This window comes from Streptomyces sp. NPDC001108, assembly GCF_053598535.1.
Genome location: NZ_JBSFKL010000005.1, coordinates 281,295 through 395,663, shown reverse-complemented (window position 1 = coordinate 395,663; position 114,369 = coordinate 281,295). Strand labels below are relative to the sequence as shown.

95 protein-coding genes, 1 tRNA gene and 1 pseudogene (2 of these 97 running past the window's edge) are annotated in these 114,369 nt (G+C 72.3%); 38 read left to right on the top strand and 59 right to left on the bottom strand.

Annotation, left to right across the window (positions count from 1 at the left end; all coding sequences use genetic code 11):
• A protein-coding gene (locus ACWC97_RS15235) for a sensor histidine kinase (protein WP_450649599.1) crosses the window boundary here: on the bottom strand, nt 1–1,053 show its 5' portion. 147 nt of this gene lie to the left of the window's left edge; only the first 1,053 of its 1,200 coding nucleotides appear in the window; it begins with the start codon at nt 1,051–1,053; its stop codon lies beyond the left edge, outside the window.
• A gap of 96 nt (nt 1,054–1,149) precedes the next feature.
• Here ACWC97_RS15235 and ACWC97_RS15230 point away from each other — a divergent pair, with 96 nt between their 5' ends.
• Nucleotides 1,150–2,160, top strand: a complete 1,011-nt coding sequence (locus ACWC97_RS15230) for an SAM-dependent methyltransferase (RefSeq protein WP_450649597.1) — start codon at nt 1,150–1,152, stop codon at nt 2,158–2,160.
• 10 nt (nt 2,161–2,170) lie between these two features.
• A complete protein-coding gene (locus ACWC97_RS15225; protein ID WP_352275526.1) occupies nt 2,171–3,313 on the top strand; it encodes an NADH-quinone oxidoreductase subunit D in 1,143 nt (380 codons plus the stop codon).
• Nucleotides 3,314–3,380: 67 nt separating this feature from the next.
• On the opposite strand, the gene ACWC97_RS15220 is transcribed toward ACWC97_RS15225, so the two are convergent.
• The 4 genes from ACWC97_RS15220 to ACWC97_RS15205 all read right to left on the bottom strand — a co-directional run bounded on the left by ACWC97_RS15220 (nt 3,381) and on the right by ACWC97_RS15205 (nt 6,975).
• Entirely contained in the window at nt 3,381–4,421 is a 1,041-nt protein-coding gene (locus ACWC97_RS15220; protein WP_352275528.1) for a hypothetical protein, read from the bottom strand.
• 95 nt (nt 4,422–4,516) lie between these two features.
• Nucleotides 4,517–5,497, bottom strand: a complete 981-nt coding sequence (locus ACWC97_RS15215) for an ABC transporter substrate-binding protein (protein WP_352275529.1) — start codon at nt 5,495–5,497, stop codon at nt 4,517–4,519.
• A gap of 91 nt (nt 5,498–5,588) precedes the next feature.
• A complete protein-coding gene (locus tag ACWC97_RS15210; protein WP_352275531.1) occupies nt 5,589–6,263 on the bottom strand; it encodes an ABC transporter permease in 675 nt (224 codons plus the stop codon).
• Between the two features lie 4 nt (nt 6,264–6,267).
• On the bottom strand, nt 6,268–6,975 hold the full coding sequence (locus tag ACWC97_RS15205) for an ABC transporter permease (RefSeq protein WP_352275533.1): 708 nt from the start codon (nt 6,973–6,975) through the stop codon (nt 6,268–6,270).
• 129 nt (nt 6,976–7,104) lie between these two features.
• Between ACWC97_RS15205 and ACWC97_RS15200 the strand changes: the two genes are divergently transcribed.
• Nucleotides 7,105–8,283, top strand: coding sequence for an ABC transporter ATP-binding protein (locus ACWC97_RS15200; protein WP_352275534.1), 1,179 nt, complete (start codon nt 7,105–7,107; stop codon nt 8,281–8,283).
• A gap of 27 nt (nt 8,284–8,310) precedes the next feature.
• On the opposite strand, the gene ACWC97_RS15195 is transcribed toward ACWC97_RS15200, so the two are convergent.
• Entirely contained in the window at nt 8,311–9,432 is a 1,122-nt protein-coding gene (locus ACWC97_RS15195) for an alpha/beta hydrolase (protein WP_352275535.1), read from the bottom strand.
• Between the two features lie 138 nt (nt 9,433–9,570).
• On the opposite strand from ACWC97_RS15195, the gene ACWC97_RS15190 reads away from it, so the two are divergent.
• From ACWC97_RS15190 to ACWC97_RS15165, 6 genes are all read left to right on the top strand, one after another.
• Complete coding sequence (locus tag ACWC97_RS15190; protein ID WP_450649593.1) at nt 9,571–11,412, top strand: phosphatidylglycerol lysyltransferase domain-containing protein; 1,842 nt, start codon at nt 9,571–9,573, stop codon at nt 11,410–11,412.
• A gap of 30 nt (nt 11,413–11,442) precedes the next feature.
• A complete protein-coding gene (gene folP, locus ACWC97_RS15185) occupies nt 11,443–12,303 on the top strand; it encodes a dihydropteroate synthase (RefSeq protein ID WP_450649591.1) in 861 nt (286 codons plus the stop codon).
• Nucleotides 12,300–12,782 carry a nuclear transport factor 2 family protein gene (locus ACWC97_RS15180; protein ID WP_385203781.1) on the top strand — a complete coding sequence of 161 codons (483 nt, stop codon included), beginning with the start codon at nt 12,300–12,302 and terminating at the stop codon, nt 12,780–12,782. The genes folP and ACWC97_RS15180 overlap by 4 nt, the downstream gene beginning before the upstream one ends.
• Nucleotides 12,783–13,052: 270 nt before the next feature.
• Entirely contained in the window at nt 13,053–13,412 is a 360-nt protein-coding gene (gene folB / locus ACWC97_RS15175) for a dihydroneopterin aldolase (protein WP_352275541.1), read from the top strand.
• A complete protein-coding gene (folK, locus tag ACWC97_RS15170; protein ID WP_352275542.1) occupies nt 13,409–14,020 on the top strand; it encodes a 2-amino-4-hydroxy-6-hydroxymethyldihydropteridine diphosphokinase in 612 nt (203 codons plus the stop codon). Before folB ends, folK begins: the two co-directional genes overlap by 4 nt.
• A 91-nt stretch (nt 14,021–14,111) precedes the next feature.
• On the top strand, nt 14,112–14,594 hold the full coding sequence (locus tag ACWC97_RS15165; protein ID WP_450649588.1) for a DUF3180 domain-containing protein: 483 nt from the start codon (nt 14,112–14,114) through the stop codon (nt 14,592–14,594).
• An 8-nt stretch (nt 14,595–14,602) separates the two neighbouring features.
• Here the strand turns inward: ACWC97_RS15165 and ACWC97_RS15160 are convergent, their stop codons facing one another.
• From ACWC97_RS15160 to dacB, 7 genes are all read right to left on the bottom strand, one after another.
• A complete protein-coding gene (locus ACWC97_RS15160) occupies nt 14,603–15,085 on the bottom strand; it encodes a hypothetical protein (protein WP_450649586.1) in 483 nt (160 codons plus the stop codon).
• Nucleotides 15,086–15,155: 70 nt separating this feature from the next.
• The gene (folE, locus tag ACWC97_RS15155; protein WP_352275545.1) at nt 15,156–15,761 is read right to left on the bottom strand and encodes a GTP cyclohydrolase I FolE; all 606 of its coding nucleotides are present in this window, start codon (nt 15,759–15,761) and stop codon (nt 15,156–15,158) included.
• Nucleotides 15,762–15,914: 153 nt separating this feature from the next.
• Nucleotides 15,915–17,945 (bottom strand): ATP-dependent zinc metalloprotease FtsH, encoded by a 2,031-nt coding sequence (gene ftsH / locus ACWC97_RS15150; protein ID WP_352275547.1) that lies wholly within the window; start codon nt 17,943–17,945, stop codon nt 15,915–15,917.
• A gap of 227 nt (nt 17,946–18,172) precedes the next feature.
• A complete protein-coding gene (gene hpt, locus ACWC97_RS15145; RefSeq protein ID WP_352275807.1) occupies nt 18,173–18,712 on the bottom strand; it encodes a hypoxanthine phosphoribosyltransferase in 540 nt (179 codons plus the stop codon).
• Between the two features lie 99 nt (nt 18,713–18,811).
• A complete protein-coding gene (gene tilS / locus ACWC97_RS15140) occupies nt 18,812–19,894 on the bottom strand; it encodes a tRNA lysidine(34) synthetase TilS (RefSeq protein ID WP_352275548.1) in 1,083 nt (360 codons plus the stop codon).
• Between the two features lie 197 nt (nt 19,895–20,091).
• Nucleotides 20,092–21,225: a zinc-dependent metalloprotease gene (locus tag ACWC97_RS15135; RefSeq protein WP_352275549.1), complete on the bottom strand. Its 1,134-nt coding sequence runs from the start codon at nt 21,223–21,225 to the stop codon at nt 20,092–20,094.
• Nucleotides 21,226–21,279: 54 nt separating this feature from the next.
• Complete coding sequence (gene dacB, locus ACWC97_RS15130; RefSeq protein WP_352275550.1) at nt 21,280–22,770, bottom strand: D-alanyl-D-alanine carboxypeptidase/D-alanyl-D-alanine endopeptidase; 1,491 nt, start codon at nt 22,768–22,770, stop codon at nt 21,280–21,282.
• Between the two features lie 86 nt (nt 22,771–22,856).
• On the opposite strand from dacB, the gene ACWC97_RS15125 reads away from it, so the two are divergent.
• Together ACWC97_RS15125 and ACWC97_RS15120 are read left to right on the top strand one after the other, a co-directional pair.
• On the top strand, nt 22,857–23,351 hold the full coding sequence (locus ACWC97_RS15125; protein WP_351518875.1) for an inorganic diphosphatase: 495 nt from the start codon (nt 22,857–22,859) through the stop codon (nt 23,349–23,351).
• A 181-nt stretch (nt 23,352–23,532) separates the two neighbouring features.
• Nucleotides 23,533–25,230 carry a threonine/serine exporter family protein gene (locus ACWC97_RS15120; RefSeq protein ID WP_352275551.1) on the top strand — a complete coding sequence of 566 codons (1,698 nt, stop codon included), beginning with the start codon at nt 23,533–23,535 and terminating at the stop codon, nt 25,228–25,230.
• Between the two features lie 57 nt (nt 25,231–25,287).
• On the opposite strand, the gene ACWC97_RS15115 is transcribed toward ACWC97_RS15120, so the two are convergent.
• Complete coding sequence (locus ACWC97_RS15115; RefSeq protein ID WP_352275552.1) at nt 25,288–25,986, bottom strand: DedA family protein; 699 nt, start codon at nt 25,984–25,986, stop codon at nt 25,288–25,290.
• Between the two features lie 191 nt (nt 25,987–26,177).
• On the opposite strand from ACWC97_RS15115, the gene ACWC97_RS15110 reads away from it, so the two are divergent.
• On the top strand, nt 26,178–26,543 hold the full coding sequence (locus ACWC97_RS15110; RefSeq protein WP_352275553.1) for a YbjQ family protein: 366 nt from the start codon (nt 26,178–26,180) through the stop codon (nt 26,541–26,543).
• 64 nt (nt 26,544–26,607) lie between these two features.
• On the opposite strand, the gene ACWC97_RS15105 is transcribed toward ACWC97_RS15110, so the two are convergent.
• Complete coding sequence (locus ACWC97_RS15105; protein ID WP_450649582.1) at nt 26,608–27,381, bottom strand: MerR family transcriptional regulator; 774 nt, start codon at nt 27,379–27,381, stop codon at nt 26,608–26,610.
• A gap of 133 nt (nt 27,382–27,514) precedes the next feature.
• Here ACWC97_RS15105 and ACWC97_RS15100 point away from each other — a divergent pair, with 133 nt between their 5' ends.
• From ACWC97_RS15100 to ACWC97_RS15090, 3 genes are all read left to right on the top strand, one after another.
• A complete protein-coding gene (locus tag ACWC97_RS15100) occupies nt 27,515–28,804 on the top strand; it encodes an ion channel protein (protein WP_352275556.1) in 1,290 nt (429 codons plus the stop codon).
• Nucleotides 28,805–28,900: 96 nt separating this feature from the next.
• Nucleotides 28,901–29,524, top strand: a complete 624-nt coding sequence (gene wrbA / locus ACWC97_RS15095) for an NAD(P)H:quinone oxidoreductase (protein WP_352275557.1) — start codon at nt 28,901–28,903, stop codon at nt 29,522–29,524.
• Between the two features lie 46 nt (nt 29,525–29,570).
• The gene (locus ACWC97_RS15090; RefSeq protein ID WP_450649579.1) at nt 29,571–30,995 is read left to right on the top strand and encodes a glutamate decarboxylase; all 1,425 of its coding nucleotides are present in this window, start codon (nt 29,571–29,573) and stop codon (nt 30,993–30,995) included.
• Nucleotides 30,996–31,212: 217 nt separating this feature from the next.
• Here the strand turns inward: ACWC97_RS15090 and ACWC97_RS15085 are convergent, their stop codons facing one another.
• From ACWC97_RS15085 to ACWC97_RS15070, 4 genes are all read right to left on the bottom strand, one after another.
• Nucleotides 31,213–31,854: a PadR family transcriptional regulator gene (locus ACWC97_RS15085; RefSeq protein ID WP_450649577.1), complete on the bottom strand. Its 642-nt coding sequence runs from the start codon at nt 31,852–31,854 to the stop codon at nt 31,213–31,215.
• An 18-nt stretch (nt 31,855–31,872) separates the two neighbouring features.
• Entirely contained in the window at nt 31,873–32,424 is a 552-nt protein-coding gene (locus tag ACWC97_RS15080; protein ID WP_450649575.1) for a DinB family protein, read from the bottom strand.
• A 118-nt stretch (nt 32,425–32,542) separates the two neighbouring features.
• Entirely contained in the window at nt 32,543–34,000 is a 1,458-nt protein-coding gene (locus ACWC97_RS15075; RefSeq protein ID WP_450649573.1) for an aldehyde dehydrogenase family protein, read from the bottom strand.
• A gap of 54 nt (nt 34,001–34,054) precedes the next feature.
• Complete coding sequence (locus ACWC97_RS15070; RefSeq protein WP_352275565.1) at nt 34,055–34,939, bottom strand: helix-turn-helix domain-containing protein; 885 nt, start codon at nt 34,937–34,939, stop codon at nt 34,055–34,057.
• 308 nt (nt 34,940–35,247) lie between these two features.
• Between ACWC97_RS15070 and ACWC97_RS15065 the strand changes: the two genes are divergently transcribed.
• The gene (locus ACWC97_RS15065; RefSeq protein ID WP_352275567.1) at nt 35,248–35,754 is read left to right on the top strand and encodes an ATP-binding protein; all 507 of its coding nucleotides are present in this window, start codon (nt 35,248–35,250) and stop codon (nt 35,752–35,754) included.
• Between the two features lie 144 nt (nt 35,755–35,898).
• Here ACWC97_RS15065 and ACWC97_RS15060 read toward each other — a convergent pair whose 3' ends face one another.
• The gene (locus ACWC97_RS15060; protein WP_352275568.1) at nt 35,899–36,141 is read right to left on the bottom strand and encodes a DUF397 domain-containing protein; all 243 of its coding nucleotides are present in this window, start codon (nt 36,139–36,141) and stop codon (nt 35,899–35,901) included.
• Nucleotides 36,142–36,394: 253 nt separating this feature from the next.
• Between ACWC97_RS15060 and ACWC97_RS15055 the strand changes: the two genes are divergently transcribed.
• Nucleotides 36,395–36,898, top strand: a complete 504-nt coding sequence (locus ACWC97_RS15055) for a hypothetical protein (protein WP_352275569.1) — start codon at nt 36,395–36,397, stop codon at nt 36,896–36,898.
• A gap of 7 nt (nt 36,899–36,905) precedes the next feature.
• On the opposite strand, the gene ACWC97_RS15050 is transcribed toward ACWC97_RS15055, so the two are convergent.
• Both ACWC97_RS15050 and ACWC97_RS15045 read right to left on the bottom strand, forming a co-directional pair.
• On the bottom strand, nt 36,906–39,098 hold the full coding sequence (locus ACWC97_RS15050; protein WP_352275571.1) for an FUSC family protein: 2,193 nt from the start codon (nt 39,096–39,098) through the stop codon (nt 36,906–36,908).
• A 156-nt stretch (nt 39,099–39,254) separates the two neighbouring features.
• Complete coding sequence (locus tag ACWC97_RS15045) at nt 39,255–40,451, bottom strand: DUF2786 domain-containing protein (RefSeq protein WP_450649570.1); 1,197 nt, start codon at nt 40,449–40,451, stop codon at nt 39,255–39,257.
• A gap of 206 nt (nt 40,452–40,657) precedes the next feature.
• Between ACWC97_RS15045 and ACWC97_RS15040 the strand changes: the two genes are divergently transcribed.
• The 4 genes from ACWC97_RS15040 (at nt 40,658) to ACWC97_RS15025 (ending at nt 46,433) form a co-directional block, all read left to right on the top strand.
• A complete protein-coding gene (locus ACWC97_RS15040) occupies nt 40,658–41,656 on the top strand; it encodes a DUF1259 domain-containing protein (protein ID WP_450649568.1) in 999 nt (332 codons plus the stop codon).
• A gap of 239 nt (nt 41,657–41,895) precedes the next feature.
• Nucleotides 41,896–43,101 carry a cytochrome P450 gene (locus ACWC97_RS15035; RefSeq protein ID WP_352275576.1) on the top strand — a complete coding sequence of 402 codons (1,206 nt, stop codon included), beginning with the start codon at nt 41,896–41,898 and terminating at the stop codon, nt 43,099–43,101.
• A 470-nt stretch (nt 43,102–43,571) separates the two neighbouring features.
• Entirely contained in the window at nt 43,572–44,636 is a 1,065-nt protein-coding gene (locus tag ACWC97_RS15030) for a type III polyketide synthase (protein WP_352275578.1), read from the top strand.
• 90 nt (nt 44,637–44,726) lie between these two features.
• Nucleotides 44,727–46,433, top strand: a complete 1,707-nt coding sequence (locus tag ACWC97_RS15025) for a bifunctional 3'-5' exonuclease/DNA polymerase (protein ID WP_450649565.1) — start codon at nt 44,727–44,729, stop codon at nt 46,431–46,433.
• On the opposite strand, the gene ACWC97_RS15020 is transcribed toward ACWC97_RS15025, so the two are convergent.
• The 3 genes from ACWC97_RS15020 to ACWC97_RS15010 all read right to left on the bottom strand — a co-directional run bounded on the left by ACWC97_RS15020 (nt 46,393) and on the right by ACWC97_RS15010 (nt 49,166).
• Nucleotides 46,393–46,608, bottom strand: a complete 216-nt coding sequence (locus tag ACWC97_RS15020) for a hypothetical protein (protein WP_352275581.1) — start codon at nt 46,606–46,608, stop codon at nt 46,393–46,395. The two genes, ACWC97_RS15025 and ACWC97_RS15020, sit on opposite strands and share 41 nt — an antisense overlap.
• Nucleotides 46,609–46,792: 184 nt before the next feature.
• Nucleotides 46,793–47,638 carry a dioxygenase family protein gene (locus ACWC97_RS15015; RefSeq protein WP_352275583.1) on the bottom strand — a complete coding sequence of 282 codons (846 nt, stop codon included), beginning with the start codon at nt 47,636–47,638 and terminating at the stop codon, nt 46,793–46,795.
• A gap of 160 nt (nt 47,639–47,798) precedes the next feature.
• A complete protein-coding gene (locus ACWC97_RS15010; RefSeq protein ID WP_352275585.1) occupies nt 47,799–49,166 on the bottom strand; it encodes an alpha-lytic protease prodomain-containing protein in 1,368 nt (455 codons plus the stop codon).
• A 166-nt stretch (nt 49,167–49,332) separates the two neighbouring features.
• On the opposite strand from ACWC97_RS15010, the gene ACWC97_RS15005 reads away from it, so the two are divergent.
• Nucleotides 49,333–50,013, top strand: a complete 681-nt coding sequence (locus ACWC97_RS15005) for a phosphotransferase (RefSeq protein ID WP_352275586.1) — start codon at nt 49,333–49,335, stop codon at nt 50,011–50,013.
• 33 nt (nt 50,014–50,046) lie between these two features.
• Here ACWC97_RS15005 and ACWC97_RS15000 read toward each other — a convergent pair whose 3' ends face one another.
• The 5 genes from ACWC97_RS15000 to ACWC97_RS14980 all read right to left on the bottom strand — a co-directional run bounded on the left by ACWC97_RS15000 (nt 50,047) and on the right by ACWC97_RS14980 (nt 59,357).
• Nucleotides 50,047–53,010 (bottom strand): tetratricopeptide repeat protein, encoded by a 2,964-nt coding sequence (locus tag ACWC97_RS15000; protein ID WP_450649562.1) that lies wholly within the window; start codon nt 53,008–53,010, stop codon nt 50,047–50,049.
• Nucleotides 53,007–54,857, bottom strand: a complete 1,851-nt coding sequence (locus tag ACWC97_RS14995; RefSeq protein WP_352275589.1) for an HSP90 family protein — start codon at nt 54,855–54,857, stop codon at nt 53,007–53,009. The genes ACWC97_RS15000 and ACWC97_RS14995 overlap by 4 nt, the downstream gene beginning before the upstream one ends.
• 59 nt (nt 54,858–54,916) lie before the next feature.
• Complete coding sequence (locus ACWC97_RS14990) at nt 54,917–55,903, bottom strand: hypothetical protein (RefSeq protein WP_352275590.1); 987 nt, start codon at nt 55,901–55,903, stop codon at nt 54,917–54,919.
• 263 nt (nt 55,904–56,166) lie between these two features.
• The gene (locus ACWC97_RS14985; RefSeq protein ID WP_450649559.1) at nt 56,167–58,629 is read right to left on the bottom strand and encodes an ABC transporter permease; all 2,463 of its coding nucleotides are present in this window, start codon (nt 58,627–58,629) and stop codon (nt 56,167–56,169) included.
• A complete protein-coding gene (locus tag ACWC97_RS14980) occupies nt 58,623–59,357 on the bottom strand; it encodes an ABC transporter ATP-binding protein (RefSeq protein WP_450649557.1) in 735 nt (244 codons plus the stop codon). The genes ACWC97_RS14985 and ACWC97_RS14980 overlap by 7 nt, the downstream gene beginning before the upstream one ends.
• 414 nt (nt 59,358–59,771) lie before the next feature.
• Between ACWC97_RS14980 and ACWC97_RS14975 the strand changes: the two genes are divergently transcribed.
• Nucleotides 59,772–61,085 carry a sensor domain-containing protein gene (locus tag ACWC97_RS14975; RefSeq protein ID WP_450649555.1) on the top strand — a complete coding sequence of 438 codons (1,314 nt, stop codon included), beginning with the start codon at nt 59,772–59,774 and terminating at the stop codon, nt 61,083–61,085.
• Nucleotides 61,086–61,107: 22 nt separating this feature from the next.
• Nucleotides 61,108–61,752, top strand: a complete 645-nt coding sequence (locus ACWC97_RS14970; protein WP_352275596.1) for a response regulator transcription factor — start codon at nt 61,108–61,110, stop codon at nt 61,750–61,752.
• Between the two features lie 90 nt (nt 61,753–61,842).
• On the opposite strand, the gene ACWC97_RS14965 is transcribed toward ACWC97_RS14970, so the two are convergent.
• From ACWC97_RS14965 to ACWC97_RS14915, 11 genes are all read right to left on the bottom strand, one after another.
• Nucleotides 61,843–61,916 (bottom strand) — tRNA-Thr (locus tag ACWC97_RS14965).
• Between the two features lie 98 nt (nt 61,917–62,014).
• Nucleotides 62,015–63,565 carry an alpha/beta hydrolase gene (locus tag ACWC97_RS14960; RefSeq protein WP_450649553.1) on the bottom strand — a complete coding sequence of 517 codons (1,551 nt, stop codon included), beginning with the start codon at nt 63,563–63,565 and terminating at the stop codon, nt 62,015–62,017.
• An 83-nt stretch (nt 63,566–63,648) separates the two neighbouring features.
• Nucleotides 63,649–64,854 carry a DNA polymerase III subunit delta' gene (locus ACWC97_RS14955; RefSeq protein ID WP_352275600.1) on the bottom strand — a complete coding sequence of 402 codons (1,206 nt, stop codon included), beginning with the start codon at nt 64,852–64,854 and terminating at the stop codon, nt 63,649–63,651.
• A 249-nt stretch (nt 64,855–65,103) separates the two neighbouring features.
• Nucleotides 65,104–68,232, bottom strand: coding sequence for a dTMP kinase (gene tmk / locus ACWC97_RS14950; protein WP_450649551.1), 3,129 nt, complete (start codon nt 68,230–68,232; stop codon nt 65,104–65,106).
• 169 nt (nt 68,233–68,401) lie between these two features.
• Nucleotides 68,402–71,287, bottom strand: a complete 2,886-nt coding sequence (gene topA, locus ACWC97_RS14945) for a type I DNA topoisomerase (RefSeq protein ID WP_450649549.1) — start codon at nt 71,285–71,287, stop codon at nt 68,402–68,404.
• 423 nt (nt 71,288–71,710) lie between these two features.
• Nucleotides 71,711–71,908, bottom strand: a complete 198-nt coding sequence (locus ACWC97_RS14940) for a hypothetical protein (RefSeq protein ID WP_352275605.1) — start codon at nt 71,906–71,908, stop codon at nt 71,711–71,713.
• Between the two features lie 407 nt (nt 71,909–72,315).
• Entirely contained in the window at nt 72,316–73,833 is a 1,518-nt protein-coding gene (locus tag ACWC97_RS14935; protein ID WP_450649547.1) for a DUF7059 domain-containing protein, read from the bottom strand.
• A 105-nt stretch (nt 73,834–73,938) separates the two neighbouring features.
• Nucleotides 73,939–74,547 carry a small secreted protein gene (locus ACWC97_RS14930; protein ID WP_385203553.1) on the bottom strand — a complete coding sequence of 203 codons (609 nt, stop codon included), beginning with the start codon at nt 74,545–74,547 and terminating at the stop codon, nt 73,939–73,941.
• 359 nt (nt 74,548–74,906) lie between these two features.
• A complete protein-coding gene (locus tag ACWC97_RS14925) occupies nt 74,907–77,294 on the bottom strand; it encodes a sodium-translocating pyrophosphatase (protein ID WP_450649545.1) in 2,388 nt (795 codons plus the stop codon).
• A gap of 310 nt (nt 77,295–77,604) precedes the next feature.
• The gene (locus ACWC97_RS14920) at nt 77,605–78,078 is read right to left on the bottom strand and encodes an ATP-binding protein (RefSeq protein WP_352275609.1); all 474 of its coding nucleotides are present in this window, start codon (nt 78,076–78,078) and stop codon (nt 77,605–77,607) included.
• 445 nt (nt 78,079–78,523) lie between these two features.
• Nucleotides 78,524–78,877, bottom strand: a complete 354-nt coding sequence (locus tag ACWC97_RS14915) for an STAS domain-containing protein (protein WP_003967428.1) — start codon at nt 78,875–78,877, stop codon at nt 78,524–78,526.
• 78 nt (nt 78,878–78,955) lie between these two features.
• Between ACWC97_RS14915 and ACWC97_RS14910 the strand changes: the two genes are divergently transcribed.
• Nucleotides 78,956–81,664 (top strand): DEAD/DEAH box helicase, encoded by a 2,709-nt coding sequence (locus tag ACWC97_RS14910; protein ID WP_450649542.1) that lies wholly within the window; start codon nt 78,956–78,958, stop codon nt 81,662–81,664.
• A gap of 43 nt (nt 81,665–81,707) precedes the next feature.
• On the opposite strand, the pseudogene ACWC97_RS14905 reads toward ACWC97_RS14910, so the two are convergent.
• From ACWC97_RS14905 to ssd, 7 genes and pseudogenes are all read right to left on the bottom strand, one after another.
• Nucleotides 81,708–82,076: pseudogene (locus tag ACWC97_RS14905) on the bottom strand (Rv3654c family TadE-like protein); the annotation flags it as partial.
• Nucleotides 82,073–82,432, bottom strand: coding sequence for a TadE family type IV pilus minor pilin (locus ACWC97_RS14900; protein WP_352275612.1), 360 nt, complete (start codon nt 82,430–82,432; stop codon nt 82,073–82,075). The pseudogene ACWC97_RS14905 and the gene ACWC97_RS14900, both read right to left, overlap by 4 nt.
• Nucleotides 82,419–82,619, bottom strand: a complete 201-nt coding sequence (locus ACWC97_RS14895; protein ID WP_385203541.1) for a DUF4244 domain-containing protein — start codon at nt 82,617–82,619, stop codon at nt 82,419–82,421. Before ACWC97_RS14895 ends, ACWC97_RS14900 begins: the two co-directional genes overlap by 14 nt.
• 84 nt (nt 82,620–82,703) lie before the next feature.
• The gene (locus ACWC97_RS14890; RefSeq protein ID WP_450649540.1) at nt 82,704–83,507 is read right to left on the bottom strand and encodes a type II secretion system F family protein; all 804 of its coding nucleotides are present in this window, start codon (nt 83,505–83,507) and stop codon (nt 82,704–82,706) included.
• Entirely contained in the window at nt 83,504–84,379 is an 876-nt protein-coding gene (locus tag ACWC97_RS14885) for a type II secretion system F family protein (protein ID WP_450649538.1), read from the bottom strand. Before ACWC97_RS14885 ends, ACWC97_RS14890 begins: the two co-directional genes overlap by 4 nt.
• Complete coding sequence (locus ACWC97_RS14880; RefSeq protein ID WP_450649537.1) at nt 84,376–85,524, bottom strand: TadA family conjugal transfer-associated ATPase; 1,149 nt, start codon at nt 85,522–85,524, stop codon at nt 84,376–84,378. The genes ACWC97_RS14885 and ACWC97_RS14880 overlap by 4 nt, the downstream gene beginning before the upstream one ends.
• Entirely contained in the window at nt 85,521–86,588 is a 1,068-nt protein-coding gene (gene ssd, locus ACWC97_RS14875) for a septum site-determining protein Ssd (protein WP_450649535.1), read from the bottom strand. Before ssd ends, ACWC97_RS14880 begins: the two co-directional genes overlap by 4 nt.
• A gap of 573 nt (nt 86,589–87,161) precedes the next feature.
• On the opposite strand from ssd, the gene ACWC97_RS14870 reads away from it, so the two are divergent.
• Complete coding sequence (locus tag ACWC97_RS14870) at nt 87,162–88,001, top strand: HAD family hydrolase (RefSeq protein ID WP_352275617.1); 840 nt, start codon at nt 87,162–87,164, stop codon at nt 87,999–88,001.
• A gap of 593 nt (nt 88,002–88,594) precedes the next feature.
• Here the strand turns inward: ACWC97_RS14870 and ACWC97_RS14865 are convergent.
• Nucleotides 88,595–89,419 carry a Fic family protein gene (locus ACWC97_RS14865; RefSeq protein ID WP_352275619.1) on the bottom strand — a complete coding sequence of 275 codons (825 nt, stop codon included), beginning with the start codon at nt 89,417–89,419 and terminating at the stop codon, nt 88,595–88,597.
• Between the two features lie 102 nt (nt 89,420–89,521).
• Here ACWC97_RS14865 and ACWC97_RS14860 point away from each other — a divergent pair, with 102 nt between their 5' ends.
• Nucleotides 89,522–90,517 (top strand): ATP-binding protein, encoded by a 996-nt coding sequence (locus ACWC97_RS14860; RefSeq protein WP_450649532.1) that lies wholly within the window; start codon nt 89,522–89,524, stop codon nt 90,515–90,517.
• 109 nt (nt 90,518–90,626) lie between these two features.
• On the opposite strand, the gene ACWC97_RS14855 is transcribed toward ACWC97_RS14860, so the two are convergent.
• Nucleotides 90,627–91,880 (bottom strand): hypothetical protein, encoded by a 1,254-nt coding sequence (locus ACWC97_RS14855; protein WP_450649649.1) that lies wholly within the window; start codon nt 91,878–91,880, stop codon nt 90,627–90,629.
• A 413-nt stretch (nt 91,881–92,293) separates the two neighbouring features.
• Here ACWC97_RS14855 and ACWC97_RS14850 point away from each other — a divergent pair, with 413 nt between their 5' ends.
• From ACWC97_RS14850 to ACWC97_RS14825, 6 genes are all read left to right on the top strand, one after another.
• Nucleotides 92,294–95,137, top strand: coding sequence for a SulP family inorganic anion transporter (locus ACWC97_RS14850; protein ID WP_450649530.1), 2,844 nt, complete (start codon nt 92,294–92,296; stop codon nt 95,135–95,137).
• 249 nt (nt 95,138–95,386) lie between these two features.
• Complete coding sequence (acs, locus tag ACWC97_RS14845) at nt 95,387–97,354, top strand: acetate--CoA ligase (RefSeq protein ID WP_352275623.1); 1,968 nt, start codon at nt 95,387–95,389, stop codon at nt 97,352–97,354.
• 344 nt (nt 97,355–97,698) lie between these two features.
• A complete protein-coding gene (gene nhaA, locus ACWC97_RS14840) occupies nt 97,699–99,093 on the top strand; it encodes a Na+/H+ antiporter NhaA (RefSeq protein WP_352275624.1) in 1,395 nt (464 codons plus the stop codon).
• Nucleotides 99,094–99,139: 46 nt separating this feature from the next.
• A complete protein-coding gene (locus ACWC97_RS14835) occupies nt 99,140–99,673 on the top strand; it encodes a phage holin family protein (RefSeq protein ID WP_352275625.1) in 534 nt (177 codons plus the stop codon).
• Nucleotides 99,670–100,716, top strand: a complete 1,047-nt coding sequence (locus ACWC97_RS14830) for an alpha/beta fold hydrolase (protein ID WP_450649527.1) — start codon at nt 99,670–99,672, stop codon at nt 100,714–100,716. The genes ACWC97_RS14835 and ACWC97_RS14830 overlap by 4 nt, the downstream gene beginning before the upstream one ends.
• 106 nt (nt 100,717–100,822) lie before the next feature.
• Nucleotides 100,823–101,026 carry a hypothetical protein gene (locus ACWC97_RS14825; protein ID WP_450649525.1) on the top strand — a complete coding sequence of 68 codons (204 nt, stop codon included), beginning with the start codon at nt 100,823–100,825 and terminating at the stop codon, nt 101,024–101,026.
• An 86-nt stretch (nt 101,027–101,112) separates the two neighbouring features.
• On the opposite strand, the gene ACWC97_RS14820 is transcribed toward ACWC97_RS14825, so the two are convergent.
• The 3 genes from ACWC97_RS14820 to nth all read right to left on the bottom strand — a co-directional run bounded on the left by ACWC97_RS14820 (nt 101,113) and on the right by nth (nt 104,252).
• Nucleotides 101,113–102,318 (bottom strand): MarP family serine protease, encoded by a 1,206-nt coding sequence (locus tag ACWC97_RS14820; RefSeq protein ID WP_352275631.1) that lies wholly within the window; start codon nt 102,316–102,318, stop codon nt 101,113–101,115.
• Between the two features lie 87 nt (nt 102,319–102,405).
• Nucleotides 102,406–103,239 carry an NUDIX hydrolase gene (locus ACWC97_RS14815; RefSeq protein WP_450649523.1) on the bottom strand — a complete coding sequence of 278 codons (834 nt, stop codon included), beginning with the start codon at nt 103,237–103,239 and terminating at the stop codon, nt 102,406–102,408.
• A 95-nt stretch (nt 103,240–103,334) separates the two neighbouring features.
• A complete protein-coding gene (nth, locus tag ACWC97_RS14810) occupies nt 103,335–104,252 on the bottom strand; it encodes an endonuclease III (protein ID WP_450649648.1) in 918 nt (305 codons plus the stop codon).
• A 304-nt stretch (nt 104,253–104,556) separates the two neighbouring features.
• On the opposite strand from nth, the gene ACWC97_RS14805 reads away from it, so the two are divergent.
• On the top strand, nt 104,557–105,231 hold the full coding sequence (locus ACWC97_RS14805; protein ID WP_014046869.1) for a Crp/Fnr family transcriptional regulator: 675 nt from the start codon (nt 104,557–104,559) through the stop codon (nt 105,229–105,231).
• 153 nt (nt 105,232–105,384) lie between these two features.
• Here the strand turns inward: ACWC97_RS14805 and ACWC97_RS14800 are convergent, their stop codons facing one another.
• From ACWC97_RS14800 to ACWC97_RS14785, 4 genes are all read right to left on the bottom strand, one after another.
• Nucleotides 105,385–106,215, bottom strand: a complete 831-nt coding sequence (locus ACWC97_RS14800; RefSeq protein WP_450649521.1) for an MBL fold metallo-hydrolase — start codon at nt 106,213–106,215, stop codon at nt 105,385–105,387.
• Nucleotides 106,212–107,141, bottom strand: coding sequence for an NUDIX hydrolase (locus ACWC97_RS14795; protein ID WP_450649519.1), 930 nt, complete (start codon nt 107,139–107,141; stop codon nt 106,212–106,214). Before ACWC97_RS14795 ends, ACWC97_RS14800 begins: the two co-directional genes overlap by 4 nt.
• 192 nt (nt 107,142–107,333) lie before the next feature.
• Nucleotides 107,334–107,804, bottom strand: coding sequence for a RidA family protein (locus ACWC97_RS14790; RefSeq protein WP_366299038.1), 471 nt, complete (start codon nt 107,802–107,804; stop codon nt 107,334–107,336).
• Nucleotides 107,804–107,962 carry a DUF4177 domain-containing protein gene (locus ACWC97_RS14785; protein WP_003967454.1) on the bottom strand — a complete coding sequence of 53 codons (159 nt, stop codon included), beginning with the start codon at nt 107,960–107,962 and terminating at the stop codon, nt 107,804–107,806. Before ACWC97_RS14785 ends, ACWC97_RS14790 begins: the two co-directional genes overlap by 1 nt.
• Before the next feature lie 72 nt (nt 107,963–108,034).
• Here ACWC97_RS14785 and ACWC97_RS14780 point away from each other — a divergent pair, with 72 nt between their 5' ends.
• Entirely contained in the window at nt 108,035–109,021 is a 987-nt protein-coding gene (locus ACWC97_RS14780; protein ID WP_450649516.1) for an ArsA family ATPase, read from the top strand.
• On the top strand, nt 109,018–110,601 hold the full coding sequence (locus ACWC97_RS14775; protein WP_450649514.1) for an ArsA family ATPase: 1,584 nt from the start codon (nt 109,018–109,020) through the stop codon (nt 110,599–110,601). Before ACWC97_RS14780 ends, ACWC97_RS14775 begins: the two co-directional genes overlap by 4 nt.
• 12 nt (nt 110,602–110,613) lie before the next feature.
• On the opposite strand, the gene ACWC97_RS14770 is transcribed toward ACWC97_RS14775, so the two are convergent.
• Complete coding sequence (locus ACWC97_RS14770) at nt 110,614–110,964, bottom strand: WhiB family transcriptional regulator (RefSeq protein WP_352275812.1); 351 nt, start codon at nt 110,962–110,964, stop codon at nt 110,614–110,616.
• 386 nt (nt 110,965–111,350) lie between these two features.
• Here ACWC97_RS14770 and ACWC97_RS14765 point away from each other — a divergent pair, with 386 nt between their 5' ends.
• Nucleotides 111,351–113,591, top strand: coding sequence for a transglycosylase domain-containing protein (locus ACWC97_RS14765; RefSeq protein ID WP_385203490.1), 2,241 nt, complete (start codon nt 111,351–111,353; stop codon nt 113,589–113,591).
• Nucleotides 113,592–113,752: 161 nt separating this feature from the next.
• On the opposite strand, the gene ACWC97_RS14760 is transcribed toward ACWC97_RS14765, so the two are convergent.
• Nucleotides 113,753–114,220, bottom strand: coding sequence for a GatB/YqeY domain-containing protein (locus ACWC97_RS14760; RefSeq protein ID WP_450649512.1), 468 nt, complete (start codon nt 114,218–114,220; stop codon nt 113,753–113,755).
• Between the two features lie 79 nt (nt 114,221–114,299).
• Between ACWC97_RS14760 and ACWC97_RS14755 the strand changes: the two genes are divergently transcribed.
• Nucleotides 114,300–114,369, top strand: the 5' end (the start) of a protein-coding gene (locus tag ACWC97_RS14755) for a metallophosphoesterase (protein WP_352275649.1). It continues 869 nt past the right edge of the window; 70 of the gene's 939 nt are visible here — the first part of the coding sequence; the start codon lies at nt 114,300–114,302; its stop codon lies off the right edge, out of view.

The window sequence follows — 114,369 nt, the reverse complement described above, 5'->3', positions numbered from 1 at the left end:
CAGCTCGTGCGCCGCGCCCCGCCCGTCGTCCTCGACCAGCAGACCGAGGCCGTCGTCGAAGTAGAGCAGCCGCACACTGGCCCCGGCGTCCGGGCCACCGTGCTTGCGGGTGTTGGTCAGGGCCTCCTGCACGATCCGGTACGCGGTCAGCTCGACCCCGCTGGGCAGCGGGCGCGGGGTGCCCTCGACCTTGAAGTCGACCGCCAGCCCGGTCCGCCGGACCTGCTCGATCAGCTCCTGGATCTGCTCCACGTCGGGCTGCGGGACGTACTCCCCGCTCTCCTGCGCGTCGCCGGTGCGCAGCACCCCGAGCAGCCGGCGCATCTCGGCGAGCGCCTGGCGGCCGGTGCTGGAGATGGTCTCCAGGGCCTGCTTGGCCTGGTCCGGCGCCGCGTCCATGACGTAGGCGGCACCGTCGGCCTGCACCACCATCACCGACACGTTGTGCGCGACCACGTCGTGCAGCTCCCGGGCGATCCGGGCCCGCTCCGCCGCCACCGCGACCTTCGACTGCGCCTCGCGCTCCCGCTCCAGCCGGGCCGCCCGCTCCTCCAGCTGACGGAAGTAGGCCCGCCGGGTCCGCATCGAGTCGCCGAGCACCCAGGCGAGCACGAACGGCACCGTCAGCACGACGACGATGAAGACCTCTTCGGCCCAGTTGACCGGCGGCACCTCCCCCGGCCAGCGCATCTTGGACAGGCTCGCCGCGGCCAGACTGCACGCCAGCGCCAGCCGGGACGCCCAGCGCTGCCCCACCGTGGCCACGGTGAAGACGATGACCAGCATCGCGAAGTTCATGACCCCGGGTTTCACCCCGGTGACCAGCTGCGCCACCCCCATCGCGATGGCGAGCAGCAGCATCTTCTCCGGCGCCCGCCTGCGCAGCGCCACGACCGTGCAGTACCCGACCGTGATCAGAACGGCGGCGACGCGCTGCCGCGCCGTCTCCCCGAGCCCCACCATGGACAGCCCCGAGAGCCCGAGGAGGGCGACGGCCCAGAAGACGTCGACGCCCGTCGGGTGTCTGCGAAGGAAGTCGTAGAGACGCTGCACGCGACCCAGCGTAGGGACAGGCACGGGGCGGGTGGGTCAGCCGAAGGGCCGATCCGGCTTCCGGGGCCGTACTCCCCAAGGTGGAGACTTGGCTCCGTGACGGACGAGTGGCGTGGGTGGCAGGAGGCGGCGGAGGCCGCGCTCTACGGGGACGAGGGCTTCTACCGGAGCCCCGAAGGGCCCGCCGGCCACTTCCGTACCTCGGTGCACGCATCCGCGCTCTTCGCCGCCGCCGTGGCCCGGCTGCTGGTCGCGACGGCCCGGGGACTGGGCACCGAGCGGGTCGATCTGGTGGACCTGGGGGCGGGCCGGGGCGAGCTGTTGACGGGGGTGCTGGCCGCGCTGCCCGCCGAGGGCGGCGAGGGGCTGACGGTACGGGCCCGGGGGGTGGAGCTGGCGGACCGGCCGCCCGGCCTCGATCCCCGGATCGGGTGGAGCTCCCGGCTGCCGTCCCGCACGTACGGGTTGCTGTTCGCCAACGAGTGGCTGGACAACGTCCCGGTCCCGGTCGCCGAGACCGGCGAGGACGGCGTCGACCGCTACGTCCTGGTCCGGCCGCGGGACGGGGCCCAGCGGCCGGGGGCGCCGGTGACCGGTGCGGACGCCGCGTGGCTGCGCCGCTGGTGGCCCTCGGCCGGGCCGGGGAGCCGGGCGGAGATCGGCCGCCCCCGGGACGCCGCCTGGGCGCGGGCGGTGGCCACGCTGACCGGGGGGCTCGCGGTGGCGGTGGACTACGCCCACGAACGGGCGGCGCGGCCCCCCTTCGGCACCCTGACCGGCTTCCGGGCGGGCCGGGAGGTGGCGCCGGTGCCGGACGGGAGCTGCGACCTCACCTCGCACGTGGCGCTGGACGCCTGCGCGGCGGCGGGTGCGGCGGTGGCCGGTACGGAGCCCGAGCTGCTGACCCAGCGCGAGGCGCTGCACCGCCTCGGGGTGCGCGGCGGGCGCCCGCCGCTGGCGCTGGCCTCGTCCGACCCGGCCGGTTACGTACGGGCGCTGGCCTCGGCGGGCGAGGCGGCGGAGCTGACGGCCCGGGGCGGCCTCGGCGACTTCGGCTGGCTGGTGCAGCGCGGGGGTCCGGGGCCCGGCCCCGTCGCGTTCACGTAATACTGACCGCATGACGGAGACGACGGTCGGCATCGGCGGCGCGGCGGAGAGCACGGACATGGTGCTCAACATCGGTCCCCAGCACCCCTCCACGCACGGTGTGCTCCGGCTGCGGATCGTGCTGGACGGCGAGCGGGTGCTGAGCGCGGAGCCGGTCGTCGGCTACATGCACCGCGGCGCGGAGAAGCTGTTCGAGGCGCGCGACTACCGGCAGATCGTGATGCTCGCCAACCGCCACGACTGGCTGTCGGCGTTCTCCAACGAGCTGGGCGTCGTGATGGCCGTGGAGCGGATGCTCGGCATGGAGGTCCCCGAGCGCGCGGTCTGGACCCGTACGCTCCTCGCCGAGCTGAACCGGGTGCTGAACCACCTGATGTTCCTCGGCTCCTACCCGCTCGAACTCGGCGGGATCACCCCGGTCTTCCACGCCTTCCGGGAGCGCGAGGAGCTCCAGGGCGTGATGGAGGAGATCTCCGGCGGCCGGATGCACTACATGTTCAACCGGGTCGGCGGCCTCAAGGAGGACCTCCCGGCGGGCTGGACCGGCCGGGTCCGGGACGCCGTCGCCGCCGTCCGCTCCCGGATGGGCGTCTACGACGACCTGGTGCTCGGCAACGAGATCTTCCGGGGCCGCACCCGCGGCGTGGGCGTGCTCGCGGCCGACGCGGTGCACGCGTACGGGGTGTCCGGGCCGATCGCCCGCGCCTCGGGCGTCGACTTCGACCTGCGGCGCGACGAGCCGTACCTGGCGTACGGGGAGCTGCGGGACACGTTGAAGGTGGTCACCCGGACCGAGGGCGACTGCCTGGCCCGCTTCGAGTGCCTGCTGGAGCAGACGCACAACGCGCTGGAGCTCGCGGACGCCTGCCTGGACCGGCTGACCGAACTGGCGCCCGGCCCGGTCAACCAGCGGCTGCCCAAGGTGCTGAAGGCCCCCGAGGGCCACACCTACGCCTGGACCGAGAACCCGCTCGGCATCAACGGCTACTACCTGGTCTCCAAGGGCGAGAAGACCCCGTACCGGCTGAAGCTCCGCTCCGCCTCGTACAACAACATCCAGGCGCTCACCGAGCTGCTGCCGGGCACGCTGGTCGCCGACATGGTGGCGATCCTGGGCTCGCTCTTCTTCGTCGTCGGCGACATCGACAAGTAGCGCCGGGCACGTCGGACGCGCGCACCCGGCGCGTACACCGGGGTGCGCGTCCGACGTTCGGGTCCGGCTACGAGATCGCGCTGCGGAGCTCCACCACGTCGAGCTGCTCGGTCTCGTCGTGCGCGGTCAGGTCGATGACCTTGCCGACGGCTCCTTTGGCGGCCCGGTCGGTGCGGTGCGCGGCCAGCGCCTCCTCGCCCACCACGTCGGCGAGGTCCTCGTCCTGCACGGACTCGATCGCGGCGCGGTTCTTCTGCGTCTGCGTGCCGAAGAAGTCGAAGCTGCCCTGCGGCACCGGCTGACGGCGCGCCGGCGCGTACGGGGCGACGGCCGAGGCGGGCGACGCGGGGCGGGCCGGGGGGAGCGCGACGGACTGCCGGGCCGGGGGCAGCGGGGCCGGGGGACGCAGATGGCGCGCGGCGGTCCGGTCCTCCTCGGCGGCGGGCGGCGCGGCCGGGGCGGGCGCGGCGGCCGGGCGCCGGGCGACCTCGGTCCGGCGGGCCTGCTCGGCGGCGCGGCGGGCCTCCTGGAGCGCGGCGTTGCGGGAGAGGTCCTGGAGCGCCTGGGCGGCCCGGAGATAGGCGCCCGGCGTCGGCGTGGAGGTCGCGGCGGCCAGCTCCCGGGGGGCCTTGGCAGCCGGCTCGCGGGGGGCGGCTGCCTCCAGCGCGAGCTGCCTGCGGCCCTCCAGGGCACTGGCCCGGCCGGTCTCGGCGTTGGCGTACCGGCGCAGCAGCGCGGCGTGCTCCCCGCGCAGGTTGGCCAGCTCCACGCGCTTGCGGCGCAGCTTCGTCTCCAGCCGGGCGCGCAGCTCCCGCGCCTCCTCCAGGTCGGATTCCAGCTCGGCCGCCCGCTCCTCGGCGCGCCACTCGTCGCCCGCCCGGGCCCGGGCCAGCTCGGCGACGCGGCGGCCGGCGTCCCGGTCCCAGCTGCGCATCAGGTACGCGCCGGTCACGGCGGCCACCGCCGTGACGGCCACCAGCCCGCGCAGGACCAGGGGCTCGGCCAGCAGCCAGGAGCCCGCGGCACAGACGACCGATACTCCGGCGACCGCCGACGGCGGAAGGATTCTGTGCAGAGGTGGCGAATGGCGATGACGTCCACGTGGCATGGCCTGAAATTTACCGTGTGTGCGAGGCACTTGGGGGGCCGCCCGTCAATCTGTTCCCTGCCGGTTACCTGACGGCCCCCTTTTCCCTCCGTTTCCTACTTCTCGACCAGTCCCTTCGTACGGAGATAGTCCCCGGCGACATCGGCCGGCTTTGCCCGCTCGGCGTCGACCTTGCGGTTCAGTTCCGCGAGATCCCCGGTGGTGAGGGTCTTGGTGAGCCGGCCGAGCGCTTCGGCGATCTCGGGGGAACCGGCGTCCTTCGCGTTGACGACCGGCAGGACGTTGTCGGCGTTCTGGAGCTTCTTGTCGTCCTCCAGGAACACCAGGTCGTAAGCGTCCAGCACGGCGTCCGTGGTGGTGGTGAGGACCAGTTGGTCCTTGCCGTCCTTGACCGCCTGCTTGGACTGCGGAGTACCGACTCCCTTGGGGTCGATTCCGGTGACGTCGATGCCGTACGTCTTCTTCAGACCCGGTGCGCAGAAGGGCCGCACCTCGCACTCGTCGCCCGCCGCGATCTTCACCGGGACCTTCGAGCGGCCGAGGTCGGAAAGGGATTTGATCTTGTTCTTCGCGGCGAATTCCTTGGTCACCGCGAAGGCGTTCTGGTCGACCGCCGCACCGGCCGGGAGGACCTTCAGCCCGCGCGGGGCGGCGAGCTTCTCCAGGGCGGCGACCGTGGCCGCCGTGTCGCCCGAGGCGACCGGTGCCTTCGCGGCCTTCTCCGCGCCGTTCGCCTTGGCGTTGAGGAATTCGGCGATCGTCGCCGCGTATTCGGGTACGACGTCGATCTCGCCCTTCTCCAGGGACGGCTCGTACAGCTCCCGGTTGGCCACGGTGGTGACGGAGGTGCGGTACCCGGCGTCGGCCAGGATCTGCGCGTACAGCTCCGCGAGGATCTTGGACTCGGTGAAGGAGGCGGCGCCGACGACCAGCGGGCCCTTCTTCCCGGAGCCGGACTCCGCGGCGGCACCGCCCCCCTTCTCCTTCTCCAGGCTGTCGCCGCCGCAGGCGGCGAGCGAACCGGCCAGCGCGGCCATGCCGATGACCGCGCCGGCTATGCGCGAGGACTTGCTCATGTGTTGTTCTCCGTCCACAGCAACAGGGTGATCAGGGATCCGCGGGGAAGGGGAGCGGTCGGCCGCCGGGCCCGCGCGCGTACGGACGGCGTCATGCCGCCCGGCGGCGGCCCAGCGGCGACAGCAGCCGGTCCAGGGCCACCAGCACGCCCTCCACCAGCAGCGCGAGCGCGGCGACCAGCACCGCCCCCGCGACCACCTGCGGGGTGTTGTAGGTGTTGAAGCCGGCGGTGATGATCCGGCCGAGGCCGCCCTGGCCGACCATCGCCGCGATCGTGGCCGTGGCGACCACCTGGACGGCGGCCGACCGCAGCCCGGTCATCACCATCGGGTGGGCCAGCGGCAGCTCGACCCGGAGGAAGAGCTGACGGCCGGTCATGCCCATGCCTCGCGCCGCCTCCGTCACCGACCGGTCGACCTCCGTCATCCCGACGTAGGCGTTGGTCAGCAGCGGCGGCACCGCGAACAGCACCAGCGCGACGACCGTCGGCACGTAGCCGGCGTTGCGCAGCGGCGAGACCATGAAGAGGGCCAGCACGGCGAAGACCGGTACCGCCCGCCCCACGTTGGAGATGTTGACCGCCAGCGCGCCGCCCTTCCCTAGATGCCCCAGATACAGGCCGACGGGCAGCGCGACCACGCACGCCAGGGCGAGCGCCACCCCGCTCACGTACAGGTGCTCGGCGAGCCGGTGGGCCGCACCGCTCTCCCCCGACCAGTTGGCCCCGGTGGTGAGCCACGCCCAGGCCCCGCTCATGACCCCCATGGATTCAGACCGCCTTCGCCGCCGGGTCCGCCACGGGGGCGGTACGTATGCGGGTCCAGGGCGTCAGCAGCCGCTGCACGCCGAGCAGCAACAGGTCCGCGACGACCGCCAGCAGCACGCACAGCACCGAGGCGGTGAGCACCTGGGCCTTGAAGAAGCTGGGCAGCGCGTCCCCGATGAGGTTGCCCAGCCCGCCCCTGCCGACGATCGAACCGACCGTCGTCAGCGCGATCGTGGAGACCGTGGCGATCCGCACCCCGGCCATCAACGCGGGCATCGCCAGGGGAAGTTCGACCTCCCACAGCAGCCGCACCGGCCCGTAGCCCATCCCTCTCGCCGCCTCCTTCGCCTCCGGCGGAACGGCTTCGAGGCCCGCCAGGATGTTCCGCACCAGGACGGTCAGCGAGTAGAGCACGAGGCCGGTGACCACCAGGGCGGCGGAGAGCCCGAAGAGGGGCAGCAGCAACGAGAAGAGGGCGAGCGAGGGGACCGTGTAGAGCACCGTAGTCAGCCCGAGCACCGGGGCGGCGAACCGCCGGCCGCGCCGCGCCAGCAGCGCCAGCGGAAAGGCCACCAGAAGCCCGATCGCCACCGAGACCCCGGTGATCCAGACGTGTTGGACCGTCGCGTCGGTCAACTCCTGGCCGCGGGAACGGAGATACTCCCCGCAGATCCAGTCGTTCGCCACCAGGCAGTTCTTCCCCGCGGCCATCCGCCCCCACCTCCCGTCGGCACTTCGTACGCCTGTCCGGTGACCCTATCCTCGGCCACTGACAATCGTGGGGACCGTTGTATTTCAGCAACACGCCCTTCACAGAACTCGCGCCACAATGGGGGAACCATGATCCGTTTCGAGCACGTCACCAAGCGGTACGCGGACGGCACCACCGCCGTCGACGACCTTTCCTTCGAGGTCGCCGAGGGTGAACTGGTCACGCTCGTCGGACCGTCCGGCTGCGGCAAGACGACGACCATGAAGATGGTGAACCGGCTGACCGAACCGACCGAGGGCCGGATATTCGTCGACGGGGACGACATATCCACCATCGACCCCGTCGCACTCCGCCGCCGTATCGGATATGTGATCCAGCAGGTGGGGCTCTTCCCGCACCGCACGGTCCTGGAGAACACCGCGACCGTCCCGCATCTCCTGGGCTGGAAAAAGGGAAAGGGACGGCAGCGCGCGGCCGAACTCCTCGACCTGGTCGGACTCGACCCTTCCGTTTATGGCGACCGCTATCCGGAACAACTTTCCGGAGGTCAGCGCCAACGCGTCGGCGTGGCAAGGGCGCTGGCCGCCGACCCGCCGGTCCTGCTGATGGACGAGCCTTTCGGCGCGGTCGACCCGGTCGTCCGGGAACGGCTCCAGAACGAATTCCTGAAACTCCAGGAACAGGTCCGCAAAACCGTCCTGTTCGTCACCCACGACATCGAGGAGGCCGTCCGGCTCGGCGACCGGATCGCCGTCTACGGACAGGGCTCCATCGAGCAGTTCGACACCCCCGCCACCGTGCTCGGCGCCCCCGCCACCCGGTACGTCGCGGACTTCGTCGGCGCCGACCGCGGCCTCAAGCGGCTCTCCGTCACCCCCGTCGAGGAGAGCGACCTCGACCAGCCCCCGGTCGTCCACCTCGACGACCCCCTGGCCCGGGCCACCGGACGGCTCCGCGCCGAGGGCGCGCGCTGGGCCGTCGTCCTGGACGGCGAGGACCAGCTGCACGGCTGGCTCCCGGCCGACGCCGCCGACGCGGCCGACGCAACCGGGACCGTACGCGCGCACGCCCGCCGGATGGAGGCGTGGCTCCCCCTCGGCGCCCCGCTCAAACAGGCGTTCTCCACCATGCTCCAGCACGACGCCGGCTGGATCGCCGTCCTCGACGCGCAGGGCACCGGCCGCTTCCTCGGCGTCCTCACCCCCGCCCGGCTGCACGAGGCGCTGCGCCGCTCGATCGACGCGGACGCCCAGGACCTCCCGCGGGCCGAGGTGACGGTCGAGACCGTGGAGCGCGCCACGCTCTGAGCCGGGGCCCCCGGGGACGGGCGACCGTCAGTTCTCGCTGAGCCGGCTGCTCAGCCAGTCCAGCGCCGAGGGGATCTCCCGCCGCCAGGTGTTGAAGTTGTGCCCGCCGCTGTCCAGCACGATCGAGGACACCTGGGCGGGCGCCTTCACCTTGGAGATGAACCGCCGCGTGGTGGTGTAGTTGCCCTCGCCGTGCCGGGAGGTGGTGACCAGGAAGGACGAGTCGGGCTGCGGCATGTTGTCCAGCGTCCACATCAGGTCCGCCCGGTTCCGCGCGTCCTGGTCGCCCTGGAAGAGGTCACCGGTCGTCGGGTCCTCGGCCGCCTTGTAGTAGGCGGAGAGCCCGGCGCTCGCGATGAACCGGTCCGGGTGGTGCAGCCCGATCTTCAGCGCGCAGTAGCCACCGGTCGAGTTGCCGATGATGCCCCAGTTCCGGGCGAGCCTCCCGACCCGGTACGACTCGGAGACCGCCTGCGGCACGTCCTCGGCCAGGAAGGTCTCGGTCTGCGGCCCGCCCTCGATGTCCACGCACTCGGTGTCCCGGGGCGGCGCGACCGTCGGCCGCAGCATCACCAGGATCATCGGCTGCGACCGTCCTGCTTTCACCCGTTCGTGTGCGGTCCGCGGATAGTCGAGCCCCTTGAGGAGGTTCTCCGCGACCCCCGGATAGCCGGTCAGCACCTCGACCGCGGGGAACTTCCGACGCGAGAAGGCCGGCTGGAAGTACTCCGGCGGCAGGTACACGTACGCCGAGCTCTCGATCCCCGACCGCTTGCCCGCGACCACGACCTTGTCGATCCGGCCGCTCACCTCGGGGCGCGGTCCGCCCGGCACCTGCGGCCGCTGCTCCCCGACCCGGACGATGTTCTTCGAGGCCAGGGTGGCCGCCGCGTGGTCGGTGACCACACCCAGGTCCTGCTTCCGGCCGAACAGATCGGCCCACGACCCGTAGAAGAGGAAGGAGTTGTTCGCCACCAGGGCCACCGTGACGAAGATGGTCACCTGGGTTGCCAGCATGAGGCCGATCCGGCCGGACACCGCGGGCACGCTGCGACGGGACAGCCGGGGCCAGAGCCAGATCGTGGCGGCGAAGAACACCACGGCCAGCACGATGGCCAGAACCAGAAGCGTCTTACTGGTAAGACCCATGGATGGTGAGCTTTCTTCTCTGGAATTTTCCGTGCGTGGGTGAACCCGCGGCGCGGAAGCCTCGTCCTACAGATCGCACATCGTCCTGAGGCATATGTCCGAAGGACTCAAGATTCTCTCGCGGAGCCACGGGAAGCGATGTCTGTCACGCTAGATGGGGATAAATCGGGATCGGTTCCGAGTCCCGTAAGCAAGTTCGTACGAGGCCCCCGCCCCGAAACGGTACCGGGCCTCGTGGGTACCGCCTGCACCGTCGTCGGCCTGATCGACGTCGCCGCGGGCGTCTTCCCCCGCTTCCGGCACAGCCGGATGCACACCCTCGCCGAGGTGCTGCCCGGCGCCCTCGGCCCGTTCGCCGCCGCGCTCTCGCTGAGCGCCGGCGTCCTCCTCCTGCTCCTCGCCCACGGCCTCAAGCGGCGCAAGCGGCGGGCCTGGCGGGCCGCCGTCCTGCTGCTCCCGGCCGGCGCCCTCGCGCAGTTCACGTACCGTCACTCGGTGGTCGGCGCCCTGGTCTCGCTGGCGCTCTGCATGCTGCTGGTCCGTCACCGGGGCGAGTTCTCCGCCCTCCCCGACCCCCGCAGCCGCTGGCGCGCGCTGGCCAACTTCGTCCTCCTCGGCGCGGGTTCGCTCGCCCTGGGCGTCGCCGTCGTCAGCGCGCACCCCGGCCGGGTGGTCGGCGACCCCAGCATCGCCGACCGGCTCCAGCACGCCCTGTACGGGATGCTCGGCGTCGAGGGCCCCGTCCGGTACACCGGCGACACCTCCTGGACCGTGGGCTACTCCCTCGGCGCCCTGGGCCTGCTGACCGCCGTCACCACCGTCTACTTCGCCTTCCGCCCCGAGCACCCGGCCGCCCGGCTCACCGAGGACGACGAGGTCCGGCTGCGCGCCCTCCTGGAGAAGCACGGCGGCCGCGACTCGCTCGGCCACTTCGCCCTCCGCCGCGACAAGGGCGTCGTCTTCTCCCCCAGCGGCAAGGCCGCCGTCTGCTACCGCGTGGTGTCCGGGGTGATGCTCGCCAGCGGCGACCCGATCGGCGACGTCGAGGCATGGCCCGGCGCCATCGAGCGCTTCATGGACGAGGCCCGGGCCCACTCCTGGACCCCCGCCGTGATGGGGTGCAGCGAGACCGGCGGCGAGGTCTGGACCCGCGAGACCGGACTCGACGCCCTGGAACTCGGCGACGAGGCGGTGGTGGACGTCGCGGATTTCTCCCTCGCCGGGCGCCCGATGCGCAACGTACGCCAGATGGTGAAGCGCATTGAACGCCTCGGCTACGAGACCCGCGTCCGCCGCGTCCGCGACATCGGCGAGGACGAGCTCGCCCGCATCCGCCGCGCCGCCGACGACTGGCGCGGCACCGACCACGAGCGCGGCTTCTCCATGGCGCTCGGCCGGCTCGGCGACGCGGCCGACGGCGACTGCGTCGTCGCCACCGCCCACAAGGCCGACGAGTCCGGCACGGACTCCCCGTACGGCGACCTGAAGGCCGTACTCCACTTCGTCCCCTGGGGCACCGACGGCATGTCCCTCGACCTGATGCGCCGTGACCGCTCCGCCGACCCCGGCATGAACGAGCTGCTGATCGTCGCCGCCCTCCAGGCCGCCCCCGGCCTCGACGTCGAGCGCGTCTCGCTGAACTTCGCGATGTTCCGCTCGGCCCTCGCCCGCGGCGAGAAGCTGGGCGCCGGGCCGGTGCTGCGGACCTGGCGCGGGCTGCTGATCTTCCTCTCCCGCTGGTTCCAGATCGAGTCGCTGTACAAGTTCAACGCCAAGTTCCGGCCCCGCTGGGAACCCCGCTTCGTCGTCTACCGCAACGCCGGGGACCTCCCCCGGATCTCCTTCGCCGCCATGCAGGCGGAGGGCTTCGTCAGCTTCTCCCTCCCCCGCCCCTTCGCCCGCCGCTTCCCGGCCCCCGGCCCCCGCCCCTGCGCCCACACCCCCGCTCCGGGCCCCGAGCGGCACGCGCACGCGGCATAGTCCCCCTCCGTACAGGCCTACGCTGGACACATGAGTACGTTGCGTGGACGAGGCACGGTCCAGGGCCTGCCGGAGTGGGACCGCTGCGCGGTCATGGGTGTCGTGAACGTGACCCCGGACTCCTTCTCCGACGGAGGCCGCTGGTTCGACACCACGGCCGCGGTCAAACACGGCCTCGACCTGGTCGCCCAGGGCGCCGACCTGATCGACGTCGGCGGCGAGTCGACCCGCCCCGGCGCCACCCGCGTGGACGCCGAGGAGGAGCTGCGGCGGGTGGTCCCGGTGGTCCGGGGACTGGCCGCCGAGGGGGTCACGGTCTCCGTCGACACCATGCGGGCCCGGGTCGCCGAGCAGGCCGTCGCGGCGGGCGCCGTCCTGGTCAACGACGTGAGCGGCGGCCTCGCCGACCCCGACATGATCCCGGTCGTCGCCGCGGCCGGCGCCCCGTTCGTCGTGATGCACTGGCGCGGCTTCAGCGAGTCCATGAACAGCCGCGCGGTCTACGGGGACGTCGTCGCCGAGGTCGTCGCGGAGCTGCGCGAACGGATGGACGCCGTGGTCGCGGGCGGTATCGCCCCGGAACGCGTCGTGATCGACCCCGGCCTCGGCTTCGCCAAGGAGGCCGCCCACGACCTCGCCCTGATCGCCCGCCTCGACGCGCTGCGCGCCCTGGGCCGCCCCCTGCTGGTCGCCGCCTCCCGCAAGCGCTTCCTCGGCCACGTCCTGGCGGGCGAGGGCGCCACACCACCGCCCGCCCGCGAACGCGACGCCGCCACCGCGGCCGTCTCCGCGCTCTCCGCGCACGCCGGCGCCTGGGCCGTCCGGGTCCACGAGGTGCGGGCCACCGCCGACGCGGTCCGGGTAGCCCGCGCCGTCGAGGGAGCCGCGTGAGCACCGGCCGCGACGAGCACGCGGAGGCCGCCGCCGACATCGCCGCCGTCGAACGGGCCAACACCGCCTTCTACGAGGCGATGGAGCACGGCGACTTCGAGGAGCTCTCCGGGCTCTGGCTGCCCGGCGAGGACCTCACCGTCTCCTGCGTCCACCCGGGCTGGCCGGTGCTGACCGGCCGCGGCGAGGTGCTGCGCAGCTATGCGCTGATCATGGCGAACACCGAGTACATCCAGTTCTTCCTGACCGACGTCGGGATCTCGATGACCGGCGACACCGCCCTGGTGACCTGCACGGAGAACATCCTCAGCGGCGGACCCGCCGAGGACGGCAACGCGCTCGGCCCGCTGGTCGGCCAGCTCGTCGTGGCCACCAATGTGTTCCGGCGCACACCGGACGGCTGGAAGCTCTGGTCCCACCACGGCTCCCCCGTACTCACCGAAACCGGTGAAGAAGGGGACGAAGAGTCCTCCTCCTGACCCGTCCGGCCCCTCCTCCCCGACCCGTCCGGTCCCGCCTCGTCGCCCGGTCCCGGCCCGCTTCCGCCCCGGATTCCGGCCGACCGTACGCCGGAAAGGGGTTGGAACCGGGAAGCGCGGGTATACGCGGCTTCCAGCCCCCGTGGAATCCGCTTGCCGGGTACCCACGGGAGAGTGCCGTCAGTGCTCGAAGGTAAATTCGAAAGTGGGCACCTCGCCGTCCGCACGCGGCCCCGTGTCTCAGGACCAACGAGAGCAGGAGTGATTCGCGTGGATCGTGTCGCGCTGCGCGGCCTCAAGGCCCGTGGACACCATGGCGTCTTCCCCAAGGAGCGGGAGGAGGGCCAGACGTTCATCGTCGACCTGGTGCTCGGCCTCGACACCCGTCCGGCGGCGGCCTCCGACGACCTGACGAAGACCGTGCACTACGGCGTCGTCGCGGAGGAGGTCGTCGAGGTCGTGCGGGGCGAGCCCGTCGACCTGATCGAGACACTCGCGGACCGTATCGCCCGCACGTGCCTCAAGCACGAAGGGGTCGAGGAGGTGGAGGTGGTGGTGCACAAGCCGGACGCGCCGATCACCGTCCCCTTCGACGACGTCACCATCACCATCACCCGGAGCCGAGCATGACCTCGTTTTCCACCGAAGGGCAGAGCGACCCGACCGTCCAGCCCGTGCCCGCCTCCGTGGTCGAGCAGGTGGACGCGGCGGACATCACCCTCTCCAACCCGAAGCGGGCCGTGATCTCCCTCGGCTCCAACCTCGGCAACCGCCTGGAGACCCTCCAGGGCGCCATAGACGCCCTGGAGGACACCCCCGGCCTCCGGGTCAAGGCGGTCTCCCCGGTGTACGAGACGGAGCCCTGGGGCGTCGAGCCCGGCTCCCAGTCCTCGTACTTCAACGCGGTGATCGTCGTGAAGACGACGCTCCCCCCGTCCTCCCTGCTGGAGCGCGGCCAGGCCGTCGAGGAGGCGTTCGAGCGGGTCCGCGAGGAGCGCTGGGGCCCGCGCACCCTCGACGTCGACATCGTCGCCTACGCGGACGTCGTCTCCGACGACCCGGTGCTCACCCTTCCGCACCCCAGGGCCGCCGAACGGGCCTTCGTCCTCGCCCCCTGGCTGGACGTCGACCCCGAGGCCCAGCTGCCCGGCTCCGGTCCGGTGACCCAACTGCTGGCCGCGGTCGGCCGGGACGGCGTACTGCCCCGGACCGACCTGGAACTCCGGCTGCCCGAGTAGTCGTTAGGCTCGACGGAAAAGGCCCGTCCGGTACGCCGGGACGGGCCACCGGCGACAGGGGCCGCGCGGGCGGCGAAGGGTGGATCACGCGGTGAAGCAACTCAGGCTCGGGGTACTGGCCGGCCTCTTCGCCGCGGCCGGGGTGCTCTCCTGGGGCGGCGCCCGCCTCTGGGACGCCCTGGGCAGCCTGCCGAGCGTGCCCCTCGCCGCCCCGATCGTCCTCGCGGTGATCGCCGTCGTCCTGCTGGCGACGGCGTTCACCCTCCGCTCCCGGCTGCGCGCCCAGCGCGAGCGCCGGCCGGGGGCCAAGGGCATCGAGCCGCTGATGGCGGCCCGCGCGCTGGTCTTCGCCCAGGCCAGCGCCCTGGTCGTCGCCCTGGTCTCCGGCATGTACGGCGGCACCGGCGTCTTCCTCCTCGGCCACCTCGACCAGCCCGCCCGCCGCGACCAGGCGATCTACGCCGGCTTCGCCGTCCTCGCCGGAATCGCCGTGATCGCCGCGGCCCTCTGGCTGGAGCGCATCTGCAAGCTCCCCGACGACGAGGACGGGAACAAGACCTCGGCGACCGCGTAGGTCCTGGATCACCACGCCTGACGAGCCAGGTGCCCGTTCACCAGGAAGGTCGGATACGGGTCCAGGCAGAAGCCGTAGAAGGTGAACGGCTTTCCATCGGCACGGCGGGGGCGTACGTCCACGACCTCGACCCGGCCCGACTCGACCGGGTGCAGGGGATGCTGTTCCGGCCGGAAGGTTCCGCGGGCCGCCCAGTTGTCGACGACGGTGAGATGGGATGCGAGCCCTCGCGGCCGGGGGGTGAACCGCGCACCGATGACCCCGGCGAGCTCGGCCAGGAAACCGACGTTCGCGCTCACGGTGAACGCCGTGTGGCTGGTCACCACGTCCACGGCATCCCGTGCCTTGGCGACCGTCACACCCGTGACGGTCGTCCGCACCGTGCGGGTCGCGTCCAGCGTCCAGAGCCGGGTCCCGGCCCGCACACTCCGGGCCTGTTCACGCCCGCCCACCGCGTTCACGGTCTGCTTGCTCGGAAGTCCCTGCCCCATGAACGCATCCTCCCGGACCCGGATGATCTACACCGGTCCAGGAGGATAGGCCCAGTTACGGACAATCCGGCTATCGCGCCAGTATCAGACTCATCGCCTCGGCCCTCGTCGAGGCGTCACGCAGCTGGCCCCGCACCGCCGAGGTCGTCGTCTTCGCCCCGGGCTTGCGGATACCGCGGACCGACATGCACATGTGCTCTGCCTCGATGACCACGATCGCGCCGCGCGCTTCCAGGATGCGCATCAGCGAGTCCGCGACCTGCGTGGTCAGCCGCTCCTGCACCTGCGGCCGCCGGGCGTAGACCTCGACCAGCCGGGCCAGCTTGGAGAGCCCGGTGATCTTGCCGCTCTCCGCCGGGATGTAGCCGATGTGCGCGACACCGTGGAACGGCAGCAGGTGGTGTTCGCAGAGGCTCACGATCTCGATGTCCTTCACCAGGACCATCTCGTCGTGGCCCAGGTCGAACGTGGTAGTCAGGACGTCCTCGGGCGCCTGCCACAGACCCGCCAGGATCTCCTTGTACGCCCTCGCCACCCGCGCCGGGGTCTCCCGGAGGCCCTCGCGGTCCGGGTCCTCGCCCACGGCGATGAGGAGCTCGCGGACTGCCGCCTCGGCCCTCTTCTCGTCGAACTCGCCGATCGAACCCTGGCCGTCCAGCGTCACCGGGTCGGTCATCTGTGCCTCGTTCCTCTGAACTGTCACCCGCGCATACCCCCGCACGGACGTACGAAATAGCCGCGCCCCCTCAGGCTAGAACCTGTGGGGGCGCGGCTTCCATTCCGGGCCCGGCGGGACCCCCGTGAAAGGGGCCACACCGGGGAACGGGGTTCAGCTCTCGGGCCGGTCCTCCGGGACCGCCTCGGTGGCCGGGGCGGTGTCCGTGGGGACGGCCGTTCCGTTCGCCGTGGTGGCGCCGTTGGTGAGCGCGAGCTCCTTGGGCGAGAGCACCGGCGGGCGGGTGGACGGCGTACGCCGGGCTGAACCGGTCCACGCCGGGCGGGCCGGGCGCTTCACGATCGGGGCGAAGATCTCGGCGATCTCCTCCTTGCCCAGCGTCTCCTTCTCCAGGAGCTGGAGAACGAGGTTGTCCAGCACGTCCCGGTTCTCGACCAGGATCTCCCACGCGTCGTTGTGGGCGGTCTCGATGAGCTTCTTGACCTCTTCGTCGACGAGCGCCGCGACCTCTTCCGAGTAGTCGCGCTGGTGGCCCATCTCCCGGCCCACGAACGGTTCGGTGTTGTCGCCGCCGAACTTGATCGCGCCGAGCCGCTCCGTCATGCCGTACTGCGTGACCATCGCGCGGGCCGTGGCGGTGGCCTTCTCGATGTCGTTGGCAGCGCCGGTGGTCGGGTCGTGGAAGACCAGCTCCTCGGCCGCGCGCCCGCCCAGCATGTACGCCAGCTGGTCGAGCATCTCGTTGCGCGTCGTGGAGTACTTGTCCTCCTCCGGGAGCACCATCGTGTAACCGAGGGCGCGGCCGCGGGAGAGGATCGTGATCTTGTGGACCGGGTCCGCCTGGGGAGAGGCCGCCGCGACCAGGGCGTGTCCGCCCTCGTGGTACGCGGTGATCTTCTTCTCCTTCTCGGACATGATCCGGGTCCGCTTCTGCGGGCCCGCCACGACGCGGTCGATGGCCTCGTCGAGCATCTTGTTGTCGATCAGCTTCTGGTTGCTGCGCGCCGTGAGGAGCGCCGCCTCGTTGAGCACGTTCGACAGGTCGGCACCGGTGAAGCCGGGGGTGCGGCGGGCGACGGCGCCGAGGTCGACGTCCTTCGCGACCGGCTTGCCCTTCTGGTGGACCTTGAGGATCTCCAGACGGCCCTGCATGTCCGGCCGGTCGACCGCGATCTGCCGGTCGAAACGGCCCGGGCGCAGCAGCGCCGGGTCGAGGATGTCCGGCCGGTTCGTGGCGGCGATCAGGATGACGCCGCCCTTCACGTCGAAGCCGTCCATCTCGACGAGCAGCTGGTTGAGCGTCTGCTCGCGCTCGTCGTGGCCGCCGCCCATGCCGGCGCCGCGGTGGCGGCCGACGGCGTCGATCTCGTCGACGAAGACGATCGCCGGGGCGTTCGCCTTGGCCTGCTCGAAGAGGTCGCGGACCCGGCTGGCGCCGACACCGACGAACATCTCGACGAAGTCGGAACCGGAGATCGAGTAGAACGGCACGCCCGCCTCGCCGGCCACGGCCCGCGCGAGCAGCGTCTTGCCCGTACCGGGAGGGCCGTAGAGCAGGACGCCCTTGGGGATCTTCGCGCCGACGGCCTGGAACTTCGCCGGCTCCTGGAGGAACTCCTTGATCTCCTGGAGCTCCTCGACCGCCTCGTCCGAGCCCGCGACGTCGGCGAACGTCGTCTTCGGCGTGTCCTTGGTGATCAGCTTGGCCTTGGACTTCCCGAACTGCATGACCCGGGAGCCGCCGCCCTGCATCTGGTTCATCAGGAACAGGAAGACGACCACGATGAGGACGAAGGGCAGCAGCGAGAGCAGGATCGAGATGAACGGCGACTGCTTCGACGGCGAGACCGTGTAGCCCTTGTCGATCGAGCCGCTCTCGAACTTCTTCTGCAGCGTGTCGGCGAGCTGGACGCCCTGGTCGCCGATGTAGCTCGCCTGGAACTTGGTGCCGGACTCGTCCGGGAGCTTGGCGCCCTTCTTCAGCTCGATCTTGATGGTCTGTTCGTCACCGGTGGTCAGTTTGGCCTGCGCCACCTGGTCCTTGCTGATCGCCTGGATCACCTGGCCGGTGTCCACCGATTTGTAGCCGCCCGACGAGCCGACGACTGTCATCAACACGACCACGGCGAGGACGGCCAGCACGATCCACATGACCGGCCCACGGAAGTATCGCTTCACGTCCATCCATACGGGGCGAATCCGCCCCGTCCCTCCTGCCCGTAGGTAAATGCTGCTGTGAGAAAAGACTGTTCTTCGGACGGTACCCCAGCATTGTCACCCGCGGCTGCCGGGGACGTCCGTCAAAACCCGCCTCCGAAGGCCCAACGGCGGGAATCCGGTGAAAGGTTCCCGGCCCGCCGGTTCCGGCGGTGCCGGAGGCCCGGGGGCCGGGCGGAGGGGTCCGGCGGAGGTCAGCCGCCGTAGACGTGCGGGGCGAGCGTGCCGACGAAGGGCAGGTTGCGGTACTTCTCGGCGTAGTCGAGCCCGTAGCCGACGACGAATTCGTTGGGGATGTCGAAACCGACCCATTTGCAGTCGAGCGCGACCTTGGCCGCGTCCGGCTTCCGCAGCAGGGTGCAGATCTCCAGGGAGGCGGGCTCGCGCGAGCCGAGGTTCGACATCAGCCACGACAGGGTCAGGCCGGAGTCGATGATGTCCTCGACGATCAGGACGTGCCTGCCCTTGATGTCGGTGTCCAGGTCCTTGAGGATCCGGACCACGCCGGAGGACTGGGTGCCCGCCCCGTACGACGAGACGGCCATCCAGTCCATGGTGACGGGGGTGGACAGCGCGCGCGCCAGGTCCGCCATCACCATCACCGCGCCCTTGAGGACGCCGACGATGAGCAGGTCCTTGCCCGCGTACTCCGCGTCGATCTTCGCGGCCAGCTCGACGAGCTTCGCGTCGATCTCTTCCTTGGTGAGGAGCACCGCCTGGAGGTCGGTGCCCATGTCCTTCTCGTTCACCCGGGTCTCTTTCTGTGCCTGCCGGTACGGGGGTGCCGCCCCGCTCCGGCGCGGCCGCTCTCCTGCGTGTCGGCCGCTGGTGATTCAGCTCTGCCGAATGACCAGTCTGCCACCCTGGCGCATGGCCTCGACGCGTCCGGGCAGGTTGATGGCCCGTTGGCCGCGCCAGCCGGTGATCAGACGGTCGACCTCCTCGATGTGCCGGGCGAAGAGCGAACCGGCCGGGGAGCCGGCCTCCATCACGGCCCGGCGCAGCACCCGGCGGCGTACCGCGGGCGGCAGTGCGTAGAGCTTGGCGCATTCCAGGCGGCCCGCCTCGTCGCGTACGGCGCGGTCGGCCTCGGCGGCCCAGGTGTCCAGCGCGTCGGCGTCGTCGCGGGAGAGCTGGGCGGTGCGGGCCAGGGCCTCGACGACGCCCTTGCCGAGCGCCTTCTCCAGGGCGGGCAGTCCCTCGTGGCGGAGCCGGGAGCGGGTGTAGGCGGGGTCGGTGTTGTGCGGGTCGTCCCAGACGGGCAGGGACTGGGCCAGGCAGGCCGTGCGGGCGGTCTGGCGGTCGAGCTGGAGGAAGGGGCGGCGGTAGCGGCCGGCCGGTCCGGAGGCGGCGGCCATGCCGGAGAGCGAGCGGATGCCGGAGCCGCGGGCGAGGCCGAGGAGGACGGTCTCCGCCTGGTCGTCGCGGGTGTGTCCGAGGAGGACGGCGGCGGCGCCGTGCCGCTCGGCGGCGGCGTCGAGGGCGGCGTAGCGGGCTTCGCGGGCGGCGGCCTCGGGTCCGCCGTCGTGGCCGACGCGCACGGCGACGGCCTCGACCGGGTCGAGGCGCAGGGCGGTGAGGCGTTCGGCGACCTCGGCGGCCCGGGTGTCGGAGCCGGCCTGGAGGCCGTGGTCGACGGTGATGCCGCCGGCGCGGACGGAGAGTTTGGGGGCCTCGAAGGCGAGGGCGGAGGCGAGCGCCATGGAGTCGGCGCCGCCGGAACAGGCCACCAGCACCAGCGGGGTGTCGGGGCGTTCGGGGAGGGTGGGGCGCTGTCTGCCCGCACCGGCTTCGGCGAGCTCGGGGTGCGGGGTGCGCCGGTCGGGGTCGGCGCTCCGGGTGTGTTCGGTGAGTACGTCGTGGAGTACGCGGCGGACCGCCAGGCGTATCGCCGCGACCGCGGGATGAGGACCCATGTCCGGTGCCCTTCGTGGAGTTCGGGGAGGCGCCTCGAAGTGGCGGACGGGATTGTGCCGTCACTCAGAGTGCGTCGATGGTGACAGAGGCAGGCCGTCCATCGAGCATTGCACGCCTTTCCCTGCGCCAACGGTCCCTCGGATGGGTGATTACCCGCGCGTTCGCTCGCTGTCGCCCGTCGTCGCGCCGGTGGCGGTCAGGATTCCGCCTTGCGGTGCACCCGTGCGATCCAGTCCGCCGGTTTCCCGATCTCCGCCTTGGTGGGCAGGGTGTTCGGCGAGGTCCAGACCCGGTTGAAGCCGTCCATGCCGACCTCGTCGACGACGGCGCGGACGAACCGTTCGCCGTCGCGGTACTGGCGGAGCTTGGCGTCGAGGCCGAGGAGTCGGCGCAGGGCCTGGTCGAGGCGGCCCGCGCCGCGCGCCCGGCGCTGCTGGAACTTCTCGCGGATCTCGGCGACGGAGGAGACGACCTCGGGGCCGACGCCGTCCATCACGTAGTCGGCGTGGCCCTCGAGCAGGGACATCACGGCGGTGAGGCGGCCGAGGATCTCGCGCTGGCCGGGGGTCTGGACGAGTTCGACGAGGCTGCGGCCGTCGTCCTCGCCGTCCTCGCCCTCGGGGCGGCCGCCGGCGAGGGTCTGGGCGGCCTCGCGGAGCCGTTCCAGCAGGGTCGCCGGGTCGACGTCGGTCTCGTCGAGGAATGACTGGATCTCGCCCTGGAGGTGGTCGCGGAGCCAGGGGACGCCGGTGAACTGGGTGCGGTGGGTCTCCTCGTGGAGGGCGACCCAGAGCCGGAAGTCGTGCGGGTCGACCTCCAGTTCGCGCTCGACGTGCACGATGTTGGGGGCGACGAGCAGCAGCCGGCCGCCGCCGTCGGTCCCGGCGGGGAGTTCGCGGGTGGCCGGGGCGAAGGTCTCGTACTGGCCGAGGACGCGGGAGGCCAGGAACGACAGCAGCATGCCGACCTCGACGCCGGTGACCTTGCCGCCGACGGCGCCGATGACCGCGCCGCCGGGGCCGGACGGGCGGCGTTCGCTCATCTTGCCCAGCAGCGGGCGGAGCAGCTCGCGGAAGCCCGCCACGTTGGCCCTGATCCAGCCCGCCCGGTCCACGACCAGGACCGGGGTGTCCTCCGGCTCGGCCCCCTCCGGGATCATCCGGGTGAAGGAACGGACGTGCTCCTCCGACGCCTTGGCGTGGCGGCGGAGCTCGGCGACGACCGCGCGGGCCTCCTCGCGGCTGATCTCCGGCCCCGGGCGCACCAGCCGGGTCGCGGTCGCGACCGCGAGGTTCCAGTCGACCATCTCGGCTCCACCGATGCTCGTCATGCGTCAACCGTACGTGCTCGGGTCCGTCCGCGGTGAGGTGTCGGACGGCTCGGATCAGGCGTCGCCCAGGGCGGAGGCGAGACGGTCGAGGGCGTTCTGGGCGTCGGTCGGGGAGGTGGTGCCGGAGGCCAGGAAGGCGAAGGCGAGCAGCCGTCCCCGGCGGTCGACGACCGTTCCGGCGAGGGTGTTCACGCCGGTGAGGGTGCCGGTCTTGGCGCGGATCAGGCCGGGGCCCCGGGTCTTGCCGGTGTAGCGGTCGCTGAGCGTGCCGGTGAATCCGGCGACGGGGAGGCCGGTGAGGACGGGGCGGAGTTCGGGGTGGTCCGGGTCGGCGGCGCGGGCGAGGAGGCCGGCCAGCAGTCCGGCGGTGACCCGGTCCTCGCGGTCGAGTCCGCTGCCGTCGGCGAGGACGGCGCCGGTCAGCGGCAGCCGGAGTTTCTGGAGGCGGGCGGTGACGGCGCGTCGGGAGCCGGCGAAGTCGGCGGGTTCGCCGGAGGCGAGGGCGGTCTGCCGGGCGAGGGCCTCGGCGATGTCGTTGTCGCTGTTGGTCAGGGCGCGTTCGACCAGGTCGGAGAGGGGGGCCGAGCGGTGCTCGGCGACCTCTCGGGACGCGGCGGGGGCGCGGCCGGGCTTGGGGGCGGCGGTGGTGACGCCCGCGTCGTGGAGGAGTTTCGCGAAGGTGCGGGCGGTGTCGCCGGCCGGGTCGTCGGTGCGCGGGGCGGGGCCGCTGTCGCTGTCGTCGAGGCGGCCCTCGTCGGTCATCAGGGCGCTGAGGGGGGCGAGGTTCTCGTTGGGGCCGATCGGGTGCCGGGCCGGGCCGGAGTAGCGGGAGGTGTCGTACGTCAGGCGGGCCCTGGTGACGCCGTTCTGCTTGAGGGTGCGGGCGGTGGTGGTGGCCAGGGAGCGCAGGGCGGCCCGGTCGAGGGTGGGGTCGCCGCCGCCGACCAGGGTGAGGGTGCGGTGGTCGGCGGTGGCCCGGACGGTGGTGGCGATGCGGTGCTCGGGGCCCAGGGCGCTCAGGGCGGCGACCGTGGTGGCGATCTTGACGGTGGACGCGGGGGTCATGGGCGTGCCGGCGCCCTTCCCGTACAGCCGCTCGCCGCTCGCCGTGTCGATGACGACGGCGGCGCGCCGGTCGCCCAGGGCGGGGTCCTTCAGCAGCGGTCCGAGCGCGGCGCGGAGCGCGGCGGCGTCGGGCGCGGTGCGGGAGCCGGGGGCGGAGTTGCCCGCGGTGGCGGTCAGTGCGGTGAGGACGGGCGGGGCGCTGGGAGCGGGTTTCGGGCCGGACGCCTCGGCGCTCCCGTGATCTGCGCCACCTGTACGGCTCCACGCGACCGCCCGGTCCGCCTCGGCCTTACGCTGACCCGAGTCCCACGGGCCGGCGGCAAGGACGACGCCGGCCGCGAGCACCAGACCGAGGCCGGCGGAGACGGCGGTGAACTGCCGGTCGTTCAGCCGCGTCAACCTGACCGCCCCGCCCCGTCGGGTGAGCCGGATCAGCTTGTCCAGCGGATCGACCGACGGTCTCTTCACCGGCTCGTCCACCGTTGACCAGCCCCTTTCGCGAGCACACATCTGCGTGGGGGACACTTAATCACCAGTCGTATGTGTTGATCATGGAGGAGCCACCCGTGGAGTTCGACGTCACCATCGAGATCCCGAAGGGTTCGCGGAACAAGTACGAGGTGGACCACGAGACCGGTCGGATCCGCCTGGACCGTCGACTCTTCACCTCGACCAGCTACCCGGCGGACTACGGCTTCGTCGAGAACACCCTCGGCGAGGACGGCGACCCGCTGGACGCGCTGGTCCTGCTGGACGAGCCGACCTTCCCCGGCTGCCTCATCAAGTGCCGCGCCATCGGCATGTTCCGGATGACGGACGAGGCCGGCGGCGACGACAAGCTGCTGTGCGTGCCGGCCTCCGACCCCCGGGTGGAGCACCTGCGCGACATCCACCACGTGTCGGAGTTCGACCGCCTGGAGATCCAGCACTTCTTCGAGGTCTACAAGGACCTGGAGCCGGGCAAGTCCGTCGAGGGTGCCGACTGGGTCGGCCGCGCCGAGGCCGAGGCCGAGATCGAGGCGTCCTACAAGCGTCTCGAGGCGCAGGGCGGCGCGCACTGACCCGAGGGTCGTGAGCGGTTCCGCTTCGGTGGTTCCGCAGGGGCGGGCGGTACTTCTTCCGGACATCTCCGGCGGGGTGCCGCCCGTTTCGCGTGTCCGCCCCGGCCCGCTTCCCGCCCCGGTGGGGGGCGGTGGCCATACTGGGCTCAGGCAGAGCCGGTACGGCGAGGAGCGAGGTCCAGTGGTGGCGGAGCAGGGCGGTCCTGAGGACCAGAAGCCCCAGTCCGACGAGGCGCGCAGCGCCTTCGCCCCGCCGGCCGGGGTGGAGCGGCGCCCGGCCCCGGCCGAGGACGACCACCCGACCTCGGAATTCGCCATTCCGGCAGGGTTCGTGAACGAGTCCACGGGCTCGGGTCCAGGTTCCGCTTCGGGGTCCGAGTCGGGCTCGGACACGATCGGTTCCGCCTTCGCCCCGCCGAGCACGTACCGGGCGCAGCACTCGCCGCCGGCGTTCACTCCGGCGCACGGCAGTCCGATGATCCGGCTGAGCCAGGAGGCGCCCTGGCAGGACCGGATGCGCACGATGCTGCGGATGCCGGTCGCCGAGCGCCCGGCGCCGGAGCAGGCGCCGAAGGACGACGAGACGGGTCCGGCGGTGCCCCGGGTGCTCGACCTGACGCTGCGCATCGGGGAGCTGCTGCTGGCGGGCGGCGAGGGTGCCGAGGACGTCGAGGCGGCCATGTTCGCGGTGACCCGCAGCTACGGCCTGGACCGCTCGGAGCCCACGGTCACCTTCACCCTGCTGTCGATCTCGTACCAGCCGTCGCTGGTCGACGATCCGGTGACGGCGAGCCGTACCGTGCGCCGCCGGGGTACCGACTACACCCGGTTGGCCGCCGTCTTCCGGCTGATAGACGACATCACCACGGAGGACGTCGACGTCTCGCTGGAGGACGCCTACCGGCGGCTGGCGGAGATCCGGCGCAATCGGCACCCGTACTCGGGCTGGGTGCTGACGCTGGCCGGGGGCGGGCTCGCCGGGGCGGCGTCGGTGCTGGTCGGCGGTGGTGTGGTGGTGTTCCTGGTGGCGGCGCTCGGCGCGATGCTCGGCGACCGGCTCGCCTGGCTGTGCGCCGGGCGGGGGCTGCCGGAGTTCTACCAGTTCGTGGTGGCGGCGATGCCGCCGGCCGCGCTGGGGGTGGCGCTGACGCTCACCCACTGGTCGGACGTGCGCCCGTCCGCGGTGATCACCGGTGGGCTGTTCGCGCTCCTGCCGGGGCGGGCGCTGGTGGCGGGGGTGCAGGACGGGCTGACCGGTTTCTACATCACCGCGGCGGCCCGGCTGCTGGAGGTGATGTACCTCTTCATCGGGATCGTCCTCGGGGTGCTGCTGGCGCTGTACCTGGGGCTCCAGCTGGGTGCCGAGCTGAATCCGGAGGCCCGGTTCGTGCCGCACGACCGGCCGGTGGTGCAGATCCTGGCGTCGATGGCGCTCTGCTTCGCCTTCGCGATCCTGCTGCAGCAGGACCGGTCCACGGTGCTGGCGGTGACGCTGAACGGCGCGGTGGCCTGGGTGGTCTACGGGGCGATGGCCCGGACCGGCGGCATCTCGCCGGTGGCGGCCACGGCGACGGCGGCCGGGCTGGTGGGACTGTTCGGGCAGATGTTCTCGCGCTACCGGTCGACGTCGTCGCTGCCGTTCATCACGGCGGCGATCGGGCCGCTGCTGCCCGGTTCGGCCACCTACTTCGGTCTGCTGGCCGTGGCCCAGGGGCGGGTGAACACGGGGCTGGCCTCGCTGTCGACGGCGGTGGCCACCGCGCTGGCCATCGCGATCGGGGTGAACCTGGGGGGCGAGATCTCCCGGCTGTTCATGCGGGTGCCGGGTGCGGTCGGCGGGGCGGGGCGCCGCGCGGCCAAGCGGACGCGCGGCTTCTGACCCCCGCCCCCGGAGGCCCCCCGTACCCCGGAGGACCCCGTTCCCCGAGGAGCGGTCTCAGCGCTTGGCGTGGCGGCCGCGCTGGGGCTGCGGCTGGGCCGGGGCGCCCTCGGCGTCGGCCGCGGCCGCTTCCTTCTTCGACTTGGAGCGGGCCCGCAGGAACTCGATCGCGATCGGCACCACCGAGATGAGCACGATCAGGATGAGCATCGCCTCGATGTTCTCGTGGACGAAGTCGATCTTGCCGAGGGCGGAGCCGAGCAGGGTGACGCCGACACCCCAGAGGATGCCGCCGATGATGTTGAAGATGATGAACGAGCGGTAGTTCATCCGGCTCACACCGGCGATGATCGGCGTGAACGTACGGACCACGGGCACGAAGCGGGCCAGGATCAGCGACTTGGGGCCGTACTTCTCGAAGAAGTCGTGGGCCTTCTCCACGTTCTCCTGCTTGAAGAGGCGGGAGTCGGGGCGCTTGAAGAGCGAGGGGCCGACCTTGCGGCCGAAGAGGTAGCCCACCTGGTCGCCGATGATCGCCGCCAGCGCCACCAGCAGGCAGACCAGCCAGAGCGGGGTCTTCAGCTGGCCCGTGGTCACCAGGAGGCCCGTGGTGAACAGGAGCGAGTCGCCGGGGAGGAAGAAACCGATCAGCAGTCCGGACTCGGCGAAGACGATGAGGAGGACGCCGGGAAGTCCGAAGGTGTTGATCAGATAGTCCGGGTCCAGCCAGCTCGGTCCGAGCGCAAGCGTGTTCAAGGGTCCGGGCTCCTGGAATAGGTCGTCGAGGTGCGGCTGCGCGGCCGCTGCGGCGGCGTGGCCGCCCAAAGCTATCAACGCACGATGACACCGCCGGGTTCCAGATGCCCCGCGGGGAGCGGCGCACCGCTCCACCCGGGGTGCGCATCACAACAAGCCGGGCAAAGCTGTCCTCCAGGAGGTGCCGGACGATGGGCATTGAGGAGTACGGCGGCGGACAGACGGGCCAGTCGGACGTCCTGGTCGTCACGACGAACGACGTACCCGGGTACCGGGTGACGCAGGTGATCGGCGAGGTGTTCGGCCTGACCGTGCGCTCCCGCCATCTGGGCAGCCAGATCGGCGCCGGGCTCAAGTCGATGATCGGCGGCGAGCTGAAGGGGCTGACCAAGACCCTGGTGGCGACCCGCAACCAGGCGATGGAACGACTCGTCGAGCAGGCGCGGGCCCGCGGCGCCAACGCGGTGCTGATGATGCGCTTCGACGTGACCGAGGCCGCCGACGTGGGCACGGAGGTGTGCGCCTACGGTACGGCGGCCGTGATCGGCAAGGAGTGAGCGGGGCGCCGCCGGGGCGGGCACGGACGGCGCCCGCCCCGCGACGCCTCATTCCCGGGACGCCTCACCCCTGGGCGCCGTCCTCGATACGCCGGGCGTTGGCCATGATCGCGTCCCGCAGGTGCTCGGCCAGGCCCGGCCGCATCCCGTCGTAGAACGCGCGGAACCTCGGGTCGGAGACGTACATCTCGGCGAGGCCGCGGTGCATCTCGACGCCGCACTCGTGGAACCAGCCGGTGACGTGGTGCCGGTGGGCCTCGGCCAGGTCCATGGCGCGCTCGCCCGTGGCCGGTTCACCGGCCTCCATCAGGGCCACGTAGGCAGCGGTCCACTCGTCGACCTCGGCCTTCATCCGCTTCCAGTCGTCCTTGGTGTACCGGGCGGCCCGGCGCTGCGACTCGGCGTACGCGGCGGTGCCGCCCCAGCGCCGCTCGGCCTCCTCCGCGTGCGCCTCGGGGTCCTTGTCCCCGAAGACCTCGAACTTCTCCTCGGGCGTGAGGTTGATGCCCATCTTCCGCGCCTCCATCGTTTTCTCGACGGCCTCGGCCATCTTCCGGAGCTCGGCGATCCGCTCGGTCAGCAGTCGGTGCTGGCGGCGCAGATGCTGCTGCGGGTCCGCACCCGGATCGTCGAGCAGTACCGCGATCTCGTCGAGCGGGAAGCCCAGCTCCCGGTAGAACAGGATCTGCTGGAGCCGGTCGAGGTCGCCGTCGCCGTAGCGGCGGTGCCCGGCCCGGCTGCGCCCGGTGGGCGAGAGCAGTCCGATGCCGTCGTAGTGGTGCAGCGTGCGCACTGTCACCCCGGCGAATCCGGCGACCTGTCCCACGGAGTACTCCATGGCTGCCCCGCTCCCTTCTGCGATCGGGTACGTCCCGAGCCTCGGTCCTGACGCGACGTGAGGTGCAAGCCCGTTCTCCTCGCCCGGCGCGGTTCATGGCGTTACGCGGCTTTTGCGCCTCTATCGTGGGCCGGTGGCCACCGAATCCCTCGCCCCCGCGGCCCCCTCCACCGCACGGCGCCTGCTCCCCGCCATCGTGCCCGCACTGGCCGTCGGGGTGCTGAGCGCGCTCGTCCTGCTGGGCGTCAGCCTGCTCGCCGAGCGGTTCCAGGACGTGCTCTGGGAGTCGCTGCCCGACGCGCTCTCCGTGGGCCGCCACTCCGTGCTCTGGACGGTCGCCGTGCTCACCGCGTGCGGACTGGTGACCGGGGTGCTGATCCGGGTGGTGCCCGGCCACGCGGGCCCCGATCCGGCGACCACCGGGCTGGTCGACCCGCCGCTGCCGCCCCTGGTGGTCCCGGGGCTGCTGGTCGTCACCGTGCTCACCCTGGCGGGCGGGGTCAGCCTGGGCCCGGAGAACCCGATCACCGCCGCCAACATCGCGCTGGCCTGCTGGCTCGGCGGCCGGCTCCTGCCCGGCACCCCGGCCGGGCAGTGGCTCGCCCTGGCCGCCGCCGGAACCATCGGGGCCCTCTTCGGCACCCCCGTCGCCGCCGCGCTGATCCTGACCGAGACCCTCACCTCCCGGCCCGGCCCCGGCGCGCTCTGGGACCGCCTCTTCGCCCCGCTCGCCGCGGGGACCGCCGGGGCGCTCACCATGACGCTGCTGGCCCACCCCAGCTTCGATCTGTCGCTGCCGCCCTACGACCGCCCGCACTGGGGCGACCTGATCTCCTCGGCGGTGATCGCGTCGGCGGGGGCGGTGCTCGGGATGCTGGCGGTGTACGCGTTCCCGTACGTCCACCGGTTCTTCCGGTTGCTCCGCTCGCTCCCCTCGTGGGGCACCGTTCTGGCGCTGACCGCGGGCGGGCTGCTGCTCGGGCTGCTGGGGGCGCTGGGAGGGCGGCTGACACTGTTCAAGGGGCTCGACGAGGTGCGGGAGCTGGCCGCCGACCCCAGCGGCTGGTCGGCCGGGCAGTTCGCCGTCATGGCCGTGGTGAAGGCGGCCGCCCTGCTGACGGCGGCGAGCTGCGGCTTCCGGGGCGGGCGGATCTTCCCGGCCGTCTTCGTGGGCGCCGCGCTGGGGCTGTGCGCCCACGCCCTGGTCGGGGCGGTGCCGGTGGCCCTGGCGGTGACCTGCGGGGTGCTGGGGGTGCTGCTGGCCGTCACCCGGCAGGGCTGGCTGAGCCTGTTCACCGCGGCGGTGCTGGCCGGGGACGCGGCGGTGCTGCCGATCCTCTGCGTGGCCTCGCTGCCCGCCTGGCTGCTGGTGACCGGGCGGCCGCAGATGCAGCTCACCGAGGACGGTACGCCGCTGAGGTGAGGCGCCGCGCCCGGCGCGACGGATCCCCGGACCTTCCGTATCGTCGCATCCGGATGGATTCGCCCCTCCTGTACCGATCCGTCGGAGGTCTTCGCCATGCCCACGCCCGTCAACGTCGCCGTCATCTACTACTCGTCGACCGGAACCGTCGCCACGATCGCCAAGGCCGTCGCGGAGTACGCGGAGAAGGCCGGGGCCGAGGTACGGCTGCGCAAGGCCGCCGAACTGGCCCCGCAGGCGGCGATCGACTCCAACCCGGCCTGGGCGGCCAACGCGAAGGCCACCGCCGACATCCCCGTGGCCACGCCCGACGACATGGTCTGGGCGGACGCGGTGATCTTCGGGTCGCCGACCCGCTTCGGCAACGTCACCTCGCAGCTGAAGCAGTTCATCGACACCCTCGGCAGGCTCTGGCAGGCCGGCCACCTCGCCGACAAGGTCTACAGCGGCTTCACCGCCACCAGCACCCCCCACGGCGGCCAGGAGTCGACCCTGCTCGCGCTCTACAACTCCATCCACCACTTCGGCGGCATCCTCGTCGCCCCCGGCTACACGGACCCGTCCAAGTTCGTCGACGGCAACCCGTACGGCACCTCGCACGTGGCCGGGCAGGGCGACATTCCGGTCGGCGACCAGACCCTGACCGCCGCCCGGGTCCAGGCCGAGCGGGTCGTGAAGTTCACCCGGGCCATCAAGGACGGCCTGGGCGACAGGGGCTGACCCGTCCGCAGGCCGACGCCGACGCCGACCAGAAGGGCTGCCCTCCATGCCGCTCCACAAAGGTTCGCCCCGGGACGCGGAACCGTCCCCGGCCCGCAGCAGACTCGCCCTCAACCCGTTCTACGGGGAGGCCGACCCCGCCGCCGGGATGGAGTCGGCGCCGCCCCGGCACCGGCTGCCCGACGGGCCGATGCCGCCGTCGACCGCGTACAAACTGGTCCACGACGAGCTGATGCTCGACGGCAACTCCCGGCTCAACCTCGCCACCTTCGTCACCACCTGGATGGAGCCGCAGGCCGGGGTGCTGATGGCCGAGTGCCGCGACAAGAACATGATCGACAAGGACGAGTACCCCCGCACCGCCGAGCTGGAACGGCGGTGCGTGGCGATGCTCGCCGACCTCTGGAACGCCCCCGACCCCGCGTCCGCCGTCGGCTGCTCGACCACCGGCTCCAGCGAGGCGTGCATGCTCGCCGGGCTGGCGCTCAAACGCCGCTGGGCGCGACGCAACGCCGACCGCTATCCGGCGACCGCCCGGCCCAACCTGGTCATGGGCGTCAACGTCCAGGTCTGCTGGGACAAGTTCTGCAACTTCTGGGAGATCGAGGCGCGCCAGGTCCCGATGGAGGGCGACCGCTTCCACCTCGACCCGCAGGCCGCGGCGGAGCTCTGCGACGAGAACACCATCGGCGTCGTCGGCATCCTCGGCTCCACCTTCGACGGCTCCTACGAGCCGATCGCCGAGCTGTGCGCCGCGCTGGACGCCCTCCAGGAACGCACCGGCCTCGACATCCCCGTCCATGTCGACGGGGCGTCCGGGGCGATGGTGGCGCCGTTCCTGGACGAGGAGCTGGAGTGGGACTTCCGGCTGGCCCGGGTCGCCTCCATCAACACCTCCGGCCACAAGTACGGCCTGGTCTACCCGGGCGTCGGCTGGGTGCTGTGGCGCTCGCCCGCCGAACTCCCCGAGGAGCTGGTGTTCCGGGTCAACTACCTGGGCGGCGACATGCCGACCTTCGCGCTGAACTTCTCCCGGCCGGGCGCCCAGGTGGTGGCGCAGTACTACTCCTTCCTGCGACTGGGCCGGGAGGGCTACCGGGCCGTCCAGCAGGCGTCCCGGGACGTGGCGTGCGGGCTCGCGAAACAGCTCGGGGAGATGGACGACTTCCGCCTCCTCACCCTCGGCGACCAACTGCCCGTCTTCGCGCTCACCACCGCGCCGGACGTGACGGCGTACGACGTCTTCGACCTGTCCCGGCGGCTGCGCGAGCAGGGCTGGCGGGTGCCCGCGTACACCTTCCCCGCCAACCGGGAGGACCTGTCGGTGCTGCGGGTGGTCTGCCGCAACGGCTTCTCCTCGGACCTCGCCGAACTGCTGATGGAGGACGTCCGGCTGCTCCTGCCCGAGCTGCGCCGCCAGCCGCACCCGCTGAGCGCCGACCGACCGGCGGCGACCTCCTTCCACCACTGAGGGCGGAGCAGGGCGTCCAGGGCCCTTCGTTTGGATCAGGCCGGATCAGTGAGCGTGGTCCGGTCCGTGCGATCGCGAGGCGGAGGAGGGAGTCGGATGGGGTCTCCCCTGCTCGAGCGAAGCCGAGAGCTCGGGGAAGGAGCGTCGGCGACCGACGACAACGCGGCGAGGGTGCGTGCCGGGGCACGCGAACCCGGCCTGATCCAAACGAAAGGCCCTAATCCTCGTCGCCGGGGTGCGGGACGCCGGTCGCGTACGGGTTCTCCTGGCCCTCGGCGAGGATGCCGGTGAAGATCTCGCCCTCGCCCGCGAAGGTGTACGCCCCGCCCTCGATGCGGGCGATCAGGCCGCGCGTCCACTCGGCCCCGGCGTCCGCGGAGTGGATCCAGAGGTTCATGATCTCGCCGATGTGGCCGACCGACCCGGGCCCGTCCTGCGGTACGTAGTGCTCGGTGACCGCGGCCCGCCAGGCCGCCAGCCCCGCGATCCGCTCCCTGAGCAGCGCGACCGCCTCGGACCGCCCGAGGTCCACGATCCCGCCCAGGGCCGCCGTCAGCACGTCCGGCTTCTGGTCGTACGAGGTCAGCGCGGAGCGCAGCAGGGCGAAGTACTCCGCGTCGCCGCGCTCGGTGATCCCGTACTCCGTGCGGGGCGGGCCGCCGACGGTGCTCGGCTCCGTCTCGTGGGCGACCAGCAGCCCCTGCCCGGCCATCTGCTTCAGTGCGTGGTAGATCGACCCGGGCTTGGCGTTGGACCACTCGTGGGCGCCCCAGAACTCCAGGTCGTTGCGGATCTGGTAGCCGTGCGCCCGGCCGTGCCGACGCACGGCGCAGAGGACCAGCAGCCGGATCGCGGACATCGCACGCACCCTCTCTGGTCAACTTTGACCAGAGTAACCCTTCTCCTGGGCGACCAGCTCGAATGCGGTCCGGCCGTCCAGCGACTCGCGGATGATGTCGGCGTGTCCGGCGTGCCGGGCGTGCTCCTCGACGAGGTGGGCCAGCAGCCAGCGCATCGAGACCCGCCCCTCCTTCGGGAACCACGGCGCCTCGGGCAGCGGGAAGGTGTCCCCCAGATCGGGCACCTCGCGGATGAACTCCTCCAGCTCGGCCACGACGCCGTCCCAGAACGTCAGGACGCCCTCGATGGTCTCGTCGCCGACGAGCCGGAAGGAGTCCGCCCAGGTGGCCTCGGTCCTGGCCTTCTCGTTGGGCCGCTGCTGGGCCATCCGCAGCCAGTTCAGCTCGGTCTCGGCGACGTGCTTGACGAGCCCGGAGAGCGAGAGCGCGCTGGCGCTGGGGCGGCTCGCGGCCTGCTCCGGGGTCAGCCCGAGCAGGGAGCGCCGCAGCGCGCCGCGCTGGGCCTCGGCGAAGGAGAGGAGCATGCCGCGCTCGTCGCCGGGCGCTTCGGAGGGAACGTGGGTCACCATGGGGTCCGCCTTGCTGGTCCGTGCCGGTTCTTCCTGACACCGATCACGTTACGAACCCTTGCGGTCAGCTTCTGTCCTCAACGCTCGGGGCCGGACGGGACGTCCCGCCGGCCCCGGGTCAGAAGGGGAACGCGCTGCGGCCGTGCTGGACGGAGACCCACCGGCGGGTGGTGAAGGCGCCCACCGCCGCCTCCCCGTTGAGCCGCCCCAGCCCGGACGCCTTCTCGCCGCCGAAGGCCACCAGCGGGTCGTCCTGCACGGTGGAGCCGTTGACGTGGAACATCCCGCTCCTGACCCGCCGCGCGAACCGCACCCCGCGCTCGACGTCCCGGGTGTGCACGGCGCCGCTCAGCCCGTACGGGGTGTCGTCGACGATCCGGACGGCCTCGTCCTCGCCGTCGAAGGGGACGAGCAGCGCCACCGGGCCGAAGATCTCCTGGGAGAGCAGCGGGGAGCCCGCGGGCAGGCCGGTGAGCACGGTGGGCTCCACGAGGTTGCCCCGGGTGCGGCCGCGGACGAGGGCGGTGGCGCCCTCGGCGACCGCCTGGTCGACCAGGGCGGCCAGGGCGTCGGCGTGGAAGGCGTTGATGACCGGGCCGATCCGGGTCTCCGGGTCGCGCGGGTCGCCCGTCCTGAGCGCGGCCACGGCGGCGGTGAACTTCGCGGTGAACTCCGGCTCGATCCGGCGGTCCACCAGGATCCGGTTGGCGGCCATGCAGACCTGCCCCTGGTAGAGGAAGCGGCTGAAGACGGCCGCCGCGACCGCGTGGTCGACGTCGGCGTCCTCCAGCACCACCAGGGCGCTGTTCCCGCTGAGTTCGAGGATCGTCCGCTTGAAGTGGCCCGCCGCGACCGCGCCGACCCGGCGGCCGACCCGGTCCGTGCCGGTGAACGAGACGACCCGGGGCACCGGGTGCTCGATGAAGGCGTCGCCTATCTCGGCGACGTCGGTGATCAGGACGTTGAGCAGCCCGGCGGGGAGCCCGGCGTCCTCGAAGACCTTCGCGAGGAGGGTGCCGCCGGTGACCGGGGCGTTCTGGTTGGGCTTGACGACGACGGCGTTGCCGAGCGCGAGGGCCGGGGCGACGGACTTCATCGCCACCAGGAAGGGGAAGTTGAAGGGGCCGATCACCGCGACGACGCCGACCGGCAGCCGGTACAGGCGGTTCTCCTTGCCGTCGACCGGCGAGGAGGGGAGGCTGCCCGGCGGGTGCAGGGCCCGGTGGATCGCGTCGCGCAGGAACTCCTCGGCGAGGCCGACCTCGTACTCCGCCTTGGCGCGCGTGCCGCCGACCTCGTCGATGATGGCCTCGGCGATCCGCTCGCGCAGTCCGCCGATGACGCCCAGCGCCCGCTCCAGCACCTCGCGGCGCCGGAACGCGCCGGCGGCGGCCCAGGGGCGCTGTGCGCGCTCGGCCGCGCGGTAGGCGTCGTCGACCTCACGCGCGGTCGAGATGGTGATCGCGGCGAGTTTCTCCCCGTTGTAGGGGTTGAAATCGATGATGTCCCACGATCCGGTACCGGTCCGCCACTCACCGTCGATGTATTGGTGGGCCAGCTCGTGGAAGAAGGACATGCGATCCCTTAACTCAGCTGCAGACTCCCGTCGAAACGCCATCGTACTGACAAGTCAGGTCAGTTGGAGCAGACCACGGAGCAGATCGCGGCTCTCCTCCTCGCCGGGACTGTCCTCATGGAGACGGGTGATGGCCTTTTCGTACTGCGCGACTTCTTCGGCCTTGTCCAGATAGAGCGCACTTGTCAGCTGCTCCAAATAGACAATGTCCGACAGATCGGATTCCGGGAATCGGAGCATCGTAAAGGAACCGCTCTCCCCGGCATGTCCACCAAAACTGAACGGCATCACCTGAAGCGTGACGTTGGGCCGTTCCGACATTTCGATCAGATGCCGCAACTGGCCGCGCATCACCTCCCGGCCCCCGTACGGCCGGCGCAGCGCCGCCTCGTCCAGCACGGCGTGGAAGTGCGGGGAGCGCTCGGAGACGAGCGCCTTCTGGCGTTCGAGGCGGAGCGCCACGCGCCGGTCGATCTCGGCGGTGGGCGCCGCGCCGCCCATGCCCCGGGTGACGACCGCGTGGGCGTACGCCTCGGTCTGCAACAGGCCGTGGACGAACTGGACTTCGTACACCCGAATGAGTGACGCCGCCCCCTCCAGGCCGATATATGTCTGAAACCAGCCGGGTAGAACGTCCCCGTAACTGTGCCACCAGCCCGCCACGTTGGCCTCCCGGGCCAGGCCGAGCAGGGCGTCGCGCTCCGTCTCGTCCGTGACTCCGTAGAGCGTGAGCAGGTCCTCGACGTCCCTCGCCTTGAAGCTCACCCGTCCCAACTCCATGCGGCTGATCTTCGATTCGGAGGCCCGGATCGAGTAGCCGGCCGCCTCACGGGTGATGCCGCGCGCATCGCGCAGCCTCCTGAGCTGCGAGCCCAGGAGGATGCGCCGCACCACCGATCCACTCGACTCGCCTGCCGCCACTGCCCCGGTCCTCCCCATCGCTTCCTGGCAACGGGGCTCCCCCCGTGAACCCCAAGTGCCGGATTCTGCCACCAAAACGCTTCAGCCCGTACTCATTCGATTACGGAAATAGCAAGCGTTCCAGAACCGATCGAAAATACCCACCGGAAGAAATGACCAAGAACCGGCACGGGTTCGGACAGGTCAGGCGCGTGCACGTGCATCTGCCCTTGCATCTGCCCAGCGCATTGGGAACCATGGGGCTCGCGCACCTGCGTGCTCGTTCGTGTTGTGCCGCTGTACCCCCCGCAGTACCGATACAGCCGCGAATCCCGGGAGTGCCTCGCATGGGGACGAATGGATCGACGATGCTCGCGCCGTTAAGGCGGAGCCTTCCCCCCATCGATCCCTCAGCCGTCTCCGGATCGGCCCTCTGCACACTGCCCGCCTGCTTCGAAGCCGTGGGCGGGGCGCGGCGGTTCACCCGGACGACGCTGAACGGATGGGGTCTCACCGACTGCTTTGACGATGTCGCACTGGTGGTCTCCGAACTCGTCACCAACGCACTGCGGCACGCCCTGCCCACGGACGACGCCCCGGACGGCCCTCAGGACCCGCCCGTGCGGCTGCATCTGATGCGCTGGAGCTCGCGCCTGGTGTGCGCCGTGCGCGACCACAGCCAGGAGAGCCCCGTCGCCTCCCAGGCGCCGGACAACGCGGAGTCGGGGCGCGGCCTCTTCCTCGTGGAGTCCTTCAGCGACTCCTGGGGCTGGCATCCGGTGCCGGACGTGGACGTCCCGGGAAACGTGACGACCTCGCACGGCAAGGTGGTCTGGGCACTGTTCCGGGTCTAGGGGGTGCGTTGAGAGAACCGGCCGGAGGGGCCGGGTGGGGTGTCGTGGCGACGCCCCGCCCGGCCCCTCCGCATTCCACCGTGTGATGTGTACGACAGCCGCGCGGAAGTCGCGGGAAACATCCCGCGCCGTTACGGAATGCGATCAGCCGCCGGCCACGAGGTGGTCGAACTCCCCGTCCTTCACCCCGAGGAGCAACGCCTCTATCTCGGCCGGCGTATAGACCAGGGCCGGTCCGTCGGGGTGGCGCGAATTCCGCATCGCCACATCTCCGTCGGGTAGTTTCGCGAACTCCACGCAGGACCCTTGGGAGTTGCTGTGTCGGCTCTTCTGCCAGACGACTCCGCGAAGCTCCGTGGCCGCCATGCCGTTGTGAACGTGGTGCACAGGACGCTCCCGAGTTGCAAGGTGCAAGTGTCAACTGTCCCGGATCATAGCTGTGTTCAATTACCGCTGCATGAGCAGATGCATGCGCGGATGCACGTGCACGGGGGGTGTTCCCGCGATTACAGCCTTTACTCCCCCATGACAGACGCACGGGAAGCCGCTCCGGCTCCGTCTACCCCCGATGAACCTCTCCACCCCCTTGTATCCCGCTGATAACTTGGCCCGGTCTTTTGTCGGCAAGGGGGAATTACAGATGCACAGAATCGTACGTACCGGCGCCGTGGTCGCCACCGGTCTTCTCGCCTCGCTGGTACTGAGCGGCTGCGGCAGCGGCGGCGACGGCGGGAAGAGCGACAGCGCGCCGAGCGGGGCGGCCACCGGGCAGGCCGACCCGACCTCCGGTACGGAGGGTGACGGCGGGACCGGGGACAGCGGGACCGACGCCGCGGCGCTGGAGGGCGGCTGGGCCGGGAGGACCGGCGGCAAGGCGGTCGTCCTGTCGGTCGCCTCGGGCAAGGTCGCGCTCGTCACCGAACAGCGGGCCTGCACGGGCACCGTGGCGGGCTCCGGCACGGTGACGTTCACGCTCAAGTGCGTCGACGGCGGCGACGACCGCACCTCGGGGACCGTCGAGTCCCTCGACGGGAAGACCCTCGTGGTGTCCTGGTCCAGCGGGGTCCGCGACACGCTGGCCAAGACCGCGGCCGGCGCGCTTCCGTCCGGGCTGCCCGACCTGTCGGACCTGCCGACGTCCTGACCGCACGTCACTTCGCGGCGTCGGAACGCCCGTCGCGCTGCCGCCCGGTGTCCGGGCGGCCGTCCAGGCCCCGGGAGAACTCCTCCAGGGAGTCGAGGAGGAGGTGGACCCCTTCCCGCACGAAGGGGTCCGCCTCCGCCCGGTCGGTGCCCTCGGCCGCCCGGACCCGGGCGTCCCACTCCGCCAGCGCCTCCCCCACCTCGGACCAGTCCGGCACCCGGCGCTCGCGTACCGCCTTCGCGCCCCGCTCGGTGGCCCGGCGCAGCGCGTCGGCCAGCCGCCCCGCGCCCGGTACGGGGGTGGCGCCGCCGCTCGGCAGATGGGCCTCCAGCAGCATCGCGGCCCGGCCGAACTGGGCGAGCGCGTGCTCGGTGTCGTCGGCGGCGGCCCGGGAGAGGCCGCGGTTGCGGACCGGTTCGTGCCGCGCGGCCTCCAGCGCCTCCTGCCAGGCGACCCGGGCCTCGCGGGTGTCGAGCAGCGCGGCGCGCACGTCGTCGTGGCCGCGTTCGGCCGGGTCGGCGTACTGCTCGACGACCGCGGCGACGTACCGACCGTCCGCCTTCAGCCAGTCGCCGAGCCGGCCGTGGAGCCGGGGCGTCTCCCAGGCCGGGTAGAGGGCGTACGAGACCATCGCCAGCAGGCCGCCCACCAGGGTGAGCACGACGCGTTCGGGGACGGTCTGGGACCAGTCGTCGCCCGCCATGCCGAGCAGGAAGACGACATAGGCCGAGACACAGGCCTGGCCGACCACGTATCCCGTGCGCATCAGCAGGTACATCAGCAGGGCGCAGACCACCGCGAGGACCGCGGCCGTGGTCACTCCGGGGTGGGCGGTCTGGACGATCGCGGTGGCCAGCGAGACCCCGACGATCGTGCCGCCGAAGCGGGCCATCGCCCGTCCGTACGTCTGGGTGAACTCCGGCCGCATCGCCATGACGGCGGCCATCGGTGCCCAGTAGCCGTGGCCGAAGGGCAGCGTGGTGCCGATGAGGTAGCCGACGGCGGCGACGACGGAGAGCCTGATCGCGTGCCGCAGGATCGGGGAACCGGGCCGCACCTCGGCGCGCATCGCCTTCGCCACGACCGGGATCAGCCGCAACAGGCCGGGGCGGTGGGGGCGGTTGCGGTGGCGGTGCGGGGCGGCGGGGCGGTGGTCGGCGCGGGCCTTCAGCTCCTCGGCGGCCTCCGCCGCCCGGCCGTCCTGCTCCTTGGTGCCCTCGCCCTCGGCGGTCTCGATGACGTCGGAGAGCAGCACGGCCAGGCGGTCGGCGGCGCGCAGCGGCGGGCCGGTGAGCAGGGTGCCGGTGTCGGGGGTGCGCAGGGCGGCCACGGCGGACGGGTCCAGCTCGACCGGGTCGCCGTGCCGGATCGCGCGGGCCGCCGAGTCCAGCAGCGATCCGGCGGCGGCCAGCAGCTCGCGGACCCGCTCCCGCTCCGGGCCCTCGGACGGTACGCCCAGGGACGGGTCGGCGAGCGAGGCGAGCACCGGCCGGATCCGTTCGGCGACCCCGCGCGGGCCGCGCAGTTCGGGCGGCCGGCGGCGGGCCTGGCGCGGGGTGACGGCGGCGGCGCTGCGGGCCGTCATCAGGGGGACGGGGTCGAAGGGGGCGAGCGGGTCGTGGCGCAGCCGACGGGCGTAGTCGGCCTCGGCGGCCAGCGCGTCGGCGAGCGCGTCGCGCTGGGGGCCCCATCTGCGGACCGGGAACAGGACGATGAGCACCGCCTGCACCACCCCGCCGAAGAGGATCATCCCGGCGTGCACGGCGGAGTTGGCGACGGAGGTGGGCAGGGTGACGGTGACCAGCATGATCGCGACGTTGGACGCGGCGATGATGCCCCCGGTCGGCCCGGCCGCCCAGGACAGGCCGGCGAGGAACGTCCAGAGCACCAGCAGGGCGAGGAAGAGCACCTCCCGCGAGCCGGTGAGATAGCCGAGGAAGGTCGACACGGCGAGGCTCGCCCCGGAGACCAGGGCGAGCACCGGGCGGGGGCGCCAACTGCGCTGGAAGGTCGCGATGGCCGCCTGGAACGCCCCGAAGGCGGAGCTCGCGGCGACCACCGGCCCGAAGAACGCCAGGGCGACCCCGATGACCAGGGCGAGCCCGGTCGCGCCGCGGATCGCGATGAGCGGTTCGAGCCGCCGTCGCTCGATCGAGAGCCCCGAGCGGGCGGTCTCCTTCAGCGCCCGGAGCCAGCTCATGCCTTGAGCCTAGCCGGATTGATGACTTATTGGCCCGAATTGCACGGTTTCGGAGCGCGGGAGGGGCGGGGTGCGAAGGGCGCGAGTCGCGGGCGCCCTTCGCCTACGGGGCGCGGGCGCCGTCGCGTACGGGCGCGGGCGCCCCTTCGCGCCCCCTCAGCGCTTTCCGCGCCCGCCGCGCAGTTGCGGGTCGCGGCCGGCCATCCGCGCCCGGTCCGCCGCCTCCGTGCCGTGGGTCCACCCGTCGAGGTCGGTGGCGCCCCGGACCCGGGTGGTGGTCGTCCTCGGGAACATCCGCTCGGCGGTGGCCGTGACCGCGACGTCGCGGGCGGCGAGGACCGGGAGCAGGGCGGGGGCGGCGCCCTGCTCCGTACCGCCGCCGGACCCGCCCTCGGCCTCGGCCTCGGCGGTGACCCGGGCGGTGTCGGCGGCGAGGCGGCTGCCCAGCCGCTGGGCGTACGCCATCAGGAACGACTGCCGGAACGTCTTGGTCCGCTTGCGTCCGCCGGCCCGCTGGCCCGCCTCCGCCCGCGTCATCGCGACGGTGCCCTGGACCAGCAGGGAGGTGTACAGCAGCTCCACCGCGTCCAGGTCGGGATCGAAGCCGACCAGCGTGGAGAAGCCGAGGTCGCTGTTCCACACCGAGCGGCAGCGGTTCGCGGTGGCGACCGCGTCGAGCAGGATCGCCTTCGCCGTCTCGTACGGCGCGTCCACCCCGATCCGGCAGGCGCCGGGCGCGTCCGTGCCATGGGTGCGGGCCGCGAGCAGCGCCTCGTCGATGGAGTGGCGGGCCATCAGCTCCTGCGCCTTGGTGGTGAGCGCCTCGGCCTCCTCCGGGAAACCGGTCGCCTCCGCCTTGGCGAGCAGGGCGCGGATACGGGTCAGCATCCGGGGTTCGTCGGGCGCGGGCGCACGCCGGAGCACGTCCCCGGCGGCGCCGGGCGGGGGGCCGACCGGCTCGATGGCGGGGAGCCCGAGCAGCAGCCGGTAGAGCCCGAGCACCGCGAAAGCGTAGGAGAACCGGTCCGGACGGTTGCGGGGCGGGGCCTCGGGCAGCGCGTCGAGCTGGGCCCGCCAGCGCGGCGGCAGGACCTCGTAGCGCGCGATCTCCGCGCCGATCAGCCCGGCGGCGATCCCGGCGGCGGTCTCGTCCAGCTCGCGGCGGACCGTGCGGACGACGTCGGCGGGCTGCCAGCCGCGCTCCCAGGCGCGGCGGACGAACTCCTCGCCGCGCCGGACCAGCTCCGCGTCGGACGCCGGGTCGGCGGCGAGGAGGGAGGCCCCGGCGTCGAGCCCGGCGTCGCCGTCCGCGTAGAGGGCCGCCGCGCACGCCTGGTCGGTCACCGATTGCATGGAGCCAGGGTAGGCAGGGCGGCACGGCGGGCCGGAGCCGGGCCCGACCGTCCACACCCTGTGGATATCGAACTTCCGTACGGTATTAGGCCTCACTCGTCCGGCCGCACCCGCTGACGGTGTATCCGCTTTCTATGTTTTCATCACGATTTCGCATGCTTTCATCGCGCCATGGATCCGATCGAACAGGCGGAGGCGATGGTGCGATGACCGGGAGACGACCCCAGGAACCTCGGGTACGGGCGGCCGCGGCGGCCCCGACGCGGCGGGGATTACTGACCGCCGCCGCCCTCACCCCGGTACTGGCCGCGGCGGGCACCACGGGGACGGCCCGCGCGGACGGGACGGCGCACGGACCGCTCGTCCGGCCGGTGCCCACCGAGCCCGCCGACTGGGCCGGGGTGGCGGAGGCGCTCGGCCGCCCCGGCAACATGCTGCGCGAGACGACGTACCACACGGGCTTTCCCCGGCGGGACCTCCTGGTGGTCTCCGACGGGGTCGTCGTCACCCCCGGCCTCGCCCTCGGCACCCATGTGGCCTTCATCCGCTACGCCGACGGCACCACGATGCTCATGGGCGACATGGTGGTCACCGAGCGCGAACTCCAGGGGGTGATCGACGCCTGGCAGGCGCACGGCATCGAGCAGACCGCCCTCCACAAGCACCTGCTCGCCCAGATCCCCGACCTCTGGTGGGTCCATGTGCACGGCCACGGCCACGATCCGGTGGCCCTGGCCCGCGGGCTGCGCGCCGGCCTCGACCGCACCGGCACCCCACCGCCCGAACCGCCCGACCGGCGCACCCCGGTCGACCTGGACATCGCCGGGATGGAGGCGGCGCTGGGCGCCCGGGGCAGCGTCGAGGACGGGCTCTTCAAGGTCCTCTTCTGGCGCCGCGAGACCATCGCCGACGGCCCGCTGGTCCTGCCGCCCGGACTGGGCTCGACCAGCGCGTTCAACTTCCAGCCGGTCGGCGGCGGCCGGGCCGCGCTCAGCGGCGACTGCGCGATGCTCGCCGAGGAGGTCCCGCAGGTGCTGAAGGCCCTGCGGCGCGGCGGGATCGAGCTTGTCGAGCTGCACAACCACCACCTCTCGGAGAGCCCCCGGCTGTTCTTCACCCACTTCTGGGCGGTGGACGACGGGGTACGGCTCGCCCGCACCCTGCGGGCCGCCGTGGACGCCACGAACGTCGTGCCGGGCGGCTGAGACCTGTCGGGCGGCCTCCGACCGGCCCGGCCGAAGGCCGCCCGACAGGCTCCGATCCGGCCCCGGGCCGGGCCGTGTTGCGCCGGTCCAGCGACCGGCGGCACCGATTCCGTTCTGCATATGGACCAATCGGACCGGCCCGGCGCGTGGCCCGGCCGAGGACCGGGCACCCATGTCCCCGTCCCCGGCCCTCCCACCCCACGCACCCGAACCACCCGCCAGACCCTCTGGAGCTCCGCATGGAACCAGCCACCGGCGCCCGGCTCTGCCCGTTCGACTACGCCGAGGCCCTCGAATTCGACCCGGTGCTCAGGCACCTGATGAACGAGGAACCCGTCTCCCGCATCCGCCTCCCGCACGGCGAGGGCGAGGCGTGGCTCGTCACCGGCTACGACGACGTACGCACGGTGACCACCGACCGGCGGTTCAGCCGCCACGCCATCATCGGCCGGGACTTCCCGCGCATGACCCCCGAGCCGATCGTCCAGGACGAGGCGATCAACGTCATGGACCCGCCGGCCAGCAGCCGGCTGCGCAGCCTGATCTCCAAGGGGTTCGCCCCCCGCCACATGGAGCGCATGCGGGTGCGCACCCAGCACGTGGTGGACGGACTGCTGGACCGCATGGAGGAGCAGGGCGCCCCCGCCGACCTGTTCGCGCACCTCGCCGCCCCGCTGCCGCTGACCACCATCTGCGAGGTCCTCGACATCCCGGAGGCCGAGCAGGCCCAGCTGCGCGCCTACGCGCGGACCATGATGGACACCACCGTCGAGAACAAGCCCCACGCCATTCAGGCCAAGGCCGATCTGCGCGCCTACTTCGCCGAGCTGACCGCCGAACGGCGCGCCAACCCGGGCGACGACCTGATCAGCGCCCTCGCCACCGCCCGTGACGGCGACGAGATCCTGGACGACCAGGAGCTGACGGTGATGGCCATGGTGCTGCTCATCACCGGCCAGGACACCACCACGTACGAGATCGGGAACATCGCCTACACGCTGCTGACCAGGCCCGACGAGCTGGCCATGCTGCGCGAGCGCCCCGACATGCTCCCGCAGGCCATGGACGAGCTGCTGCGCTTCATCCCGTTCCGCAAGGGCGTCGGCATCCCCCGGGTCGCCCTGGAGGACGTGGAGCTGAGCGGGGTGCGGATCAAGGAGGGGGACATCGTCCACGTCTCCTATCTGACCGCCAACCGCGACCCCCGGAAGTTCGACGACCCCGACGTGCTCGACCTGGAGCGGCAGGGGCCGTCGAACATGACATTCGGCTGGGGCGGGCACCACTGCCTCGGTGCCCCGCTCGCGGCCACCGAGCTCGAAGTCGCCATCGGGACGCTGCTGAAGCGCTTCCCCGCCCTGAAGCTGGCCGCCCCGGCCGAGGAGATCCGCTGGAACAAGACGTCGATCTGGCGCTACCCGCTCGAACTGCCCGTCACCTGGTGAGCGACGGGCCGCCGACCGGCCGCCCTCGATGATGCGCCCGCCCCGGGCCACCGGCAACCGGGGCGGGCGCAGCCGCGCCGTGGCCCCGCCCGCGCCGCACGGGCCCGCGCGAGCCGCGTTCCGACCTGGGTGAACGATCGTCGACGATCGCTCGACGTGCGGCGCCCACCCGGCTGCCGTAGCGTGATCCCGACGGCCACCCAAGCCGTGGCGGATCCGAATTCCGCCCACGAACGGCCGGGTCTCTTCCTCCGGACGGAGAGGCCCCCGGGACAAAGTCTTCAACGGTCGGCCCGTCCGCGCCCACGCTCAGGAGCACCTGCCCGGCGCCGGAATCCATCAGCCCGCCACCTCCACGCAGCACACCGTGGTGCCTGCGTGCGGCGGAGCTTCCCCGTCTCCGGCCCGCCGACGCCCCTGACACCCGTACGGGCCCGGCCGTGTGGACCACATCCGCTAGGAGGAGTTCCATGGCGGTTCTCTGCAAGCCGGCCATCGCGGTTCCCGAGCACGTCATCACCAACGAGGAAACCCTGGAGCTGGCCCGACGGCTGCACGGCGACCACCCGCAGCTCGAACTGGTCCTGCGCCTGATCGAGCACACCGGGGTACAGAAGCGGCACCTGATCCAGCCGATCGAGAAGGTGCTCCAGCACCCCGGCTTCGACGCCCGCAGCATCACGTACGAGGAACACACCAAGGCCCGGGTGCCCGCGGTCGTCCGCCAGGCGCTCGACCAGGCCGAACTGGAGCCGGACCAGATCGACTTGATCGTGTACGTCTCCTGCACCGGCTTCATGATGCCGCCGCCGACCGCCTGGCTCATCGGCGAGATGGGCTTCCGCCCGCAGACCCGCCAACTGCCCATCGCCCAGCTCGGCTGCGCCGCCGGCGGCGCCGCCGTCAACCGGGCCCACGACTACTGCACGGCGTACCCCGACGCCAACGTGCTCATCGTGGCCTGCGAGTTCTGCTCGCTCTGCTACCAGCCCACCGACCTCGGTGTCGGCTCCCTGCTCTCCAACGGGCTGTTCGGCGACGGCATAGCCGCCGTCGTGCTGCGCGGCAACGGCGGCACGGGCGTACGGCTGGAGCGGAACGGTTCGTTCATCATCCCGGACACCGAGGACTGGATCTCCTACGCGGTCCGGTCCACCGGCTTCCACTTCCAGCTCGACAAGCGGGTGCCCGGCACGATGGAACCGCTTGCTCCGGCCCTGGAGGCGGTCGCCGAGGAGCACCAGTGGAACGCCGGGAAGATGGACTTCTACATCATCCACGCGGGCGGCCCGCGCATCCTGGACGACCTGAGCCACTTCCTGGACGTGCCGCCCGAGGCGTTCCGCTTCAGCCGCGCCACGCTCACCGAGTACGGCAACATCGCCAGCGCCGTGGTGATCGACGCCCTCGGCCGGATGTTCGACGAGGCATCGGCGCTCGACGGCCATCGCGGGCTGATGGCCGGGTTCGGGCCGGGCATCACCGCCGAGATCTCCCTGGGCACCTGGACCTCCGCGTCCGAATCGGGGCTCTGAGGCCCCGAGGCCCTCGGACGGCCGCGTTCCGTACCGGGTACGGGGCGCGGCCACCGGGCGTTGTCAGTCCCGGCTGCCAGACTCGAAGGCATGACCGAACGGTGGGCCCTGGCCATGACGGAGACCGGCGGTGCGCTCCTCGCACCGCTGGCCCCGGACGGCCTGCCCGTGGGGCCGGTCGTCGCCGAGCCCGACGCGGTGGCGGCGGTCCGCGCCCGCCCCGAGGTCACCCGTTGGGTCTGGCGCTCCACCGCCGAGGTGTACCCCAGGCTGCTCGCCGCCGGTGTCCCGGTGGACCGCTGCTACGACATCGAGGTGGCCGAGTCCCTGCTCCTGGCCCATGAGGGCCGCCTCGGCGAGCCCCGTTCCGCCGCGGCCGCCCACGCCCGGCTGCACGGCGCCCCGGTGCCGGCCGACCCGCCGCCCCGCTCGGCGGAGCCCGGCGCACAGTCCTCGCTCTTCGAGCCCCGGCCCGCCGCCCCACTCCCCTTCGACGCCCTGCTGGAGGTCTACGCCGACCAGCTCCGCCGCCACGACGCCACCGAGCACCCCGGCAGGATGCGGCTGCTCACCGCCGCCGAGTCGGCCGCCATGCTGGTCGCCGCCGAGATGCACCGCTCCGGCCTCCCCTGGCGGGCCGACGTCCACCGCGAGGTCCTCCACGAGCTGCTCGGCGAGCGGTACGCGGGCGGCGGCGAGCCCCGCAGGCTGGCCGAGCTGGCCGACGAGGTGTCCGCCGCCTTCGGCAGACGGGTCCGCCCCGACCTCCCGGCAGACGTGGTGCGGGCCTTCGCGCAGGCCGGGATCACGGTCCGGTCCACCCGCCGCTGGGAGCTGGAGGGCCTGGACCACCCGGCGGTGGCCCCGCTCGTCGCGTACAAGAAGCTGTACCGGATCTGGACGGCGCACGGCTGGTCCTGGCTCCAGGACTGGGTGCGCGACGGCCGCTTCCGCCCCGAGTACCAGCCGGGCGGCTCGGTCAGCGGCCGGTGGACGACCAACGGCGGCGGTGCGCTCCAGATCCCCAAGGTGATCCGGCGCGCGGTCGTCGCCGACCCCGGCTGGCGCCTGGTCGTCGCGGACGCCGACCAGATGGAGCCCCGGGTCCTCGCCGCGATCTCCCGCGACCGCGGCCTGATGGAGGTGGCGGGCCACGAGGGCGACCTGTACACCGCCCTCTCCGACCGGGCGTTCCAGGGCGACCGGGACCACGCCAAGATCGCCCTGCTGGGCGCCGTCTACGGCCAGACCTCGGGCGACGGCCTGAAGAACCTGGCCGCCCTGCGCCGGAGGTTCCCGCAGGCCGTGGCCTATGTCGACGACGCCGCGAAGGCCGGGGAGGAGGGCCGCCTGGTGCGCACATGGCTGGGCCGGACGAGCCCCCCGGCCGCCGGGAGCGGGGAGTACGAGGAGGCCGGCATCCCGCAGGAAGGCGCCCGGCCGGACGGCTCCGACGACGGCTCCGGCCCGGGCCCCACCCCCGGCTACGCCTCGTCGAACGCCCGCGCGCGGGGCCGCTTCACCCGCAACTTCGTGGTCCAGGGCAGCGCGGCCGACTGGGCGCTGCTGCTCCTGGCAGCCCTGCGCCGCTCGGTCCGTACCGCCGGGCTCCGCGCCGAGCTGGTCTTCTTCCAGCACGACGAGGTGATCGTGCACTGTCCCGAGGAGGAGGCGGCGGCCGTGGTGGAGGCGATCCGGGCGGCCGGGGAACTGGCCGGGCGGACCGTCTTCGGCGAGACCCCCGTCCGCTTCCCGTTCACCACGGCGGTGGTGGAGCGCTACTCCGACGCGAAGTAGCCTCCGTCGAGGAACTGTCTCCCGGCCCCGGGGCGTCGCCGAACCCGGCCAGCCCGTGGTCGTAGTGCGCCGGGCGCAGATGGTGGTGGCGGTGGCGTGCGTTCAGCCGATGGATGACGTACGCCGCGACCGCGATCATCACGAGGACGACCGCGACGGTGACCAGGGTGTCCATACGATTCCGGCCCCCTTCGGACGCGCAGGCCGAGCGGTGCGGCCCACGGGGAGCCGTACGCGTCCAGGTTACTCCGCTGCCCGGCACCCACCCCCCCTCGGACGAGTACCGGACAGCGGAAGGTCCGGGCCGGCGGAACCCCGGCCCGGACCTGCGGGGCGGGGTCGCCCGCCGTGCCGCGTGTCTACCCGCGTTCCCACAACGCGGGGACGTTCGGCGGTTCCCACCCGGCCATGGACGTGTGGGCCTGGGTGCAGCGGTACGCGACCCCGTTGTACGTGACCCGGTCCCCCGCCTTGTAGGCCGTGCCGGACTTCCAGGTGGAGCCGGGCGGGTCGGTCGGCGGGTCGGTGGGGTCGGTCGGCGGATCGGTCGGGTTCTGGGCGATGTTCAGGACGAAGTCGAACGTCCCCTGCCGGCCCGAGCCCACGTCCCGGACGTTCATCAGCAGCGCCGGGTCGTAGAGCATGTCGGTGTTGTTGCGCGGCTCGCCGGGGAAGTAGAGCTGGGTCGTCAGGATCGACGAGCCGGGCGCCTGCACCTTCACATGGATGTGGCGGGTGCGCCCCGGGTAGAGCCCCGGCACGATCGTGGTCAGGCTGTACGCGCCCGACTGGTCGGTGAACTGGTGCCCGCGGAAGGCGAATCCGCTCATGTCGTAGGCGCCGTTGGTGTCGGCCTGCCAGAAGTCCAGGAGCACGCCGGAGATCGGCCGGCACGCCCGGCCGAAGACGTAGCCGCTCACGGTCAGCCGCACACCGGGCGTGCTGTCGGTGATCAGGCTGGTGCGGAGCGGGGAGTTGGGCTTGAAGTAGGGGCCCTCGATCTGGTCGTGGGTCGGTCCGTCGCCGTCGTCGCAGTTCGGCGTCGGGGCCAGCGGCTTGCCGCCGGAGCCCGCGTCCCGGGCCAGCGCGACGCCACCGCCCGCGAGCAGCGGGACGGTACCGGCGACGAGCGCGGCCTTGAGCAGGGTCTTGCGGCTGATCTTGCCGTCGCCGGGGTTCTGGCCCTCGGTCGGTTCTGGGGTCATGGCTGATTCCTCGGGGTGGGGGAAGGGCACGTTCATGACACGGAGCGGTGCGGGGTGCGCGCCGCCCGGCCGGGAGGCCGGAGCGGTAGCCGGGCGGGCGCGGTAACCGGGGCGGCCCCGGTGCGGACGGGGCCGCCGGTGCTCACTGCGGAGCGGTTCCTCAGACGCGGGCCCAGAGGGCCGGCACGTTCGGCGGCGTCCAGCCGGGCTGCGCCAGGTGCGCCTGGAGGCAGCGGTAGCTGTCGGAGCCGTACGTCACGACGTCGCCCGCCGCGTACGTCGTGCCTTCCTTCCAGGTGCCGCCCGGGTTGGTCGGCGGGTTGCTCGGGTCGGGCCCGGTGCCGTTGGTCACCAGGGTCAGCCCGTACGCCTGGAGCGCCGGGTTCACCGGCTGGAAGTACGTCGTACCGCCCTGGGAGCAGTTGCCGGAGCCGCCGGAGGTGACGCCCTGCGCCTGGCTGCCGGAGATGAACGAGCCGCCGGAGTCACCGGGTTCGGCGCACACATTGGTGCGGGTGACCCCGGAGACGGTGCCCTCCTGGTACGTGACGCTGGTGTTGCGCTGCTGCACGGTGCCGCAGTGCCAGCCGGTCGTCGAGCCGGAGCGGCAGACCGACGAGCCCTCCACGGCCTCGGTCGAACCGGTGACGGTGATGTCGCCGTTGCCGTAGCCGTTCACCAGGGGGCGCGGCGTCCAGTTGGTGTTGGTGGCGACCCAGGAGTAGTCGCGGCCCGGGAAAGTGGAGCCCTGGAAGGATCCCTGCGCCTGCTGGTTGGAGCCGTTGGTGGTGACGCCCGGCGTGCCGCAGTGGCCGGCGCTGACGAAACCGCCCTGGGTGCCGCGCTTCACGGGGAAGCCGATGGAGCACCGGCCCAGGCCGTTCATGTAGTACGCGTCGCCGCCCCGGAGATCGGCGAACGTGCGCGGCCGCTCCGTGGACCGGCGGACCGTCACCAGCTTCTCCGACACCCCGGCCTCGGCCAGGAACGCCTTGGCGGCCTTGGTGCCGGCGGCCTCGACGACGACCCGGTTGCTCGCCACGTCGACGTACCAGACCGGTACGCCGGAGGGGGCACCGCGCAGCGCTACCCGGTCCAACGCACCCTTCGCGGCGTCGAGTTCGGCCTGACTGTGCGCGACGACGACGGGCCGGGCCCCGGCGAGGCGGATCTCCTCGGCGTGGGCGGCGTCGGTGGTGGACACGGTCAGGGCCGCGTCGTCACCACTGACCCGGGCGCCGGCGAAGTCCGCGCCGAGCGTGTGCTTCAGCGCGGAGGCGATCGCCGCCGCCCGGGTCTCGTGACCGATCCGGCCGCGCGCCTGGGCCTCGTTCAGGCCGAGATCGCGCTGCATGGCCTCCAGCAGACCGGGCGAGAGCTGCCCGGTCCCCGCGGCGGTGGGGGTGCGGAGCTGGGGCGCCGGATCGGCGGACGCGCTGCCAGTCAGGCCGGCCAGCGCGAGCGCCCCGACGGCCACGGTGGCGGTACACGCGGCCAGGGCACGTCTGCGGAGTGTGGAGCTCTCCACGGGACTCTCCTTGACTTCGGGGGAATTGCCGACAACGTAGCCGCGTACACGTCATTGCCAGGAGATCCCGTTCTCCCCCTCACTTCACGTTATGGGGCCGCCGGGAAGACCCTTCCGGGCGGCCCCGGGCGTCCCAATCCGCCGCCGGTGCCCGTAGGTTCGCCTCATGCGAATAGGTGAGCTGCTCGGCGCCGGACGTTCGGCCGATGTGTACGCGCTCGACGAGGAGTGGGTCCTGCGCCGCTACCGGGACGGCATGGACGCCACACCCGAATGGATCGTCATGGCCTACCTCGCCGCGCACGGCTGCCCCGTCCCCCGGCTGGGCCCGCGCGACGCGAAGACGCCCCCGGGCGACCTGGTGCTGGAGCGGCTGACCGGCCCGACGATGCTGGACGCGCTGCTGGCCGGGGAGGTGTCGGCGGACGAGGCGGGCGCCCTGCTGGCCGGGCTCCTCGCCGAACTCCACACCGTCCCGGCCCGGCTCTCCCCGGACCCCGGGGATCGGATCCTCCACCTGGACCTGCACCCCGGCAATGTGATGCTGACGGACCGGGGACCGGTGGTGATCGACTGGAGCAACGCGGCGGAGGGCGCCCCGGCCCTGGACCGCGCGATGTCCGCGCTGATCCTGGCCCAGATCGCGGTGGACACCACGTCCCCCCTGGCCGACCCGGCGCACACCCTGCTGCGCGCCCTGGCCCCCCGCCTCGCCGCCGCCGGCCCCCTCCCCGACCCCGACCTGGCCGAGGCGGCCCGCCACCGCACCGCCAATCCGACGATGAGCCCGCACGAACGCGCCCTCGTCGGACCGGCGACGGCCCTGGTCCGGGACCTGACGGCCTGACGGGCCGACGGGGGCGGACCGTCGGCCCGCGGCCTACTCCTCGTCGCGCAGGCGGGCCGCCAGGGAGGTCAGCGGCTCGGCCTCCTCGGCCCGCCCCAGCGCGGTCAGCCGGGTCACGGCCGCGCCGAGGCGGGCGAGGGCCGCGTCCGTCCGCTCCAGGTAGATGCCCTCCACCGCGGCGGCGAGCCGGACGCACTCGGCCCACTCCTCCACCTCGTCCCCCTCCGCCGCCGGTTCGCCGGCCAGCGCGGCGGCCCGCTCCAGCGCGGCCAAGGACTCCTCGTACGCACCGGCGTGGGCGTGGACCCGGCCGTACTCGTAGGCCAGGGCGGTGTCGAGGGGACGGTCCTGGGCCTCGAACCCGGCGGCGCGGGCCTCGTCGGCGACCCGGCCCGCGTCGGCCAGGAGGTCGAGGGCGCCGGGCAGCCCGTCCTCGCCCTGCTGCTGGACCCGCAGCCGGGCGAGCTCGCGCAGACAGCCGCTGATCCGCTCGTAGCGCGGGGCCAGGGCATGGGCGGCGAGCGCCTGGTCGACGGCCTCGCGGGCCCGGTCGGCCTCCCCGGACTCGGCGAGGGCCACGGCCGTCTCCGCCGCGATCATCACATGGCTGCCCGGGTCGTCGTCCCAGCCGGCCGACTCGGCCGCGAGGGCGAGGAACTCCTCCGTGGCGGCCTTGAGGTCCTCCCCCGCGTACAGCGCGCGGGCCCGGGTCAGCCGGAGCTGGGCGACGAGCCGGTCGTCCACCTCCCCGGCCGCGATGTCCGGCTCGGCCAGCAGCGAGTCGAGCAGGGCGATGCAGTCCTCGAAGCGGCCCAGGTCGAGGCAGAGCCCGGCCGCACCGCTGTACGTGCAGTACGCGTCGAACCGGCGGCCCTCGCGCATCTCCAGCTCCGCCGAGCGGGTCAGATGGCGCAGCGCCTCGTCGGGGCGGCCCAGGCGGAGGACCACCTCGGCCAGATCCGCGTGGATGCGGGCGGTCGCGGACTGGTCGCCCGGCCAGTCGGCGGTCAGCCGCAGCGCCTCGGCCAGGCTCTCCCGCGCCTCCTCCACGTCCCCGAGGCCCAGCCGCATCCGGCCCCGCAGGGCGAGCGTGCGGGGCAGGTGCCAGGCGGGGCCGTGCTCCCGCAGCCGGCCGACGTGGCCGTCGAGCACCGCGACCGCGGCGGGCAGGTCACCGGCGAGGGCGTGGGTGGTGGCCCGCAGCATCAGGGCGCCGGATATCTGGGTGGGGAGGTCGTGCCGGGTGGCGAACGCGTGCAGCAGTTCGGTCTCGGCGAGGACCGGCTCCACGTGCTCCCCGCTCCCCGACGCCTGCAGCCGCATGCCGAGCGCGGTGGCCCGCAGCCGCAGCAGCCGCGCCTCCTGGTACGGGGCGAGCCCGGACGCCTCCTCGTGGAGCCGGACCATCGACGCGTGGGCGGCGGTCAGCGCGGCGGCCTTCGCCCCGGCCCCGCCGTCCTCGCCGTCTCCTTCGGCCCCTTCAGCCCCACCGGTCCCGCTCGCGGCGTTCTCCGCGGCGGTGAGCAGCGCACTGGCACGGGCCTCGGTGGCGGCGCCCGGCTCCCCGGCGTCCTCGTACAGCCCGGCCGCCTCCTCGTACAGGGCGGTGGCCTCGGCGAACGCGTCCCGCTCGTTCGCACGGTCCGCCTCGTCGCCCAGCAGGTCCGCGCGCAGCCGGGCGAGCGGGCCCACGGCCGGGTCGTCGGGGTGGGTGTAGTCACCGGCGGCGACGAGGGCCCGGAGCCGCGCCCAGTACTCCCGCGCCTCCGGATGCCCCTGCTGGTCCAACTCCCTCGCCCGCGCCATGAGTTCGGCCGGGGTGTCGGGGAGCGCGGCGGGGGCCGGGGCGGCCGGCGCGGCGGCCGGGGCCACCTCGTCGAGGCCGCGGGTGCGCAGGGTGAGCTCCAGCGCGTCGACGAGCGGGGCCCGGTCGAGGCGGGCCCGGCGCCGGTCGGTGTGGGCCGGGGTTCCGTTACGGGCGTCGAAGCGGGCGGCGAGCTCGTCGGCCCGCTCCCCCACCTCGGCGCGGAGTTCGGCCACCGTCCAGGACCGGCCCGCGTACCCGGCGGCGGGCAGACCGCCGTGGCCGAGCGCCTCGACGCGCCGGAGCAGCACCTCCACCCCGGTCAGGAACTGGAGCAGGTCCAGCGGCGAGTCGACCTCGGCGAACAGGTTCCGGTTCTCGGCGAGCAGCTCCAGGCCACGGCTCTCGTTGCCGGTCAGCGCGCAGAACTCCAGGTGCCGCCCGACCTCCCCGGCCATCGAGGGGTTGCGGCGGCAGATGCGGTAGCCGGAGAGGTGCAGCTCGCGGGCGCGGTCGGTGTGCCCGGAGCGCACCAGCGGCAGCAGCGCGTACGAGACGGAGCGGGCCGGCTCCTCCTGGCAGGACGCCTTCCCCTTCAGGACGGGCTCCCAGACCTCCAGGGCCCGCCCGTCGTCGCCCGCGGCGAGGTGGTACCGGGCCTGCTCGCAGATCTCGCACGCCTCGCAGTCGCTGAGGCGGCTGCGGGTGCGGCTCGCCCACAGCTCGTAGGCGAGGTCGGCGCCCTCACCGGTGTGCGCGGCCAGCTGGTACGCCTGGCCGTAGTAGGGCTGGAGGTCCAGCCCGGCCTTCTCGTACCGGTCGCGCATCTCCGTCAGCCACTGCCGCACACCGGTCAGCGGCACCTCGGGCAGCACCAGCAGCGCGTTGGCCACCCATTTGAACCGCCAGAACAGCGTGTGGCGGCGGCGCTCGTCGAAGACGTCGGGCTGCTCGTCGAACAGGTTGAGCAGCCGGGCGAAGACGACGGGCGACTTCCGGGGCTCGGAGCCGTAGGTGTACGCCTCCTGGAGCTCGAAGAGCGCGTCGACGAGCGGGGCAGGCTCCTCGAACCGCTCGGCCACGTCGACGAGTTCCTCGGCGGTGAGCGTACGGGTGCGGCCGTAGGGGCGCTCGTCGTTCGCGGCCAGCGCCCGGTAGAGCTCGTCGGTGTTCCGGGGGGTGTTCGGCGTCATCGGCTGTCCTTGCGGAGGGCGTGGGCGAGAAGGTCGAGGAAGGAGCGGTTGATAAGGCTGGACTCGGCGGGCCGGAGCGGGCGCCGGGACAGCATCGCGGCCTGCCCGTAGAGGGCTTCGGCGCTGGTGCGGGCCAGTTCGGGCTCCTCGATGGCGACGGCGGCGCGGACCAGCGGATTGAGCTGGTTGAGGATCAGCTGCGCCCGAGGGGCCTCCCGGCGCAGGGCACCGAGGATGTCGCCCCACACCCCGCCCTCCTGCTCCCGGGCGAGCCGGGAGCGGGTCCGCTCGTGCCGGGCCTCGCGGCTGTCGACGAGGAGGGCGGGGGCGGACGCCGGGTGGAAGGTGCGCAGGGCGACGTCGCAGTCGAAGACGGCGAGCGCGTCCCGGGCCAGGGCGAGGTAGGCCGTGGCGGCCAGCTCCGTCTCCCGGTCGACCGGGTCGAGATGGGCGGTGAGGGTCTCCGGGTCGAGGTCTGCGACCACCACCTCGGGCCTGATCTCGGGCAGCCGGTGGATCAGCTCGCGGTCGTACGTGTAGCCGCCGTTGACCACGCCGAGCCCGGCGGCCGAGGCGATCGCCGCGACCTGCCGGAACTCCTCCACGCTCGACGTCACCAGCACCGTGCGGTGGGTGCGCGCGAACTCGTCGAGCGTGGTGTGCCCGTCGGTGGTCTCGAACGGCAGCCAGGGCAGCAGCATCCGCAGGATCTCGTCGTCGTGCACGGCGAGCGACTTCACGGCCAGGTGGTGGGCGTGCAGAAACCGTTCGAGCAGCTCCGGCTCGCTGGCGGCGACCCGGGCGATCCACGCCCGCAGCCGCTCGGCGAGGGCGTCGCGGACGGCGGCGAGCGTGTCGTCCTCGTACAGGGACTCGCGGCTGGCCGTCGGGCGCAGACTCTCCGCGTCGACGACGCAGCGGACGAAGAACGCCCACTCGGGCAGGATCTCCTCGGCCTGCTCGGACAGCAGCATGCCCTTGACGTGCACCCGGTGGCCGTGTCGGCGCCCGGCCGGGACCGCCTCGGGCAGCACGCAGGCGATGCCCTTCAGCCCCACGGCCGGCAGGTCCAGCTCGATGGTGTCCAGCGGGGTGAACCCGAAGACCTCCTCCCCGTACCCGGCCAGCGCCCGGGACCGCGCCCCGGGCGTGGGATACGTGCGCTCCCAGGGCGCGGGCTCGGGGTTGACCGGTACGGCGGGGGTGCCGGAGCCGTCGTCGAAGGTCACCGGGTGGCGCAGCAGGGAGCCGAACTGCCGGGCCAGCGCGTGCACCCGCTCCGGGCCCGTCCACTCGCCGGTGTCGGCCCTCGGGGTCAGCGTCACGGTCGTGCCGGGCCGGGTCCGGGCGGAGGCGGGCAGCGTACGGACGGTGTAGCTGCCGTCACCGCGCCCCCGCCACTCCACGGCGGGCGCGTCCGGGGTGCGGGCGGAGCGGCTCAGGACGTGGATCTCGTCGGCGACGAGGAAGCAGGAGAGCAGCCCGATCCCGAACTGGCCGATGAAGTCGGCGCGTTGCTCGGCGATCCGGTCGGCGCGCTTGCTGCTGCGGCCGATCGTGGCGAGGAAGGTGTGCACATCGGCCTCGCTGAGGCCGACCCCGTCGTCCTCGACGCGCACCACCGAGCCGTCGGCGTACAGCCGGATCCCGAAGGCCCCGGCAGGCGCGTCCGGGGCGAGGCCCTGCCGGGCGGTCAGTGCGTCCACCGCGTTCTGCAGGAGTTCACGCAGGTAGACGCGGGGGCTGGAGTAGAGGTGGTGGGAGAGGAGGTCGACGAGGCCGCGCAGATCCACCTGGAAGGTGCGATCGGCGCCGGGCGGGGTCGCCGGGGTGTCGTGCAGAGTCATCGGCAGTCCGGGAGAGGAGAGAGAAGAGGAGAGGAGAGAAAGGAGAGGGGGAGAGGCGGTCAGGTCCGGCGCAGGCCGCGGGCGTACTGCCTCCGGGGACTCCCGAAGTACTCCCACGGCCAGGTGGTGCAGGCACCGCCGAGCACCTGGTAGACCCGCCGGGCCGTGCGCCACTCGCCCGCCATCGACAGGGCCATGGCGAACGTGTTGAAGTCGTACTGCCACCCGAGGATCCGTACATGGTCGGGGTGCAGGATGCTGCGTTCGGCCGCCATGCTCAACTCGGCGCGGATCTCGGGGGTTTCGATGCTGCTCGCATGCCCCGCCTCGACCGCCTCCTCGATGTGCGCCATGGCGATCGCACAACCGAGCCTGCTTCCGTGGGGAGCGCGGGCGAACGCCTCACGCGCGAACGCCAGGGCCTGACCGGGCTCACCGCCCCATCGGGGCTGGAGCTGCGAGATCCACGCGAGGTGGGCGTCCAGGTCGAGCGGGTCGCGGCGCAGGGCCGCGTCGAGCCGGGCCCGGTTCACGACGGGCCCCAGCGACATGCCGCGCCCCGAGATGAGCAGTTGGCTCCACGGCGTGATCCACTCCGGCCTCAGCTCGGCGGCCTCCAGCAACCGGGCCTCGCCGAGGTTCAGCCGCTCGTGGAAGACCCGCCACTGGTCCCGCGAGACGTCCGCCGCGCGGGCCGAGGTGCGGGCCTCCCAGCCCCACATGATCTGACGCGCCCCGGATATCAGCAGAGCCGTAGCCCGGTGCTCCCCGTCCTCCTCGACGGCGTGACCGATCCACTCCTCCACCCCGGCCACATCGGCCAACTCATTCAGCACCGCGTGGTCCCGGCCCAGGTCGAAGGGGGCCAGCGCCGCCCGCACCGCCGCCCAGTCCCCCGCCCCGGCCGCCTCCACCAGCGCGAGCACCCGCCGGTCCCCGAGCGCCCGCAGCTCGTACACCGACGCCCTCTTGTGGAACGGCACGGGCAACGCGTACGGATCGGCCTCGCCCCCCGCCCCGCCTCTGCCGAACAACCTGCCGAGCATGCCGAACCCTCCCCTGGAACCGCCGTCTTCGGGTGCAGCATAGGCCGCACCACCGACATCGCCTCCACAGAGTTTTCACCCGTGCTCCACAGCCCTCACCGGCGGCGCCCCGTGCGTCGGCGATTCCTCCCCTGTGGGCTCACCGGGAAGGGACGCGGCGTCGGGCGCCCCGGAACCGCGGGCTCGGGCGGGCCGCCCGTACCGGGTCGGATCCGGCGCCGAGGTTCCGCCCCCGGCCGCCCAGCAGTTCCCGGACCGAGCGGTCACTCGCGCATGCCCGCCAGTTCGACCGGCCGGACGCGCAGCGCGAACGACGCGGGCAGCACGGAGGCCACGGTGGCGAGCAGGGCGCTCGCGCCGACCACGGCGGCGACCGTGCCCCAGGGCACCACGACGTCGGACCACACGCCGAGCAGGCCGAGGGCGCCCCACACGCCCAGCAGGTTCACCCCGGCGATCACCACCCCGAGCACCGTGCCGACCGCGACCACCACCAGTGCCTCGGCCCCGACGAGCCGCAGCACCTGTCCCTTCGTGGCGCCGGTCAGACGCAGCGAGGCGAGGTCGCGGACCCGGTCCGAGGTCGCCATCATCAGGGTGTTGGCGAGCGCGATGCCCGTGTAGACCAGGGCGATCCCGAGGATCATCCACAGGCCGAGCCCGGTGTCCCTGCTGGAGCCCGGGTAGTGGGCCCCGACCCACTGGTCCCCCGTCAGGAGCCGCACGCCGGCCGCTTTCGCGGCGGCGCCGAGTGCGGCCGCCGCGCTGTGGGCGCCGTCCCGGGGCAGCGCGAGGTCGACGCGGTCCACCGGGGCGCCGGCGGCATTGTGCTCGGTGAGGTAGACGCCGTTGCCGCCGGTGCCGGTGGAGAGGACCGCCGCGATGCGCAGATCCGCCTTGCGACCGTCGCCCAGCCAGACGGAGACCCTGTCGCCCACCTTCGTGGTCAGCCACTCCTCGTTGACGACGATGCTGTCGTCGTCCAGGTCGGCGAGGCGGCCCGCGACGACGGGCAGCCGGGAGACGGCCGCATGCACCACCGGATCGACCGCCCTGGCCTCGGACTTGACGAGGGCGACCCTCTCCTCCAGGACGGTCACCCCGGTGGACCGGGACTCGCTGACGGTCACACCGGGGACGGACCGGGCGCGCCGGACGAACTCGTCGGGCAGCGCGCGGCCCTCCCCGCCCGCCGTGGCGACCAGTTCCGCGGTGATCTGCTGCCGCGCCTCGTCGGCCTTGGCCCCGCCGATCGTCGCGGTGGTGCCCATCAGGGAGGCGGCGAGGGCCACCGTGATGACGACCGGCGCCGCGACGGCGGCGGTTCTGCGGACCCCGGCGGACGCGTTCTCCCTGGCCAGCATGCCGGTCGCGCCGGGAAGGCGGGCCGGCAGCCAGGTCAGCAGCCGGGTCAGCGGCTTGACCAGGACCGGCGCGAACAGGGCGAAGCCGACGATCAGCAGCATCGGCTGGGTGACGTAGGTCTTGCGCTTCAGGACGTCGCCCGGGTTGTCCAGCAGGTCCAGCGAGAGCAGGCCGAGGCCGGCCGCGAGGACCACGATGCCGATCAGCCAGCGGCTCAATGGCATGGCGCGGGAGTCCACAGCGGACTCGCGCAGCGCCTCCGTCGGACCGACCCGGCCGGCCCGCCACGAGGAGACGGCCACCCCGCTCAGGGCGACGAACAGGCCCGTCCAGAAGGCGGTGCGCAGCGGCCACGCCTGCTCGCCGATCCGGAACCAGGAGGGGGCGATGCCGCTGTCGGCCATCCAGGAGGCGATCCGCGGCGCGCCCGCCGCGCCGAGCCCGCAGCCGGCCGCCGAGGCGAGCACACCGACGACGAGCGCCTCGATGAACACCATCCGCCGCACCTGGGAGGGGGTGGCGCCCGCGGTACGCAGCAGCCCGAACTCCCGGCGCCGCTGGGCGACCGCGAAGGAGAACGTCGAGGCGACGACGAACACCGACACGAAGCCGGTGACGCCCGCGGCCGTGCCGAGGAGCGCGTTCACCGAGACCAGTGCTTCCTCGTCCCGGTCGGGGTCCGGGTCGGCGCGTCGGCGTTCCCCGCCGGTCAGCACGTCGAATCCGGCGCCCACGGCCGCCTCGACCCGGTCGGCCGGGGCGTGCACGGCGACGGCGTCCACGGCGGGAGAGATCCGCGCGGCCTCGGCGTCGGTGAAGAACAGCGCGTTCTCGAAGCCGGCCGACGCGACCGTCCCGACGACGGTGACCTGCTCGGTCCCGCGGACGGTGGCGGCCCGCACCCGGGCGCCGGGCCGCAGCGCGTCCCCGGTGGCGACGGCTTCGCCGGGCGCCGAGGGTGCGCGTCCGGAGGTCAGTGTGTAGGGGGTGAGCGCGGCGACCGACCACGGGTGGCCGACCGTGTCCTCGGCGAGCCCGGGGCCCGACACGGGGAAGGTACGGTCCTCGACGGTCCTGCCGAGCGCCGCGAGCCTCGCGGTGACGGCGGCCGGGACCGGCGCGGGGTCGGTGATCGTCTGCGTACGTTCCCCGATGGGCGTGTCCGCCCGGACGAGGCCGGAGGTCTTCACGACGACCGGCGCCTTCACGAACCGCTCGGGCCCGCGGTCCGGTGCGCTGAAGGTCGCCGCGAGGGCGAGCCCCGTGGTGGCGATGAGGCCGACGCCGAGGGCGAGGGCGATGAACGAGCCGACGAACGTGACCCAGCGGGTCCGCATTCCCTGCAGCGCGAGTGTCAGCACGGGAGGGCCGCCAGTCGGGTCATGTGTGCGGCGACCCGCTCGGCCGTCGGGGAGACCAGCTCGTCGTGGATCCGTCCGTCGGTGAGGAACAGCACCCGGTCCGCGAAGGAGGCGGCCGCCGGGTCGTGCGTCACCATGATGACGGTCTGCCCCTGGTCGACCATATGCCGCAGCAGGGTGAGCACTTCACGGCTGGTGGTGGTGTCCAGGGCGCCGGTCGGCTCGTCGCCGAAGAGCACCTCCGGCCGGGTGACCAGGGCGCGGGCCAGCGCCACCCGCTGCTGCTGTCCACCGGACATCTCACTGGGCCGGTGCCCGGCCCGCTCGCGCAGTCCGACCTTCTGCAGCACGTCCAGGACATCGCTCCGCCGGGGGCGGCGTCCGGCCAGCCGCAGCGGCAGCGCCACGTTCTGCTCGGCGGTGAGCGAGGGCAGCAGGTTGAACGCCTGGAAGACGAAGCCGATGCGGTCCCGCCGCAGCAGCGTGAGCTTCTTCTCGCTCAGCCCGCTCAGGTCGGTCTCCCCGAGCAGCACCTGGCCGCTGGACGGCCGGTCCAGGCCCGCGGTGCACTGGAGGAAGGTCGACTTGCCGGAGCCCGAGGGCCCCATGACGGCGGTGAAGGTGCCCCGGGGAATGTCCAGGGAGACGTTCTCCAGGGCGGTCACGGCACCGGCGCCCCTGCCGTAGGAGCGAGTGACCGAACGGAGTCGGACGGCTGCTTGATTCATGGCGTCCACTCAACCGGGCCCGGAATCGGCGCACATCGCAGCCGGAGGGAGTCTTCGGGGTGGAGGTAACTCCACCCTTCCCCGCACGGCGGCGGCCCTGGGCGGGAAAGGCAGAGCCGGCGGCGACAGCAACGTGCGTGGGCAGCCCCTGCCGCCGAACAGGTCGGGCAACCGCGGCACCGGCCCGCACCGGGGAGGGACGGACCGGGCTCCCGCCGAGCAGCCCGAGCCCCGCGCAGCAGGGCGCCCACAACAGCGCGACCAGCCCCGACCACCCCGGGTACGGCTCCACCCGGGCACCCGCACGGAGCCGCCCCATACACCTGGTGGCCGCCCATACCGGGAGTTCGCTACCGGTCCGATGGTGGAGCCGGCTGGATGGTCCGCGCGACACGGGCCTCCTATCGTGCCCCCATGCACGCACCCAGCCTCTGGCAGGCCCTGCACCAGCGTCGGTACCTCCGGAGCGGCTGGCCGTGGCGCTGCGCCCTGTACTTCCTGACCAGCGTGCCGGTGGGCGCCGCCGTGCTGGTCTGTCTGCTCGTCCTCGCGCTGGCCGGCGGCCTGCTGACCGTGGTCCTCGTCGGGGTGCCGCTCCTGCTGACGCTGGTCCTCGCCGGCCTGCCGGTCGCGCAGGTGGAACGGCGCCGGCTGCGTCTGATAGATCCGGCCGTGCCACTGGCCGACGCCCACCAGGACCCGCCGCACACCGGGCCCGCCGCCTGGCTGCGCACCCGCCTCCAGGAGCGCTCCACCTGGCGGGAGTTGGGTTACGCCCTTCTCTTCGGCTTCCTCCTGTGGCCGCTGGAGGCAGTGGTCATCGGCACGGTCATCGGCGTGAGCGGAGGGCTGATCTCCACCCCCCTGGTCATGGCCACGGTCGGCGGCGGCGAGGAGGCGCGTGTCATCAAGCTGTGGCTGGTCCACTCCTATCCGGCGGCGTTCGCCGTCGCCCTGGCCGGGCTGCTCCTGCTCCCCCTGCTGGCCTATCCGCTGGGTCTGCTCGCCGCGGGACGCGCACAGCTCACCCGCCTCCTCCTCGATGCGCCGCCCTCCCACGACGACGTGCGGGTCAAGGAGTTGAGCCGGTCGCGGATGCGTCTGGTGAACGCCTTCGAGGCCGAGCGCCGCCGTATCGAACGCGACCTGCACGACGGCGCCCAGCAGCGGCTGGTCGCCCTGTCCATGCGGCTGGGCCTGGCACGCCTCGACGCCCACGAGGAGCCCCTCGCCGGGCTCCTGGCCGAGGCCCACGGCGAGGCCCAGGCCGCTCTGGTCGAGCTGCGGGAACTGATCCGGGGCATCCACCCCCGGATCCTCACCGACCGGGGTCTGGCCGCGGCCATCGAGGACGTCGCCGACCGCTCCCCGGTCCCCATCGACCTCGATCTCGACCTGACCCACCGGTTCCTCGAAGCGGTCGAGTCCGCCGTCTACTTCGCGGTGTGCGAGGCGCTGGCGAACGTCGCCAAGCACAGCCGGGCCACCCGGGCCACCGTCGAGGCCCGCGTCGACCAGGGCCAACTCGTCGTCCGCGTGCGGGACAACGGCGTGGGCGGCGCGAACGAGGCCGACGGCACCGGGCTGGAGGGGGTCGCTGATCGCATCTCCGTCCTCGGCGGGCATTTGCTAGTGTCCTCACCGTCCGGCGGGCCCACGCTCTTCCGCCTCCTCGTGCCCTGCACCCCGGCTCCGGACCGCCGACCCGACGCCCCGCCGGCTCGCTAGTGACCTGAGTCAGAGGAGCCAGATGTTGCGCATCGTGTTGGCCGAGGACAGCGTGCTGCTGCGGGAGGGCCTCGTCGGCCTCATGGAGCGCTTCGGCCACCAGGTCCTCGCCGGCGTCGGCACGGCCGACGAACTCACGGCAGCCGTCGCCGAGCACGACCCTGACATCGTCGTCACCGACGTACGGATGCCGCCCGGCTTCTCCGACGAAGGGCTGCGGGCCGCGCTGCGACTGCGCGAGAAGAACCCCCGGCTCCCCATCCTCGTCCTCAGCCAGTACGTCCAGCGCGCCTACGCCGAGGAGCTGCTCGACTCCTCCGACGGCACCCACGTCGGCTACCTCCTCAAGGAACGCGTCGGCAACGTCCAGGAGTTCATCGAGGCCCTCCAGCGGGTGGCCGCCGGCGCGACCGTCGTCGACCCCGAAGTGGTCCGCCAGCTCCTGCGCCACCGCCGCGACCCGCTGGCCAAACTGACCCCGCGCGAGCAGGAGGTCCTCGCGCTGATGGCCGAGGGCCGGTCCAACGCCTCCGTCGCCGCGGCCCTGCACGTCAGCGAGGGCACCGTCAGCAAGCACTTCGGCTCCATCCTCACCAAGCTGGACCTGAGCCTGTCGGACGCCACCAACCGCCGGGTACTGGCCGTCCTGGCCTACCTGCGCGGCTGACCTCCCGCAGATGTCGGATCCACCCGGAACTCCAAGGTCATTCGACAGAAAAATCCCCAGGTCAGAGGCCTGACCTGGGGATTTTCACGGAGCCGCCTTCGGGATTCGAACCCGAGACCTACGCATTACGAGTGCGTTGCTCTGGCCAACTGAGCTAAGGCGGCACACCCTGTCGCACTATGGTGCGATCAGCAGCGTCGCCAAGTCTACACAGTTTCCAGGGGTGCTTCGTACCAGCCCTGGTGCGGGCCGTTCGTGCAGGTCAGGAGCACTTCTTGGACCGGGCGGGCGGGGTGCCCTCCAGGAGGTAGGTGTTGATCGCGGTGTCGACGCAGTCGCTGCCGCGGCCGTACGCGGTGTGGCCGTCGCCCTCGTAGGTGAGGAGGGTGCCGGAGGAGAGCTGGCCGGCCAGGGAGCGGGCCCACTTGTACGGGGTGGCCGGGTCGCGGGTGGTGCCGACCACGACGATCGGGGCCGCGCCCTCGGCCGTCACGCGGTGCGGGGTGCCGGTGGGGCGGACGGGCCAGTCGGCGCAGTTCAGGGCGGCCCAGGCGAAGGACCTGCCGAAGACCGGGGAGGCCTTCTCGAAGTCCGGGACGGACCGGGTGGCGGCCCTGGCGTCGGTGAAGGCGGGCGGCTGGTCCAGGCAGTTCACGGCGGCGTTGGCGAACATGAGGTTGGCGTACGAGCCGCTCGGGCGGCGCTCGTAGTAGCTGTCCGAGAGGGCGAGCAGGCCGGAGCCGTCCCCGTCCTGGGCGGCGGCGACGGCCTCGCGCAGCTGCGGCCAGGCCGACTCGTCGTACATGGCGGCGATGACCCCGGTGGTGGCCAGGGACTCGGTGAGTTCGCGGGTGTCGCCGGTGCCGATCGGGTGGGCGTCCAGCTCGGCGAAGAGCCGCTTCAGCCGGGCGGCGGCGTCGGCGGCCGAGGCGGTGCCGAGCGGGCAGTCCGCGTTCTTCACGCAGTCGGCGGCGAAGGCCTGGAAGGCGGTCTCGAAGCCCGCGGTCTGGTCCCGGTTCAGCTCTGCGGCGTCCAGCGAGGGGTCCATCGCGCCGTCGAGGACCAGCCGGCCGACCCGGGCGGGGAAGAGGTCGGCGTACGTCGCGCCGAGGAAGGTGCCGTACGACGCCCCGACGTAGTTCAGCCTCTCGTCGCCGAGCAGGGCCCGCAGCATGTCCATGTCGCGGGCGGCCTCGACGGTGGAGACATGCGGCAGCACCTTGCCGGACCGCTTCGCGCAGCCCTGCGCGAACTGCCGGTACGCCTCGTTCAGCGCGGTGACCTCGGCGGCGTTGTCCGGGGTCTGGTCGACCTGGGTGAAGCGGTCCATCTGCGGGCCGGTGAGGCAGACGACGGGCGCGCTGCGGGCCACCCCGCGCGGATCGACGGCGACCATGTCGTAACGGGCCCGGACCTGCTCCGGGTAGCCGATGCCCGCGTAGTCCTGGAGGTATTCGACGGCCGAGCCGCCGGGGCCGCCCGGGTTCACCAGGAGGGAGCCGATCCGCTTGCCGGGACCGGTCGCCGCCTTGCGGGAGACGGCGAGGTCGATGGCGCCGCCGTCCGGCTCCGCGTAGTCCAGCGGCGCCTTCATCGTGGCGCACTGGAACCCCTCGACGCCGCAGTCCCGCCACTTCAGCCGCTGCGCGTAGTACGACGTGAGCCCGGCGGGAACGGCCGGGGCGGACACGGACGAGGCTCCCGAGGGCTGCGCGGAGCCCGTCGAACCGCCACCGGTGCAGCCCGCGACGAGCAGGCCGACCGTACCGAGCAGCGTGGTGACGAGGGTGCGGAGCGAACGCCTGGAGTCCATCCCCGGAGCGTAGTCGCCCCGTACCGGTTCGCCCGGGTCGCTCCCCGTACGGGTGAATCAACCTCCTGGGACCGGACGCCGCGTCAGCCCGCGCGCAGGGCCATCGTCATCGCCTCGACCGCGAGGAGCGGTGCCACATTGCGGTCCAGGGCCCGGCGGCAGGCGATCACCGCCTCTATCCGGCGCAGGGTGCGCTCGGGCGTGGAGGCGCGGGCGATCCGGTCGAGGGCGTCCTCGGCGTCGGCGTTGGCGATGGCGGTCCGGGAGCCGAGCTGGATGGCCAGCACGTCGCGGTAGAAGCCGGTCAGGTCGGTGAGCGCGAGATCGAGGCTGTCGCGCTGGGTACGCGTCTTGCGGCGCTTCTGCCGGTCCTCCAGCTCCTTCATGACCCCGGCGGTGCCGCGCGGCAGCCGTCCCCCGGCGACGGCGCCGAGCGCGGCCTTCATCTCCTCCGTCTCCTTGACGTCGACCTCCTCGGAGACCTGCTTGGCGTCCTCGGTGGCGGTGTCGATCAGCTCCTGAGCGGCCTTGAGGCAGCCCCCGATGTCCTCCACCCGCAGCGGGAGCTTGAGCACGGCGGCGCGGCGCGCGCGGGCCCGCTCGTCGGTCGCGAGGCGACGGGCCCGCTCGATGTGGCCCTGCGTGGCCCGGGCGGCGAACGCGGCCCGCTCCGGCTCGACGCCGTCCCGTCTGACCAGGACGTCGGCGACCGCGTCGACCGGGGGCGTGCGCAGCGTGAGGTGGCGGCAGCGGGAGCGGATGGTGGGCAGCACGTCCTCCAGGGAGGGGGCGCAGAGCAGCCACACCGTCCGCGGCGCGGGCTCCTCGACGGCCTTCAGCAGGACGTTCCCCGCGCCCTCGGTGAGGCGGTCGGCGTCCTCCAGGACGATGACCTGCCAGCGGCCCACGGCCGGCGAGAGCTGGGCGCGGCGGACCAGGTCGCGGGTCTCCTTCACGCCGATGGAGAGCAGGTCGGTACGGACCACCTCCACGTCGGCGTGCGTACCGATGAGGCTGGTGTGGCAGCCGTCGCAGAATCCGCAGCCGGGGGCGCCGCCCAGGGCGCGGTCGGGGCTGGTGCACTGGAGGGCGGCGGCGAAGGCCCGGGCCGCGGTGTCCCGGCCGGAACCGGGCGGTCCGGTGAACAGCCAGGCGTGGGTCATCTTCGACGTGGGCGGCACCGGCTCCCCCGCCGCACCGGCGGTGACCAGCGCGTCGGCGTCCCGGGCGGCGGCGCCGAGCTGTTCCTCCACCTGGTCCTGGCCGACCAGGTCGTCCCAGACGGACATGGGGTCACCGCCCTTCCGGCGCTGTCGCGCTGTCGCGCTGTGCGGACGCGCTCTGCTGTCGCTTGCGTGCCGATGTGCGAGCCGACTGCGGCCGGCGCTCACGTCGGCCGCGTGCCGGTGGGTCCATCGGCGCTCGCCGGGCCGGATCTTCCGGTCCGGCTCCCATTGTGGGGGACGGGTCCGACAATCCAGGCCGGGCGAAGGACGGCCGCCGGGCGGAAACCCCCGCCGGGCGGCCGTCAGCGGCCGTCAGCGGCGCGGTCGGCGGCCCCGGCGGCCCTGCCCCTCGTCGTCCCCCGGACCGTCGTGGTGATCGCCCAGCAGCTCGTCCGCCAGCGACGGCAGGTCGTCCAGCGGGGTCTCCTCGGCCCAGTCGGGGCGCGGTCGGCGGCCCCGGCCGCCCCGGTCCTGGACCGGCTGGGCGTCGCCGACCTGCGGCAGCTCCCGGGTCCGCTCGTTCTCGCTCTCCGCCGCGGAGGCCCCCGGGCGCTCGTCGCGGAAGATGCCGCGCGGCACCCGGTCCGCCGGGTCGGTGTCCCGGGTCTCCGGAGCGTCCCGTACCTGCGGGAGGACCGTCGTCTCGTCCGACGCACCGGACCACCCGGAGCGGTCGTTCCCGTCCTGGACCTTCGGGAGCATCGCCGTCTCGGCCTCGTCGGCGCGCGCGCCCGGGCCCTCCGGCGCGGGCACCTGCTGCGTCACGTCGTTCGGGTCGATGATCGGCGTCGGGACGGTGATCTCGTTCTCCGGGACGGACGCGGCCGCGGCGGCCTCCGCACGGGCCCGCTCCGCCGCCTCGGCGGCCTCGGCCGCCGCCCGCCTGCGCGCCTCCTCGGCACGCAGCAGCGCCTCCTCGGCCTTCCGCTGCTTCTCCAGCCGCTGCGCCTCGGCCTCCTTGCGCAGCCGGGCGTCCTCCTCGGCCTTCCGGCGCAGCCGGGCCTGCTCGGCCTCGCGGGCCGCCTCCTCGGCCTCCCGTCGGACCCGCTCCTCCTCGGCGACCCGGCGGGCCTCCTCGGCGCGCTGCCGGGCCTCCTCCGCCTCGCGTTCGGCCTCGCGGCGGCGGGCCTCCGCCAGCTCGCGGGCCTTGCGCTCCTCCTCCTCGGCTCGGAGCTTGGCGAGCTGCGCCTGGCGCTCGCGCTCCAGCCGCTCCTCCTCGGCCTTGCGCGCCGCCTCTTCCTCGGCCTTGCGCCGGGCCTCCTCCTCGGCCGCCCTGCGCGCCTCCTCCTGGGCCTTGATCTCGGCCTCGGAGAGCGGCAGCAGCTGGTCGAGCCGGTGGCGTACGACGGTGGTGATCGCCTCGGGCTCCTGGCCCGCGTCCACGACCAGGTAGCGGTTCGGGTCGGCGGCGGCCAGCGTCAGGAAGGCGGACCGGACCCGGGCGTGGAACTCGGGCGGCTCGGACTCCAGCCGGTCGGGGGCCTCGGTGAACCGTTCCCTCGCCGTCTCCGGGTCGACGTCCAGCAGCACCGTCAGATGCGGAACGAGCCCGTCCGTCGCCCAGCGCGAGATCCGGGCGATCTCGGTCGGCGAGAAGTCGCGGCCCGCGCCCTGGTAGGCGACGGACGAGTCGATGTAGCGGTCGGAGATGACGATCGCGCCGCGCTCCAGCGCCGGGCGGACCACCGAGTCGATGTGCTCGGCGCGGTCGGCGGCGTAGAGCAGGGCCTCGGCCCGGTGGGAGAGCCCGGCCGACGAGACGTCCAGCAGGATCGAGCGGAGCCGCTTGCCGACCGGGGTGGCGCCCGGCTCGCGGGTGACGACGACCTCGTGGCCCTTGGCCCGGATCCAGTCGCCGAGCGCCTCGGCCTGGGTGGACTTGCCCGCCCCGTCGCCGCCCTCCAGCGCGATGAAGAAGCCGGTCGCGGCGGGGGCCACGGCCGGGTCGCCGCCGCGCACCGCCTCGCGCAGGTCGCGGCGGAGCGGGACGCCGGAGCGGTCGTCGGTCTTCGCCAGGACGAGCGCGGCGACCGGCAGCAGGAGCGCGCCGATCAGCATCAGCGCGTAGGCCGCGCCGCCGTGCTCGAAGACGAAGTCGCCGGAGCCCAGCCGGTGGGCGCCGATCGCGGCGGCCAGCAGCGGACCGGCCAGCGCGCCCAGTGCGATCAGGACCCGTACGACGGCCTGGAGGTGCTCGGTGGTCCGGGCCCGGCGGGACTCGTCGGTCTCCTGGTCGGCCAGGGCGTGCCCGGTGTGGGCGGCGACGCCGGCGGCGTAACCGGCGAGCACCGCGAGCAGCAGCACGGTCGCGGTGTCGGGCACCAGGCCCATCGCGAGCAGCGCGATCCCGGTGACGGCGGTGGCCAGGGCGAACAGCCGGCGCCGCGACAGCGTGGGCAGCACCTTCTCCGCGGTCCGCACGCCGACGCCGGTGGCCCCGGTCAGGGCGAGGATCAGCAGCGCGAAGGTGGCGGGGCCGCCGCCCAGGTCGGCGGCGTGCAGCACGGAGACGGCGGAGGCGGCGGCGATCGCCCCGGCGACCGCGGCCGACGCGCCGACCAGCAGCGGAACGGCCCCGGTACGGCCCCGGTCGGGCCCGCCCCCGGCCGACGACGGACGGCGCAGACCCTCCAGCGGGGAGCGCGGCCGCGGGGTCTGCGTACCGGGCAGTTCCAGGAAGTACAGGGTGGAGACCGACGCCGAGAAGAGCCCGGCGGCGACGTACGAACCGAGCGCCGCCTGGTGGATCGAGAACCACTCCAGGCCGGTGCCCAGCAGCTCGCCGACGAGCGTGGCGACCAGCAGGACGGTGGCCGCCAGGGGGATCGCGGCGAAGTCGGTGCGCAGGGAGAGCCGGCGCAGCGCGCCCAGCCGGTCGGGCAGCGGGCGCACGGCGGCGCCCTCGATGGGCGGGGCGGGCAGCAGCGCGGGGGCGGCGCTGTCCTTGGCGATCGTCCAGAGCCGTTCGGCCGCGCCGGTGACGAAGACGGTGACGAGGATCATCGTCAGCGCCTTGTCGGGCATCCAGTCGATCCACAGTGGCGCGACGACCAGCAGCGCGAGCCGCAGCCCGTCCGTCCCGATCATCAGCCACCGCCGGTCGACCGGCCCGCCGGGCGCGGTGAGCGTCGTCAGCGGACCGAGGAGTACGGCCCCGAAGACCAGGGTGGCGAGGATCCGGGCGCCGAACACCGCGGCGACGGCGAACGCCGCGCCCCGGTAGCCGGTTCCGAAGCTGCCCTCCAGGACCGCCGCCTGGAGCGCCATCAGCACCAGGACGAGAAGGGCGAGGGCGTCGCCGGTACCGCCGATGAGCTGTGCGCTCCACAACCGCCTCAGCGGGGGGATGCGCAACAGCGCTCGTACGGCACGCTCCCGTGAGTCTGCGGCAAGTGTGTCGGAGGTGGGGCTCACGACCGTTGGCTGCTCGGCTCGCGTCATCCGCCCAGCCTATCCGGAGCGGTGAGGTCCCCGGAGGCCCCGCCCGAACATACGCCCGCCGGGTGTGTCCGTTCCGCGTGCCCGCCCAGCGCCCGCACGGCTCCCGCGCAGCTCCCGCACGACGGAGGGGGCCGGGAAACCCCGGCCCCCTCCTGCGTCCGATCGCCGGTCAGTCCTCCACGGACGCCGAGGCCGTCGTCTTCTTCGCGGCGGTCTTCTTGGCCGTCGTGGCCGTCTTCTTGGCGGCCGTGGTCTTCTTCGCGGCCGCCGCCGTCGTCGTCTTCTTCGCCGTCGTCTTCTTCGCGGCCGCCGTGGTCTTCTTGGCGGTCGTCTTCTTGGCGGCGGTCTTCTTGGCCGGGGCCTTCTTCGCCGTCTTCTTCTTGGCGGGTCCCTTGGCGCGCTTCTCGGCGAGCAGCTCGAAGCCTCGCTCCGGCGTGATCTCCTCGACGCTGTCGCCGGTGCGCAGCGTCGCGTTGGTCTCGCCGTCGGTGACGTACGCGCCGAAGCGGCCGTCCTTGACCACGACCGGGGCACCGCTGACCGGGTCCGTCCCCAGCTCCTTCAGCGGCGGCTTGGCGGCGGCCCGGCCGCGCTGCTTGGGCTGGGCGTAGATCGCCAGCGCCTCTTCGAGGGTGATGTCGAAGAGCTGCTCCTCGGAGGTGAGCGACCGCGAGTCCGTTCCCTTCTTCAGGTACGGGCCGTAGCGGCCGTTCTGCGCGGTGATCTCGACGCCCTCGGCGTCCTCGCCGACGACGCGCGGCAGCGACATCAGCTTGAGCGCGTCGGCCAGCGTCACCGTGTCCAGGGACATGGACTTGAAGAGCGAGGCGGTCCGCGGCTTCACCGCGTTCTTGCCGGTCTTCGGCGTGCCCTCGGGCAGCACCTCGGTGACGTACGGGCCGTAGCGGCCGTCCTTCGCGATGATCTGGTTGCCGGTGACCGGGTCCGCGCCGAGCTCGAAGTCGCCGCTCGGCTTGGCCAGCAGCTCCTCCGCGTACTCCACGGACAGCTCGTCGGGCGCCAGGTCCTCCGGCACGTCCGCGCGCTGGTGGCCCTCGGCGTCCTTCTCGCCGCGCTCGATGTAGGGCCCGTAGCGGCCGACGCGCAGCTTGATGTCGTTGCCGACGGGGAACGAGGAGATCTCCCGGGCGTCGATCGCGCCGAGGTCGGTGACCAGTTCCTTCAGCCCGCCGAGGTGGTCGCCGTCGCCGTTGCCCGCGTCGGAGGCCGCGCCCGCGCCCGCCTGGTCGTCGCCCGCGCCGAAGTAGAAGCGCTTGAGCCACGGCACGGACTGGGCCTCGCCGCGCGCGATCCGGTCGAGGTCGTCCTCCATCTTCGCGGTGAAGTCGTAGTCGACGAGCCGGCCGAAGTGCTTCTCCAGCAGGTTCACCACGGCGAACGACAGGAACGACGGGACGAGCGCGGTGCCCTTCTTGAAGACGTAGCCGCGGTCCAGGATCGTGCCGATGATCGACGCGTACGTCGACGGGCGGCCGATCTCGCGCTCCTCCAGCTCCTTGACCAGCGAGGCCTCGGTGTAGCGGGCGGGCGGCTTGGTGGCGTGGCCGTCGGCCGAGATCTCCTCGGCGGACAGCGCGTCGCCCTCGGCGACCTGCGGCAGCCGGCGCTCGCGGTCGTCCAGCTCGGCGTTCGGGTCGTCGGCGCCCTCGACGTACGCCTTCATGAAGCCGTGGAAGGTGATCGTCTTGCCGGACGCGGAGAACTCGGCGTCCCGGCCGTCGCTCGCCCGGCCGCCGATCCTGACGGTGACCGAGTTGCCGACCGCGTCCTTCATCTGGGAGGCGACGGTCCGCTTCCAGATCAGCTCGTACAGCCGGAACTGGTCGCCGGTCAGACCGGTCTCGGCGGGGGTGCGGAAGCGGTCGCCGGAGGGGCGGATCGCCTCGTGCGCCTCCTGTGCGTTCTTGACCTTCCCGGCGTACGTGCGCGGCTTCTCCGGCAGGTAGCCGGCGCCGTAGAGCTGGGTGACCTGGGCGCGGGCGGCGGCCACCGCGGTGTCCGAGAGGGTCGTGGAGTCGGTACGCATATAGGTGATGAAGCCGTTCTCGTACAGCTTCTGCGCGACCTGCATGGTGGCCTTGGCCCCGAAGCCCAGCTTCCGGCTCGCCTCCTGCTGGAGGGTCGTCGTCCGGAACGGCGCGTACGGGGACCGGCGGTACGGCTTCGACTCGACGGACCGTACGGCGAACGAGGAGTCGGCGAGCGCGGCGGCCAGGGCGCGGGCGTTCGCCTCGTCCAGGTGCAGCACCTGGGCGGAGCCCTGCTTCAGCCGCCCGTCCGGGCCGAAGTCGCGGCCCTGCGCGACGCGGCGGCCGTCGACCGTGCTCAGCCGGGCGGTCAGCGTCGACGGGTCGGAGGCGTCACCGGTGCGGCCGGTGGCGAAGGTGCCGGTGAGGTCCCAGTACTCGGCGGAGCGGAAGGCGATGCGCTCGCGCTCCCGCTCGACGACGAGCCGGGTCGCCACGGACTGGACGCGGCCGGCCGACAGGCGCGGCATGACCTTCTTCCACAGGACTGGCGAGACCTCGTAGCCGTACAGCCGGTCGAGGATGCGGCGGGTCTCCTGGGCGTCGACCATGCGCTGGTTGAGCTCGCGCGGGTTGGCGACGGCGGCCCGGATCGCGTCCTTGGTGATCTCGTGGAAGACCATCCGGTGGACCGGGACCTTGGGCTTCAGGACTTCCTGGAGGTGCCACGCGATGGCCTCGCCCTCGCGGTCCTCATCGGTGGCGAGGAAGAGTTCGTCGGACTCGGCCAGCAGCTGCTTGAGCTTCCTGACCTGCGCCTTCTTGTCCGCGTTGACGACATAGACGGGCTGGAAGTCGTGCTCGACGTCGACGCCGAGCCGACGGACCTCGCCGGTGTACTCGTCCGGGACCTCGGCGGCCCCGTTCGGCAGGTCGCGGATGTGCCCGACGCTCGCTTCGACGACGTATCCGGGGCCGAGGTAGCCCTTGATCGTCTTCGCCTTGGCGGGCGACTCGACGATGACGAGTCGGCGGCCGCCCTGTGCGGTCTCGCTGGTCGGGGACAACTTCGCTCTTCTCTCCGGTCGACGCTCGGTGGGCATCCGGGCAGTGCTGGGGCGCTGCCGATGGTGCTGTCGCTGCGGAGTGTGACGGTACAACCCGCCCCCGTGTCAAACGGCAAAAGCCCGCAACGGCCACTCGAACGGTAACCCGACTTCCGGCATTCCTGCCGCCCGGACCGCCCGATACGCCCGGTGCGCGGTCGCTGCCTGCGGGTTTCCGGGGGTGGTCGCGACGGTACGGGCACGGACGGCGGACCGGGTGCGGTCCGGGCGTGTTCCCCGCCCCGCCTCCGCGGAGCGCGGCCGCCCGGGGCCCTGCCGCGCATCGCCCCGTTCCAAGTCCCGGCCCGGCCCCGGGAACGGCTCGGATCACGGCTGCGGGACCTCACGGCTGCGGATCACGGTCCGGGGCCGCCGGCTCCGGGCTCAGACCCGGGTGAAGCACCACACGCCGAGAACGAGAAGGAAGACGCCGAACACGGTGGCGAGAGCCGCCGAGGCGAGGGGACTCACGCCGTGCGCCACCGGCGCGCGGTGCAGTACGCGCGTCCCCGTCCACAGCAGCAGCGCGGCGCCGAACAGCGCGAACGCCGCTCCGGCGAGGACCGCGGGTCCGCTCTCCATACCCGTACGCCTCCCGGTGCCGGTCCGGCCGGGGCGGGGGCCCGTCCCGGTCAGGAGGAGGCTGCCACCCCCGGGCGTCGTCGATGCGAACCCCGGGTGAATGGCCGGATCCGCCCGCCTCGCCCCGGCTTCTTCCCCGCCCCTTCTCCGTCCCGGTACCGGCTCTGTTCCAGCACCGGTGACAGCCCTCATCCGGAATCCGCGGGCGCCGGGACTCATCCGCGACGGCGCACCCGAAAGCCCTGGTGGCGACGGACCCTCCCGCGCACGACGGCGTACGCCCGGACGGGAACGGAGCGCTCCGGCCGTACGCACCGGCGCACACCCGGACGGAGCCCCGCGGTCCTCGGGACGCGGTGCACACCCGGGCCGGGCCCCGCGACTCCCCGGCGCTACCGGAGCGCGCGTCAGCCCTCCACTGCGGGAACCGGCTCCAGGAACCCCTCCTCGACCAGCAGCCGGATCGCCTGCGGCGTCCGGTCGCGCAGCAGCACCGGGTCCTCGTTCATCAGCTGGGCGATCGCGTCCAGGATGCGGCCCGCGGGCAGCGTCCCGTCACAGACCCCGGCGAACCCGGCACCGACCGCGTCGACCTTCGTCGCGCGTCGCATGCCGCGGTTCTGACGGAGCACCACATGCTCCGGGTCCTCCGCGCCGGGCAGCCCGACCTGCTCCTGCACCACCTCGGCGGCCAGGGTGAAATGCCCGGTCAGGAGCGCCGCGTCGTCCTGCTCGCGGAGGTAGTCCTGACGGGCGAAGTGCGCCTCGACGGCCGGCCCGAGCGGCTGCTCCACCGCGTGCGGCCACTCCTCGATCACGACGGACGGACGGCCGGCGGCGGCCGCGGCGGACTTGCGCAGCGTGATCCAGCCGAAGCCGACGCCCTTGGTCCTGCGGGCCTCGAACTCGTCCAGCCAGGCGTCGTACCGCGCGGCGTACTCCGCGGGGTCCGTGCGGTGGTCGCCGCTGTCGCGCAGCCACAGCTCCGCGTACTGGGTGATGTCCTGGACCTCGCGCTGCACGATCCAGGCATCGCAGCCGTGCGGCACCCAGGAGCCCAGCCGGTGCTGCCACTCCTCGCCCTCGACGTGCTGCCAGTTGGCGAGGAAGTGGGCGTACCCCCCTTCGTTCAGCCGCTCGCCCGTCTGCTGCACCAGCGTCCGGCACAGGTCGTCCCCGCCCATCCCGCCGTCGCGGTAGGTGAGGCGGGCACCGGGCGAGATGACGAACGGCGGGTTGGAGACGATCAGGTCGTACGTCGCGGAGCCGACCGGCTCGTACAGCGAGCCCTGGCGGAGCTCGGCCGGGGCGGCGCCGGACAGGGCGAGGGTCAGCCGGGTGAAGTCGAGCGCCCGCGGGTTGAGGTCGGTGGCCGTGACCCGGGTGGCGTGCTGCGCGGCGTGCAGCGCCTGGATGCCGGAGCCGGTACCGATGTCGAGCGCGGAGGCGACGGGCCTGCGGACGGTGATCCCGGCGAGCGTGGTGGACGCCCCGCCGACGCCCAGGACCACGCCCTCCTCGTGCGAACCGATGCCGCCCGCGCCACCGACCGCGCAGCCCAGGTCGGAGACGATGTACCAGTCCTGCCCCTCGGGGCCGCCGTACGGCCGCACGTCGACCGTGGCCCGCACCTCGTCGCCCTCGTGGACCACCCAGCCGTCCTCGGCGCACTCCGCCAGCGGGAGCGCGGCGCGGGCCCGCTCGAACGGCACGGACCGCTGGAGCAGGAAGAGCCGCACCAGCGTGTCGAGCGGGGAGCCGCCCCGGGTGGCCCGGAGCGCCGGGACCGTCTCGCTGCGGGCGAGCGCGGCGTAGGCGGGCGCGCCGAGCAGGTCGAGGAGCCCGTCGGCGGTGAAGGCGGCGGCGAGCAGTGCTTCGCGGAGCCGGGGCGAACGGTCGGGCACGGGGAGGCTGGTCGTACTCACCCACCCATTGTGTCCGCTCCCACCGACAACGGCAGCGGCCCCGTGCCCGGACCACTCGCGCGGCCCGCCCGGCCGTCCCTCACACAGGGCGTCGCCGGCGCCGCGTCACGCCTTCTTGCTGGGCGCGGCGGGCTCGGACGGCTTGGTGTTCTCCGCCGGAGCCGAGGGCTTCGGCTTCTGGCAGCCCTTCTGCTTGGCCATCGCGGCGCCGACGTCGCCGGACTGGAGCTTCTTCAACGACTCGTCACCACTGCTGCTGATCTTGGTCAGTTCCTCGGCGATGCCCTTGAGCCCGTCGGCGAACGCCGCCTGGTCCTTCGTGTCCAGCGCGTCGACCTTCTTCTGCAGGTTCGCGTACGCCACGGAGGAGGCGTCGAGTTCCTTGACGGCCTCCTTGTGCGTGGTCTCGCCGTCCTCGACCGGCGGCGGACCGGCGGCGTCGACCGCCGCGCCCAGCGCCTTGTACGCCTGCGAGATCTGCTGGAAGGCGGCCGAGTCCGTCTTCTGGACGTCGGCGGGCTTGCTGTTGTCCGCGGTCTGCTGCTGGATGGCGGCGTTGGCGTTCGCGATCTTCTGGAGCTGCGGCTGGACCTTGTCGCAGACCTTCTTGGACCAGTCGTTCACCTTGGCGCTGTTGTCGTCGCCGCCGCACCCCGACAGCGTCAGTACCAGTACCGCGCCGCAGGACAGCGCGGCCGCAAGCTTCTTGTTCACCGGATCGGTCCCTTCCAAGACTCTCGGCCCCGGAACTTACACGGCGAGCACCCGCTACCCGGATGCCAGCTGTCCGATGGGTGACCTTTTGCAGCCATTTGCACCAAGGAGATCGAAGGAGATACAACTCACCCGCCCAGCGCTCGGAGCCCAGGAACGCATGCGCGCATCACCACCCGAACGGTTGATACCGCATCGCCGCCTTCTTCAGCGGACGCCCCATCAGCACCGCAGCCCGACAGGCATGTTGGCCGGAGCCCGGAGCCCGAACACCGGGCGCCGGGCCCAGGCGCAGGACACCGGTCGCCCGACCTCGACGACCGGCGCCCGGCCACCCGTCCCGGGTCACACGTCCCGGGTCACACGTCCTCGGCGCCCACCGCGACCCCGCGCCGCTTGGACACGTACACCGCGCCGACGATGACCGCGACGGCGACCGCCGCCGCCACCGCGCGCACTCCGGCGCTCGCGTGCTGCCCGTAGCTGAACTGCACCACCGCCGGGGCGATGAGCAGGGCGACCAGGTTCATCACCTTGAGCAGCGGGTTGATCGCCGGGCCCGCCGTGTCCTTGAACGGGTCGCCCACCGTGTCGCCGATGACGGTCGCGGCATGGGCCTCGCTGCCCTTTCCGCCGTGATGGCCGTCCTCGACGAGCTTCTTCGCGTTGTCCCACGCGCCGCCGGAGTTGGCGAGGAAGACCGCCATCAGCGTGCCGGCCCCGATGGCACCCGCGAGGTAGGACCCCAGCGCCCCCACCCCGAGCGTGAAGCCGACGGCGATCGGCGCCATGACGGCCAGCAGCCCGGGGGTGGCGAGCTCGCGCAGGGCGTCCTTGGTGCAAATGTCGACCACGCGCCCGTACTCCGGCTTCTCCGAGTAGTCCATGATCCCGGGATGCTCGCGGAACTGCCGCCGCACCTCGTACACCACGGCCCCCGCCGACCGCGACACCGCGCTGATCGCGAGCCCGGAGAAGAGGAAGACGACCGCCGCCCCGAGGATCAGGCCCACCAGGTTGTTGGGCTGCGAGATGTCCAGGCTGAGCGTCAGCTCCCCGGCCCGTGCCCCGACGTCGTCGACCGCGGTGGCGATCGCGTCGCGGTACGAGCCGAAGAGCGCCGACGCCGCCAGCACGGCGGTGGCGATGGCGATGCCCTTGGTGATGGCCTTGGTGGTGTTGCCGACGGCGTCCAGATCGGTCAGGACCTGCGCACCGGCCCCCGTCACGTCGCCGGACATCTCGGCGATGCCCTGCGCGTTGTCCGAGACCGGGCCGAAGGTGTCCATGGCCACGATGACACCGACGGTGGTGAGCAGCCCGGTCCCCGCCAGGGCCACGGCGAAGAGCGCCAGCATGATCGACGTGCCGCCGAGCAGGAACGCCCCGTACACGCCCAGGCCGATCAGCAGCGCCGTGTAGACGGCGGACTCCAGCCCGATGGAGACACCGGCGAGGACGACGGTGGCCGGGCCGGTCAGTGAGGACTTCCCGATGTCCCGGACCGGGCGCCGGTCCGTCTCGGTGAAGTAGCCGGTCAGCTGCTGGATCAGGGCGGCCAGCACGATGCCGATGGCGACGGCGACCAGGGCGAAGATCCGCGGATCGCCGCCGTGCGACGTGATGGCACGGTCGGTGACACCGTCCAGCTCCGCGTACGAGGACGGCAGATAGGAGAACGCGGCCACGGCCACCAGCGCCAGCGAGACCACCGCGGAGACGAAGAAACCGCGGTTGATCGCGGTCATCCCGCTGCGGTCGGCACGCCGGGGGACGACCGCGAAGATCCCGATCATCGCCGTGATCACCCCGATCGCCGGAACGATCAGCGGGAAGGCCAGCCCGAAGTCCCCGAACGCGGCCTTGCCGAGGATGAGCGCGGCGACGAGCGTCACGGCGTACGACTCGAAGAGGTCGGCCGCCATCCCCGCGCAGTCGCCGACGTTGTCGCCCACGTTGTCCGCGATGGTGGCCGCGTTGCGCGGGTCGTCCTCCGGGATGCCCTGCTCGACCTTGCCGACGAGGTCGGCCCCGACGTCCGCCGCCTTGGTGAAGATGCCACCGCCGACCCTCATGAACATGGCGATCAGTGCGGCGCCGAGGCCGAAGCCCTCCAGCACCTTCGGGGCGTCGGCGGCGTAGACGAGCACGACGCAGGACGCACCGAGCAGACCGAGCCCGACAGTGATCATGCCGACCACACCACCGGTACGAAATGCGATCTTCATTGCCCGGTGCGCGACGGTGGTGAGGTCCTTTTCCGGCTCACCCTCCCCGGGAGTCGCCTCACGCGCAGCAGCCGCCACACGGACATTACTGCGTACGGCGAGCCTCATTCCGATGTATCCGGTGGCCGCCGAGAAAGCAGCACCCACCAGGAAGAACAACGAACGGCCCGCCCGCTGCGACCAGTTGTCGGCCGGAAGCAGCAGAAGCAGGAAGAAAACCACCACGGCAAAGAGACCGACCGTACGCAGTTGCCGGGCCAGATAGGCGTTCGCGCCCTCCTGGACGGCCGCGGCGATCGACTTCATGCGCTCGGTCCCCTCGCCGGCCGCCAGCACCTGCCGTACCAGCAGTCCGGCGACCACCAGGGCGACGAGGGCGACGACCGCGACACCGACCACGATGGCCCGGTTGCCGTCGGTGAGAACCACGGCCGCCGCGGAAGCGGACCGGCCGGGGGGTGCTGAGAATGCGGATTCTTGCGTCAGTACGGCCAGTGGGGTGTTGAAGAACTCCGCCATACGTCCTCCTTGAAGCTCAGCGCTCAAGACGTGGACGAATTGTAGGGAGCGGGAGCCGATCAAAACAGCGTGCGGGTAAATGTCATTACCCGCGGCCGACCGGCCGATAAATGATCGCCTCTCGGTATCGACCCGAATGCAGTAATGGGGCAGGCACGTTCTCCGCTGATCATTGGTCACGGAAAAAGGAAAGAGGCCCTGCTCAGCAGGGCCTCGAAAATCGAGCGGCGACACCGGGACCGTGCCGGACCGCGCGAAGTTACGGCGGCGGCCTGGGGTTATGCCGGCCCGGGGTTACGGCAGCAGACGGTTACGGCAACACCGGCGCGGGCGCCTTGGGCCAGCTCATACGGATCACTCCGCCGTTGGCCCCCGACAACACCTCCATGTCGTCGACGAGGCCGCTGATGACCGCGAGCCCCATCTCGTCCTCGCCGTCCGCCCCGCTCTCGCGATCCGGCTGGTCGAGCCCCGCCGGGCCTTCCGTGGCACCGCGCGCGCCGCCATCGGATTCGACGGAATCCGCCCCCGGCCCCGGCACCTCGTCGCCGACCTCGACGGAGAAGGACTTCTCCCCCTCGATCAGGGCGACGGAGACGGGTGTGGTGATGCCATGGGTGCGGTGCAGTCCGACCGCACGGCTGCATGCCTCGCCGACGGCGAGCCTGACCTCGTCGAGCACGGCCTCGTCGACCCCGGCCCGGCGCGCCATGGCGGCCGCCACGAGGCGGGCCGTCCTGACATGTTCGGGTTGGGCACTGAAGCGGAGTTCAACGGTGGCCATGCGATCCCCCTCAGACGTACGGGCGTGCATCCGGGCCCCGGGCGCACGGCCCGGCGTCCCTGTTCTTCTTCCGCGTTCCATCTTCCGGCACCGGCGGTGCCCCGGTCGCGTCGTCGCCCACCGGTCGGGGCGGGCCGTCGACCCACCGCCGGACCCGGCCGACGGCCGCCACGGCGGCGGGCGCCCCGGACAGCGGCCGAGAAGCGGTCTCACCGGACGACATCCGCCGAGCACCTGAACGGCGGACCGCTGAACGGCGGACGGCGGGCAGCGCACGGCAGCCGGTGGCCGACAGTCGGCGACCGACGGGTCGACAGCGGGCGGACCGGCGAGGGCCGCCCGGGCAGCATCTGCCCGGTCATCGGCGAACGCCTCACCGGCCGACTGGCCGACGTTCCTCCGAACGCCTCGCCCTCCGGCCGGTGGCCCGGCTACGGACCGACGATCAGTCGGTGGCCGCCACGGCCTCGTCGACCGTGGTGTGGATCGGGAACACCTTGGTCAGACCGGTGATCCGGAAGATCTTGAGAATGCGCTCCTGGTTGCAGACCAGACGCAGCGAGCCCTCATGGGCCCGGACACGCTTCAGGCCACCCACGAGCACGCCGAGGCCGGTGGAGTCGAGGAAGTCGACGCCTTCCATGTCGACAACCAGGTGGTAGCTGCCGTCATTCACCAACTCCACCAACTGCTCGCGCAGCTTGGGCGCGGTATACACATCAATCTCGCCACCGACCTCGACGACCGTACGGTCGCCACCAGGGCCGGACACATTGCGAGTCGACAAGGACAGGTCCACGGATCCTCCAGCACCTTGCTATCGAGCGGTCGCCCCTCGGTCTCCCCGGCGGAGCCGGGGGACGGATCGCCAGCCGCGATGGCATTCAATCACTTACCAGCAGCCATGCACGACGCCTTGGGACCATTGTCCGTCACGCCAGTGACACACTCGGTGCCGATGGCCAAGAATCACCGCCCCGGTCGACCACCCGGGAACAGCGACCCCAGCCCTTCTCCCGCCATGGTCCTCGACCGGCTCGCCGCCGTGGCGGGCCGATCCGCGCGCATCACTCATACGGAGCACTTGCCCCCGCGTACGGGAACCCATGCCATATGGCCCGATCGCATCCGGCCGGAAGTCGTCGCCGCGATCCAGCGGGCCGGAATCGAACACCCGTGGGTCCACCAGGCGGCCGCCGCCGAGCACGCGCTGGACGGCGAATCCGTCGTAATCGCCACCGGCACGGCCTCCGGCAAGTCACTCGCCTATCTCGCCCCGGTCCTCAGCACCCTGCTCGACGGCTCCGAGGCCCCGAACGGCCGCGGCACGACCGCCCTGTACCTGGCCCCCACCAAGGCCCTGGCCGCCGATCAGCGGCGGGGGGTGAAACAGCTCGCCGCCCCCCTCGGCAACGCCGTCCGGCCCGCGGTCTACGACGGCGACACCCCGGTGGAGGAACGCGAGTGGGTCCGGCAGTACGCCAACTACGTCCTGACCAATCCCGACATGCTGCACCGCGGGATACTCCCCGCCCATCCCCGCTGGTCCTCCTTCCTGCGCGCGCTGCGCTTCGTCGTGATCGACGAGTGCCACACCTACCGCGGCGTCTTCGGCTCCCACGTCGCCCAGGTGATACGCCGACTCCGCCGCCTGTGCGCCCGCTACGGCGCCGATCCCGTCTTCCTCCTCGCCTCCGCCACCGCGGCCGAGCCCTCCGTGGCGGCGGGCCGCCTCACCGGTCTGCCGGTCCAGGAGGTGGCCGACGACTCCTCGCCCCGCGGCGAGATGGTCTTCGCCCTGTGGGAGCCGCCCCTGACCGAACTGAACGGCGAGCAGGGCGCCCCCGTCCGGCGCACCGCCACCGCCGAGACCGCGGACCTCCTCACCGACCTCACCGTCCAGGGCGTCCGTTCGGTCGCCTTCGTACGCTCCCGGCGCGGCGCCGAGCTGATCTCCGTCATCGCGAAGGAACGTCTCGCCGAGGTGGACCGCTCCCTGCCGGACCGGGTCGCCGCCTACCGGGGCGGCTACCTCCCCGAGGAGCGCCGGGCCCTGGAGCGCGCCCTGCACTCCGGGCAGCTGCTCGGGCTGGCCGCCACCACCGCCCTCGAACTCGGCATCGACGTCTCCGGCCTGGACGCCGTCGTCATCGCGGGCTACCCCGGCACCAGGGCGTCGCTGTGGCAGCAGGCGGGACGCGCGGGGCGCTCCGGCAGGGGCGCGCTGGCCGTCCTGGTGGCCCGTGACGACCCGCTGGACACCTTCCTCGTCCACCACCCCGAGGCGCTGTTCCAGCAGCCCGTGGAGTCCACCGTCCTCGATCCCGACAATCCGTACGTCCTCGCCCCCCATCTGTGCGCCGCCGCGTCGGAGCTCCCGCTCACCGGGCCCGACCTGGAACTCTTCGGCCCGGCCGCCTCCGGGCTGCTGCCGCAGCTGGAGGCCGCGAAGCTACTGCGGAAACGGGCGTCGGGCTGGCACTGGACCCGCCGCGAGCGTGCCGCCGACCTCACCGACATCCGTGGCGGGGGCGGCCGCCCCGTCCAGATCGTCGAGGAGGGCACCGGCCGGCTGCTGGGCACCGTCGACGAATCGGACGCGCACGCCTCCGTCCACGAGGGCGCCGTCCACCTCCACCAGGGCCGCACCTACCTGGTCCGGAAGCTCGACCTGGAGGACGCGGTGGCCCTGGTGGAGGAGGCCGCCCCGCCGTACTCGACCACGGCGCGCGACACCACCTCCATCGCGGTCCTGGAGACCGACGCCGAGATCCCGTGGGGTGACGGGCGGCTCTGCTACGGCTCCGTGGAGGTCACCAGCCAGGTCGTCTCCTTCCTGCGGCGCAGACTGCTCACCGGAGAGGTCCTCGGCGAGACCAAGCTGGACCTGCCGCCCCGCACCCTGCGCACCCGGGCCGTCTGGTGGACGGTCACCGAGGACCAGCTCGACGCCGCCCGGATCAACCCGGAGATCCTCGGCGGCGCCCTGCACGCCGCCGAGCACGCCTCGATCGGCATGCTGCCGCTCTTCGCCACCTGCGACCGGTGGGACATCGGCGGCGTCTCCGTACCGCTGCACCCCGACACCCTGCTGCCCACGGTCTTCGTGTACGACGGCCACCCGGGCGGTGCCGGGTTCGCCGAGCGGGCCTTCCACACCGCCCGTGCCTGGCTGACCGCGACCCGTCAGGCGATCGCCTCCTGCGAGTGCGAGGCGGGCTGCCCGTCCTGCGTCCAGTCCCCCAAATGCGGCAACGGCAACGAACCGCTGCACAAACGCGGCGCCGTACGCCTGCTCACCGAGCTCCTGCGGTCCGCTCCCCCGGACCCCGCGAACCCGGAAGCGGTCCGGCCCGCGCCGGCGGCCCCGGAGCACCGGGACGAGCCGACGGAGGGCCGCCTGGGCCGTCAGGCCCATCTGGCCGAGGAACGCGAGGAACAGCCGACAGAGAGCCGTCGGGCCCCGGAACGCCAGGACCAGCCGACAGAGGACCGGCGGACCCAGGAACGCCAGGTCCAGCCGCCGGAGGGCCGACGGACCCAGGAACGCCAGGTCCAGCCGCCGGAGGGCCGGCCCGGGACCTGACCTCCGGCCCGTACCGGCCGAAGGCGACCCGGGCCGTCACATCGGCGATCTCCCCGCTCACCGAACACCGGACCACCGTCGCTCCCTGCGCCGCGGCCACCCGCCCGGCGGCCGCGCACGCCTCCTCGGGGCCGAGCAGCGCACGGTCGGCCGCGGCCAGGGCCGCCAGGTCCGCCGCACCGCCCGCCCGGTGCCGGACGACCACCACCTGCCCGAGGGCCAGCACCACCGCGAACACCGCGCACAGCGTGGCCGCCGTCATCGCCACCCACACCGTGGCCAGGCCCCGGTCCCCGCGCGACCGGGCCGAAACCGCCGTACGGAGCCGGGCCACGGCCGCGGTGGCCGCCCGTACGGAGACGGCCGCCCGCCCCCGTACGCTCTGTTCGCTCCGTCCACCCGTCGGAGTCATGGCGCCGCCCCCACCGTGTCCTCGGCCAGTGCGACCGCCTCCGCGTGCAGCGTCAGGGCCAGCGGGCCCGGACCGGGGGTGGACGCCGCCACGCGCACCCGCCACAGCTCCCCGGTCCGCTCCAGCGCGACGTCCGCCCCTCCGGGGGCCGCCGAGCGGGCCGCCTCCAGCACCTGCGGCTCCGGCTCGGACCGGGCCGCCGCCCTCGCCCCGGCCCGTGCCGCGTCCACGCACCGGATCTGGGCGGAGGCGGCCACCAGCGCCCAGACCAGCGTCATCGCGAACACCACCAGCACCGGAATCGCCATGGCCGCCTCCGCCGTCACCGCACCCCGGTCGTTCTCAGAACTTCGCATCGAGCGCTTCCTTCACCAGCGACTGCAACGCGGTCATGACCGGCTGGCTGGTGACCACCTTGTAGAGAACCGCCGCGAAGGCACAGGCCGCGATGGTTCCCACCGCGTATTCGGATGTCGTCATTCCGTCGTCCGACCGGCCCCGGCGCGCCATGCCCCGTACCCAGTTCCTGATTCGCCGCATCATTACAAACCCCCGTGAAATTCTTGATTCATCCAGAAATTGATTGCACACGCACTTTTCAGATGTTTTGTACGCGGCTGACTTGCGTCACCCCGTACGCAGCAGCCCGTTCGCCAGGCCGAACACCACCGGCGCCACACCGACCAGCAGGAACGCGGGGAGGAAGCAGAGCCCCACCGGGGCGGTGACCGCCACGGCCGCCCGCTGCGCCCGTGCCACGGCCGCGCTCGTCCGTTCCGCCCGCATCGCCTCGGCCAGCCGCGCCACCGGCTCCGCCGCCGGTGCCCCCGTCGACCCCGCACGGTCCAGACAGCGGGCCAGCGGGCCGGCCCCCGGTATCTCCCCGAACCTCCCCCAGGCCGCCGAAGGGTCACCGCCCAGACGGATCTCCGCAGCCACCCGCGCCAGCCGGTCCCCGACCGATCCGCCCAGTGACTCCCCCACCGCCTCCGCCGCCTCCCGGGGGCCGGCCCCGGCGGAGAGGCAGGCGGCCAGCAGATCGGCCGCCAGCGGGAGCTGACGCCTCACCTCCGCCGTATCCGCCGCCCGGGCCGCGTGCCCTTGCCGACCCCGTTGCCACCGGCGGGCCCCGTACGCCCCGGCCAGCCCCGCCAGGCACCCCAGCAGGCCGCCGACCAGGACCCAGCCCACCGCCACGACCCCCAGCGGCACGGCCCACTCCTTCACCCGGGCGCCGGGCACGGCGCACCACGGCGCCGGCCCGCCCCGGGGCCTCCCTCGCCCCTCGACCGCCATCAGCGCCGCGCCCCGACGACGTACCGCCCGCCGACGGGCCGTCCCGGCCAGGACGAGCCCCACCGCCACGAGCGCGCTCGACACCGCGCACACCGCCACCAGCTGCCGGACCACCTCGCCGGCCCCCGCGCTCATGCCGCCTCCCCCGCCCGTACGATCCCGGCGGCCCAACGGAGCCCGGCCGCCTCCAGCAGGCCGCCCGTCGCCAGGCAGGCCAGACCGGCCGGGGTGTGCAGCAGCACCCGCAACGGGTCGGCCCCGAGCGCCGCCCCGAGCCCGAGCCCCAGCACCGGGAGCAGTGCCAGTACGGCCACCGTCGACCAGGCCCCCGCCAGTTGGGCCCGCAACTCGGCCCGGCCACGCGCCTCCGCCCGCAACGCGCCTTCCAGGCGGTCCATCCCCGCCGCGAGCCCGGCCCCGCGGTCCGCCGCCACGCGCCAGCAGGCCGCCACCCCGGCGAGCCCCTCCAGCCCCGGCTCGCGCGCCGCCTGCCGGAGCGCCGCCGGAACATCGCCGCCGAACCGGGCCGCGGCGGACACAGCGGCCTCCTCCGCGCCCAGGGCTCCGGTGTCGCGGACGGCCACGAGCAACGCCCGCCCCGGTTCGTGCCCGGCCCGCAGCTCACCCACGACCGCACCGCACAGCGCCACCACCCCGGCGGCGCGGCGTTCCCTCTCCCGCCCCCGGGCCCGCCGTCGCAGCCACCTCCGTACCACCGGCACCGCCACCACACCGGCCGGCAACGGCAGCACCGACCGCCCCAGCACCGCGACGACCGCCGCCGCCACGAGGCAGAGCAGCTCCCACCGCCCCGACAACCGCTGCCGTACCCGCGCCCCGGCCCTTTTCCACCCCACCGACCGGGCACCACCCGGGGCGACGAGCAAGGCATCGGCCCGCCACCGCCCGTGGTCCCGCGCCACCACCAGCCAGGCCGCCGCCCCGGCGCACAGGGCCACCGCGCAGCTCACCCCCACCGACAGCCCCGTGGACGCTCCCCCGCTCACCAGGCACCCCCGACCAGGGACCGCAGTCGCTCCCAGCCCCGTTCCCGCACGAACCCGTCGGCACCCCAGCGCAGCGCGGGCACGGTCACCACCAGCCCGGACGCATCCCGCTCCAGGACCTGCACCTCGGCGATCCGCCGCTGACCGGACCGGTCCCGCGCAAGGTGCACCACCACCGACAGCGCCGCCGCCAGCTGGCTGTGGAGCGCCGCCCGGTCCAGCCCGGCCGCCGTGCCCAACGCCTCCAGACGGGCCGGTACATGCTCGGCGGCATTGGCGTGCACAGTGCCGCAACCGCCCTCGTGGCCCGTGTTCAGCGCGGCCAGGAGATCGGTGACCTCGGCGCCCCGCACCTCCCCGACCACCAGCCGGTCGGGCCGCATCCGCAACGCCTGCCGCACCAGGTCCCGGAGCGTCACCCGGCCCGCCCCCTCCTGGTTCGCGGGGCGGGACTCCAGCCGCACCACATGCGGATGGTCCGGCCGCAGCTCCGCCGAGTCCTCGGCGAGCACGATCCGCTCGCGCTCCCCGACCGCCCCCAGCAGACTCGACAGCAGCGTCGTCTTGCCCGCTCCCGTGCCCCCGCTGATCAGGTACGAGACCCGGGCCTCGACCAGGGCCCGCAGCATCCGGTCGCCACCCGGCGGGACCGTCCCCGCCGCCACCAGCTCCGCCAGCGAGAAGGCCCTGGGCCGTACGACCCGCAGCGACAGGCACGTCGAGCCCACGGACACCGGCGGCAGTACCGCGTGCATACGGGTGCCGTCCGGCAGCCGCGCGTCCACCCAGGGACGGGCGTCGTCCAGCCGCCGCCCCGCCACGGCGGCCAGCCGCTGCGCCAGCCTGCGCACCGCGGCGGCGTCCGTGAAGGTCACCCCGGTGAGCTCGATCCCGCCGCCCCGATCCACCCACACCCGGTCCGGAGCGGACACCAGCACGTCCGTCACCGCCGGATCGGCGAGCAGCGGCTCCAACACCCCCGTACCGACCAGCTCACCGCGCAACTCATCGGCCGCACCGAGCACTTCCGTATCGCCGAGCAGCCTCCCCTGGGCGCGCAGCGCGGCCGCCACCCCGGCCGGCGTCGGCGCCGTGCCGCTCTGCGCGAGCCGCTGCCGTACGGCGTCGAGCAGTGTCTCCGTCATGACACACCGCCCTTGGCGCTTCCCGCCGAGCGCTCCTCCACGAGGACCTGCTCCCAGAACGCCGTACAGAACCTGGCCATCGAACCGCGCGCGCTGCCACCCGGCGGCGCGCCTTCGTCCTGGGCCGTCGACAGCCCGCTGTCGAGCGGAAGTTCACCGGCCAGGGGCAGCTCCAGCGCCTGCGCCACCCAGGGGGCGTCGAGGCCCGCCGCGTACGGCCCGCGGCACACCACTCGCAGGTCGTCGAGGGCAGCCCCGGCCATCGACGCGATCCGCTTCGCCGCGGCGACGGCGCGGAGTTCGCCCGGCACCACCAGCAGTCCGAGGTCCAGCTGGGCGAGCGCCTCGGCCACCGATTCGTCGAACCGGCGCGGCAGGTCGACCACCACCACTCCACCGAGTCGGCGGGCAGCGGCCAGCACGGCCCGCATGGCCTGCGGCGGAATGGCCACCCAGTCGTCGCGTCCCCAGCTGAGCACCCGCAGCCCATGCAGTTCGGGCAGTGACTCCTCCAGCGCGCCCCCGCCGACCCGACCTCGGGAATGGGCAAAGTCGGGCCAGCGCTTCCCCTCAGCCCGTTCGCCGCCGAGCAGTACGTCGATGCCACCGCCGAGCGGATCGCCGTCGATCAGCATGGTCCGCTGGCCGGACCCGGCCGCGGTCACCGCGAGGGCGCAGGCCAGCGTGGACGCGCCCGCGCCGCCCCGGCCGCCGATCACCCCCACGGTGAGCGCAGGCCGGCCCACTCCCTCCGCCGCGTTGGCCAGCTGGTCGACGAGCCAGCTCTCCGATTCGGGCAGCCGCAGCACGTACTCGGCCCCGATCTCCACGGCCCGTCGCCAGATCTCCGGCACATCCTGCCCTCGGCCGACGATCATCACGCCCCGCCTGCGCACCGCGCCCCGGCATCGCTGGGCGGCGTCGTCGCCCACGAGAACCATCGGGGCCCGCTCCCAGCCGTCCCCGTCCCCGTCCTCGGGCGGTGACGGGCGCACCTCCGGCTCCGCCCCGGCCGCGGCGCACAGCCGCAGCAGGTCGTCGAGCAGTTCCACGTCCTCGGTCACGATCAGCGGTCCGCCTCGCCGCGCTCCGGCGGCCTGCGAATGATCCCCCGCACGGGTCCCAGCCACGAATCCCCCACCTCTTCCCACTGAAACTGCACCTGCGTCGTGGCCCGCGGCGTCCCGGAGTGTCCCGGGACGGGCGATTCCACGAACCGCGGACTTCGCGGCTGGGAATCACCGTGCAGCGATGCGGAAAATCGTGTGGATCTTGCTTGAGAACTGTGGATAACTCCGCCGTTGTGAATAACTCCGTCGCCCATATCGGCGATCTCCACAGCGCAGCACTTCCGTTACGCACAGTCACGATGCAGGGTGATGGAGGGCGGCTCGACCGACGACTCGCCACGGTCGGAATGGGGGCGGAATGCGTGATCCTGAACGGAAGAAACACGTCCGGACATGCGACGACCCCCGCCGGGGGGGAGAGCGGGGGTCGTCCCCACGGCCGACTCGGGGGGGGAGGAGCCGGACCGGGTTAGCACGGTCGCGAACGATCCGTGACTTCCATGGTGTACCCGAGGGCCTTCTCAAGCAAACCCACGCGCCGGGGTTTACGCCGAATGGTGTCCCCCTATGCTCTGCCTTGTGGAAAACCGCTTCTTGCCGCGCACAGCAGCCTTCTTCGACCTGGACAAGACGGTCATTGCGAAGTCTTCGACGCTGACCTTCAGCAAGTCCTTCTACCAAGGCGGTCTGATCAACCGCCGCGCAGTACTGCGCACTGCGTACGCACAGTTCGTGTTCCTTGCCGGGGGTGCAGATCACGACCAGATGGAGCGGATGCGGGAATATCTCTCCGCGCTCTGCAAGGGCTGGAACGTCCAGCAAGTGAAGGAAATCGTTGCCGAAACCCTCCATGATCTGATCGACCCGATCATCTACGACGAAGCCGCGACGCTCATCGAGGAACACCACACCGCCGGGCGCGACGTGGTGATCGTGTCGACCTCCGGCGCCGAGGTCGTCGAGCCGATCGGTGAGCTGCTCGGCGCGGACCGGGTCGTCGCGACCCGCATGGTCGTCGGGGACGACGGCTGTTTCACCGGTGAGGTCGAGTACTACGCGTACGGGCCCACCAAGGCCGAGGCGATCAGGTCCCTCGCGGTGTCGGAGGGGTACGACCTCTCGCGTTGCTACGCCTACAGCGATTCGGCCACGGACGTACCGATGCTGGAGTCGGTGGGCCATCCGCACGCGGTCAATCCGGACCGCGCGCTGCGACGCGAGGCGACCCTGCGCGAGTGGCCGGTCCTCGTCTTCAACCGGCCGGTCCGGCTCAAGCAGCGGCTGCCCACGTTCTCCCTGCCGCCGCGCCCGGCGCTGGTCGCGGCGGCCGCGGTGGGAGCAGCGGCCGTCACCGCGGGGCTCGTCTGGTACACCTCCCGCAGGCGCGCCGCAGTGGGCCCCGCCTGATACGGCCCGCTGTTCCGCCGTCCGGCAGGCACGGGCGGCGGAACAGTGGGCGTCGAAATTATCCAACTCACCCGTAATTGAACCCAAAAGTAAAGAAGTGGGGCCTCCACTACCGCTCACCCCGGCTCTGGAGTACAAATGACTCAACGGCCCGCGAGACCAAGGACATCCGAGAGGATTACCTTTAACGCAGAGACGGCCCCACGGACCGAGCATGAAAACCGAGCACCCACGCGACGTCGACCCGTCGATTACGGGCCAGCCGCACCAGGGAACGGGCAAAGAATCCCGACCTGATGGGCACATTTCGAGGACGCATGGTAACTGGGCGGACATGCCAGCGGCGGTACCGAGGACGGTGCCGCCGCAACCCTTTTGCCGATAGCAAAGCACCGCCGAGACCCTGAGCCGATGCGGCGCACCAGGGGCTCATGCCGACACCGCACGGATATTTTCCCGAAACACCCCGGTGAAGTTACTTAGGTGGATTCTTCTCCTCGCGCCCGTCGGCCGACGCACCCGCCGACCGGCACAGCTCCCGGTCACCCCACCCGCCGGTCGCCCCTCCCTCCGGCCGACGAACCGCCGCGCCGTCAGGCGGCGCCGCGCTGCAATGCCTCGCACACGGCTGTCGACTCCCTGACGCCCAGTTCCACCGAGCGGCCGCAGTGGGCGATCCAGGCCGCCATCCCGTCCGGCGTCCCGGAGAGGTAGCCCGCGAACGCGGCGGTGTAGGCCGCCCGCCCCTGCTCGGCGTGCCCCACCTCGGCGGGGCAGATCGACTTGGGATCGAGCCCGCTCCCGACCAGCACGATCCGCTCGGCGGTCCGCGCGACAAGACCGTTGTACGAACCGAACGGGCGCAGGGCCAGCAGCTCACCGTGCACGACCGCCGCCACCACCAGGGCGGGCGCCGACGTGCCCGAGAGCACCAGCCCGGAAAGCCCCTCGAGCCGCCCGGCCACCTCGTCGGCCGACGGCAGCGCCGCCTCGATCAACGGTTCGTCCACCGACTCACCGGCCAGCCGCGGCCGGCCGACCGCGTCGTCGGGAGTCGCTCCACCGGCGGCGACCAGGTGCAGCCGCGCGAGGACCCGCAACGGCGACTGCCGCCAGATGGAGAGCAGTTGGCCCGCTTCGGCCGTCAGCCGCAGCGCCGCGCCGACCACCCGCGCCTCGCCGTCACCGCCGAAATCGGTGCGCCGCCGCACTTCCTCCAGACTCCAGTCGGCACCCGAGAGCGCCGCCGAACCGCGGGCTCCGCGCAGCGCGGCCTCCGCGGTGACCTCGTTGCTGCGGCGCCGCATGACGCGGTGACCGTAGACCCGGTCGACGGCCTTGCGTACGGAGTCCACCGCGTCGGCGACACCCGGCAGGGCGCCGAGGGCGGCGAGCGGATCAGAGGCAGTCGTACTCATAAGTAGGGAGGCTACGCGCACCCCGCACCGATACCGCCCGGGAGTGGCCTTCTTCACGAAGCTCGACAGCGCAACGCGTTCACACCGCTACCCTAGGTGAACATGAAGATCGCTTTCGTGGGGAAGGGCGGCAGCGGCAAGACGACGCTGTCCTCGCTCTTCATCCGCCATCTCGCCGCCAATGAAGCCGATGTCGTCGCCGTGGACGCCGACATCAACCAGCACCTGGGGGCCGCGCTCGGCCTCGACGACCGGGAAGCCGCCGCACTGCCCGCGATGGGGGCGCACCTGCCTCTGATCAAGGACTATCTGCGCGGCACCAACCCCCGCATCGCCTCCAGCGAGACGATGATCAAGACGACCCCGCCCGGCGAGGGTTCCCGGTTGCTGCGGGTCCGCGAGGACAATCCGATCTACGACGCCTGCGCGCGTACGGTCGAGCTGGACGACGGGGAGATCCGGCTGATGGTCACCGGTCCGTTCACCGAGTCGGATCTGGGAGTGGCGTGCTACCACTCCAAGGTCGGCGCGGTCGAGCTGTGCCTCAACCACCTCGTCGACGGCCCCGACGACTACGTGGTCGTCGACATGACGGCCGGCTCGGACTCCTTCGCCTCGGGAATGTTCACCCGCTTCGACATGACGTTCCTGGTTGCCGAACCGACCCGCAAGGGCGTCTCCGTCTACCGCCAGTACAAGGAGTACGCGCGGGACTTCGGGGTCGCGCTGAAGGTCATCGGCAACAAGGTGCAGGGCGAGGACGACCTGGAGTTCCTGCGCTCCGAGGTGGGCGACGACCTCCTGGTCACCGTAGGCCACTCCGACTGGGTACGGACGATGGAGAAGGGCCGGCCCGCCCGCTTCGAACTGCTGGAGGCCGAGAACCGGATGGCGCTCCAGGCGCTGCAGGATGCCGCGGAGGACTCGTACGGTCAGCGGGACTGGGGGCGCTACACGCGGCAGATGGTGCACTTCCACCTGAAGAACGCGGAGAGCTGGGGCAACGAGAAGACGGGCGCCGATCTGGCCGCGCAGGTCGATCCCGCCTTCGTCCTCGACGAGCGGTACGCGCGGGACGGCGCGGTTCAGCCCGTCTGAGCCTCGCGCGGGGCGCCGCGTCCGCCCGGGACCTGCCCGGCGGACCGGCGCCCGGCGGGCCGGCACCAGGAACCCGGCTCCCGGGCAACCGGGCAACCGGGCAACCGGGCTAGTGAACAGCGCGGTCCGCACCACCGTTCGTACCGCCGAGGAACACCTTCCACCCCCGCTCGGGAGCCTGACCGACGCCGAGCGTGCCGAGCTTCGCGAGTGTCGCGGGAGCCTGCGCGTCCAGCCAGTCGGCCAACTGCCGGAAGGAGACACAACGCACCTCCTTCCTGGTGCAGACCGCCGCGATGGTCTGCTCGACGGCGCGCATATAGGTGCCGCCGTTCCAGGACTCGAAGTGGTTCCCGATGATCAACGGGGCACGGTTCCCCGCATAGGCGCGGTCGAAGGCCCGGAGCAGACCGTCGCGCATCTGGTTCCCCCAGTACTCGTGCATGCCCGGGTCACCCTGGGTCACGCCCGACTGGTTGAACATGAAGTTGTAGTCCATCGAGAGCGTCTCGAACGCGCGGCCCGGGACGGGGACGAGCTGCATCGACAGGTCCCAGATGCCGCCCTTCTTCTTCGGCCAGACCTGGTTGCCGACCCCGCTGGAGTCGTAGCGGAAGCCCATCGTCCGCGCGGCGGCCACCATGTTCTCCCGCCCTTCCAGGCAGGGGGTGCGGCCGCCGACGAGTTCCTTGTCGTAGTCGAAGGGGAGCGGTTTCTCGGCCGCGAGTCCGGGGGAGTTGGACTTCCATTCCTTCACGAAGGACTTGGCCTGGCGGATCTCGCTCCTCCACTGGTCGACCGACCAGGTGCCGCCGCCTTCGGGCCCGCAGAAGTGGCCGTTGAAGTGGGTGCCGATCTCGTTGCCGTCCTCCCAGGCCCCACGCACCTGGGTGATGGTGTCGCGGATCCCCTGGGTGTCGTTGAACCCGATGTCGGAGCTTCCGGCGTTGTGCTTCGGCGGGTCGTACTGCTTCCGCTTCTCCTTCGGCAACATGTACACGCCGCTGAGGAAGTACGTCATGGTCGCGTGGTGCTTCCTCCCGACCTCGCGGAAGTGCGAGAACAGTTTCTGGCTGTCCTCGCCCGCACCGTCCCAGGAGAAGACCACGAACTGCGGGGGCTTCCGTCCCGGCGCCAGACGTGTGGGAACGGGCTGCTCCGGCTGATTGCCGGTGTAGGCGGTGGAGCCGTCGCCGATGAGCCGGAACACACGGTCGGGCGCGGCTTCCGGCGGCGCGCCCTTCGCACCCGCAGGGAGTCTCTTCGAGCCGGGGACCTGTTTCACCGCTCCCGCTCCGCCATCCTCGCCGGAGGAGGAGCAACCGGCCACGCCTGCGGTGAGCACGACGGCCACGGCCCCCAGCGCGACCCGCCCTGTAACGGCCCGCGCCGCAGGTTCCTTCCTCCTGGAGTTCCGCCTCCCGGGGTTCCTCCTCTCGGAGCCCTTTCCGGTGGCGCACCTCTTCACGGCGACTCCTGTCATGGCGGCCGTCATCAGCCCACCCCTTCCCTGCAGGTGATCCGCATCGAAGTGGCGACGCGGCGCGGCCAAGTTCGCACATGGCTTCGCTTGTTCAGCACGACAGGCCGAATGAAAAGATGATTATTCACCTGAACGGGTGGCTAAATTAGCTATTTAATCCCAAGCATGGACACGAATCTTTACTCTCCATTACGGTTCGTTTACCGAGAGTTGAGAAATCCCGCCGCTGCACGCCGTGATCCACGGCCGCGCCCCACATTCCGCGACCGCGCTGCCCCGGAGGAGACGGGAACATGTTCGCTTGCGTCCCCACTCGTCATGACCGCACATCCCGCAGTTCGCGCCCCTCGCGCGCCTCGGGAATCAAGCAACCGCACAGCCCGCCGCCATCTCGCGGCGGACGCTTCCGCATCTCCGGCTCCGACCTGTCCGCATCGATCACGGTCTTCCTGCTCGCCGTCCCCATGTCGCTCGGTCTCGCCGTCGCCATGGGCGCCCCGCTGGAGGCCGGTCTCATCTCCGCCGCGATCGGCGGCATCGTCGCCGGGCTGCTCGGCGGCACCCCGCTCCAGGTCAGCGGCCCGTCCGCCGGGCTGACAGTCGTCACCGCCGAGCTGATCCAGATCTACGGCTGGCGCACCACCTGCGCGATCACCATCGGCGCCGGGCTTCTGCAGATCCTGCTGGGCTCGCTACGGGCGGCGCGCAGCGCTCTCGCCGTCAGCCCCGCCATCGTGCACGGCACCCTCGCCGGCATCGGCGTGGCCATCGCCCTCGCCCAGCTGCACATCGTGCTCGGTGGCTCACCGCAGAGTTCGGCCGTCGCCAACGCCCTGGCGCTTCCGGACCAGTTGGACCGGGTGAGTCCGGCCGCCCCGCTCATCGGGTTGCTGACCATCGCCGTTCTCGTCCTGTGGCCCCGGATTCCGGGGCGGATCGGCAGAGGTCTGCGACGCGCTCCCACCGCCCTCGTCGCAGTAGTGGCGGCCACGGCGGTGGCCGCGGTGGCAGCGCCCAGGATCGCCCGGGTCGATCTTCCGTCCTGGCGCTCGCACGTCCTGCCGGAACTGCCCCAGGGCCCGGTGCTCGCCCTGGCCACCGCCATGTTCACGATGATGCTGGTGGCCAGCCTGGAATCACTGCTCGCGGCGGTGGCGGTGGACAAGTTGTCCGCCGCGTCCTCGGCACGGGTCCGACCCGCGCCGCCGCCCGGGCCCGCAGCAGAGGCGGCCGCTCCGCCCTCCGCTGCCACCCCATCCGCCGGTCCCCCGTCCTCCGCCGCGCCCTCGTTGCCTGCCAGGCGTTCCGATCTCGACCGTGAGCTGCGCGCCCAGGGCATCGCGAACGTCATGTCCGGACTGGTCGGCGGGCTGGCCGTGTCCGGCGGCGCGGTGCGCAGCTCGGCGAACGTACGGGCCGGAGCCAGGACCCGGGCCGCCACCGTGTTGCACGGCGTCTGGGTGCTGCTCGCCACCGGGCTGCTGGTCACGGTGCTGGAGTGGATCCCGTTGGCCGCGCTCGCCGCGCTGGTGATGATGGTCGGCATCCAGATGGTGAACCTGGCCCACATCCGGAACGTCCACAAGCACCGCGAATTCCTGGTGTACGGGGCGACGATCACCGGAGTGATCCTCTTCGGCGTGCTCAAGGGGGTGGCGATCGGCATCGCGGTGGCGGTCGTGGTCGCGCTGCACCGCCTGGCCAGAACGAGAATCACGGTCACCGACCGGGGGGGCCTGCATCTGGTCGTCGTGCGGGGGCAGCTCACGTTTCTCGCCGTGCCCCGGCTCAGCCGCACGCTCGGGCAGCTGCCCCAGGACGGGAGCGTCGTCGTCGAGCTGGACGGCTTCTTCATGGACCACGCGGCGTACGAGGCGATCCAGGACTGGAGCAATGCCCAGACCGCCCACGGCGGCAAGGTCGTGTTCACCGGCCGGTCCGGTAGCCGGATCGCGGAGCCCACCTCGGCGGCGGACGCCTGCTGCCGCCCCTGGACGCCGTGGCGCAACCATCACTGCCACGACGCCCCCGCTCTCCTCTCCGCCGCCCCGGCCCCGCTCCCGGACACCCACGCGGACGCGGGCCCACCTGAGGACACGGCTCCGCACCCGGTCCCGGGTACCTGTCCGGGACCAGCCCCGGCCCCGGACACCCGCCCGGCCCCGGACCAGAACCAGGGCCAGGACCAGGGCCAGGGCCAGGACGAGGGGGGCCAGGACCAGGATTCGGCCGGAGGCACGGCTCCCGGTTTCCGTCACTCCACCGGCCCCATCCCTTCGCCCCACACCGCACCCCGTACGGCTGCCCACACCGATCCCGGTTTCCGTACCGATCCTCGCGCCGGTCACTCCGCCGGCCCCCGGCCCGAAGCCTCCGGCGTCGGTGCCGCACCCGGGCCCCGGTACGGCGCGGGCGGCCACCGGCTGGCCAGCGGTCTCAGTTCGTTCCAGCGCCACACCGCCCCGCTGGTACGCGACGAGCTGGCCCGGTTGGCCGCCGAGGGGCAGCGCCCGTCCCAGCTGTTCATCACCTGCGCGGACTCCCGCCTGGTCACCAGCATGATCACGGCAAGCGGTCCCGGCGATCTGTTCACCGTGCGGAACATCGGCAATCTGGTGCCGCCGCCGAACGCCGACTCGGGCGACCATTCGGTGGGCGCGGCGATCGAGTACGCGGTGGATGTGCTGAAGGTGGAGTCGATCACCATCTGCGGGCACTCCGGCTGCGGAGCGATGCAGGCGCTGCTCGGCGCCGGGCCCGAAGCGGAACATCCCCCCACGTCCCTGTGGCGGTGGCTGAGACACGGGCTGCCGAGCCTGAAGCGGATGTCGTCCCGGCATCATGCCTGGGCCCGGATCTCCGGGCGGCTGCCGGCCGATGCGCTGGAGCAGCTCTGCCTGACCAATGTGGTCCAGCAGTTGGACCATCTGCGGGAACACGCGTCGGTGGCACAGCGGCTCGCCGAGGGAACGCTCCGGCTGCACGGCATGTACTTCCACGTCGGCGAGGCGCAGGCGTATCTGCTGACCGAGGGCGCGAGCAGTGGGCTGGATCCCGACGAGGTCTTCGACCGCGTGGACCCGGCGGAGCCTGCCGGACCCACCGGTTCGGACGAACGGGAACGCACCGGCGTCTGAACCGCCGCCGTCCCCGGTCCGTGACACCTTGTGGTCCTGCCCCCGCGCCGCACCGCTGCGCACGGCATGACGCCGCACGGCACCACGTCGTACGCGACGCGGAGGGCAGGACCACGTCCCGCACGTGAGTGAGGTGCACCGGACGGACGCACCTCAAGGGACACAGGTCTAAACCATTTCCGGGCAGCCCCTTGTCACCCGGCCTTTGGCCTGATGAGCTATGCCCGGGACACAACGGACACCCTGGGAATGGGAGATGTCGTGAGCAACGAAAGCTTGGCCAATCTGCTTCGTGAGGAGCGGAGGTTCGCACCGCCTGCCGATCTGGCCGCGAACGCCAACGTCAAGGCGGAGGCGTACGAGCAGGCAGAGGCGGACCGGCTGGGCTTCTGGGCCGAGCAGGCCCGCCGCCTGACCTGGGCCACGGAGCCGACCGAGACGCTCGACTGGAGCAACCCGCCCTTCGCGAAGTGGTTCGCGGACGGCAGGCTCAACGTCGCGTACAACTGCGTGGACCGCCACGTCGAGGCCGGCAACGGCGACCGGGTGGCCATCCACTTCGAGGGCGAGCCCGGCGACAGCCGCGCCATCACCTACGCGCAGCTCAAGGAAGAGGTCTCCCGGGCCGCCAACGCGCTCATCGAGCTCGGTGTTGGCAAGGGCGACCGGGTCGCGGTCTACCTCCCGATGATCCCCGAGGCCGCCATCGCGATGCTGGCCTGCGCCCGCATCGGTGCCGCGCACTCGGTGGTCTTCGGCGGCTTCTCCGCCGACGCCATCGCCGCCCGTATCCAGGACGCGGACGCCAAGGTCGTCATCACCGCCGACGGCGGCTACCGGCGCGGCAAGCCGTCCGCGCTGAAGCCGGCCGTGGACGACGCCGTGTCCCGTATCGACACCGTCGAGCACGTCGTCGTGGTCCGGCGCACCGGCCAGGACACCGCGTGGACCGAGGGCCGCGACATCTGGTGGCACGAGATCACCGGCCGCCAGTCCGCCGAGCACACCCCCGAGGCGTTCGAGGCGGAGCAGCCGCTCTTCATCCTCTACACGTCCGGCACGACGGGTAAGCCGAAGGGCATCCTGCACACCTCCGGCGGCTACCTGACGCAGGCCGCGTACACCCACCACGCGGTCTTCGACCTCAAGCCGGAGACCGACGTCTTCTGGTGCACGGCCGACATCGGCTGGGTGACCGGCCACTCCTACATCGTCTACGGCCCGCTGGCCAACGGTGCGACGCAGGTCATGTACGAGGGCACGCCCGACTCCCCGCACCAGGGGCGTTTCTGGGAGATCGTGCAGAAGTACGGCGTCACGATCCTCTACACCGCGCCGACCGCGATCCGGACGTTCATGAAGTGGGGAGACGACATCCCCGCCAAGTTCGACCTGAGCAGCCTCCGGATCCTCGGTTCGGTCGGCGAGCCGATCAACCCCGAGGCGTGGATGTGGTACCGCAAGCACATCGGCGCCGACAGGTGCCCGATCGTGGACACCTGGTGGCAGACCGAGACCGGCGCGATGATGATCGCGCCGCTGCCGGGCGTGACGGAGACCAAGCCGGGCAGCGCTCAGCGCGCCCTGCCCGGCATCTCGGCCACCGTCGTCGACGACGAGGGCAACGAGGTCCCGAACGGCGGGGGCGGCTATCTCGTCCTCACCGAGCCGTGGCCGTCGATGCTCCGCACCATCTGGGGCGACGACCAGCGCTTCATCGACACCTACTGGTCCCGCTTCGAGGGCACGTACTTCGCGGGCGACGGTGCCAAGAAGGACGAGGACGGCGACATCTGGCTGCTCGGCCGGGTCGACGACGTGATGCTCGTGTCCGGGCACAACATCTCGACCACCGAGGTCGAGTCGGCGCTCGTGTCGCACCCCTCGGTCGCCGAGGCGGCCGTGGTCGGCGCCGCCGACGAGACGACCGGCCAGTCCATCGTGGCCTTCGTGATCCTGCGTGGCTCGGCCGAGGCTTCCGACGAGCTCGTCGCCGATCTCCGCAACCATGTCGGCGCCACGCTCGGTCCGATCGCCAAGCCGAAGCGGGTCCTTCCCGTCGCCGAGCTGCCGAAGACCCGCTCCGGCAAGATCATGCGGCGTCTGCTGCGCGATGTCGCCGAGAACCGCGAGCTGGGCGACGTGACGACCCTCACCGACTCGTCGGTCATGGACCTCATCCAGAACCAGCTGCCGTCGTCCTCCTCCGAGGACTGAGCGGCACCGGGGCTGAGCGACCACCGGGGCGGAACAGCCACCGGGCCGGCCGAGCAGCCACCGGGACGGAGAGAACGCGGGACGGAGTGCCCGCAGGACCGCGAGGTCCGACCAGCGGTACCGAGGGGCATCCGGCAACACGCCGGGTGCCCCTCGGGCGTTTTCCGGGGTTTCCCGGGGGAAGCGAGGCGAAGATCGTCGGGTACAGCCCTGCGCACCCCGGGTAGAGTGGCGATTACGCCCAACAACTTCATACGAAAATCTCCACAGGGGTGCCGGGAAGTCTGGTCGGCAAGTGCATCAGCCATGCCATCGCTGCCGAACCGACCCGGAGGATCCCACTCGTGGCCGCGCCCACCCCCAGCCGCCGTACGTTTCTCGGCAGGCTCTCCCTTCCTGAGCGGAACTACCTCGCCGAAGCCCTGCGCACCGAGACCGTGGGCGGCGTCATACTCCTCGTTGCCGCAGTGGCCGCGCTGGTGTGGGCGAACACCTTCGGCTCCAGCTATGCCGCCGTCAGCAACTTCCACATCGGTCCCACGTCCCTGGGGCTCAACCTCTCCGTCGCGCACTGGGCTGCGGACGGCCTGCTCGCGATCTTCTTCTTCGTCGCGGGCGTGGAGCTCAAGAGGGAGCTGGTGGCGGGCGAGCTGCGCGACCCCAAGGCGGCCGCGCTCCCGGTCGTCGCCGCGCTGTGCGGAATGGCGGTTCCGGCCCTCGTCTATCTCCTGGTCAACGTGGTCGGTGGCGGTTCGACGGGCGGCTGGGCCGTCCCCACCGCCACCGACATCGCCTTCGCGCTCGCCGTGCTCGCGGTCATCGGCACCTCGCTGCCGAACGCGCTGCGCGCCTTCCTGCTGACGCTCGCCGTCGTCGACGACCTCTTCGCCATCCTGATCATCGCGGTCTTCTTCACCGAGCAGATCAACTTCATGGCCCTCGGCGGCGCCGTCGTCGGGCTGGCCGTCTTCTACCTGCTGCTGAGGAAGAACGTACGCGGCTGGTACGTCTACGTGCCGCTGGCCCTGGTCATCTGGGGCCTGATGTACAACAGCGGCATCCACGCCACGATCGCCGGTGTCGCCATGGGCCTGATGCTCCGCTGCACCCGGCACGAGGGCGAGAGCCAGTCGCCCGGCGAGCGCATCGAGCATCTGATCCGCCCGCTGTCGGCCGGTTTCGCCGTACCGCTGTTCGCGCTCTTCTCCGCCGGCGTCTTCCTCTCCGGCAACGCGGTGGCGCACATCTTCACCCGTCCCGAGACGCTCGGGGTCGTCCTGGGCCTGGTCGTCGGCAAGACCGTGGGCATCTTCGGCGGTACGTGGCTGGCCAGCCGTTTCAGCAAGGCGGAGCTGAACAAGGAGCTGGCCTGGGCGGACGTCTTCGCGGTCGCCACCCTCGCCGGGATCGGATTCACCGTCTCCCTGCTCATCGACGAGCTGGCCTTCGCCGGGGACCAGTCCATGATCAACGAGGTCAAGGCCGCCGTACTGTTCGGTTCCCTGACGGCCGCCGTCCTCGCCACGGTGCTGCTCAAGCTGCGGGTACGGAAGTACCGCGAACTGCACGAGGCGGAGGAGCGCGACGAGGACGCGGACGGGGTACCCGACGTCTACGAGCAGGACGATCCGGAGTACCACCTGCGGATGGCCGAGATCCATGAGAAGAAGGCGGCGGAGCATCGGCGCCTTGCCGAACTGGCGGGGGCAGCGAGCAGCAAGCCGGACAGTCCGGCATGATCTGACACCAGATGTGTTGGCAGGAGAGCAGAAGAGGGAGTCAGGGATGAGCGACCCCGGCAACGACGCGGGCCACGCCGACCGCAGTCTCGGGCAGCTGGTCGCCACGGCGACGGCCGAGATGTCCGCACTGGTGCACGACGAGATCGCCCTGGCCAAGGCCGAGGTGCGACAGGACGTCAAACGCGGCGTCACCGGCAGTGTGGTGATGATCGTCGCGGGTGTGTTCCTCCTGTTCTCGATCCCGGTGCTGAGCTTCGCGGCGGCGTACGGGATTCACAATCTGGGGCTCGGGCTTGCCTGGTCGTTCCTGATCGTGGGCGGCGCGTTCATCCTCCTGGGTGGGCTGTTCGCGCTGTTCGCCGTCGCCAAGTTCAAGAAGGTCAAGCCGCCGGAGAAGTCCATCGCCTCGGCCAAGCAGACGGCGGCCGTGCTCCAGGGCGTCAAGCCGCACCCCCGGCCGGTCGTCCCCGCCGGGGCGCGCCGTCCGGCCGTCTCCGGCAGCACGCTGGCGGGCACCGGCACGGAGAAGGCGCCGGGCCAGGACAAGCCCTCCGGTGTGGCACGCTCGTCTGCATGACGGTCCGCGATTCCAGCTCCGCCGGCCCCGGCGCCACGCCCGGCCCCCACGACCCCGCCGGCCCGGACAGCCCTGACGGCCCCGTCGCCCTTCCCGGCCCGGACGCCTCGGGGGTGCCGGGTGGCTCCGGCGGGCCGGTGCGGATCGACGGGCCCTGGACCCACCGGGACGTGGCGGCCAACGGCGCCCGCTTCCACATCGCCGAGGCCGGCGAAGGGCCGCTGGTGCTGCTGCTGCACGGCTTCCCGCAATTCTGGTGGACCTGGCGCCACCAGCTCACCGCGCTGGCCGACGCGGGTTTCCGGGCCGTGGCGATGGACCTGCGCGGGGTCGGCGGCAGCGACCGCACGCCCCGGGGCTACGACCCCGCCAACCTGGCGCTCGACGTCACCGGCGTGATCCGCTCGCTCGGTGAACCGGACGCGGCCCTGGTCGGCCACGACCTGGGCGGCTACCTCGCCTGGACGGCCGCCGTGATGCGCCCGAAGCTGGTGCGCCGGCTGGTGGTCTCGTCGATGCCGCACCCGCGCCGCTGGCGTTCCTCGATGCTCTCCGACCCCGCGCAGACCCGGGCCGGTTCGTACGTCTGGGGTTTCCAGCGCCCCTGGGTGCCGGAGCGACAGCTCGTCGCGGACGACGCCGCACAGGTCGGCCGGCTGATCCGGGACTGGGCCGGGCCCCGTACCCCGGACTTCCCCGACGACGCGACGCTGGACGTCTACCGGCGCGCGATGTGCATCCCGTCGACGGCGCACTGCTCGATCGAGCCGTACCGCTGGATGGTGCGCTCCCTCGCCCGCCCGGACGGAATCCAGTTCAACCGGCGGATGCGGCTGCCGGTCCGGGTGCCGACCCTGCACCTGCACGGTTCGCTCGATCCGGCGATGCGCACACGCAGTTCGGCCGGTTCCGGCGAGTACGTCGAGGCGCCGTACCGGTGGCGACTTTTCGACGGTCTGGGGCACTTCCCGCACGAGGAGGACCCGATCGGCTTCTCGGCCGAACTCATCAACTGGCTCAAGGACCCCGAGCCCGATCGGTAGCCGTACGGGCGCAGTTGTCCGGGGAACGGCCAATTGCCCGGCGCATAGGCCAATTGGCTGGCGGATAGGTGGTTACCGACCATGAGGCCCGGGCAGACGTCCCGGTATGGGCTGGACGCACGACTTCGGTGACGCAGCACGCAACCGCCGCTCGACCGCCACGGCCGGTCCGAGCACTCACGAGGGGGACGGCCCGCAGGGCCGGGTGCGCGATATGCATGGTCTGCACGATCTCCAGTTGGGCATTCCGCGCATTCTGCGCCGTCGGGCCCGCTGGGTCTCGGCGCGATTGCGCCATCCACGCGGATGACCTCTGCCCCGTCGGGCCGGTGAGGGATCACCGGCCCGACGGGGCCTGGTCCCGGCGCTCCCCGCGTCCCCGCAGGCGGCGGTGGCTCAGAGGGCGCACGCCTGACTGTCGACCTGCTGGTTGGCGGAACGGCCGCGCTCGATGTCCTGGCGGATCTCGTCGGCCGTCAGCGCGTAGCCGGTGTCGGGGTCGTCGAGCGACTTGGCGAAGACGACGCCGTACACATCACCCTCGGGCGTCAACAGCGGACCGCCGGAGTTCCCCTGACGGACCGTCGCGTAGAGGGAGTACACATCGCGGCGGACGGTGCTCCGGTGGTAGATGTCCGGGCCCTTGGCGTCGATGCGGCCGCGCACCCGCGCGGCCCGTACGTCGTACGAGCCGTTCTCCGGGAAGCCCGCGACGATGGCGCTGTCGCCGCTGCGGGCGTCACCGTCGGTGTCGGCGAACTTCAGGGGTTTCGCGTCGAGATCCGGCACGTCGAGCACGGCGATGTCACGGCGCCAGTCGTAGAGGACGACCTTCGCGTCGTACAGCCGGCCCTGGCCGCCGATCTGGACGGTCGGCTCCTCCACGCCGCCGACGACATGGGCGTTGGTCATCACCCGGCGGTCGGAGAAGACGAAGCCGGTGCCTTCGAGGACCTTGCCGCAGCTCGGTGCCGTACCGACGACCTTGACGATGGACTTCTGGGCGCGGGCCGCGACGGGGCTGCCGATCAGCGCCGGGTCCGGGGCCCGGACCTCGGTGATCGGCTCGTTGGCGAACGGGCTGAAGACCTGGGGGAATCCGTTCTGCGCGAGGACCGAGGAGAAGTCCGTGAACCAGCTGGAGGCCTGGTTGGGCATCACCCGGGAGATCCCGAGCAGGACCGACGAGCTGCGGACCTCCTTGCCCAGCGTCGGCAGGGTCGTACCGGCCAGCGCGGAGCCGATCAGCCAGGCGACCAGCAGCATCGCGACGACGTTGACCAGGGAGCCGCCGGTGGCGTCGAGGGCGCGCGCGGGCGACCAGGTGATGTGCCGCCGCAGCTTGTTGCCGAGATGGGTGGTGAACGCCTGGCCCACCGAGGCGCAGACGATCACGATGACGACGGCGACGACGGCGGCCGTCGACGAGACCTCGGAGCCGTTCGTCAGCTGGTCCCACAGGATCGGCAGCAGGTAGACGGCGACGAGCCCGCCGCCCAGGAAGCCGATCACCGACAGGATGCCGACGACGAACCCCTGTCGGTAGCCGATGACCGCGAACCACACGGCGGCGACCAGCAGCAGGATGTCCAGCACGTTCACCGTCTATAGCCTCGCAGATTCGTCACCGGGCCCGTTCCCTTCGACTGGGTCCGGGCGGGGCCGGACAGCGCAGTACGGATCAGCCTGTCATGCACGCCAGTCGAGCGGCACCTGCCGGGCCCGGTCCCAGGGACGCTCCCAGCCCGCGAAGTGGAGGATGCGGTCGATCACCCCGGCCGTGAAACCCCACACCAGAGCGGACTCGACCAGGAACGCCGGGCCTCTGTGCCCGCTCGGATGGACCGCGGTCGCGCGGTTGGCCGGGTCCGTGAGATCCGCCACGGGCACGGTGAAGACCCGGGCCGTCTCACCCGGATCGACGACGCCGACCGGGCTCGGCGAGCGCCACCAGCCCAGGACCGGCGTCACGACGAAGCCGCTCACCGGGATGTACAGCCGGGGCAGCACCCCGAAGATCTGGACGCCCCGGGGGTCGAGGCCGGTCTCCTCCCTGGCCTCCCGCAGCGCCGCTCTGAGCGGGCCGATGGTCGCCTGGTCGCCGTCCTCCGGGTCCAGGGAGCCGCCGGGGAAGGACGGCTGCCCGGCGTGCGAACGCAGGCTGCCGGACCGCTCCATGAGCAGCAGCTCGGGACCCCGCTCGCCCTCCCCGAAGAGGACGAGCACGGCGGACTGCCGCCCGGCGCCGCTCTCCGGCGGCAGGAAGCTGCTGAGCTGGTCGGGCTGGACCGTCCGCGCGGCGTGCACGACGGGATCGAGCCAGGACGGCAGCCCCTCGGCCGTGACGCCGATCGTCCCGTCGACCGCGACTCCGTCAGTCGCGGCTCCGTCGGCCGCAGCGCCGTTGGTCGCGGTGCCGTCGGTCGCGGCACCCCGGCCCGAGGCAGCGGGCCGGTCGGCGGTGGGCCGGTCGGCGGCGTCGGCGTCCGGCCCCGGCGCCGTGCTCTGTTCATGCGTCTTCATAGGCACCCCTCGTCTCACAACGGCTGTCGTCACGCTTTTCGTTCCGGTCTCCCCGACAGCGACCGAAAGCGGACGCGCGGGACCGGGCCCGTCCGTCAGCCGGCCCCGAGCGGCGGCGCGGGCTTGCCGGGGTAGTCGGCCGGCGGGCTGAGCCGCTGCCCCGGCTGGCCGCCCATCTCGTACTTCAGCAGCTTCCGGGCCTTCTCCGGGTCCGTCTCGCCCTCGCCGTACGCAGGACAGAGCGGGGCGATCGGGCAGGCGCCGCAAGCGGGCTTGCGCGCGTGGCAGATGCGGCGGCCGTGGAAGACGACCCGGTGCGAGAGCATCGTCCACTCGCTCTTGGGGAAGATCGTGGCGATCTCGGCCTCGACCTTCTCCGGGTCCTCCTGTTCCGTCCATCGCCAGCGTCGGACCAGCCGTCCGAAATGCGTGTCGACGGTGATCCCGGGGACACCGAAGGCGTTGCCCAGCACGACGTTGGCGGTCTTGCGGCCGACCCCCGGGAGCGAGACGAGATCGTCGAGCCGCCCCGGCACCTCTCCGCCGAAGTTGTCCCTGAGCGCCGTGGACAGCCCTATCAGCGACTTCGTCTTGGCCCGGAAGAATCCGGTCGGCCGGATCAGCTCCTCCATCTCCTCGGGGACGGCCGCAGCCATGTCCTCGGGGGTGGGGTAGGCGGCGAAGAGCGCGGGGGTGGTCTGGTTGACCCTCAGGTCGGTGGTCTGGGCGGAGAGGACCGTGGCGACCAGGAGCTCGAAGGGGTTCCTGAAGTCCAGCTCGGGATGGGCGTACGGGTAGACCTCGGCCAGCTCGCGGTTGATCCGGCGGGCCCGGCGCACCATCGCCAGCCGCGACTCCGACTTCCACCCGGCTGCGGCCTTGGGCGCTGCGGTCCTGGACGCTGCGGCCTTGGGCGCTGTGGCTGCCCCCTTGGCCCGGCCCTTGGACGCGGCGGTTCCGCCCGTGGGCGCCGCGGCCCCGGACGTATCGGACCCGGGCTTTCCGGATTTGATCACTCCGGTTTTCGCCGCTCTTCCCGGGCGAACCGAGCCCTGTTCGCCCACAGCGGAATCAGGTCCTCCCGACACCTCATCAGCCCCCTTGGCCTGCGCTCTCACCGGCGGTTTGGACACCCGGCCAGCCTAGAGCCACGCACTGACATCCGCCCCTGTCACCATGCATCCGCCCCCGATCGGCCCCCTGCCGCACTGTTCGGCACGCCCGTGCGTCAAACTGGTTTGTGATTGATCGCACTGTTTTACCGTCCGGCATGATGGGGACCACGGTTCCCTGTACAGGCCGACAAGGAGAGATTTCGTGGACGACGTTCTGCGGCGCGCCCCGCTTTTCGCGGCGCTCGATGACGAGCAGGCCGCGGAGCTCCGCGCCTCGATGAGTGAGGTGACCCTCGCACGCGGTGACGCGCTCTTTCACGAGGGCGACCCGGGCGACCGCCTCTACGTGGTCACCGAGGGCAAGGTGAAGCTCCACCGCACCTCCCCCGACGGCCGCGAGAACATGCTGGCGGTCCTCGGCCCCGGCGAGCTGATCGGTGAGCTGTCGCTCTTCGACCCGGGCCCGCGCACCGCCACCGCGACCGCGCTGACCGAGGTCAAGCTCCTCGGCCTCGGCCACGGCGACCTCCAGCCCTGGCTGAACGCCCGCCCCGAGGTGGCCACGGCCCTGCTGCGCGCCGTCGCCCGCCGTCTGCGCAAGACCAACGACCAGATGTCCGACCTGGTCTTTTCCGACGTCCCGGGCCGTGTCGCCCGCGCCCTGCTCGACCTGTCGCGCCGCTTCGGCGTCCAGTCGGAGGAGGGCATCCACGTCGTCCACGACCTCACCCAGGAAGAGCTGGCCCAGCTGGTCGGCGCCTCCCGCGAGACGGTCAACAAGGCGCTCGCCGACTTCGCCGGGCGCGGCTGGCTGCGCCTGGAGGCCCGCGCCGTGATCCTGCTGGACGTGGAGCGCCTGGCGAAGCGGTCCCGCTGAGAGCGACCCCGTCAGGACCGCGCGTACGCCCCGTACGCGCCGCGTGACGTACGAGGCCCCGCCGTTTCGGCGGGGCCTCGCCCGCGTCCAGGCCCGCGTACTCAGGCCGGCACGCACTCAGGCCGGGCCGGTTGTGCTCGAACCCGCCCGTGCTCAGACCGCCCCGTGCCCGTCCAGGTACTCCAGCTGGGCCAGCACCGAGAGCTGCGCGGCCGGCCACAGCGAGCGGTCCACGTCCGCGTAGACCCGCGCCACGACCTCCGGCGCCGTCCGGTACCCGGCCTCGACCGCCGACTCCACCTGGGCCAGCCGGTGCGCGCGGTGCGCGAGGTAGTACTCGATCGCGCCCTGGGCGTCGTCCAGCACCGGCCCGTGCCCCGGCAGCACCGTGTACACACCGTCGTCCACGGTCAGTGAACGCAGTCGCCGCAACGAGTCGAGGTAGTCGCCGAGCCGTCCGTCCGGATGCGCGACGACCGTCGTGCCGCGCCCGAGGACGGTGTCCCCGGTCAGCACCGCCCGGTCGGCGGGCAGGTGGAAGGAGAGCGAGTCCGCGGTGTGGCCCGGGGTCGGCACCACCCGGAGCTCCAGGCCGCCGGTGGTGATCACGTCGCCCGTGGTCAGCCCCTCGTCGCCCAGCCGCAGCGCCGGGTCCAGGGCCCGCACCTTCGTACGGGTCAGCTCGGCGAAGCGGGCCGCGCCCTCCGCGTGGTCGGGGTGCCCGTGGGTGAGCAGGGTGAGCGCGATCCGGCGCCCGGCCCGTTCGGCGGTGTCGATCACGGCCCGCAGGTGCCCGTCGTCCAGCGGGCCGGGGTCGATGACGACGGCGAGATCGGAATCGGGCTCGGCCACGATCCAGGTGTTGGTGCCGTCCAGCGTCATCGCTGAGGCGTTGGGGGCGAGGACGTTGACGGCACGGCTGGTGGCGGGGCCGGACAGCACCCCGCCCCGCGGCTGCCCGGGAAGGGCCGAGGCCCCGCTCATCCGGCCTCACCGCTCACGCCGCCGCCCGGTATGCGCGCGGTGTCCGTACTGTCTGTGGTGTGCGTGATGCGCTTGGTGAACTCGTCGTGTCCCGGCCAGCTCAGCACCAGCTCGTCCCCCTCCAGCCGCGCCCGCGCCAGTACGGGGGTGAGGTCCTGGGACTCCGCCGCCTTCAGGGCCTCCGCGGCCGTCCCGTACGGCCTCAGCGACCGCAGCGTGGAGACGGTCGGCGGCATCATCAGCAGCTCGCCCCGGTCGTACCCGTCCGCCGCCTCGCCGGGGCCGATCCAGACCGTGCGGTCGGCCTCCGTGGAGGCGTTGCGGGTGCGCTGGCGCTCGGGGAGGGCGGCGACGAAGAACCAGGTGTCGTAGCGCCGGGGCTCGAACTCGGGAGTGATCCAGCGCGCCCAGGCGGCCAGCAGGTCGGAGCGGAGCACCAGGCCCCGCCGGTCGAGGAACTCCGCGAAGGACAGCTCCCGGGCGACCAGCGCCGCCCGGTCGGCCTCCCAGTCGGCGCCCGTGGTGTCGCCCACCACCGTGTCGGCGCTCTCCCCGGCGAGCAGGACGCCCGCCTCCTCGTACGTCTCGCGGACCGCCGCGCACACGATGGCCTGGGCCTGGGCCGGGGTGTCGACGCCCAGCCGCTCCGCCCAGCTCTCCAGCGCGGGCCCGGCCCAGCCGACCAGCCGGTCGTCGTCGCGCGGGTCGACCCCGCCACCCGGATAGGCGTACGCGCCTCCGGCGAAGGCCATGGAGGTGCGGCGGCGGAGCATGTGGACGGCGGGGCCCTGGCCCGTACCGGCGGCGGAGTCCCGGAGCAGCATCACGGTGGCGGCCCGCTTCGGGGTCCCGGGCCTCAGCTCACCTGCGGCGAGTGCCCGGATCCGGTCGGGCCATTCCGGTGGGTACCACTGACCATTGGACATGGCCGGAGGCTATCCGGAACCACGCCGATGTTCGAGAGGTGAACAGATCCACTCCCTCCCCCGCGCACGGGCGCCAGGGCCGGGTACGCGCGATCCCGCCCGGTCGTCATGACCGGACGGGATCGGAGCACATCGAAGAGACGGATGAGACGGAAGAAACCGAAGAAACAACGGAGAACAGGGGCCTGGGCCTCAGGCTCCGGTCAGCTCGACCTGGATCTCGACCTCGACCGGCGCGTCCAGCGGCAGCACCGCGACGCCCACCGCGCTCCGCGCGTGCACGCCCTTCTCGCCGAGGACCTCGCCCAGCAGCTCGCTGGCACCGTTGATGACGCCCGGCTGCCCGGTGAAGTCGGAGGCCGAGGCGACGAAGCCCACGACCTTCACCACCCGGGCGATCCGGTCCAGGTCGCCCACCACGGACTTCACGGCGGCCAGCGCGTTGAGCGCACAGGTCCGCGCCAGGTCCTTGGCCTCGTCGGCCGTGACCTCCGCACCGACCTTGCCGGTGACCGCGAGCTTGCCCTCCACCATCGGCAGCTGGCCGGAGGTGTACACGTACGCCCCGGACCGCACGGCCGGCTGGTACGAGGCCAGCGGCGGCACGACGTCCGGCAGCGTCAGCCCGAGCTCGGCGAGCCTCGCCTCGACCGCGCCCGCCACTACGCCTTCTCCCGCTTCAGGTAGGCCACGAGCTGCTCGGGGTTGTTCGGGCCGGGAACGACCTGGACCAGCTCCCAGCCGTCCTCGCCCCAGGTGTCCAGAATCTGCTTGGTCGCGTGCACGAGAAGGGGCACGGTCGCGTATTCCCACTTGGTCATGGGCCCGACTGTAATACCTGGCACGCACGGCCTCGTGCGTAGCGTGCGGCACGACTGGTTAGGCTCGAATACGTGAGCAGGTTCCAGGTCGTCAGCGGCAAGGGCGGTACCGGTAAGACCACGGTCGCCGCCGCCCTCGCGCTTGCCCTCGCGACCGAGGGCAAGCGCACTCTCCTCGTGGAGGTCGAGGGCAGGCAGGGCATCGCCCAGCTCTTCGAGACGGAGGCCCTTCCGTACGAGGAGCGCAAGATCGCCGTCGCGCCGGGCGGCGGGGAGGTGTACGCCCTCGCGATCGACGCGGAGCGCGCCCTGCTCGACTACCTCCAGATGTTCTACAAGCTGGGCAGCGCGGGCCGGGCGCTCAAGAAGCTCGGCGCGATCGACTTCGCCACCACGATCGCGCCCGGCGTGCGGGACGTGCTGCTGACCGGCAAGGCCTGCGAGGCCGTACGCCGCAAGGACAAGCAGAACCGGTACGTCTACGACCACGTGATCATGGACGCCCCGCCCACCGGCCGCGTCACCCGCTTCCTCAACGTGAACGACGAGGTGGCCGGGCTGGCCCGGATCGGCCCGATACACAACCAGGCCCAGGCCGTGATGCGGGTGCTGAAGTCCCCCGCGACCGCCGTCCATCTGGTGACGCTGCTGGAGGAGATGCCGGTCCAGGAGACCGCCGACGGCATCGCCGAGCTGCGCGCCGCCGAGCTGCCGGTGGGCCGGGTGATCGTGAACATGGTCCGCCCCCACCTGCTCGACGAGGACACCCTGCGCACCGCCGCGACCGGCCGCCGCAAGGAGATCGCCAAGGCCCTGACCCGCGCCGGGGTGACCGGCTCCGCCGCGCTCGTCCGCCCCCTGGTCGAGCAGGCCGCCGAGCACGCCCAGCGCGTCGGGCTGGAACGCGAACAGCGCGCCGTACTGGCCGAGCTGGGGCTGCCCGGGTACGAACTCCCGCTGATCGGCGAGGGGATGGACCCGGCCGGTCTCTACGAGCTGGCGATCGAGCTCCGCAAACAGGGCGTGGCCGACGAAGCGGCACAGGCGGTGGACGGATGACGCGGCACGAGACCGAGGAGACCGGGGAGGACCAGGAGAGCCAAGTGACGTGTGAGGCCCAGGAGATCGACGTTCCCGCTCCGGCTCCCGCCCTGGACGTCGACGCGCTCCTCGACGACCCGGACATCCGGATCGTCGTCTGCTGCGGCTCCGGCGGCGTCGGCAAGACCACCACCGCCGCGGCCCTCGGCGTACGGGCGGCCGAACGCGGCCGCAAGGTCGTCGTCCTCACCATCGACCCGGCGCGCAGGCTCGCCCAGTCCATGGGCATCGACTCGCTGGACAACGTCCCGCGCCGGGTGCCGGGCCTCAAGGGCGACGACGTGCGTGACGACGCCGGCGCCGAGCCCGGTGACGACACGGGCGTGGCCGGGGCCGGCGGCACCGGGGAGCTCCACGCCATGATGCTCGACATGAAGCGGACCTTCGACGAGATCGTCGAGGCGCACGCGGACCCCGAGCGGGCCCGCGCGATCCTGGAGAACCCCTTCTACCAGTCCCTGTCGGCCGGTTTCGCGGGCACCCAGGAATACATGGCGATGGAGAAGCTCGGGCAGTTGCGTGCGCGCGACGAGTGGGACCTGATCATCGTCGACACCCCTCCGTCGCGCTCCGCGCTGGACTTCCTGGACGCGCCGAAGCGGCTGGGGTCCTTTCTCGACGGGAAGTTCATCAAACTGCTGATGGCCCCGGCGAAGATGGGCGGCCGGGCCGGGATGAAGTTCCTCAACGTCGGCATGTCGATGATGACGGGCACCCTGGGCAAGCTGCTCGGCGGACAGTTCCTGCGCGACGTACAGACCTTCGTCGCGGCGATGGACACCATGTTCGGCGGATTCCGTACCCGCGCCGATGCCACGTACCGGCTGCTCCAGGCGCCGGGTACGGCGTTCCTGGTCGTCGCGACGCCGGAGCGGGACGCGCTGCGCGAGGCGGCGTACTTCGTGGAGCGGCTGGCCGCGGAACGGATGCCGCTGGCCGGGCTGGTGCTCAACCGGGTCCAGGGCAGCGACGCCGCCCGGCTCTCCGCGGAGCAGGCCCTCACCGCCGCGGAAAATCTTTCCGGAATCGGCATTGTGGATCAGACGGCCGGGAAGGCTGGACTTCGTGACCGGGCCGACCGGGCGGCCGACTCCCCCGAAGCCGCCGTCGCGCCCGCTGCCACGTCCGAGTACGCGCACACCGAGAACGCCCAGCACGTCGAGAAGACGGAGAGCGTCGACACCGCGGAGACCGAGAGCGGCGAAAACGACGAGAACGGCGAGAACGGCAACAACGACGGGACCGACGAGCACACGAGAACCACGAGGACCACGAAGCGCGCAGAGAGCACGGAGAGCATCGAGGAGCTGACCGCGGGGCTGCTGCGCCTGCACGCCGAGCGCATGCAGTTGGTCGCGCGGGAACAGCGCACACGTGATCATTTCACCGCGCTGCATCCGGAGGTCGCGGTGGCCCATGTCGCCGCGCTGCCCGGTGACGTGCACGACCTGGAAGGACTCCGGGCCGTGGGTGACAGGCTCTCGACCGGTTCCGCCGATTCCGCTTCGTCCGCTTCCTCGTCGGCCGGAGCCGTGTAGCGCTCGTCCGTACTATCCCACCGCGGCGTACCTCGCGTGCAGTTCGTCGTCGTCCAGCCCGATCGCCACGGGCAGGATGCCCGCCGACTGCTCGTACTCGCTGCGCGCGGTCTCCAGCAAGCGACGCCAGGACGTCACGGTGGGACGTCTGCGCAGCAGTGCGCGGCGCTCCCGCTCAGTCATCCCGCCCCACACGCCGAACTCGACGCGGTTGTCCAGCGCGTCGGCCAGGCACTCGGTCCGCACCGGGCATCCGGTGCACACCGCCTTGGCCCTGTTCTGCGCTGCCCCTTGTACGAACAGTTCATCCGGATCGGTAGTGCGGCAGGCTGCCTGCGCACTCCAGTCGGTTACCCAGCCCATCACGGCGCCGTCCTCTCCCGAATCGAGGCTCCCCCACGGCGACAGCGGCATATTCACCGCTGCCAGTTGAGGACGTTACGGAAGGTGGCGACAGCACAACACCCCCTTCGGGCCCAATCTTGAATGGCCCGAACGGACTATGCGTATACGGCAGATCACCCAGAGGAGTGAGGCGAGGGCATATAAGAAGATCCCCTGCGAACCGGGACACTCCTCCTGGTTCACAACGGGCACTCCATGACACACAAGGCGAATTCGGGTGCGCCTTGGATCGGGACCGGGCCGTGCACGGGGGTTGATGCGGAACCGGGCTGCTGTGACAGTTGGGAGCAGCTTAGGCCAAGGCATATACGTGTGTCCGGCGAATGAGAACGTAGGCTGCCCCCATGCCAAAGAAGCGCTCGGGCGGGGGTCTCTCGACGACCCAGCAGGCCGCCAAGTTCCTCGGTGTCGCCGCCCTCTCCGGAGTCGTCCTCGCGGGCATCGCGCTGCCGGCCGCCGGAGCACTGGGTCTCGCGACCAAGGGGACAGTGGAGGGATTCGACGAGATCCCCTCCAATCTGAAGACTCCGCCGCTGAGCCAGCGCACCACGATCCTGGACAGCAAGGGCGGCCTCATCGCCTCGGTGTACTCGCGCGACCGCACCGTCGTCCCGCTGAAGGACATCTCCCCGTACATGCAGCAGGCGATCATCGCGATCGAGGACGCCCGCTTCTACAAGCACGGGGCCGTCGACCTCAAGGGCATCCTGCGCGCGCTCAACCGCAACGTGCAGTCGGGCGGCACCGCGCAGGGCGCGTCGACGCTGACCCAGCAGTACGTGAAGAACGTCTTCGTCGAGGAGGCGGGCGACGACCCCGACAAGGTCGCGCAGGCCACCCAGCAGACGATGGGCCGCAAGATCCAGGAGTTGAAGTACGCGATCCAGGTCGAGCAGGAGCTGGGCAAGAAGAAGATTCTGGAGAACTACCTCAACATCACCTTCTTCGGGCAGCAGGCCTACGGCATCGAGGCCGCCTCGCAGCGCTACTTCTCCAAGTCCGCGAAGGACCTGACGCTGGAGGAGGCCGCGCTGATGGCCGGCGTGGTGCAGTCGCCGAGCCGGTTCGACCCGGTCAACGACTCGGCCGAGGCGACCAAGCGCCGCAACATGGTGCTCCAGCGCATGGCCGACGTCGGGAACATCTCGCAGGACGCCGCCGACAAGGCGAAGAAGACACCGATCAAGCTGCACATCAAGAAGCCGAAGAACGGCTGCATCACCGCGGTCAGCGGCGCCGGCTTCTTCTGCGACTACGTGCGCCACGTCTTCCTCACCGACCCGGTCTTCGGCAAGACCAAGGAGGACCGGGCCAAGCTCTGGAACCAGGGCGGCCTGACGATCCGGACCACGCTCGACCCGCAGTCCCAGCAGTCGGTGCAGAACTCGATCGCCCAGCACGTCTACAAGACGGACAAGGTCGCGACGGCGGTGACCCTGGTCCAGCCGGGCACCGGCCGGATCATGGGCATGGGCCAGTCCAAGCCGTACGGCTTCGGGAACGACGAGACCCAGTACAACTACTCGGTCAACAAGGACATGGGCGGCTCGAACTACGGCTTCCCGAGCGGCTCGACGTTCAAGCCGTTCGTCGCCGCGGCCGCCATCGAGCGGGGCAGGCCCGCCACCCAGGTCTACTCCTCGCCGTACGAGATGCCCTACCCGTCGGTCCAGACCTGCTCCAAGCCGTACGTGAACACGAGCGGCGAGACGGTGCCGAACGAGGACGAGTCGGAGCGCGGGCCGTACGCGCTGAAGGAGGCGATGGCGAAGTCCGTCAACACCTACTTCATCCAGATGGTGCAGGACATCGGCCTCTGCCCCGTGACGCAGCTGACCGACAAGCTCGGCGTGATCCAGGGCAACGGCGCGAAGCTGCCGCAGACCCCGGCCATCGCGCTCGGCACGGAGGGGATGTCCCCGCTGACGATGGCCAGCGCGTACGCCGCCTTCGCCAACCGCGGCACGTACTGCACACCGGTCGCGGTCCTCTCGGTCACGAAGGCGAACGGCCGCTCGCTCCCGGTGCCCAAGACCTCCTGCTCCCAGGCCATGTCCCCGACGACCGCCGACACGGTGAACACCCTGCTGCGCGGCGTGATCGACTCCGGTACGGGTCAGCAGGCCGGCCTCCAGAACCGCGACAACGCGGGCAAGACCGGTACCACCGACTTCCGTAAGAACGCCTGGTTCGTCGGGTACACGCCGAACATGTCCGGTGCCGTCTGGGTCGGCAGCCCGACCCAGGGCGTCAAGATGGAGAACATCACGATCGGCGGCGTCTTCCAGGCGAAGGTCTACGGCGGCCAGGTCCCCGGACCGATCTGGCGCGACGCCATGACGGGAGCACTGGCGGGCGTGGACGCCCCCGCCTTCAACACGGTGAACATCCCGGACCCGCAGAAGAACGACAAGGACAGGGACAAGAACAAGGACAAGGGCCGCGATCACAACCAGCCCGGAAACGGGGGCGGGAAGCCCGACGACGGAAACCCCTTCCCCGGCATCACCGTCCCGCCCAACATGAACGGCGGCAACAACGGCGGCCACCGCGGCCAGAACAACGGCGGCACGCAGGGCCCCTGAGCGGCCCCGACAGCAGAGCGGGGGGCCTCGCGCGGATACTGGATCCGCGGGAGGCCCCCCGCTCTGTTCTGTTCTGCTCTGTTCCGCCGTGTTCCGTGCCGCGCGCGCGGACCGCTCCGTTCGATGCCGTGCTGCGCGCGCGGGGCGCTGCCCGGCCGGGTTCAGCCCGCGAGGAGCTTCTTCACCGAGGCGGCCACCCGGCCACCGTCCGCACGCCCCGCCACCTTCGGGTTCACGATCTTCATGACGGCGCCCATCGCGCGCGGCCCCTCGGCCCCGGCGGCCCTGGCCTCCTCGACGGCGGCGGCCACGATCGCGCCCAGCTCGTCGTCGCTGAGCTGCTTCGGCAGGTACGCCTCGAGCACCACGCCTTCCGCCTTCTCCCGCTCGGCCTGCTCGGTCCGGCCGCCCTGCGCGAAGGCCTCGGCCGCCTCGCGGCGCTTCTTCGCCTCCTTGGCGATCACCTTCTGCACCTCGTCGTCGGAGAGCTCGCGGGCCGCGGTACCGCTGACCTCCTCCTTCGTGATGGCCGTGAGGGTCAGCCGGAGCGTGGACGAGGTCAGCTCGTCCCGCGCCTTGATGGCCGTGGTGAGGTCTTCCTTGAGCTGCGCCTTGAGCGTGGTGGTCATGTGCTGATTGTGGCAGGTACGGGGCAGCCCGCGCCCGCAGGTTTTCCGCTGGCCGCAGGGTGTCTGCGACGATGGACACATGCGCGCACGCTACGGAGTCCCCCTGAAAGTCACGGCAGTCGGCGCGGCGATCGGCGCGGCCGGTCTCG

Excerpts from the sequence above, each read along its gene's own strand:
- ACWC97_RS14760 (WP_450649512.1), bottom strand. The coding sequence starts at position 114,220 with ATGACCACCACGCTCAAGGCGCAGCTCAAGGAAGACCTCACCACGGCC.
- ACWC97_RS14940 (WP_352275605.1), bottom strand. The coding sequence starts at position 71,908 with ATGGAGAGCGGACCCGCGGTCCTCGCCGGAGCGGCGTTCGCGCTGTTC.
- ACWC97_RS14870 (WP_352275617.1), top strand. The coding sequence starts at position 87,162 with ATGCTCTGCCTTGTGGAAAACCGCTTCTTGCCGCGCACAGCAGCCTTC.
- ACWC97_RS15200 (WP_352275534.1), top strand. The coding sequence starts at position 7,105 with ATGATCCGTTTCGAGCACGTCACCAAGCGGTACGCGGACGGCACCACC.
- ACWC97_RS14895 (WP_385203541.1), bottom strand. The coding sequence starts at position 82,619 with ATGATGCGGCGAATCAGGAACTGGGTACGGGGCATGGCGCGCCGGGGC.
- ACWC97_RS15080 (WP_450649575.1), bottom strand. The coding sequence starts at position 32,424 with ATGGTGACCCACGTTCCCTCCGAAGCGCCCGGCGACGAGCGCGGCATG.
- ACWC97_RS14890 (WP_450649540.1), bottom strand. The coding sequence starts at position 83,507 with ATGAGCGCGGGGGCCGGCGAGGTGGTCCGGCAGCTGGTGGCGGTGTGC.
- ACWC97_RS14995 (WP_352275589.1), bottom strand. The coding sequence starts at position 54,857 with ATGACTCTGCACGACACCCCGGCGACCCCGCCCGGCGCCGATCGCACC.
- acs (WP_352275623.1), top strand. The coding sequence starts at position 95,387 with ATGGGAGATGTCGTGAGCAACGAAAGCTTGGCCAATCTGCTTCGTGAG.
- ACWC97_RS15015 (WP_352275583.1), bottom strand. The coding sequence starts at position 47,638 with ATGACCCCAGAACCGACCGAGGGCCAGAACCCCGGCGACGGCAAGATC.
- ACWC97_RS15205 (WP_352275533.1), bottom strand. The coding sequence starts at position 6,975 with ATGGCCGCGGGGAAGAACTGCCTGGTGGCGAACGACTGGATCTGCGGG.
- ACWC97_RS14865 (WP_352275619.1), bottom strand. The coding sequence starts at position 89,419 with ATGAGTACGACTGCCTCTGATCCGCTCGCCGCCCTCGGCGCCCTGCCG.
- ACWC97_RS15000 (WP_450649562.1), bottom strand. The coding sequence starts at position 53,010 with ATGACGCCGAACACCCCCCGGAACACCGACGAGCTCTACCGGGCGCTG.
- ACWC97_RS14770 (WP_352275812.1), bottom strand. The coding sequence starts at position 110,964 with ATGGGCTGGGTAACCGACTGGAGTGCGCAGGCAGCCTGCCGCACTACC.
- ACWC97_RS14775 (WP_450649514.1), top strand. The coding sequence starts at position 109,018 with ATGACGCGGCACGAGACCGAGGAGACCGGGGAGGACCAGGAGAGCCAA.
- ACWC97_RS15110 (WP_352275553.1), top strand. The coding sequence starts at position 26,178 with ATGGGCATTGAGGAGTACGGCGGCGGACAGACGGGCCAGTCGGACGTC.
- folP (WP_450649591.1), top strand. The coding sequence starts at position 11,443 with ATGAGTACGTTGCGTGGACGAGGCACGGTCCAGGGCCTGCCGGAGTGG.
- ACWC97_RS15035 (WP_352275576.1), top strand. The coding sequence starts at position 41,896 with ATGGAACCAGCCACCGGCGCCCGGCTCTGCCCGTTCGACTACGCCGAG.
- ACWC97_RS14900 (WP_352275612.1), bottom strand. The coding sequence starts at position 82,432 with ATGCGAAGTTCTGAGAACGACCGGGGTGCGGTGACGGCGGAGGCGGCC.
- ACWC97_RS14765 (WP_385203490.1), top strand. The coding sequence starts at position 111,351 with ATGCCAAAGAAGCGCTCGGGCGGGGGTCTCTCGACGACCCAGCAGGCC.
- ACWC97_RS14910 (WP_450649542.1), top strand. The coding sequence starts at position 78,956 with ATGGCATTCAATCACTTACCAGCAGCCATGCACGACGCCTTGGGACCA.
- ACWC97_RS15070 (WP_352275565.1), bottom strand. The coding sequence starts at position 34,939 with ATGGGGAGGACCGGGGCAGTGGCGGCAGGCGAGTCGAGTGGATCGGTG.
- ACWC97_RS14960 (WP_450649553.1), bottom strand. The coding sequence starts at position 63,565 with ATGGACTCCAGGCGTTCGCTCCGCACCCTCGTCACCACGCTGCTCGGT.
- ACWC97_RS14795 (WP_450649519.1), bottom strand. The coding sequence starts at position 107,141 with ATGTCCAATGGTCAGTGGTACCCACCGGAATGGCCCGACCGGATCCGG.
- ACWC97_RS14990 (WP_352275590.1), bottom strand. The coding sequence starts at position 55,903 with ATGCTCGGCAGGTTGTTCGGCAGAGGCGGGGCGGGGGGCGAGGCCGAT.
- tmk (WP_450649551.1), bottom strand. The coding sequence starts at position 68,232 with ATGACGCGAGCCGAGCAGCCAACGGTCGTGAGCCCCACCTCCGACACA.
- ACWC97_RS14830 (WP_450649527.1), top strand. The coding sequence starts at position 99,670 with ATGACGGTCCGCGATTCCAGCTCCGCCGGCCCCGGCGCCACGCCCGGC.
- ACWC97_RS15055 (WP_352275569.1), top strand. The coding sequence starts at position 36,395 with ATGCACAGAATCGTACGTACCGGCGCCGTGGTCGCCACCGGTCTTCTC.
- ACWC97_RS15020 (WP_352275581.1), bottom strand. The coding sequence starts at position 46,608 with ATGGACACCCTGGTCACCGTCGCGGTCGTCCTCGTGATGATCGCGGTC.
- ACWC97_RS14955 (WP_352275600.1), bottom strand. The coding sequence starts at position 64,854 with ATGTCCGTCTGGGACGACCTGGTCGGCCAGGACCAGGTGGAGGAACAG.
- ACWC97_RS15220 (WP_352275528.1), bottom strand. The coding sequence starts at position 4,421 with ATGCCACGTGGACGTCATCGCCATTCGCCACCTCTGCACAGAATCCTT.
- ACWC97_RS14880 (WP_450649537.1), bottom strand. The coding sequence starts at position 85,524 with ATGACGGAGACACTGCTCGACGCCGTACGGCAGCGGCTCGCGCAGAGC.
- ACWC97_RS14825 (WP_450649525.1), top strand. The coding sequence starts at position 100,823 with ATGGGCTGGACGCACGACTTCGGTGACGCAGCACGCAACCGCCGCTCG.
- ACWC97_RS15005 (WP_352275586.1), top strand. The coding sequence starts at position 49,333 with ATGCGAATAGGTGAGCTGCTCGGCGCCGGACGTTCGGCCGATGTGTAC.
- ACWC97_RS14925 (WP_450649545.1), bottom strand. The coding sequence starts at position 77,294 with ATGGCGGAGTTCTTCAACACCCCACTGGCCGTACTGACGCAAGAATCC.
- ACWC97_RS15215 (WP_352275529.1), bottom strand. The coding sequence starts at position 5,497 with ATGAGCAAGTCCTCGCGCATAGCCGGCGCGGTCATCGGCATGGCCGCG.
- ACWC97_RS15075 (WP_450649573.1), bottom strand. The coding sequence starts at position 34,000 with ATGTCCTTCTTCCACGAGCTGGCCCACCAATACATCGACGGTGAGTGG.
- folE (WP_352275545.1), bottom strand. The coding sequence starts at position 15,761 with ATGACCGACCCGGTGACGCTGGACGGCCAGGGTTCGATCGGCGAGTTC.
- ACWC97_RS14800 (WP_450649521.1), bottom strand. The coding sequence starts at position 106,215 with ATGAGCGGGGCCTCGGCCCTTCCCGGGCAGCCGCGGGGCGGGGTGCTG.
- ACWC97_RS15135 (WP_352275549.1), bottom strand. The coding sequence starts at position 21,225 with ATGACGAGCATCGGTGGAGCCGAGATGGTCGACTGGAACCTCGCGGTC.
- ACWC97_RS15225 (WP_352275526.1), top strand. The coding sequence starts at position 2,171 with ATGACGGAGACGACGGTCGGCATCGGCGGCGCGGCGGAGAGCACGGAC.
- ACWC97_RS15190 (WP_450649593.1), top strand. The coding sequence starts at position 9,571 with ATGTCTGTCACGCTAGATGGGGATAAATCGGGATCGGTTCCGAGTCCC.
- ACWC97_RS15025 (WP_450649565.1), top strand. The coding sequence starts at position 44,727 with ATGACCGAACGGTGGGCCCTGGCCATGACGGAGACCGGCGGTGCGCTC.
- hpt (WP_352275807.1), bottom strand. The coding sequence starts at position 18,712 with ATGGGCACCGACCTCCAGGCGGTGCTCCTCACCAAGGAAGAGATCGAC.
- ACWC97_RS14920 (WP_352275609.1), bottom strand. The coding sequence starts at position 78,078 with ATGGCCACCGTTGAACTCCGCTTCAGTGCCCAACCCGAACATGTCAGG.
- ACWC97_RS15050 (WP_352275571.1), bottom strand. The coding sequence starts at position 39,098 with ATGAGCTGGCTCCGGGCGCTGAAGGAGACCGCCCGCTCGGGGCTCTCG.
- ACWC97_RS15160 (WP_450649586.1), bottom strand. The coding sequence starts at position 15,085 with ATGGGGCAGGGACTTCCGAGCAAGCAGACCGTGAACGCGGTGGGCGGG.
- ACWC97_RS14835 (WP_352275625.1), top strand. The coding sequence starts at position 99,140 with ATGAGCGACCCCGGCAACGACGCGGGCCACGCCGACCGCAGTCTCGGG.
- ACWC97_RS15030 (WP_352275578.1), top strand. The coding sequence starts at position 43,572 with ATGGCGGTTCTCTGCAAGCCGGCCATCGCGGTTCCCGAGCACGTCATC.
- ACWC97_RS14850 (WP_450649530.1), top strand. The coding sequence starts at position 92,294 with ATGTTCGCTTGCGTCCCCACTCGTCATGACCGCACATCCCGCAGTTCG.
- ACWC97_RS14815 (WP_450649523.1), bottom strand. The coding sequence starts at position 103,239 with ATGAAGACGCATGAACAGAGCACGGCGCCGGGGCCGGACGCCGACGCC.
- ftsH (WP_352275547.1), bottom strand. The coding sequence starts at position 17,945 with ATGGACGTGAAGCGATACTTCCGTGGGCCGGTCATGTGGATCGTGCTG.
- ACWC97_RS14785 (WP_003967454.1), bottom strand. The coding sequence starts at position 107,962 with ATGACCAAGTGGGAATACGCGACCGTGCCCCTTCTCGTGCACGCGACC.
- ACWC97_RS15065 (WP_352275567.1), top strand. The coding sequence starts at position 35,248 with ATGGGGACGAATGGATCGACGATGCTCGCGCCGTTAAGGCGGAGCCTT.
- ACWC97_RS15085 (WP_450649577.1), bottom strand. The coding sequence starts at position 31,854 with ATGTCCGCGATCCGGCTGCTGGTCCTCTGCGCCGTGCGTCGGCACGGC.
- wrbA (WP_352275557.1), top strand. The coding sequence starts at position 28,901 with ATGCCCACGCCCGTCAACGTCGCCGTCATCTACTACTCGTCGACCGGA.
- ACWC97_RS15195 (WP_352275535.1), bottom strand. The coding sequence starts at position 9,432 with ATGGGTCTTACCAGTAAGACGCTTCTGGTTCTGGCCATCGTGCTGGCC.
- ACWC97_RS15040 (WP_450649568.1), top strand. The coding sequence starts at position 40,658 with ATGACCGGGAGACGACCCCAGGAACCTCGGGTACGGGCGGCCGCGGCG.
- ACWC97_RS14980 (WP_450649557.1), bottom strand. The coding sequence starts at position 59,357 with ATGAATCAAGCAGCCGTCCGACTCCGTTCGGTCACTCGCTCCTACGGC.
- folK (WP_352275542.1), top strand. The coding sequence starts at position 13,409 with ATGACCTCGTTTTCCACCGAAGGGCAGAGCGACCCGACCGTCCAGCCC.
- ACWC97_RS15090 (WP_450649579.1), top strand. The coding sequence starts at position 29,571 with ATGCCGCTCCACAAAGGTTCGCCCCGGGACGCGGAACCGTCCCCGGCC.
- ACWC97_RS14860 (WP_450649532.1), top strand. The coding sequence starts at position 89,522 with ATGAAGATCGCTTTCGTGGGGAAGGGCGGCAGCGGCAAGACGACGCTG.
- ACWC97_RS14970 (WP_352275596.1), top strand. The coding sequence starts at position 61,108 with ATGTTGCGCATCGTGTTGGCCGAGGACAGCGTGCTGCTGCGGGAGGGC.
- ACWC97_RS15045 (WP_450649570.1), bottom strand. The coding sequence starts at position 40,451 with ATGCAATCGGTGACCGACCAGGCGTGCGCGGCGGCCCTCTACGCGGAC.
- ACWC97_RS15105 (WP_450649582.1), bottom strand. The coding sequence starts at position 27,381 with ATGGAGTACTCCGTGGGACAGGTCGCCGGATTCGCCGGGGTGACAGTG.
- ACWC97_RS14975 (WP_450649555.1), top strand. The coding sequence starts at position 59,772 with ATGCACGCACCCAGCCTCTGGCAGGCCCTGCACCAGCGTCGGTACCTC.
- tilS (WP_352275548.1), bottom strand. The coding sequence starts at position 19,894 with ATGGGTCCTCATCCCGCGGTCGCGGCGATACGCCTGGCGGTCCGCCGC.
- ACWC97_RS15210 (WP_352275531.1), bottom strand. The coding sequence starts at position 6,263 with ATGGGGGTCATGAGCGGGGCCTGGGCGTGGCTCACCACCGGGGCCAAC.